The organism is Cellulomonas sp. P22 (assembly GCF_044392165.1).
Map to the genome: position 1 here is coordinate 1 of NZ_JBISBW010000007.1, position 114,598 is coordinate 114,598.

General features: G+C 73.4%; 100 protein-coding genes and 1 tRNA gene (1 of these 101 cut by a window edge). 34 read left to right on the forward strand and 67 right to left on the reverse strand.

The window, feature by feature from the left end:
• Positions 1-575 precede the first annotated feature (575 nt).
• From ACGIF2_RS09020 to ACGIF2_RS09040, 5 genes are all read right to left on the reverse strand, one after another.
• Positions 576-1,241 (reverse strand): endonuclease/exonuclease/phosphatase family protein, encoded by a 666-nt coding sequence (locus ACGIF2_RS09020; protein WP_396045730.1) that lies wholly within the window; start codon positions 1,239-1,241, stop codon positions 576-578.
• A 9-nt stretch (positions 1,242-1,250) separates the two neighbouring features.
• On the reverse strand, positions 1,251-3,590 hold the full coding sequence (locus ACGIF2_RS09025) for a sodium-translocating pyrophosphatase (RefSeq protein ID WP_396045732.1): 2,340 nt from the start codon (positions 3,588-3,590) through the stop codon (positions 1,251-1,253).
• A 211-nt stretch (positions 3,591-3,801) separates the two neighbouring features.
• The gene (locus ACGIF2_RS09030) at positions 3,802-4,137 is read right to left on the reverse strand and encodes an STAS domain-containing protein (RefSeq protein WP_396045734.1); all 336 of its coding nucleotides are present in this window, start codon (positions 4,135-4,137) and stop codon (positions 3,802-3,804) included.
• A 68-nt stretch (positions 4,138-4,205) separates the two neighbouring features.
• Entirely contained in the window at positions 4,206-4,928 is a 723-nt protein-coding gene (locus tag ACGIF2_RS09035; protein WP_396045736.1) for an anaerobic ribonucleoside-triphosphate reductase activating protein, read from the reverse strand.
• Positions 4,925-6,742: a ribonucleoside triphosphate reductase gene (locus ACGIF2_RS09040; RefSeq protein WP_396045737.1), complete on the reverse strand. Its 1,818-nt coding sequence runs from the start codon at positions 6,740-6,742 to the stop codon at positions 4,925-4,927. The genes ACGIF2_RS09035 and ACGIF2_RS09040 overlap by 4 nt, the downstream gene beginning before the upstream one ends.
• A 260-nt stretch (positions 6,743-7,002) precedes the next feature.
• Here ACGIF2_RS09040 and ACGIF2_RS09045 point away from each other — a divergent pair, with 260 nt between their 5' ends.
• The 4 genes from ACGIF2_RS09045 to ACGIF2_RS09060 all read left to right on the forward strand — a co-directional run bounded on the left by ACGIF2_RS09045 (position 7,003) and on the right by ACGIF2_RS09060 (position 13,270).
• On the forward strand, positions 7,003-9,603 hold the full coding sequence (locus ACGIF2_RS09045) for a DEAD/DEAH box helicase (RefSeq protein WP_396045739.1): 2,601 nt from the start codon (positions 7,003-7,005) through the stop codon (positions 9,601-9,603).
• Positions 9,604-9,687: 84 nt separating this feature from the next.
• Positions 9,688-10,209, forward strand: a complete 522-nt coding sequence (locus tag ACGIF2_RS09050; protein WP_396045741.1) for a PadR family transcriptional regulator — start codon at positions 9,688-9,690, stop codon at positions 10,207-10,209.
• 41 nt (positions 10,210-10,250) lie between these two features.
• Positions 10,251-10,934, forward strand: coding sequence for an ABC transporter ATP-binding protein (locus ACGIF2_RS09055; protein WP_396045743.1), 684 nt, complete (start codon positions 10,251-10,253; stop codon positions 10,932-10,934).
• Positions 10,931-13,270, forward strand: coding sequence for an FtsX-like permease family protein (locus ACGIF2_RS09060; protein WP_396045745.1), 2,340 nt, complete (start codon positions 10,931-10,933; stop codon positions 13,268-13,270). Before ACGIF2_RS09055 ends, ACGIF2_RS09060 begins: the two co-directional genes overlap by 4 nt.
• 87 nt (positions 13,271-13,357) lie before the next feature.
• Here ACGIF2_RS09060 and ACGIF2_RS09065 read toward each other — a convergent pair whose 3' ends face one another.
• Genes ACGIF2_RS09065 through ACGIF2_RS09075 form a run of 3 tightly spaced genes read right to left on the reverse strand, consistent with a single transcriptional unit; the run spans position 13,358 to position 16,969 of the window.
• On the reverse strand, positions 13,358-15,925 hold the full coding sequence (locus ACGIF2_RS09065; RefSeq protein ID WP_396045747.1) for an FtsX-like permease family protein: 2,568 nt from the start codon (positions 15,923-15,925) through the stop codon (positions 13,358-13,360).
• 1 nt (position 15,926) lies between these two features.
• Positions 15,927-16,715, reverse strand: coding sequence for an ABC transporter ATP-binding protein (locus ACGIF2_RS09070; RefSeq protein ID WP_396045749.1), 789 nt, complete (start codon positions 16,713-16,715; stop codon positions 15,927-15,929).
• Positions 16,712-16,969 carry a hypothetical protein gene (locus tag ACGIF2_RS09075; RefSeq protein WP_396045751.1) on the reverse strand — a complete coding sequence of 86 codons (258 nt, stop codon included), beginning with the start codon at positions 16,967-16,969 and terminating at the stop codon, positions 16,712-16,714. The genes ACGIF2_RS09070 and ACGIF2_RS09075 overlap by 4 nt, the downstream gene beginning before the upstream one ends.
• 157 nt (positions 16,970-17,126) lie before the next feature.
• Here ACGIF2_RS09075 and ACGIF2_RS09080 point away from each other — a divergent pair, with 157 nt between their 5' ends.
• Both ACGIF2_RS09080 and ACGIF2_RS09085 read left to right on the forward strand, forming a co-directional pair.
• Positions 17,127-18,452, forward strand: a complete 1,326-nt coding sequence (locus ACGIF2_RS09080) for a sensor histidine kinase (RefSeq protein ID WP_396045753.1) — start codon at positions 17,127-17,129, stop codon at positions 18,450-18,452.
• Positions 18,440-19,099: a response regulator gene (locus ACGIF2_RS09085; RefSeq protein WP_396045755.1), complete on the forward strand. Its 660-nt coding sequence runs from the start codon at positions 18,440-18,442 to the stop codon at positions 19,097-19,099. The genes ACGIF2_RS09080 and ACGIF2_RS09085 overlap by 13 nt, the downstream gene beginning before the upstream one ends.
• A gap of 9 nt (positions 19,100-19,108) precedes the next feature.
• Here the strand turns inward: ACGIF2_RS09085 and ACGIF2_RS09090 are convergent, their stop codons facing one another.
• The 7 genes from ACGIF2_RS09090 to ssd form a co-directional block, all read right to left on the reverse strand.
• The gene (locus tag ACGIF2_RS09090) at positions 19,109-19,642 is read right to left on the reverse strand and encodes an Rv3654c family TadE-like protein (protein ID WP_396045757.1); all 534 of its coding nucleotides are present in this window, start codon (positions 19,640-19,642) and stop codon (positions 19,109-19,111) included.
• Positions 19,543-19,929, reverse strand: a complete 387-nt coding sequence (locus ACGIF2_RS09095; RefSeq protein WP_396045759.1) for a TadE family type IV pilus minor pilin — start codon at positions 19,927-19,929, stop codon at positions 19,543-19,545. The genes ACGIF2_RS09090 and ACGIF2_RS09095 overlap by 100 nt, the downstream gene beginning before the upstream one ends.
• Entirely contained in the window at positions 19,926-20,222 is a 297-nt protein-coding gene (locus ACGIF2_RS09100; RefSeq protein WP_396045761.1) for a DUF4244 domain-containing protein, read from the reverse strand. Before ACGIF2_RS09100 ends, ACGIF2_RS09095 begins: the two co-directional genes overlap by 4 nt.
• A 178-nt stretch (positions 20,223-20,400) precedes the next feature.
• Positions 20,401-20,841: a type II secretion system F family protein gene (locus ACGIF2_RS09105; protein WP_396045763.1), complete on the reverse strand. Its 441-nt coding sequence runs from the start codon at positions 20,839-20,841 to the stop codon at positions 20,401-20,403.
• A gap of 176 nt (positions 20,842-21,017) precedes the next feature.
• The gene (locus ACGIF2_RS09110) at positions 21,018-21,755 is read right to left on the reverse strand and encodes a type II secretion system F family protein (RefSeq protein ID WP_396045765.1); all 738 of its coding nucleotides are present in this window, start codon (positions 21,753-21,755) and stop codon (positions 21,018-21,020) included.
• A complete protein-coding gene (locus ACGIF2_RS09115) occupies positions 21,752-22,951 on the reverse strand; it encodes a TadA family conjugal transfer-associated ATPase (protein WP_396045767.1) in 1,200 nt (399 codons plus the stop codon). The genes ACGIF2_RS09110 and ACGIF2_RS09115 overlap by 4 nt, the downstream gene beginning before the upstream one ends.
• Positions 22,948-23,670 (reverse strand): septum site-determining protein Ssd, encoded by a 723-nt coding sequence (gene ssd / locus ACGIF2_RS09120; protein WP_396045769.1) that lies wholly within the window; start codon positions 23,668-23,670, stop codon positions 22,948-22,950. Before ssd ends, ACGIF2_RS09115 begins: the two co-directional genes overlap by 4 nt.
• 299 nt (positions 23,671-23,969) lie before the next feature.
• On the opposite strand from ssd, the gene ACGIF2_RS09125 reads away from it, so the two are divergent.
• Complete coding sequence (locus tag ACGIF2_RS09125; RefSeq protein WP_396045771.1) at positions 23,970-24,854, forward strand: HAD family hydrolase; 885 nt, start codon at positions 23,970-23,972, stop codon at positions 24,852-24,854.
• Between the two features lie 360 nt (positions 24,855-25,214).
• Here the strand turns inward: ACGIF2_RS09125 and ACGIF2_RS09130 are convergent, their stop codons facing one another.
• On the reverse strand, positions 25,215-26,081 hold the full coding sequence (locus ACGIF2_RS09130; RefSeq protein ID WP_396045773.1) for a cell filamentation protein Fic: 867 nt from the start codon (positions 26,079-26,081) through the stop codon (positions 25,215-25,217).
• 92 nt (positions 26,082-26,173) lie between these two features.
• Here ACGIF2_RS09130 and ACGIF2_RS09135 point away from each other — a divergent pair, with 92 nt between their 5' ends.
• The gene (locus ACGIF2_RS09135; protein WP_396045775.1) at positions 26,174-27,565 is read left to right on the forward strand and encodes an NAD-dependent malic enzyme; all 1,392 of its coding nucleotides are present in this window, start codon (positions 26,174-26,176) and stop codon (positions 27,563-27,565) included.
• 1 nt (position 27,566) lies between these two features.
• Here ACGIF2_RS09135 and ACGIF2_RS09140 read toward each other — a convergent pair whose 3' ends face one another.
• Positions 27,567-28,694 carry an NADH:flavin oxidoreductase/NADH oxidase gene (locus tag ACGIF2_RS09140; RefSeq protein WP_396045777.1) on the reverse strand — a complete coding sequence of 376 codons (1,128 nt, stop codon included), beginning with the start codon at positions 28,692-28,694 and terminating at the stop codon, positions 27,567-27,569.
• A gap of 99 nt (positions 28,695-28,793) precedes the next feature.
• Between ACGIF2_RS09140 and ACGIF2_RS09145 the strand changes: the two genes are divergently transcribed.
• From ACGIF2_RS09145 to ACGIF2_RS09160, 4 genes are all read left to right on the forward strand, one after another.
• Positions 28,794-29,651 carry a formate/nitrite transporter family protein gene (locus ACGIF2_RS09145; protein ID WP_396045779.1) on the forward strand — a complete coding sequence of 286 codons (858 nt, stop codon included), beginning with the start codon at positions 28,794-28,796 and terminating at the stop codon, positions 29,649-29,651.
• A 124-nt stretch (positions 29,652-29,775) separates the two neighbouring features.
• The gene (locus ACGIF2_RS09150; RefSeq protein ID WP_396045781.1) at positions 29,776-30,492 is read left to right on the forward strand and encodes a hypothetical protein; all 717 of its coding nucleotides are present in this window, start codon (positions 29,776-29,778) and stop codon (positions 30,490-30,492) included.
• A 121-nt stretch (positions 30,493-30,613) separates the two neighbouring features.
• On the forward strand, positions 30,614-32,650 hold the full coding sequence (acs, locus tag ACGIF2_RS09155) for an acetate--CoA ligase (protein WP_396045783.1): 2,037 nt from the start codon (positions 30,614-30,616) through the stop codon (positions 32,648-32,650).
• 23 nt (positions 32,651-32,673) lie between these two features.
• Positions 32,674-34,155, forward strand: coding sequence for a DUF2079 domain-containing protein (locus tag ACGIF2_RS09160; protein ID WP_396045785.1), 1,482 nt, complete (start codon positions 32,674-32,676; stop codon positions 34,153-34,155).
• A 21-nt stretch (positions 34,156-34,176) separates the two neighbouring features.
• Here ACGIF2_RS09160 and ACGIF2_RS09165 read toward each other — a convergent pair whose 3' ends face one another.
• Positions 34,177-35,841, reverse strand: coding sequence for a bifunctional lysylphosphatidylglycerol flippase/synthetase MprF (locus ACGIF2_RS09165; protein ID WP_396045787.1), 1,665 nt, complete (start codon positions 35,839-35,841; stop codon positions 34,177-34,179).
• 116 nt (positions 35,842-35,957) lie between these two features.
• On the opposite strand from ACGIF2_RS09165, the gene ACGIF2_RS09170 reads away from it, so the two are divergent.
• The 4 genes from ACGIF2_RS09170 to ACGIF2_RS09185 all read left to right on the forward strand — a co-directional run bounded on the left by ACGIF2_RS09170 (position 35,958) and on the right by ACGIF2_RS09185 (position 41,568).
• A complete protein-coding gene (locus tag ACGIF2_RS09170; RefSeq protein ID WP_396045789.1) occupies positions 35,958-37,121 on the forward strand; it encodes an alpha/beta hydrolase in 1,164 nt (387 codons plus the stop codon).
• 72 nt (positions 37,122-37,193) lie between these two features.
• Complete coding sequence (mshD, locus tag ACGIF2_RS09175) at positions 37,194-38,192, forward strand: mycothiol synthase (RefSeq protein WP_396045791.1); 999 nt, start codon at positions 37,194-37,196, stop codon at positions 38,190-38,192.
• Positions 38,189-40,597: an RNA degradosome polyphosphate kinase gene (locus tag ACGIF2_RS09180; RefSeq protein ID WP_396045793.1), complete on the forward strand. Its 2,409-nt coding sequence runs from the start codon at positions 38,189-38,191 to the stop codon at positions 40,595-40,597. The genes mshD and ACGIF2_RS09180 overlap by 4 nt, the downstream gene beginning before the upstream one ends.
• Positions 40,594-41,568 (forward strand): NUDIX domain-containing protein, encoded by a 975-nt coding sequence (locus ACGIF2_RS09185; RefSeq protein ID WP_396045795.1) that lies wholly within the window; start codon positions 40,594-40,596, stop codon positions 41,566-41,568. Before ACGIF2_RS09180 ends, ACGIF2_RS09185 begins: the two co-directional genes overlap by 4 nt.
• A gap of 48 nt (positions 41,569-41,616) precedes the next feature.
• Here the strand turns inward: ACGIF2_RS09185 and ACGIF2_RS09190 are convergent, their stop codons facing one another.
• The 3 genes from ACGIF2_RS09190 to ACGIF2_RS09200 all read right to left on the reverse strand — a co-directional run bounded on the left by ACGIF2_RS09190 (position 41,617) and on the right by ACGIF2_RS09200 (position 44,128).
• Positions 41,617-42,618: an anion permease gene (locus tag ACGIF2_RS09190; protein WP_396045797.1), complete on the reverse strand. Its 1,002-nt coding sequence runs from the start codon at positions 42,616-42,618 to the stop codon at positions 41,617-41,619.
• Between the two features lie 5 nt (positions 42,619-42,623).
• A complete protein-coding gene (locus ACGIF2_RS09195) occupies positions 42,624-43,244 on the reverse strand; it encodes a DUF47 domain-containing protein (protein ID WP_396045799.1) in 621 nt (206 codons plus the stop codon).
• 236 nt (positions 43,245-43,480) lie between these two features.
• Entirely contained in the window at positions 43,481-44,128 is a 648-nt protein-coding gene (locus tag ACGIF2_RS09200) for a hypothetical protein (protein ID WP_396045801.1), read from the reverse strand.
• An 85-nt stretch (positions 44,129-44,213) separates the two neighbouring features.
• On the opposite strand from ACGIF2_RS09200, the gene ACGIF2_RS09205 reads away from it, so the two are divergent.
• The 3 genes from ACGIF2_RS09205 to ACGIF2_RS09215 all read left to right on the forward strand — a co-directional run bounded on the left by ACGIF2_RS09205 (position 44,214) and on the right by ACGIF2_RS09215 (position 48,730).
• Complete coding sequence (locus ACGIF2_RS09205; RefSeq protein WP_396045803.1) at positions 44,214-45,668, forward strand: sugar porter family MFS transporter; 1,455 nt, start codon at positions 44,214-44,216, stop codon at positions 45,666-45,668.
• A 157-nt stretch (positions 45,669-45,825) separates the two neighbouring features.
• Positions 45,826-47,382, forward strand: a complete 1,557-nt coding sequence (locus ACGIF2_RS09210; protein WP_396045805.1) for an alpha-N-arabinofuranosidase — start codon at positions 45,826-45,828, stop codon at positions 47,380-47,382.
• A 136-nt stretch (positions 47,383-47,518) separates the two neighbouring features.
• On the forward strand, positions 47,519-48,730 hold the full coding sequence (locus tag ACGIF2_RS09215; RefSeq protein WP_396045807.1) for an alpha-hydroxy-acid oxidizing protein: 1,212 nt from the start codon (positions 47,519-47,521) through the stop codon (positions 48,728-48,730).
• Between the two features lie 30 nt (positions 48,731-48,760).
• On the opposite strand, the gene ACGIF2_RS09220 is transcribed toward ACGIF2_RS09215, so the two are convergent.
• The 22 genes from ACGIF2_RS09220 to ACGIF2_RS09325 form a co-directional block, all read right to left on the reverse strand.
• The gene (locus ACGIF2_RS09220) at positions 48,761-51,190 is read right to left on the reverse strand and encodes a glycosyl hydrolase family 95 catalytic domain-containing protein (protein WP_396045809.1); all 2,430 of its coding nucleotides are present in this window, start codon (positions 51,188-51,190) and stop codon (positions 48,761-48,763) included.
• 241 nt (positions 51,191-51,431) lie between these two features.
• Positions 51,432-54,014 carry an ATP-dependent Clp protease ATP-binding subunit gene (locus ACGIF2_RS09225; RefSeq protein WP_396045811.1) on the reverse strand — a complete coding sequence of 861 codons (2,583 nt, stop codon included), beginning with the start codon at positions 54,012-54,014 and terminating at the stop codon, positions 51,432-51,434.
• 146 nt (positions 54,015-54,160) lie between these two features.
• Complete coding sequence (locus tag ACGIF2_RS09230) at positions 54,161-54,811, reverse strand: dihydrofolate reductase family protein (protein WP_396045813.1); 651 nt, start codon at positions 54,809-54,811, stop codon at positions 54,161-54,163.
• A 100-nt stretch (positions 54,812-54,911) separates the two neighbouring features.
• Complete coding sequence (locus ACGIF2_RS09235) at positions 54,912-55,265, reverse strand: YciI family protein (RefSeq protein WP_396045815.1); 354 nt, start codon at positions 55,263-55,265, stop codon at positions 54,912-54,914.
• A gap of 78 nt (positions 55,266-55,343) precedes the next feature.
• A complete protein-coding gene (gene argJ / locus ACGIF2_RS09240; protein ID WP_396045817.1) occupies positions 55,344-56,489 on the reverse strand; it encodes a bifunctional glutamate N-acetyltransferase/amino-acid acetyltransferase ArgJ in 1,146 nt (381 codons plus the stop codon).
• Positions 56,486-57,319 (reverse strand): urease accessory protein UreD, encoded by an 834-nt coding sequence (locus ACGIF2_RS09245; protein WP_396045819.1) that lies wholly within the window; start codon positions 57,317-57,319, stop codon positions 56,486-56,488. The genes argJ and ACGIF2_RS09245 overlap by 4 nt, the downstream gene beginning before the upstream one ends.
• Complete coding sequence (gene ureG, locus ACGIF2_RS09250; protein ID WP_396046444.1) at positions 57,316-58,071, reverse strand: urease accessory protein UreG; 756 nt, start codon at positions 58,069-58,071, stop codon at positions 57,316-57,318. The genes ACGIF2_RS09245 and ureG overlap by 4 nt, the downstream gene beginning before the upstream one ends.
• Positions 58,072-58,138: 67 nt before the next feature.
• Positions 58,139-58,825, reverse strand: coding sequence for an urease accessory protein UreF (locus tag ACGIF2_RS09255; RefSeq protein WP_396045821.1), 687 nt, complete (start codon positions 58,823-58,825; stop codon positions 58,139-58,141).
• On the reverse strand, positions 58,825-60,915 hold the full coding sequence (locus ACGIF2_RS09260; RefSeq protein ID WP_396045823.1) for an urease subunit alpha: 2,091 nt from the start codon (positions 60,913-60,915) through the stop codon (positions 58,825-58,827). Before ACGIF2_RS09260 ends, ACGIF2_RS09255 begins: the two co-directional genes overlap by 1 nt.
• Before the next feature lie 30 nt (positions 60,916-60,945).
• Positions 60,946-61,248: an urease subunit gamma gene (locus ACGIF2_RS09265; RefSeq protein ID WP_396045825.1), complete on the reverse strand. Its 303-nt coding sequence runs from the start codon at positions 61,246-61,248 to the stop codon at positions 60,946-60,948.
• Entirely contained in the window at positions 61,239-62,801 is a 1,563-nt protein-coding gene (locus ACGIF2_RS09270; protein ID WP_396045827.1) for an ABC transporter ATP-binding protein, read from the reverse strand. The genes ACGIF2_RS09265 and ACGIF2_RS09270 overlap by 10 nt, the downstream gene beginning before the upstream one ends.
• A complete protein-coding gene (locus tag ACGIF2_RS09275) occupies positions 62,794-63,648 on the reverse strand; it encodes an ABC transporter permease (RefSeq protein ID WP_396045829.1) in 855 nt (284 codons plus the stop codon). Before ACGIF2_RS09275 ends, ACGIF2_RS09270 begins: the two co-directional genes overlap by 8 nt.
• On the reverse strand, positions 63,638-64,630 hold the full coding sequence (locus tag ACGIF2_RS09280) for an ABC transporter permease (protein WP_396045831.1): 993 nt from the start codon (positions 64,628-64,630) through the stop codon (positions 63,638-63,640). Before ACGIF2_RS09280 ends, ACGIF2_RS09275 begins: the two co-directional genes overlap by 11 nt.
• Positions 64,627-66,246, reverse strand: coding sequence for an ABC transporter substrate-binding protein (locus ACGIF2_RS09285; RefSeq protein WP_396045833.1), 1,620 nt, complete (start codon positions 66,244-66,246; stop codon positions 64,627-64,629). Before ACGIF2_RS09285 ends, ACGIF2_RS09280 begins: the two co-directional genes overlap by 4 nt.
• Positions 66,247-66,254: 8 nt before the next feature.
• Positions 66,255-67,250: an ABC transporter permease gene (locus ACGIF2_RS09290; protein ID WP_396045835.1), complete on the reverse strand. Its 996-nt coding sequence runs from the start codon at positions 67,248-67,250 to the stop codon at positions 66,255-66,257.
• A 5-nt stretch (positions 67,251-67,255) separates the two neighbouring features.
• On the reverse strand, positions 67,256-68,179 hold the full coding sequence (locus ACGIF2_RS09295; RefSeq protein ID WP_396045837.1) for an ABC transporter permease: 924 nt from the start codon (positions 68,177-68,179) through the stop codon (positions 67,256-67,258).
• The gene (locus ACGIF2_RS09300; protein ID WP_396045839.1) at positions 68,179-70,206 is read right to left on the reverse strand and encodes a dipeptide ABC transporter ATP-binding protein; all 2,028 of its coding nucleotides are present in this window, start codon (positions 70,204-70,206) and stop codon (positions 68,179-68,181) included. Before ACGIF2_RS09300 ends, ACGIF2_RS09295 begins: the two co-directional genes overlap by 1 nt.
• A gap of 106 nt (positions 70,207-70,312) precedes the next feature.
• On the reverse strand, positions 70,313-71,620 hold the full coding sequence (locus ACGIF2_RS09305; RefSeq protein ID WP_396045841.1) for an MDR family MFS transporter: 1,308 nt from the start codon (positions 71,618-71,620) through the stop codon (positions 70,313-70,315).
• A gap of 120 nt (positions 71,621-71,740) precedes the next feature.
• On the reverse strand, positions 71,741-73,369 hold the full coding sequence (locus ACGIF2_RS09310; RefSeq protein WP_396045843.1) for an ABC transporter substrate-binding protein: 1,629 nt from the start codon (positions 73,367-73,369) through the stop codon (positions 71,741-71,743).
• Between the two features lie 58 nt (positions 73,370-73,427).
• On the reverse strand, positions 73,428-74,639 hold the full coding sequence (gene speB, locus ACGIF2_RS09315; protein ID WP_396045845.1) for an agmatinase: 1,212 nt from the start codon (positions 74,637-74,639) through the stop codon (positions 73,428-73,430).
• An 81-nt stretch (positions 74,640-74,720) separates the two neighbouring features.
• The gene (gene speB, locus ACGIF2_RS09320) at positions 74,721-75,989 is read right to left on the reverse strand and encodes an agmatinase (protein ID WP_396045847.1); all 1,269 of its coding nucleotides are present in this window, start codon (positions 75,987-75,989) and stop codon (positions 74,721-74,723) included.
• Between the two features lie 136 nt (positions 75,990-76,125).
• A complete protein-coding gene (locus ACGIF2_RS09325) occupies positions 76,126-77,175 on the reverse strand; it encodes a LacI family DNA-binding transcriptional regulator (protein ID WP_396045849.1) in 1,050 nt (349 codons plus the stop codon).
• A 126-nt stretch (positions 77,176-77,301) separates the two neighbouring features.
• Between ACGIF2_RS09325 and ACGIF2_RS09330 the strand changes: the two genes are divergently transcribed.
• Positions 77,302-78,006, forward strand: a complete 705-nt coding sequence (locus ACGIF2_RS09330; RefSeq protein WP_396045851.1) for an NUDIX domain-containing protein — start codon at positions 77,302-77,304, stop codon at positions 78,004-78,006.
• 22 nt (positions 78,007-78,028) lie between these two features.
• On the opposite strand, the gene ACGIF2_RS09335 is transcribed toward ACGIF2_RS09330, so the two are convergent.
• Together ACGIF2_RS09335 and ACGIF2_RS09340 are read right to left on the reverse strand one after the other, a co-directional pair.
• Entirely contained in the window at positions 78,029-78,490 is a 462-nt protein-coding gene (locus tag ACGIF2_RS09335) for an acyl-CoA thioesterase (RefSeq protein ID WP_396045853.1), read from the reverse strand.
• 149 nt (positions 78,491-78,639) lie between these two features.
• A complete protein-coding gene (locus tag ACGIF2_RS09340) occupies positions 78,640-79,464 on the reverse strand; it encodes a TIR domain-containing protein (protein ID WP_396045855.1) in 825 nt (274 codons plus the stop codon).
• A gap of 229 nt (positions 79,465-79,693) precedes the next feature.
• Here ACGIF2_RS09340 and ACGIF2_RS09345 point away from each other — a divergent pair, with 229 nt between their 5' ends.
• The 3 genes from ACGIF2_RS09345 to ACGIF2_RS09355 all read left to right on the forward strand — a co-directional run bounded on the left by ACGIF2_RS09345 (position 79,694) and on the right by ACGIF2_RS09355 (position 82,061).
• Positions 79,694-80,350 (forward strand): hypothetical protein, encoded by a 657-nt coding sequence (locus ACGIF2_RS09345; protein ID WP_396045857.1) that lies wholly within the window; start codon positions 79,694-79,696, stop codon positions 80,348-80,350.
• 228 nt (positions 80,351-80,578) lie between these two features.
• Positions 80,579-81,439, forward strand: coding sequence for an aldo/keto reductase (locus tag ACGIF2_RS09350; protein WP_396045859.1), 861 nt, complete (start codon positions 80,579-80,581; stop codon positions 81,437-81,439).
• Positions 81,440-81,482: 43 nt separating this feature from the next.
• The gene (locus ACGIF2_RS09355; RefSeq protein ID WP_396045861.1) at positions 81,483-82,061 is read left to right on the forward strand and encodes an alpha/beta family hydrolase; all 579 of its coding nucleotides are present in this window, start codon (positions 81,483-81,485) and stop codon (positions 82,059-82,061) included.
• A gap of 44 nt (positions 82,062-82,105) precedes the next feature.
• Here ACGIF2_RS09355 and ACGIF2_RS09360 read toward each other — a convergent pair whose 3' ends face one another.
• The 7 genes from ACGIF2_RS09360 to ACGIF2_RS09390 are packed head-to-tail and all read right to left on the reverse strand — an operon-like array spanning position 82,106 to position 87,491.
• A complete protein-coding gene (locus ACGIF2_RS09360; protein ID WP_396045863.1) occupies positions 82,106-82,642 on the reverse strand; it encodes an O-acetyl-ADP-ribose deacetylase in 537 nt (178 codons plus the stop codon).
• Between the two features lie 46 nt (positions 82,643-82,688).
• A complete protein-coding gene (dtd, locus tag ACGIF2_RS09365) occupies positions 82,689-83,129 on the reverse strand; it encodes a D-aminoacyl-tRNA deacylase (RefSeq protein WP_396045865.1) in 441 nt (146 codons plus the stop codon).
• Positions 83,126-84,220, reverse strand: a complete 1,095-nt coding sequence (locus tag ACGIF2_RS09370) for an asparaginase (protein WP_396046446.1) — start codon at positions 84,218-84,220, stop codon at positions 83,126-83,128. Before ACGIF2_RS09370 ends, dtd begins: the two co-directional genes overlap by 4 nt.
• Complete coding sequence (locus tag ACGIF2_RS09375) at positions 84,214-84,546, reverse strand: DUF2516 family protein (protein WP_396045867.1); 333 nt, start codon at positions 84,544-84,546, stop codon at positions 84,214-84,216. Before ACGIF2_RS09375 ends, ACGIF2_RS09370 begins: the two co-directional genes overlap by 7 nt.
• Before the next feature lie 34 nt (positions 84,547-84,580).
• The gene (locus ACGIF2_RS09380; protein ID WP_396045869.1) at positions 84,581-85,717 is read right to left on the reverse strand and encodes an aromatic acid exporter family protein; all 1,137 of its coding nucleotides are present in this window, start codon (positions 85,715-85,717) and stop codon (positions 84,581-84,583) included.
• Positions 85,714-86,901 (reverse strand): YgfZ/GcvT domain-containing protein, encoded by a 1,188-nt coding sequence (locus ACGIF2_RS09385; RefSeq protein WP_396045871.1) that lies wholly within the window; start codon positions 86,899-86,901, stop codon positions 85,714-85,716. The genes ACGIF2_RS09380 and ACGIF2_RS09385 overlap by 4 nt, the downstream gene beginning before the upstream one ends.
• Positions 86,902-86,906: 5 nt before the next feature.
• Positions 86,907-87,491 (reverse strand): FABP family protein, encoded by a 585-nt coding sequence (locus ACGIF2_RS09390; protein WP_396045873.1) that lies wholly within the window; start codon positions 87,489-87,491, stop codon positions 86,907-86,909.
• Positions 87,492-87,683: 192 nt separating this feature from the next.
• Here ACGIF2_RS09390 and ACGIF2_RS09395 point away from each other — a divergent pair, with 192 nt between their 5' ends.
• Entirely contained in the window at positions 87,684-88,055 is a 372-nt protein-coding gene (locus ACGIF2_RS09395) for a DsrE family protein (protein ID WP_396045875.1), read from the forward strand.
• A gap of 3 nt (positions 88,056-88,058) precedes the next feature.
• Here ACGIF2_RS09395 and ACGIF2_RS09400 read toward each other — a convergent pair whose 3' ends face one another.
• The 3 genes from ACGIF2_RS09400 to ACGIF2_RS09410 form a co-directional block, all read right to left on the reverse strand.
• Complete coding sequence (locus ACGIF2_RS09400; RefSeq protein ID WP_396045877.1) at positions 88,059-88,568, reverse strand: DUF4395 domain-containing protein; 510 nt, start codon at positions 88,566-88,568, stop codon at positions 88,059-88,061.
• A gap of 134 nt (positions 88,569-88,702) precedes the next feature.
• Entirely contained in the window at positions 88,703-89,155 is a 453-nt protein-coding gene (locus tag ACGIF2_RS09405; protein ID WP_396045879.1) for a thioredoxin family protein, read from the reverse strand.
• 3 nt (positions 89,156-89,158) lie between these two features.
• Positions 89,159-89,908, reverse strand: coding sequence for a hypothetical protein (locus ACGIF2_RS09410; RefSeq protein ID WP_396045881.1), 750 nt, complete (start codon positions 89,906-89,908; stop codon positions 89,159-89,161).
• A gap of 287 nt (positions 89,909-90,195) precedes the next feature.
• Here ACGIF2_RS09410 and ACGIF2_RS09415 point away from each other — a divergent pair, with 287 nt between their 5' ends.
• From ACGIF2_RS09415 to ACGIF2_RS09425, 3 genes are all read left to right on the forward strand, one after another.
• Entirely contained in the window at positions 90,196-90,927 is a 732-nt protein-coding gene (locus ACGIF2_RS09415) for a winged-helix domain-containing protein (RefSeq protein WP_396045883.1), read from the forward strand.
• Positions 90,928-91,021: 94 nt separating this feature from the next.
• A complete protein-coding gene (nhaA, locus tag ACGIF2_RS09420; protein WP_396045885.1) occupies positions 91,022-92,299 on the forward strand; it encodes a Na+/H+ antiporter NhaA in 1,278 nt (425 codons plus the stop codon).
• An 11-nt stretch (positions 92,300-92,310) separates the two neighbouring features.
• Complete coding sequence (locus ACGIF2_RS09425) at positions 92,311-93,237, forward strand: alpha/beta fold hydrolase (protein ID WP_396045887.1); 927 nt, start codon at positions 92,311-92,313, stop codon at positions 93,235-93,237.
• Positions 93,238-93,282: 45 nt separating this feature from the next.
• Here ACGIF2_RS09425 and nth read toward each other — a convergent pair whose 3' ends face one another.
• On the reverse strand, positions 93,283-93,990 hold the full coding sequence (gene nth, locus ACGIF2_RS09430) for an endonuclease III (protein ID WP_396045889.1): 708 nt from the start codon (positions 93,988-93,990) through the stop codon (positions 93,283-93,285).
• A gap of 184 nt (positions 93,991-94,174) precedes the next feature.
• Between nth and ACGIF2_RS09435 the strand changes: the two genes are divergently transcribed.
• Positions 94,175-94,597: a hypothetical protein gene (locus ACGIF2_RS09435; RefSeq protein ID WP_396045891.1), complete on the forward strand. Its 423-nt coding sequence runs from the start codon at positions 94,175-94,177 to the stop codon at positions 94,595-94,597.
• Between the two features lie 52 nt (positions 94,598-94,649).
• Positions 94,650-95,327, forward strand: coding sequence for a Crp/Fnr family transcriptional regulator (locus tag ACGIF2_RS09440; RefSeq protein ID WP_396045893.1), 678 nt, complete (start codon positions 94,650-94,652; stop codon positions 95,325-95,327).
• A 91-nt stretch (positions 95,328-95,418) separates the two neighbouring features.
• Here the strand turns inward: ACGIF2_RS09440 and ACGIF2_RS09445 are convergent, their stop codons facing one another.
• Genes ACGIF2_RS09445 through ACGIF2_RS09455 form a run of 3 tightly spaced genes read right to left on the reverse strand, consistent with a single transcriptional unit; the run spans position 95,419 to position 96,344 of the window.
• Positions 95,419-95,889, reverse strand: coding sequence for a RidA family protein (locus tag ACGIF2_RS09445; protein ID WP_396045895.1), 471 nt, complete (start codon positions 95,887-95,889; stop codon positions 95,419-95,421).
• On the reverse strand, positions 95,886-96,044 hold the full coding sequence (locus ACGIF2_RS09450) for a hypothetical protein (RefSeq protein WP_396045897.1): 159 nt from the start codon (positions 96,042-96,044) through the stop codon (positions 95,886-95,888). The genes ACGIF2_RS09445 and ACGIF2_RS09450 overlap by 4 nt, the downstream gene beginning before the upstream one ends.
• A gap of 9 nt (positions 96,045-96,053) precedes the next feature.
• Positions 96,054-96,344 carry a WhiB family transcriptional regulator gene (locus tag ACGIF2_RS09455; protein ID WP_396046448.1) on the reverse strand — a complete coding sequence of 97 codons (291 nt, stop codon included), beginning with the start codon at positions 96,342-96,344 and terminating at the stop codon, positions 96,054-96,056.
• A 224-nt stretch (positions 96,345-96,568) separates the two neighbouring features.
• Between ACGIF2_RS09455 and ACGIF2_RS09460 the strand changes: the two genes are divergently transcribed.
• The 5 genes from ACGIF2_RS09460 to ACGIF2_RS09480 all read left to right on the forward strand — a co-directional run bounded on the left by ACGIF2_RS09460 (position 96,569) and on the right by ACGIF2_RS09480 (position 105,039).
• On the forward strand, positions 96,569-98,947 hold the full coding sequence (locus ACGIF2_RS09460) for a transglycosylase domain-containing protein (RefSeq protein ID WP_396045899.1): 2,379 nt from the start codon (positions 96,569-96,571) through the stop codon (positions 98,945-98,947).
• 72 nt (positions 98,948-99,019) lie between these two features.
• A complete protein-coding gene (locus tag ACGIF2_RS09465; RefSeq protein ID WP_396045901.1) occupies positions 99,020-101,404 on the forward strand; it encodes a penicillin-binding protein in 2,385 nt (794 codons plus the stop codon).
• Between the two features lie 98 nt (positions 101,405-101,502).
• Positions 101,503-103,926 carry a transglycosylase domain-containing protein gene (locus tag ACGIF2_RS09470; protein WP_396045903.1) on the forward strand — a complete coding sequence of 808 codons (2,424 nt, stop codon included), beginning with the start codon at positions 101,503-101,505 and terminating at the stop codon, positions 103,924-103,926.
• Entirely contained in the window at positions 103,926-104,882 is a 957-nt protein-coding gene (locus tag ACGIF2_RS09475) for a metallophosphoesterase (protein WP_396045905.1), read from the forward strand. Before ACGIF2_RS09470 ends, ACGIF2_RS09475 begins: the two co-directional genes overlap by 1 nt.
• An 83-nt stretch (positions 104,883-104,965) precedes the next feature.
• A tRNA-Pro gene (locus tag ACGIF2_RS09480) sits at positions 104,966-105,039 on the forward strand.
• 72 nt (positions 105,040-105,111) lie between these two features.
• Here ACGIF2_RS09480 and ACGIF2_RS09485 read toward each other — a convergent pair.
• The 8 genes from ACGIF2_RS09485 to ACGIF2_RS09520 form a co-directional block, all read right to left on the reverse strand.
• Positions 105,112-106,194 (reverse strand): DUF4097 family beta strand repeat-containing protein, encoded by a 1,083-nt coding sequence (locus ACGIF2_RS09485; protein ID WP_396045907.1) that lies wholly within the window; start codon positions 106,192-106,194, stop codon positions 105,112-105,114.
• Positions 106,191-106,871: a response regulator gene (locus ACGIF2_RS09490; protein ID WP_396045909.1), complete on the reverse strand. Its 681-nt coding sequence runs from the start codon at positions 106,869-106,871 to the stop codon at positions 106,191-106,193. Before ACGIF2_RS09490 ends, ACGIF2_RS09485 begins: the two co-directional genes overlap by 4 nt.
• Complete coding sequence (locus ACGIF2_RS09495) at positions 106,859-108,205, reverse strand: sensor histidine kinase (protein WP_396045911.1); 1,347 nt, start codon at positions 108,203-108,205, stop codon at positions 106,859-106,861. Before ACGIF2_RS09495 ends, ACGIF2_RS09490 begins: the two co-directional genes overlap by 13 nt.
• A gap of 322 nt (positions 108,206-108,527) precedes the next feature.
• Positions 108,528-111,506, reverse strand: a complete 2,979-nt coding sequence (locus tag ACGIF2_RS09500) for a glycoside hydrolase family 48 protein (protein WP_396045913.1) — start codon at positions 111,504-111,506, stop codon at positions 108,528-108,530.
• A gap of 220 nt (positions 111,507-111,726) precedes the next feature.
• Positions 111,727-112,497, reverse strand: a complete 771-nt coding sequence (locus ACGIF2_RS09505; RefSeq protein WP_396045915.1) for a lysostaphin resistance A-like protein — start codon at positions 112,495-112,497, stop codon at positions 111,727-111,729.
• Positions 112,498-112,573: 76 nt separating this feature from the next.
• Positions 112,574-113,350, reverse strand: coding sequence for an ABC transporter permease (locus tag ACGIF2_RS09510; RefSeq protein WP_396045917.1), 777 nt, complete (start codon positions 113,348-113,350; stop codon positions 112,574-112,576).
• A gap of 1 nt (position 113,351) precedes the next feature.
• Entirely contained in the window at positions 113,352-114,317 is a 966-nt protein-coding gene (locus ACGIF2_RS09515) for an ABC transporter ATP-binding protein (protein ID WP_396045919.1), read from the reverse strand.
• 71 nt (positions 114,318-114,388) lie between these two features.
• A protein-coding gene (locus ACGIF2_RS09520; RefSeq protein WP_396045921.1) for a hypothetical protein crosses the window boundary here: on the reverse strand, positions 114,389-114,598 show its 3' end. It continues 579 nt past the right edge of the window; 210 of the gene's 789 nt are visible here — the last part of the coding sequence; the start codon falls outside the window, past its right edge; the stop codon is at positions 114,389-114,391.

Sequence of the window (114,598 nt, forward strand, 5' to 3'; positions counted from 1 at the left end):
ACGATGCCCTCAGTCAACCAAGACTCACCAACCGACAACCACCGACCGAAGGCCGGCAACCACCAGAAGATGAACCATCTTGGCATCGACTACTTGGCACACTGTTGAGTTCTCAAGGAACAGACGCTCATCCTCACCAGCCTTGCGACCGGGTCAGAGGCAACCTCTCAATCTTAGCGGAACCGATCCCCGCCGTCAAGACCCTCTATTCGAGGACCACCAGACGGGAACCCATCCCACCAGGGCATCACGAACCCGGCGGCAGAACCGCCAGACTCATCACACCCGGGGTAGCTGCTCCGGGGACCGGCCACCGGGATGAACCCGCGGTGTCCGTTGCTCGCTCGGAAGCAGCTGGACTAACTTATCTGAGTCGCTCCCCCCCGGTCAAACTCGCTGTTCGGCGGGTTCTTCCGGTGGAGAGCAGGTCTCCTGCCAGCCGGATCGCAGTGCGTCCCGCTGACATCCAGAACTCTACCCGAGATCTGGAGTGCTCCCGTCACCGCAGCCGGCACCGGGCCGTCCCGACAGAGAGCTGTTCGCGACCCGCGAGGTTCACCCGACCGGCGGGTGGGTCAGCGGCCGGGCAGTCCCGGTACGTCGAGGTCAGCCACGACCGGGAGGTGGTCGCTCGCCCGGCGCGCGGCCGCGTCCCGCAGCACCCGGACACCCCGCACCCCGAGCTCGGGCGAGACCAGCACCGCGTCGATGCGGTGCCTGGGAGCCGGCGCACGGAACGTCGGCGCCGGTGCCGTCTCGGCGGCGTCGCGCCCGTGACGCGCCAGTCGCGCCCACGCGGGACCGTCGGGCCGCTCGTTGAGGTCACCCAGCACCACGAGGGGCCCCGAGAGCTCGTCGATCCGCTCCTCGATGACGTCCAGGTGGCGGGCCCGCTCATCCGCGTGGACCGACAGGTGGAGCACGACGACGTCGACGCCGTCGACCCGTGCCGTCACGAAGCCCCGGCGCGTCCAGCCCACCCGCCAGCGCAGGCGGTGCGCGCGCGGCTCCTCGACCCGGCAGCCGGGACGGACCAGCAGCGCCGTGGTCCGTGCGCGGTACGCACCGACCGCCACCCGCATCCCCGCGCGGGCAGCGAAGCGGCGAAGCCGGGCACGCCGGAACGGTCCGCGCGGAGGCTCCTGCACACCGAGCACGTCGGGCTGCTCGAGCCGGACGACCGCGGCAGCAGCCGCCTCGTCGACCTGGAGCGACTTGAGGTTGTACGTCATGACGCGCATCCGGGGACGCTAGTCGCGCAGACGTCCGTCCACGAGCGCAGCGGCTTCTATCGGGTCCTCGACGAGCAGGTGCGAGCCGTGCTCTAAGGCCCCCTCGCGGTCCACCCGCGCCGCGCGCAGCCGGGAGAGGACCACAGCACCGAACGCGATCAGCGTGGCGGTCGTCGCGATGGACAGCCGCAGCACGTGGTTGGCCCCGTCCCCCACGCTGACCGCGACCACGGCCGGGGCGATCAGCAGCGCGACGAGGTTCATGACCTTGATGAGGGGGTTGATCGCCGGGCCAGCGGTGTCCTTGAACGGATCGCCCACGGTGTCACCGATGACCACCGCCGCGTGCGCGTCGGAGTTCTTGCCGCCGTAGTGGCCGTCCTCCACGATCTTCTTGGCGTTGTCCCACGTCCCGCCCGCGTTCGCGAGGAACACGGCCATGAGCACCCCGGTCGCGATGGCCCCCGCGAGGAAGCCGGCCAGCGGACCGACGCCCAGCCCGAAGCCGACCGCGATCGGCGCGAACGCCGCGAGCAGACCCGGCGTCGCGAGCTCGCGGAGCGAGTCGCGCGTGCAGATGTCCACGACCCGGCCGTACTCGGGCCGCACCTCGCCCGTCATGATCCCGGGGTTGTCGCGGAACTGGCGGCGCACCTCGAAGACGATCGCGCCGGCGGCGCGGGTCACAGCGTCGATCGCGAGGCCCGAGAACAGGAAGACCGTCGCGCCGCCCAGGATCACCCCGACGAGCGTGATGGGAGAGATGATCGAATAGGTGAGCATCGAGGCGACCACGTCCGAGGTCACGGGGGCCAGGCCCTGCAGCGCGCGGTTGACCGCCTCGGCGTACGAGCCGAACAGCGCGGTCGCGGCCAGGACGGCCGTGGCGATCGCGATGCCCTTGGTGACGGCCTTCGTGGTGTTGCCCACCGCGTCGAGGTCCGTGAGGATCTGAGCGCCCTCCGGGGTCACGTCGCCCGACATCTCGGCGATGCCCTGCGCGTTGTCGCTCACCGGGCCGAACGTGTCCATCGCGACGATCACACCGACCGTGGTCAGCAGGCCGCAGCCAGCGAGCGCGATGAGGAACAGCGAGAGCGGAACCGAGCCGCCCGCGATGAGGAACACCCCGCAGATCGCCGCGGCGATGATGCCCGCGGTGTACACCGCGGACTCGAAGCCGACCCCGATGCCCGAGAGCACCACCGTGGCGGCCCCCGTCAGCGAGGTGCGCGCGACGTGCAGGGTCGGCTTCGACGTGGTCCCCGTGAAGTAGCCCGTGACCCACAGGATGATGCCCGCGAGCACGACGCCGATCGCGACGGCCAGCGACGCGACCAGGCGGGGGTCGCCGCCGTGGGTCTCGAGCCCCGCGGTACCCCCCGTGAGCTCGGTGAACGTGCCGGGCAGGTACGTGTACGCCGCGACGGCCGCGAGCACCACCCCGGCGAGCGCCGCGGTGTAGAAGCCACGGTTGATCGCCGCGAGCCCGCTCTCCGTGCCGCGGATGCGCGTGACCAGCACCCCCAGCACCGCGACGAACGCCCCGACGGCCGTCACGACGAGCGGGAACACGAGCCCCTGCTCCCCGAAGGCTGCCTTGCCGAGGATGAGTGCGGCGACCAGCGTCACCGCGTACGACTCGAACAGGTCGGCGGCCATGCCCGCGCAGTCGCCCACGTTGTCGCCCACGTTGTCCGCGATCGTCGCCGCGTTGCGGGGGTCGTCCTCCGGGATGCCCTGCTCGACCTTGCCGACCAGGTCGGCCCCGACATCGGCGGCCTTCGTGAAGATCCCACCGCCGACGCGCATGAACATCGCCAGCAGGGCGGCGCCGAAACCGAAGCCCTCGAGCACCGCGGGCGCGTCGCCCCGGTAGATGAGGACGACCGACGAGGCACCCAGCAGCCCCAGCCCCACCACGCACATGCCGACGACGCCGCCCGTGCGGAAGGCGATGCGCGCCCCCTCGGCGCGTCCGCCCGGCAGGGACGCCGCCGCTGCGACCCGCACGTTCGCGCGGGTCGCGAGCCACATGCCCAGGAAGCCGATCGCGGCCGAGAACCCCGCCCCGAGGAGGAAGAACAGCGAGCGCCCGATCTTGATCCCGGCGTCGCCCGGCAGCAGGAACAGCAGACCGAAGACGACAGCCGCGAACACGACGAGCGTGCGGAACTGGCGGGACAGGTACGCCGATGCGCCTTCTTGGACCGCGCGCGCGATCTCCTGCATCGACGTGGTCCCCTCGCCCGCGGCGAGCACCTGGCGGCGCAGCACCACCGCGTAGAGCAGGCACGCGACCGCGATGACGGCGATGACGCTGACGATGGTGATGCTCGTCGGTCCGAGCGTGAGCATGCGGCCTCCCCTGGCACCGGCGCAGCCCCCCTGACCGCACCTCACCGTCCGGCCCCGTTGCCGTGCGGATCCGCGAAGTCTAGTCAGACCTACCAGGTCAGACCCGGCGATCAGGACAACTCGTCCGGGTCGTCCGCGATGCTCTGGTCACATGGACGGGCGCGACCACCAGGCGCACCAGCCGACCCGGCGACCGACGGGCCGGGCAGACTCAGCCCGCGAGCGCGGCGTCGAGCGTCTCGTGGATCGTGAAGACCTGCGTGAGCGCAGTGATCTGGAAGACCCGCAGCAGACGGTCGGAGTCGATCACGAGCTGGAGGCGGCCACCGTGGCCCCGGACCTTCTTGAGCACGCCGACCAGCACGCCCAGACCCGTGGAGTCCATGAACCGCACCGGGGTCAGGTCCACCACCAGGTCCGTGCGGCCCGCGTCCACCAGGCTCGCGAGCTTCTCGCGGAGCACCGACGCGGTGTAGACGTCGATCTCGCCCGAGACCTCGACGACCGTCAGGTCATCGACGTCTCTGCTGGTCACGCCCACGTCCATCGCTGGCTCCCGATCCTCGTCGCTGGTGGGAGCATTCAAACAGACCTCAGGTCGGACGCCACCCGGAGTCAGGTCGCGCGGACCTTCGCGAGGGCCGCGCGGTACTCGGGTGTCGTGCCGTCGGGGCGGACCTGCTGGAGCACGTGGTCCCGGACGCCGATGCGCCGCAGGGTGGTCTGCAGCTCGGCGACGTCCGACGCGCTGAGCACCGTGGGGTCGACGGTGGTGCGGACCTGGACGTCGACGCCCGAGTCGAGCACCAGGCGCAACGACATGAAGGCCGCGTCGGCGCTCCCACCGACGCCCGTGATGGCTCGGTACAGCGCGGCGGGGGCCTTGACGTCGAACCCGACCCAGTCGACCAGCGGGAGCATCGCCTCGAGCCGCCGCGGGTAGGCGCCCGAGGTGTGCAGGCCGACGCCGTACCCGGCCTCGCGGACCTCCCGGGCGGCCGAGGCCAGGCCTGGCTGACGCGTGGGTTCGCCACCCGAGAGCACGACGCCGTCGAGCAGGCCGTGGCGGCGGCTCAGCAGCCCGCGCACCCGCGACCAGGGGACCTGGCCGGGGACGCGCGCGTCGATGAGCCCGGGGTTGTGGCAGTAGGTGCACCGCCACGGGCAGCCCTGAAGGAAGAGCGTCGCGACGAGCTTGTCGGGCCAGTCGCACGTGGACAGCGGGCTCATGCCCGCGATCTCGAGCGAGTCGGCCGGATACCTGTCGACGACTCCCCCGCGCTGGGGAGGTGCCGCGGTCGCGTCCTGGGCCGCCGCGGTCATCGCTCGATCGGTCATACCGAGATCGCCGACTCCTGGAACATGGTGCGCTCGGCGTGCTCGCCCTTCTTGCCGATGTTGAACGAGCTCACGGGCCGGTGGTAGCCCATGACGCGGGTCCACACCTCGCACACGACCGGCGGTGCGTCGGGGTCAGCGTCGGCGCAGCGGTCGCACGTCAGGTGCTCCCCCGCGAGGTAGCCGTGGTTCGGGCAGATCGAGAACGTCGGCGTGATCGTGATGTAGGGCAGGCGGAACGTCGACAGCGCGCGGCGCACCAGCTCGCGGCACGCGGACGCGCTCGAGACGCGCTCCGACATGTACAGGTGCAGCACGGTGCCGCCGGTGTACTTGCCCTGCAGCTCCTCCTGGCGCTCGAGCGCCTCGAACGGGTCCTCGGTGAAGCCCACGGGCAGCTGCGAGGAGTTGGTGTAGTACGGGTTCTGCTCGGTGCCGGCCTGGATGATGTCGACGAACCGCTTCTTGTCCTCCTTGGCGAAGCGGTACGTCGTGCCCTCGGCGGGCGTCGCCTCGAGGTTGTACAGGTGCCCCGTGGTCTCCTGGAACTCGACCATGCGCTCGCGCACGTGGTCGAGCAGCCGCACGGCCATCGCGTGCCCGTCGTCCGTGGTGATGTCCTCGAGGTCGGACGTGAAGTTGCGGATCATCTCGTTGATCCCGTTCACGCCGATGGTCGAGAAGTGGCTGTCCAGCGTGCCCAGGTACCGCTTGGTGTACGGGAACAGCCCGCCGTCGATGTACTTCTGGATCACGGTCCGCTTGACCTCGAGCGAGTCCTTCGCCAGGTCGAGCAGGTAGTCGAGCTCCTTGACGAGCAGGTCCTCGTCGCCGCGGTACAGGTAGCCGAGCCGCGCGCAGTTGACCGTGACGACCCCGAGCGACCCCGTCTGCTCCGCGGAGCCGAACAGGCCGTTGCCGCGCTTGAGCAGCTCACGCAGGTCGAGCTGCAGGCGGCAGCACATCGAGCGGACGTCACCGGGCTTGAGCTCGGAGTTCAGGAAGTTCTGGAAGTACGGCAGGCCGTACTTCGCGGTCATGTCGAACAGCGCCTCGGCGTTCTCCGAGTCCCAGTCGAAGTCCGGGGTGATGTTGTAGGTCGGGATCGGGAACGTGAACACGCGGCCCGACGCGTCGCCCTCGGTCATGACCTCGATGTACGCGCGGTTGATGAGGTCCATCTCGGCCTGCAGGTCGCCGTACGTGAAGTCCATCGGCTCGTCGGCGATCACCGGCACCTGGTCGCGCAGGTCCTCGGGGCAGGTCCAGTCGAACGTGAGGTTCGTGAACGGGGTCTGCGTGCCCCAGCGCGAGGGCACGTTGAGGTTGTAGACGAGCTCCTGGATGCTCTGCCGGATCTCGCGGTAGGACAGGTCGTCGACGCGGACGTAGGGCGCCATGTACGTGTCGAACGAGCTGAACGCCTGCGCGCCGGCCCACTCGTTCTGCATGGTCCCGAGGAAGTTGACGATCTGGCCGACCGCGGAGCTGAAGTGCTTGGGCGCGCGGGCCTCGACCTTGCCGGGGACGCCGTTGAGCCCCTCCTGGAGCAGCGTGCGCAGCGACCAGCCCGCGCAGTAGCCCGAGAACATGTCGAGGTCGTGGATGTGCAGGTCGCCGTCGCGGTGGGCGCGACCGATCTCGGGCGAGTAGACGTGGCTCAGCCAGTAGTTGGCGATGACCTTGCCCGAGGTGTTGAGGATCATGCCGCCGAGCGAGTACCCCTGGTTCGCGTTGGCGTTCACCCGCCAGTCGCTGCGGTCCAGGTACTCGTCGATGGACGAGCCGACCTCGACGACAGGGTGTTGATCCATGGCGCAGCTCCTCGGTGAGTGCGACCTGTAACGGCCACTACATGTGGGCGCTCGGCGGGTGCCGGCAACTAGATGTGCCATCCTCTGGGCGCGCAGCGATCTCGAGGGAGGACCTTCGTCCCCCCTCGAGATCGCGCCGCACGTCACGGACGCACAGGACCACCCGTCCGCCACGAAGCCCACGGCGTGTCGCTCCCGGCGCCCGGTGCGACCCCCGCGCGCGGACCGTCCCACCAGGCTCCGGTGCGAGGATGGGCGGCATGGTCGAGACCGGTGAGCTGCTCGACGTGCTGCTCGCCGGTGGCCGTCGGGCCGACCGGCTGACGCACGTCCGCCACCTGCCCGCGCGCGAGGGCGAACAGGTCGGCTGGCCCGCCTGGGCCGACGCCGACCTGGTGCGTGGATACGGCCGGCTGGGCGTCGAACGCCCCTGGCGGCACCAGGTCGAGGCCGCCGACGCCGCCTGGGCCGGCCACCACACCGTCCTGGCGACCTCGACCGGATCGGGCAAGTCGCTCGCGTTCTGGCTCCCCTCGCTCACCGCTGTGCGCGCCGACGTGGCCGCCGGCACGCTCGACCCCGGGCGCATCGAGACCGTCGCCCGACGGGGTTCGGTGCTCTACCTGTGCCCGACCAAGGCTCTCGCCCACGACCAGCTCACGTCGGTGCAGGGGCTGCTCGCCGCGTCGGGCACCCGGGACGTGCGCGTGGCCACGTGCGACGGCGACACCGGGTTCGAGGAGCGCCGCTGGGTCCAGGACCACGCCGACGCCGTGCTGACCAACCCCGACTTCCTGCACTTCGCGCTGCTGCCGAACCACCGCCGGTGGGCGCGCTTCCTCGGGTCGCTGCGCTACGTCGTGGTCGACGAGTGCCACGCGTTCCGCGGCGTGTTCGGTGCGCACGTGTCCGCGGTGCTGCGGCGGCTGCAGCGCGTCGCTGCGTCCTACGCCCCGCGCGAGCCGCGTCTGCCCGGCGAGCCCGCGGGAAGCCGTGGCGCGGTCGGCGCGACCGGGCCCGTGTTCCTGCTCGCCTCCGCCACGACCTCCGACCCCGCCGCGAGCGCCGCCCGGCTCATCGGGGGGACGGGACGCGAGATCGTCGCCGTGACCTCCGACGCGTCGCCCGCGGGACGCAAGACCTTCGCGCTGTGGCAGCCACCCGAGCTGCCGGGCCTCGACGGGCCGTGGTCGACGCTCGTGCCCGAGGACGACCCGTGGGCCACTCCCCTGCCGATGCCCGAGCCGGCCAGGACGGCCGGGGCCGCAGAGGGTGCGGCCGCCGACGGCGCCAGCGGCACCGGGGCTGACGCCGGGCAGCCCGAGGGAGCAGGGCCGCGCGGCACCGGCGAGCACGCCGTGTCCGAGGACCCCGACCGTCCGCGCAGGTCCGCGACCGCGGAGACCGCCGACCTGCTCGCCGACCTCACCGCCGCGGGCGCCCGCACGCTCGCGTTCACCCGCTCACGGCGATCCGCCGAGTCGGTCGCCACCGTGGCCCAGGAGCACCTGCGCGCGGTGGACCCGAGCCTGCGCGACGTCGTCGCCGCGTACCGCGGGGGCTACCTGCCCGAGGAGCGCCGGGCGCTCGAGCAGGCGATCCGCAGCGGACGGCTGCGCGCGCTCGCGACCACGAACGCGCTCGAGCTCGGGGTCGACATCTCGGGGCTCGACGCGGTGCTCATCGCGGGCTGGCCCGGCACGCGCGTGTCGATGTGGCAGCAGGCCGGCCGCGCGGGCCGGGCGGGCGCCGACGGGCTGGTCGCGCTCATCGCCCGCGAGGACCCCCTCGACACCTACCTGGTGCACCACCCGGAGGCCATCTTCGACACCCCCGTCGAGGCCACGGTCTTCGACCCCGCGAACCCGTACGTGCTCGCGCCGCACCTGTGCGCCGCGGCCTCCGAGCTGCCGCTGCGCGAGGAGGACCTGCCGCTGTTCGGGCCCGACACGCGCGCGCTGCTCGACTCGCTCGTCGCCCGGGGCGCGCTGCGACGTCGGGCATCGGGCTGGTACTGGACGCACGCCGGGTCCGCCGCCCGGCTGACCGACCTGCGCGGCACCGGGGGCGACCCCGTCCGGGTGGTCGAGATGTCGACCGGCCGGATGCTCGGGACGGTCGACGCCGCCGCGGCGGACGCGACGGTGCACCCCGGCGCGGTGTACGTGCACCAGGGGGCGACGTTCGTGGTCGACGAGCTGCACCTGGCCGACTCCGTGGCGCTCGTGTCGCGCCGGAACGTCGACTTCGGCACCTGGGCCCGCTGGGTCACGTCGATCGAGATCCGCTCGACCGACCAGGAACGGACCTGGGGGCCGGTCACCTGGGGGCTCGGCACCGTCGACGTGACCACCCAGGTGGTGAGCTACCAGCGCAAGCGCATCCCGGACATGCAGGTGCTGGGGTCCGAGGTGCTCGATCTGCCCGCCCGCACGCTGCAGACCTCGTCGGTGTGGTGGACCGCCCCGGCCGAGGTGCTCGAGGCCGCCGGGGTCACGGCCGAGACCGCCCCCGGCGCGCTGCACGCCGCGGAGCACGCCTCGATCGGTCTGCTGCCGCTGCTGGCCACGTGCGACCGCTGGGACCTGGGCGGCGTCTCGACCGCGCTGCACGTCGACACCGAGCAGGCCACCGTGTTCGTGCACGACGCCTACCCCGGCGGCGCGGGCTTCGCGGAGCGCGGGTTCGCGCTCGCCCGCACCTGGCTCGAGGCCACCCGCGAGGCGATCGCGACCTGTCGGTGCGCGCACGGCTGCCCCGCGTGCGTGCAGTCGCCCAAGTGCGGCAACGCGAACAACCCGCTCGAGAAGGCCGCCGCGGTGCGGTTGCTCGACGCGGTCCTGGCGCACGCCCCGAGCTGACCCGGAGGGCCCGAGCCCGGTGCGGGCCGCTCCCCCGTCGACCGATATGCGCGCGGTGTATACACAGTGTGTATAGTCCTCGGCATGTCTGTTGGACTCACTCTTCTCGGCCTGCTGCAGTCCGGTCCACGCCACGGCTACGACCTGAAGCGCTCCTACGACGAACGGTTCGGGCACGACCGCCCGCTGCACTACGGCCAGGTCTACTCGACCCTCGCCCGGCTGCTCAAGAACGGTCTCGTCGAGGTGGAGTCGGAGCCCGGCGACGGCCCCGAGCGCAAGCGGTACGCGATCACCTCCGCCGGCGTGAGCGACGTGGACCAGTGGCTCGCCCAGCCCGAGACGCCCGAGCCGTACCTCCAGAGCACCCTCTACACGAAGGTCGTCCTGGCGCTGCTCTCCGGGCACGACGCTACCGAGGTCCTCGACACCCAGCGAGCCGAGCACCTGCGCCTGATGCGCGACCTGACCCGCCGCAAGGCCGACGGCGACCTCGCCGACCAGCTGATCTGCGACCACGCGCTCTTCCATCTGGAAGCCGACCTGCGCTGGCTCGAGCTGACCGCCGCCCGCCTCGACCAGCTCGCCACCGCCGTCCGCCCGTAGCACGACCTCTGCCCACCGGCACCAACCCCGGGAGACACACCATGCTCGACGCACCACTGCTCACCGCCGACGACCTGCACCTGCGGTTCGGCTCGACCAACGCCCTCGACTCCGCCTCGCTGCAGGTCCACGCCGGGGAGGTGCTCGCCCTCATGGGGCCGTCCGGCTCCGGCAAGTCCACCCTCCTGCACTGCCTCGCCGGGATACTCACCCCCGACTCCGGGCAGGTGACCTACGACGGGCGCGACATGTCGGGGATGTCGGACGGCGAACGCAGCGCGCTGCGCCGGACGGAGTTCGGATTCGTCTTCCAGTTCGGTCAGCTCGTGCCCGAGCTGACCTGCCTCGAGAACGTGGCCCTGCCGCTGCGCCTCGCCGGCACCGGGCGTCGTGACGCCGAGCGCACCGCCGCCGAGTGGCTCCGACGCCTCGAGGTCGCCGACGTGGCGAGCAAGCGCCCCGGCCAGGCCTCGGGCGGCCAGGGGCAGCGCGTCGCCGTGGCGCGTGCACTCGTCACCCGGCCGAAGGTCGTCTTCGCCGACGAGCCGACCGGCGCCCTCGACTCCCTCAACGGCGAACGGGTCATGCAGCTGCTCATCGCCGCGGCCCGCGACACCGGGGCCGCCGTGGTGCTGGTCACGCACGAGGCGCGGGTCGCCGCGTACTCCGACCGCGAGGCCGTCGTCCGCGACGGACGCGTGCGTGAGCAGGAGCGCGTCCGATGACCGCCCCCGCGACGACGACGGGCACCGCCCCGAGCACGGCGCTGCGACGGCGCAGGGGGCTGTCGCAGTGGGCCACCGACCTGGCGCTCGGGATCCGCCTGAGCGTCGGGGGCGGCTCCTCAGGGTGGGTCCGGCTCGCCCTGGTCGCCGTGGGCGTCGGGATCGGCGTGACGATGCTGCTGGTCGCCACCACCATCCCCTCCGTGATCGGGGCCCGCGACGGCCGGGTCGCCGACCGTCAGGTCTCCGGCGAGCGGCTGTCCGACGGGACGCAGGCTGTGCCGCAGGCGGACGACACCGTGCTGACCACCTCGGTGCGCTCGGACTTCCATGGGCGCGCGATCGAGGGCATGCTGCTCCAGCCCGAGGGCGGCGACCCGGTGCTGCCCCCCGGGGTGACCCGTCAGCTCGCCCCAGGCGAGCTGCTGGTCTCGCCCGCGCTGGCCCGGGTCCTCGGCTCCGAGGACGGTGAGGCGCTGCGCGGCAGGTGGAGCGACCGCGTGGTCGGCGAGATCGGGCCGTCCGGCCTGGCCGGGCCCGAGGAGCTCACGTTCTACCTGGGCACCGACGAGCTCACCGCCGACACCGCCACGCGCACCGCGTCCTTCGGCGGGGTCGAGGCCGGCCCCGACTCGGCGGCCCCCCTCGTGCTGCTGCTGGGCATCGTCGCGCTCGGGGTGCTGCTGCTGCCCGTCGCGATCTTCCTGACAACCGCGGTCCGCTTCGGCGGGGAGGCGCGTGACCGCCGGCTCGCCGCGCTGCGGCTCGTCGGTGCTGACACCGCGATGACCCGACGGATCGCCGCGGGCGAGACGCTCGCGGGTGCCGTGCTCGGCCTCGTCGTCGGCGGCGTGCTCTTCCTGGCCGCGACACAGTTCGTGCACCGGGTCGTGCCCGCGGACCTCAGCTTCTACCCCGCCGACTTCCGGCCCGCACCCGCGCTCGCTGCGCTGGTCGTGATCCTCGTCCCGATCGCCGCGGTCCTGGTCACCATCTCCGCGATGCAGCGCGTCGTGGTCGAGCCGCTCGGCGTCGTCCGTCGCGGCACCACGGTCCGTCGACGGGTGTGGTGGCGTCTCGTGCTGCCCGTCGTGGGTCTCGCGCTGCTGGCCCCGCTGCGTTCCGGGATGGACACGACGACCGGGAACGAGGCCATGGTGCTGGCCGGTCTCGTCTTCCTGCTCGTCGGCATCGCGGTGCTGCTGCCGTGGTTCGTGGAGGCCACGGTCCGCCGGATGGGTGCCGGAGGCGTCGCCTGGCAGCTCGCCGTGCGCCGGCTCCAGCTCGACAGCGGCACCGCCGTGCGCGCCGTCTCCGGCATCGCGGTCTCCGTCGCCGGCCTCATCGCGCTGCACGGCCTGTTCGGCGCGGTCGAGAGCGTGCTGGAGAGCGCCGAGGCCGAGGGCTCCGGCAGCTCAGTGGTCACCGTGTACGGCGCGAGCACGGACGAGCGCTGGGTCACGGACCTGGAGAGCGCTCCGGGTGTGCGCGAGGTCGGCGCCCTGGCCAACCTGTGGGGCACGTCCGCGGACGGTGCGAGGACCTGGATGAAGATGGGCGAGTGCGCCGCGCTGGCGCAGCAGGCCCAGATCGACACCTGCGAGGACGGTGACGTCTTCGTCGTCGCCGAGCAGGGCGTGTCGCTGCCGGAGGCGGGCAGCACCTACACCTTCGAAGACGACGACAGCGCATCGGGCCCGCGGTGGACGTTGCCCGCCACGGCCCGCACCGTCCTGCCGCCCGCCTCGTCCGACTCCTACGGAGGGCAGATCCTGGTCACGCCTGCAGCGGTGGCAGGGCTCGGGCTCGACCTGACCGACGTCGACCTGAGCGTCACGCTGGACCCGGCGGACCCCGACGCGATCGAGCACCTGCGCACGGCCGCCTCCCGGGTGGACCCGCGCGCCCACGTCGAGTCCGGGTCCGAGAGGTTCACCGCTGCCCTCCTGACGATGAGGCAGGCACTGTTCGTCGTGACGATCGCGCTGCTGCTGATGATCGGGGCGAGCATGCTGGTCAACGTCGTCGAGCAGCTGCGTGAGCGGCGCCAGCTCCTCGCGGTGCTGCTCGCCTTCGGGACCCGGCGGAGCACCCTGAGCGGATCGGTCCTCTACCAGGTCGCGATCCCCGTGACGCTGGGGCTGCTCCTGGCCGTGGCGACGGGCACGGGGCTGGCAACGGTCCTGCAGACCGTCGCCGGGGCACCGGTCCAGCTCGACTGGGTCGGGATCGGCACCACCACCGGCGTCGCCGCCGGCGTGGTGCTGCTGACCACTGCGGGCAGCCTGCCGCTGCTGTGGCGACTCACCAAGCCCGGAGGCCTGCGCAGCGAGTAGGGCGGCTCACCAGGCGGCCACCACCAGCACCTTCGGTGTCGGTGGTGGCCGCCTTCGCGCTGCTGGGGCTCGGTGGGTCGGGCCGTCCTACGCGGCTCCGGCCTGCGACAACGCGCGAGCCGGTGGTGTGCGCAGCGCATGCCGGGTCGGCAGCTCGATCGCGACGAAGGCGATGACCACCACCAGCACCGCCACCCCGGGAGCCAGCCACCCCGGCCCCGCCGGCAGCGGGCGCCCCAGGAACCCGATGCCGAGCATGACCAGCGGGACCACGGACAGCAGCCCCCCGGTCGCCAGCGCGACCCCGCTGGCCAGCGCCGCCTCGCGCCGCATCATGGACCGCACCTGACGTGGCGTGGCCCCCGCGAGCTGCAGGGTCGCGATCTCGTTCCGCCGTTCCAGCGTGCTCGCCACCAGCTTGTTGGTGACGCCGAGCAGCAGGTAGCCGAGCAGCACGCCGAGCACCACGATGTTGATCAGCAGGTCGGGTGACATGCCGCCGAGCCCGCCGGCGCCGCCCTCGGCCGAGGCGCCGGGTGCCGCGCCGTCGTGCACCATCAGGCCGGGTCGCTCGGAGGCGAAGTCCGCGAGCGCCTCGGACGCCGCCACGGAACCGTCGGTGCGCACCAGGACGCTCGGTACGAGGGCGGCCGAGTGGCCGGCGGCCAGGTCGGCCGACAGGACGACCGAGCCGAAGGCGAGGCCGCGGCCGTACACCGCGACGACCTCCGCCTGCGTCGGTGTGCCGTCCCCGAGGACGAGGTCCATCGTGCTGCCCACAGGGTGCGCGCGGGCCGAACCGGAGTCCACGGCGATCGTGCTGCCGGTGAGGTCCGCGAGGTCCCCGTCCTGCACGTCGAGGTCGAGCACCCCCGTGGAGTCAGGCGTGAGGATCGTCGCCGACGCGCTCTCCAGGGTGGTCTCACCGGCCATCGTCGTGGGCGCCAGGACTGTGGTGGTGCCCACCGGGGCGGCCGCCTCCACGCCGGGCAGGTCACGTACCTCGGAGACCACGTCCACGGCAAGGCCGCCCAGAGCCGGTGCGCTGAGCGTCGCCTGCGCGAGCGTCGCGTCGCGCAGGTCACCGGTCGCCGCCGCGAGGACCGTGGTCTGCGTGAACCCATAGGTCACCGTGAAGACGACCACCAGGGCGAGCGTGCTGACCGCAGCGCCGACCCGTAGCGCGTACCCGTGGCTGTTGGCGACGGCGAGCCACGTGGGGGCCGAGGCCCGCGCCGGGAGCCGTCGCGCGAGCCACCGGCTGAACCCGCCCACCAGCTGGGGGCCGAGCAGCGCGAGCCCGATCGCCGCCAGGATCCCGGCCATCGCGGCGCCGGCGGCCCCGACCGGGGTGCGCGACAGCAGCGGTGTCGCCGCGACGCCGAAGGACCCGACGATCAGCGCCGCACCCGTCAGCACCCGCACCCGGGACGGCGCACGAGGCTCGGTGCGGGACTCCGCGACAGCCTCGGTGGCGGGCAGCCGCGACGCCCTGCGGGAGGCCGACCGGGCCGCCACCTGCACCGTCACGACGAGCAGCAGCACTGCCACCGCTCCGGGCACGGGGCCGACGGTCAGGGGAAGATCCGGGGAGAGCATCCCGGTGGAGGCCAGCATCGTCCGGAACTGCTCGGCACCGACGTAGCCGAGCGCGACGCCGGGGATCATCGCGGCGACCGCCACGACCGTCGCCTGCCAGGCCGCGAGGGACCGCACCTGACGCGGTGTCGCCCCCATGGCGCGCAGCAGGGCGAAGTCGCGACGCTGGGCGCTGATCGACACGGCGAGCGCGCCGGCGATGATGAAGCCGATCACCAGCAGCGTGACGCCGCTGAGCGACGCCGCGATGGCCGGCAGCATCCCGCGACCCGCCACGGCCAGCGGGTTCTCCACGTCCCCCCGCGCGTCGCCCGTCGAGACGACCAGACCCTCGTCACGCACCAGCTCCCGTGCCGCGTCGGCCACCGCCTCCGCCGCACCGCGGTCGGTGCGCAGGGCGACGAGGTCGACGGTCGAGGCCGCGCCGTCGGCAGCCGCGGCCGGGCCGTGAGCGAGCCGCAGCGCGGTGGCGTCGTCGACGTACACCCCGCTGCCGGGCGTCACCGCGGCGACCTCGTAGTCCCCCGTCGTGCCGGCGGCGACCACCTGGACCTGGTCGCCGACCCCGACACCCGCGGCGGACGCCACCGCGGAGCCGAGGGCGACCTGACCGTCGGTGGGCCCGGTCACGGTGGCGTCGTCGCCCGGCGACCCGGTGTCGAGCAGCGCGGTGGAGGACCACCCGTGACCGGCGGTGGCCGCGTCACCGGCCTCGACCACCTGGCCGTCGGCGCCCACCACCGCCGCGGGGAAGCTGACGTCGCCGACCGCCGCGACGACCCCGGGCAGCGCCGCCAGCTCCGCGACCACGGCTGACGAGACCCGGGCCCGCTCGGGCAGGGCGACCGGCAGGTCACCCGGCTGGGCCAAGGACTGGCTCGCGGTCACCACGACGTCGGCCCCGGCCAGGCGGTCGGCCGCCACGTGAGAGCGGAGGCCGGAGTCCGCGAGCACACCGATCGCGGTGAGGAAGGCGGCGCCGCCGAGGACGGCGCACGCGACGGCGAGGAGCGCAGCGACCCGGCGCCGGGCCATACGGACGGCCAGGTGCAGCATCTCAACCCACCTCCACGGCGGCGAGGGTGCTCGCGAGGTGGGCAGCGGTGGGCTGCTCGAGCGAGTCGATGACCCGGCCGTCAGCCATCACGACCACGCGGTCGGCGCGGGCGGCGGCCGCCGGGTCGTGCGTGACCATGACGACCGTCTGGCCCAGCGTCTCGACCAGGTCCCGCAGCAGGTCGAGCACCTCCCGGCCGGTGCGCAGGTCGAGCGCGCCGGTCGGCTCGTCGGCGAACACGACCTCGGGCCGGGCGACGAGGGCCCGCGCGATCGCCGCGCGCTGCTGCTGGCCGCCGGAGAGCTCGCCGGGCCGGTGCGAGAGCCGATCGGTGAGCCCGACCCGGTCCACGAGGCTGCGCAGCCAGTCCATGTCGGGCCGGGCTCCCGCCAGGCGCAGCGGCAGCGTCACGTTGTCCATCACGGTCAGCGACGGCACCAGGTTGTACGACTGGAAGACGAAGCCGACGTGGCTGCGGCGCAGCACGGTGCGGGCCGTCTCGTCCAGGTGCGTCATGTCGATCCCCGCGATGGCGGCCCGACCGCTGGTCGGCGAGTCCAGGCCCGCCGCGCAGTGCATGAGCGTGCTCTTGCCGGAGCCGGACGGCCCCACCACCGCGACGAACGAACCCCGCTCGACGGCCAGGGTCACGTCGTCGAGCGCGCGTACGCCCCCGGCGTACGTCTTGCTGACGTCGGTCAGGGCGACCGCGGGCACCGCCGAGGTGGACCGCGTCGACGTCGTGGCGTCGGCGGCCGGGCGCTCGACGGCGCCCCGCAGGCCGCTCACGACCGCGTCCGGGTGTGCGAGACCACCAGCGCGACGATGGCGACGAGAGTCAGGCCGCCCAGCGCGAGGCTGATGCCCACGGGCACCGCCATGGCCGAGGTGACGGAGTTCGCGACGGCGCTCAGCACGAGGAGCGTCCACAGCGCGGCCCGTCGGCCGGCCACCCGGGACGCCTCAGGGGACGCCTCGTGGGCGTGGGGGTGCGTGCGAGAGGGCGCCTCGGAGGCGCCGGGGAAGGCGTAGGGGTCAGGCATGGCGAGCTCCCTGATCGAGGGTTTTCCGGACAACCACGACGCTAGGGACGGCGATCGGCCCGGACGATCCCGCCAGCGCCCGACCTGAGGTGCAGCAGGCTGTACTTCTCGGCGGTGGGCCTGCCGCCCTGCCCGGAGGTCGCCTAGGGTCACCGACGTGGGGACATCTCGAGGTCAGGGCGACGTGACGGTCGGTCGCCCGTCCGTCCAGCGGCACGGCGGGGTGGCACGCCGGACCCTGGACGCGCTCGAACAGCTCGTGGGCGGGCTGGCGATCGCCGTCCTCGCCCTGATGGCGCTGCTGTGGGTGGCGGTCTGCGCGCTCGCCTGCGTGGTGGGGGTGGGCTTCTGGCTGCTGCCGGGAGCGCTCACCGCGGTGCGCGCCGTCGCCGACCGGGAGCGCGCACGGTTCTCCCTCATCGGGCCGGAGATCATCGGACCGCCGCCCGTGCCGGCTCGGCTGCGCGAGGCGCTCGCGGACCCGACCATCCACCGGGAGCTGGGCTGGCTGGTCTGCGCGGCCACGCTCGGCCTGGTGCTCGGGATGCTGGCCCTCGCCCTGCCGCTCAACGCCGTGCGCGACGCCACGTTCGTCCTGTGGTGGCAGTCCGTGCCCGAGGAGTTCCGCACGGCGTCGATCGGCACGTGGATCGTGGACAGCTGGGCCGGCGCCGCCGCCGTCACGTTGGGCGGCGTCGCGTGGATCGTCGTCGCGGTGGGACTCACGTCGCCGATGGCGCGCCTGCAGTCCTGGCCCACCCGGCGGCTGCTCAGCCCACCCCGGGGCACCGACCTGGCGATGCGCGTGGCGGAGCTCACGGCGACCCGCGCCGGCGCCCTGGACGCCCACGCCGCCGAGCTGCGGCGCATCGAGCGCTCGCTGCACGACGGCACGCAGAACAGGATCGTCGCCGTGAGCGTGCTGCTGGGCGCCGCGCAGCGGGCCCTCACCCGCGACCCGGCTACGGCGGGCCCGCTGCTGGACCGCGCGCAGGACGCCGCGGAGCAGGCCCTCGCCGAGCTGCGTGCCGTCGCGCGCAGCATCCTGCCCGCTGTGCTCGAGGACCGGTCGCTGAGTGACGCGTTGTCGGGCCTCGCGGCGACCAGCCCGGTGCCGTGCCGGCTCGACGTCGAGGACATCGGGCGGTGCGCCGCCTCGGTCGAGGCGACGGCCTACTTCGTGGTCGCCGAGGCGCTCACGAACGTGGCCCGGCACAGCAGGGCGCAGACCTGCGTGGTGACGGTGCGGCGACCCGGCGACCGTCTGGAGGTCACCGTGCAGGACGACGGAGTTGGTGGTGCCGCGGAGCCGGTCCCCGGGCACGGGCCGCACAGGGACTCCGGAGACCGGACCTGGACGGGCGGCGGGAGCGGCATCGCGGGCATCCGGCGACGCGTCCAGGCGCACGACGGGGCTTTCTCGCTGACCAGTCCGGTGGGCGGCCCCACGACGATGGAGGTGAGCCTGCCGTGCGGATCGTGATCGCTGAGGACGACGCCCTGCTGCGCGAGGGGCTGGCGCTGCTGCTGCGCGCCGAAGGGCTGGATGTGGTCGCGACGGCGGCCGATCCGTCCGAGCTCCTGGCGGCCGTCGCCGAGCACGTGCCGGACGTCGCGATCGTGGACGTGCGCATGCCGCCGACGCACACCCACGAGGGGATCGTCGCGGCGGTCGACGCGCGGCGCCGGCAGCCGGGGCTGGCTGTGCTGGTGCTGTCCGCGTACGTGGAGGAGGCGTTCGCCACCGATCTGCTGGCCTACGGCAGCGCGGGCCTGGGCTACCTGCTCAAGGAGCGGGTCGGACGCGTGGACGAGTTCCTCGCCGCCCTGCACCGGGTGGCCGGCGGCGGCACGGCGATCGACCCGGACGTCATCGCGCAGCTGTTCGCGCGGACCCGCTCGGACAGCCGGCTCGACCGGCTCAGCCCGCGCGAGCGCGAGGTGCTCGCGGTGATGGCCGAAGGGCTGGGGAACACCGCCATCGCCGCGCGGCTGTTCGTGACCGAGGGCGCCGTGCACAAGCACATCCGCAGCATCTTCGCGAAGCTCGACCTGGCCCCCACGGACCTGGCCGACCGCCGGGTCACCGCGGTGCTGCGCTACCTGGAGGACGCCCGCCTGCGCGCCTGACCTCGTGGGTCATCGCGCCGACGCGGGTCCGGCGCGTGCCGTCGCACGGGCGTGGCCTGCCGGGGTCGAGCGGATCACCGTGACGCTCACGACGCCGTCGCCCTCGTGCGTGCAGCCGCGGAGCTCCCCACCGTTGCGCTCCGCGGTCTCCCGGGCGACCGCGCACGCCGCGGTGACGTCACCGGCACCCCGTCCGGTCCCCGCCAGGTGCTGCGCCCCGGCGAGCGCGGCCAGGTCGGCTGCGGTCTGTGCGCGCCACCGACCGCCCTGCGCACCGACCAGCAGACCCAGGGCGAGGACGAGGACGACCACCACCGCGATCAGCCCGAGAACGAGCACGGTGCCCGATCCCCGCTCAGCGCCCGATCCTCGCTCAGCGCCCCGTCCCCGCTCAGCGCCCCGTCCCCGCTCTCGATCGCCCGCGGGGGTTCGCCGACGCGGCGTCACGGCTCGACCCGTGCCGTCGCGGTCGCGCCCACCTGCACCGGGTCGAGGTGGAGACCGCCCGCGGTCGAGACGCTGCGCACCGAGACCGTCACCCACGTGCCGTCGCGCACGACGTCGACCTCGGCGCGCTCGCCGGCGAGGCGCGTCACCACCGCGGAGACGGTCGCGGTGTCCTCACCCAGCGCGGCGCTGCGAGCACCTGCCCGTGCGGCATCGGCACACCTCAGCTGGGTGGTGGCGGCGACCGCGAGCACGAGCACCGCGACCAGCAGCACCACGGCCGCGGGCAGCGCGACGGCCAGCTCGGCCGTCACGCTGCCGCGCTCAGGGTCGACGGCGCGGCCACGCCCACCGGCGACGGGCACCGCCGGGCGGCCGGTCATGTGGACAGGGCGCTGCGGATGAGTCCCAGGAGCAGGGCCTGCACCTCCCCGCTGCGCAGGACGACGACCAGGAGGCCCGCGAACCCGACCGCGGCGATCGTCGCGATCGCGTACTCGGCGGTGGCCATGCCGCGGTCCCCCGCCGCACCTCGGACGCCCCGCAGCCGCGCCGCTGTACGGGCGATGACTCGGCGCCCGCTCGCGCTCGCAGGGCGCCCCGTGTCCTGCCCCTGCAGCTCCTGCCGGTCCTGCTGCTCGTCGGTCCCCTGCGACGGCATGTCGCTCGATCCCATGTCGCTCCTCCGTGTCGTGTGATGGCCGGTCCCACCGGGCGGGGACGGACCATCACGGTCGCGGACCCCGCGGGGCCGCACGGGGATCGACGGGTTCGCCGCTGCGGCGACCCCCACGGGGAGCGGCTGTGGGTGGGCCGCACGCGGACGTCGGACGGCTGCGCCGGTGCGTCGCGTCTCAGCCGAGCAGCCCGCCGGCGAGCGAGAGCATCACCGGCACGAGACCGAGCAGCACGAACGCGGGCAGGAAGCACAGCCCGAGCGGCAGCACGAGGTGCACCCCCATGCGCGCGGCAGCCTCGCGCGCCGCCCGGCGCCGGTCCCTGCGGACGGCAGCAGCCTGCGCGCGCAGCGTCGCACCCGGCGCCGCGCCCGCGGTCCAGGCGGGTTCGAGGCACCGCGCCAGGAGCCCGAACCGTACGGGCGCCCGGCCCCAGGCCTCGGGCCACGACGCCCCGAGAACGAGCGCGGCGCCCGTGTGCTCGAGCGCCTCCCCGTCCCGACCGCCGATCGCCTCCCCGACCGCGCGCAGCGCATGGGGCACGCCCGCGCCGGTCGCGAGGGCCACGTCGACCAGGTCGAGCACGAGCACCACGTCGACCGGCCCCGCGTCCCACACCTCACCCCGACCTTGGGCGGACCCGACGCCCTCGGAGTGGGCCGCGTGCCCACCGCTCCCAGCACTGCGCGCGCCACCAGCTCCCACGGCACGCAGCCGGGACGAGGGCCCGACGGTCCATGTCCCGGCTGCGCCCGCCAGCAGTACGGTCACGACGAGGCCGACCGCGACCGGCGTCACCGGGGAGCCCCGGCCGCTCGCGCGCCCGCGAGCATCCGCGCCGTCCACCACCGGCCCGCCACGAGCAGCACCGCGCCGAGCAGCGCGCTGAGCGAACCCACGCCACCGTCGAGCATCACGCGCAGCGGGTCGGCTCCCAGGCCGTAGCCGAGCAGCACGCCCAGCACCGGCAGCCAGCCGAGCACGATCGCGGTCGAGCGCGGACCGGCGAGGGCCGCACGGCGTTCCGCCTCGACCTCGTCGTCGACCACGATCGCCTCGGCCACCCTGTCGAGCACCGGCGCGAGCGGTGCGCCCAACCGGGCCGCGAGCCGGGCGGCGGCGTGCACCGCCACGACGTGGCGGACGTGTCGGTCGCCCCACCCGCCGGGTGCGCCCCGCCTGCCGAATGCACCCCCGCGGCCGGGCACGCCACGCGTCCGCCCGCCCGACGCGCGAGCCCCGACGACCAGGAGCGCGCCGGGCGCTGGCACGCCGTCCGTCGCCGTGACCACCCCGGTCGCCCGCCAGGCCTCGACGGGTGTGCGTCCCGCGCGGAGCGACGCGCTGACCATGGCCAGGACCTCGACCAGCGTCGGCTGCGGTGTGCCGTCGGTCCGTCCCGTGAGCCGATCGAGGAGTCGTCCGCCGAGGGGGGCCCGGGGTCGCGCTGCCGCCCTGCGGACCGGGCGACCACGCGGACCGCGGACGGCGAGGACCGCCCCGGCGACGAGCAGACCGACGACCGCGCTCATGCGCCGAGCCGCCGTGCGAGCGCCGCCCAGCCTGCGGCGCGCACGGGCACCCCACCGGGTGCGACCCCGACCGCGGTCTCGACGACGAGCTCACCGGACCCGTCACGCCGCACCACGGCGATCTCGGCGACGTACCGACGACCACCGTCACGCCGCAGGTGCACGACGGCCTCGAGGGCGCTCGCCGCCTGGGCCGCGAGCGCCGCGCGGTCCAGGCCCGCGAGCGCGGCGAGGGCCTCGAGTCGCGCGGGGACGTCGCGTGCGGTGTTGGCGTGCAGGGTCGCGCACCCGCCGTCGTGACCCGTGTTGAGCGCCATGAGAACGTCTCGGACCTCCGCGCCCCGACACTCCCCCAGCACGATCCGGTCGGGTCGCATGCGCAGCGCCTGCCGGACCAGCTCCGCGAGCCCGACGGCCCCCGCGCCGTCGACGTTGGCGCCGCGCGCGAGCAGCCGGACGACGTGGGGGTGGTCGGGGGTCAGCTCGCCCGACTCCTCGATGCACACGATCCGCTGGTCCCCGGGCACGAGCGAGAGCAGGGCCGAGAGCAGCGTGGTCTTGCCGCTGCCCGTGGCACCCGAGACGAGGAAGCTGGCGCGGGCGGCCACGAGTGCCCGGAGCACGGGAGCCAGCCCGGGAGCGACCGCGCCGGCGGCGACGAGCTCCTCGAGGGCGAAGGCCCGCTGCCGCAGGGCCCGCAGCGAGACGAGCGTGCAGCCGCCCGCGACCGGGGGCAGCACGGCGTGCAGGCGCGTGCCGTCGGGCAGCCGGGCATCGACCGTGGGGCTCGCGTCGTCGAGGCGCTGCCCGCCGGCCGCCGCGAGGCGCACGGCGAGCTCGCGGACCTGGGCTGCCGTGCCGAGGTCCACCCCGGCGCGTTCGAGCCGTCCGGCGCGCTCGACCCACACGTCGTCCGGGGCGTTGACGAGCACGTCGGTCACGTCCGGGTCGTCGAGCAGCGGCTGCAGCGGTCCGGCACCGAGCACCTCGGCGCGCACCGCGGTGCCCAGCTCGGCGAGCGCGCGGCTGCCGAGCACGGTGCCGGCGGCCCGCACCGCTGCGGTGACGTCGGCGTCGGTCGGAGGGGTGCCACGCCGGGCCAGCCGGGCCCGGACGCCGTCGACAAGTGACGGGTCAGCGGTGCGGCCGGGGACGCGGGACGCCACGACCAGGCCGGCGCCGGAGACCTGGCTCATGCGAGCTCCCGGGCGATCGTGGCGACTGCCCGGGCGAGCGGGCCGCGTCGCCCGGACGGTCCGCCGCCGCGTTCGAGAGCGGCGGGCAGGCGCCGGTCGGTGGCCATGCTCGCGGCCACGGGCAGGTCGACGACGTGCGCGAGCTCGAGCACCCCGAGGCCGCCCGGGGCGGGTCCTCGGACCACGAGCCGGACGTCGGGGACGAGCCCCAGCAGCGCGGTGCGCAGCGCGAGGGTGCCGGCGACGCCGCGCAGGTCGCGCGGGACCACCACGAGCACGGTGCGGCACACGGACGGACCGGGGCCGCGGGCGAGGACGTCGACGCGGTCCAGGTCGAGCACGACGTGGGTGTGCTCCTGGGCGAGCGCCGTCAGCACGTCGGCCACGGCGTCGGAGGGTGGGGGCCCGGGGCGGGTCCGGTCGCCGCTCAGCACCGTGCACGCCCCCCACCGGGGCAGCAGCGCGGTCAGCTCGTCGCCGGGCACCGCGCCCCGCGCATCAGCCAGGTCCGGCCATCGCAGCCCGCCTGACTCCTCGAGCCCCACCAGCACGTCGAGGCCACCGCCGGCGTGCTCGAGGTCGACCAGGCACGTGGGGGCATCGCGGGACAGCCGTTGCGCGAGAGCCGAGGCGAACGTCGAGGCACCCGCACCTCCGCGCGCACCGACGACCCCGATCACCCCACCACCGCCGCGTGCGGCGACGCGATCAGCCCTCATCCGTGCCTCCGGTCCGTCGTCCTGCGCACCCGGTGGGGCACGGCCCCGGGGCGCGGGGCGTGCGGGTCACGAGCGTCCAGGCGGGAGCTGATCGTGTGCGAACCCCCCGCGCGGTGACCCAGGCCTGCCCTGCCGCGGTGGACTCGGGGAGAGCCTTCGGCACTGTGGGTGGCCGAGGAGCGCCGCAGGCCAACACCCCTGTCCCGCGCCTGTGTCGCCGGTGCCCGATACGCTCGGCCCGGGCGAGGTCGGGTCGAGGTCGGGTCGAGGACGGGTCGAGGACGGGGCGAGGACGGCGGATGGCGACGGACGCGGCAGGCACCGACCACGGGGCGCGTGAGGGTGTGCGCCCGGTGGGCTCGCGCACCCGGCAGGGCGACGCCGACGCGGCCCCGCGCCCCGGTGGCGCAGCTTTCTTCGACCTCGACAAGACGATCATCGCGACGTCGTCGGCCACCGCGTTCTCGCGACCATTCCTGGCCGGAGGGCTCCTCACCCGCCGCGCTGTGCTGCGGACCGCATACGCGCAGTTCTTCTACCTGGTGGGCGGCGCCGACGCGGACCAGACCGAACGGCTGCGGCGCGAGCTCTCACGGATGGTCACCGGGTGGGAGGTCGCCCAGGTGTCCGCGATCGTCGAGGAGACGTTGCACGAGTCGATCGACGCGGCCGTCTACGCCGAGGCGGTCGCGCTGATCGAGGAGCACCACGCTGCCGGACGCGACGTGGTCGTCGTCTCGGCCTCGGGAACCGAGGTCGTGCGCCCCATCGCGGCGGTGCTCGGCGCCGACCACGTCATCGCGACCCGCATGGGTGTCGCCGACGGTCGCTACACCGGCGACATCGAGTTCTACGCGTACGGCGAGAACAAGGAGACCGCGATCCGCTCCCTCGCGGCCGAGCGCGGGTACGACCTCGCGGCGAGCTACGCGTACTCGGACTCGATCACCGACGCCCCCATGCTCAGCGCGGTCGGGCACGCGTTCGCCGTGAACCCCGACCGGGCGCTGCGTCGGCTCGCGGCCCAGGAGGGCTGGGGGGTGCTGACCTTCGTGCGGCCGGTGGCCCTGCAGGCGTTCTTGCGCCCGGGCAGACCGGCCGCCGCGGTGGCCGCCGTCGCGCTGCTGGTCGGAGCGGCGCTGCTCGTGTGGCGGGTCGCCGTGCGGGCCCACCGCCGCGCCTGACGCCGCAGCCGATCACGACAGCCGTGCCCGCACGTCGGCGCGGCGTACCGACATCCGGACGTCCCATCCACCATGCGACCCACAGGTGGGGCGAACGCGCACGAAAGCCGCTTCACCCTTGAGCCGGCGGGGCGTGAGGAGTACCAAGGAGACACAACAGAATGACGTGAGAGAACCCACGCGCGAACAGTCCCCGTAAGGACGAGTCGACCGGGCTTGACCCGTAGCGACAGACCATGTGCACGCCTGATAACCCTCACGTCGTCCGTTCGGCAGCGGCGTCCGCAAGGGCGCCGTTGTTCGGTGCCCGGACGACGGCCAGGCGACGGCGCGGCGGCGACGAGGCGCCACACCCGACCGTCAGCCGGCCAGCCGCCCCGCGAGCACCGCATCCCCGATGACGCGCGCCTCGCCCGCCCCGATGACCACCGCGTCGGCGCACGCGCGCACCCAGCGGGCCACCCCGTCCGGGGTCCCGGTCGCGAAGCCGGCCGCAGCCGCGAGGTAAGGGTTGGGGGCCGCAGCCCAGGCCGCGTCGGGCACCACCGACCCCGTGGGGTCGAGGCCGCGCGCGGTCAGCAGCAGACGCGCCACCGCCCTCGCCACGACGCCGTTGGCCGCCGCGAACGGGCGCAGCGCGAGGAGCTCGCCGTGCACCACGGCGGTGACCACGAGGGCCGGGGCGTTCGTGCGGCGCACCACGTCACCGAGCAGGTCGAGCCGCGCGGCGAGCTCCGCGCCGCTGACCGCGACGCCCAGGCCGCGCAGGTCCTCGGGGGCGTCGCTCCCCCGCAGCCGTCCGACCCGCTCGTCGGGCAGCCAGCCACCGGTCGCGGCACGGTGCGTCCCCGCGACGAGCTGCCCGAGCGGCGGCAGCTGGGCCGCGCCACGGGCCGCGAGCGCGGGCATCCACTGCTCGACGTAGGCGGCGGCGCGCAACGCACCGAGCGCGGTCCGGTGCTCGGCCGACTCCGCGGGCGGGGCGCCGACGGCCATCGAGCGGACCAGGTCGAGGGGCACCCGGGCGCCGTCGAGGGCCGCGCTGGCCCGCGCGCTGCGGATGCCCGCCTCGGCCCGGACCTCGCGCCAGCGTCGCCGGTAGGCCTCGTGCCAGCGCAGCTCCTCGCACGCTGCGCGCGCCGCATCGACGGCCTCGGGCACGCCGGGCAGCTCCGCGACCGCCCCGAGGGGGTCGTGGCCGTCCGGAACCGTCGCTGCCCTCACCATCCGGTCAGCCTAGGCGGGGTGCCGTGCGCATCCCGACGCGCGCGGGCCCCGGATCCGGGACGTCGGGACGCGCACCGGTCCAGACTGTCGGCATGGTCTCCGCCCCGAGCGTGTCGTCCTCCATCACCGCCCGCCTGCAGGTCGAAGCCCGCCCGACCGCTGTCAGCGAGCTCACGACCGCGATCGAGCGCGAGGGCGGCATCGTCACCGCGCTCGACGTCACGGCCTCTGGCCACGAGCGGATCACTGTCGACGTCACGTGCGCGACGCGCGGCGAGGCGCACGCGGCGGACATCGTCGAGGCGCTGCGCATGCTGCACGGCGTGGTGATCGACCGCGTCAGCGACCGCACGTTCCTCATGCACCTGGGCGGCAAGCTGTCGATCGAGTCGAAGGTGCCGCTGCGCAACCGCGACGACCTGTCGATGGCGTACACGCCCGGCGTCGCGCGTGTGTGCGAGGCCATCGCGGCCCACCCCGAGGACGCCCGCCGGCTGACGATCAAGCGCAACACCATCGCCGTGGTCACCGACGGCACGGCGGTCCTCGGGCTCGGTGACCTGGGGCCGCTCGCCGCGCTGCCCGTCATGGAGGGCAAGGCGGTGCTGTTCAAACGGTTCGCGGACATCGACGCGTTCCCGATCGCGCTCGACACAACCGACGTGGACCAGATCGTCGAGACCGTGTGCGCGATCGCGCCGGTGTTCGCGGGCATCAACCTCGAGGACATCTCGGCGCCGCGCTGCTTCGAGATCGAGCGGCGGCTGCGCGAGCGGCTCGACATCCCGGTGTTCCACGACGACCAGCACGGCACCGCGATCGTGGTGGTCGCCGCGCTGACGAACGCCCTCAAGGTGGTCGACAAGAAGCTTCCCGACGTGCGGATCGTGCTGAGCGGGGCGGGCGCGGCGGGCACCGCCGTGCTCAAGCTGCTGCTCGCCGCGGGAGCGCGCGACGTGGTCGTGGCGGACATCGACGGGGTGGTGCACGCGCAGCGCCCCGGGCTGGCGCCGCAGCTCGAGTGGACCGCGGCGCACACCAACCCGCGGGGCGTGACGGGGACGCTGCGGGCCGCGCTGGCCGGGGCGGACGTGTTCGTGGGCGTCTCGGCACCCGACGTGATCGACGGGGTCGACGTCGCGACCATGGCGGACGACGCGATCGTGTTCGCGCTCGCGAACCCGCACCCCGAGATCGAGCCCGAGATCGCTGCGCAGCACGCCGCGGTCGTGGGCACGGGCCGCTCGGACTTCGCGAACCAGATCAACAACGTGCTCGCGTTCCCCGGGCTGTTCCGTGGGCTGCTCGACGCGCAGTCGCACCGGATCACCGAGGCGATGCTGCTGGCCGCGGCGCGGGCGCTCGCCTCGGTGGTGCACGAGGACGAGCTCAACCCCACCTACATCGTGCCGTCCGTGTTCCACCCCGACGTGACGGCCGTGGTCGCCACGGCCGTCGAGCAGGTGGCCCGAGAAGGCCGGTGAGTCAGCGCGGCCAGGCGCCGCGGACGAGCTGCGGCTGCCACCCCGTGACGGGGCCGGCCACGACGTCCGCACCCGGAGCACCGGGCCGCAGGGGCAGCATGCTCAGGTCGACGCCGAGCTCGTGCGCGGCCCGCAACGGCCAGTGCGGGTCGCGCAGCGCGGCCCGGCCGACGAGCACCACGTCGGCGGCACCGTCGACCAGCACCTGCTCGGCCTGCTGACCGGTCGTGATCAGCCCGACCGCGGCCACCGGGAGCCCCGAGCCCTCGCGGACGGCACGCGCGGCGGGCACCTGGTAGCCGGGGCCGACCGGGATCTCGGCGGGCACGTTGCCGCCCGACGAGACGTCGACGAGGTCCACGCCGTGCCCCCCGAGGTCCTTCGCGACCTGCGTGACCTCCTCGACCGTGAGGCCGCCCTCGGCCCAGTCGGTGGCGGACAGCCGCACGAGCAGCGGCCGGTCGTCGGGCCACACGGCCCGCACCGCGTCCGTGGTCTCGACCAGGAGCCGGGCACGGTTCTCGAGCGGGCCGCCGTACTCGTCGGTGCGCCGGTTGGACAGCGGCGAGAGGAACTGGTGGAGCAGGTACCCGTGCGCAGCGTGCACCTCGACCACGTCGAACCCGGCCTCGGCCGCACGGACGGCGGCCGCGGCGAACGCGCGCGGTATCTCGCGGATCTGGGCCGTGGTGAGCTCGGCCGGAGCGGCGAGCCCCGGGTAGGCCAGCGCGGACGGGCCGACCGTCGCCCAGCCGCCCTCGGCCTGCGGCACCGAGCCCCGGCCTTCGCCGAACGGCCGGTACGTCGACGCCTTGCGCCCGGCGTGCGCGAGCTGGACCCCGACGAGCGTGCCGCGTGCGTGCACCACGTCGGTCACCCTGCGCCAGGCGACGACCTGCGCCTCGTTCCACAGGCCTGCGTCCTGCGGCGAGATGCGCCCCTCGGGAACCACGGCCGCCGCCTCGGTGAGGACCAGGCCGAACCCGCCCGCGGCCTGTCCCCCGAGGTGCACCAGGTGCCAGTCGCCGGGGAGGCCGTCGACGGCCGAGTACTGGCACATCGGTGCCAGCCACGCGCGGTTCGCGAACGTGGTGCCGCGCAGGGTCAGGGGCTCAAGGAGTCGGGTCACGCTGCGCGCAACCACGCCGGCCCCGGCGACATTCCCGCGTGCGGCCCGCCGAGGCTTTCGTCCCACGATCCGGCTGCGGGGATCCGGCACGCTGGGACCATGCTCAGCATCCCGGAGGCGATGGACTACCACGAGTCCGCCGCCCGCACGAAGACGGCCCTGGTCCGCACCCCCGGCATCTACCTCGTCCAGACGATGCTGGCCGGGGCCTACATCGGCATCGGGGTGGTCATCATGACCACGGCCGGGGGGCCGCTCGCGGTGGCCGGGTCGCCGTGGGCGCCGCTCGTGCAGGGCCTGGTCTTCGGGGTCGCGCTGTCGATCGTCGTGGTCGCCGGCGGCGAGCTCGCGACCTCCGCGATGATGATCCTCACGCAGGGCGCGATCCGCCGCTCGATCACGTGGGCCCGGGCCGCGGGGACGCTGCTCGCGTGCCTCGCGGGGAACCTGCTGGGCGCGATGGTGTTCGCCACGATCGTGCACCTCTCGGGCGCACTCGGCCCCGAGACCGCCGCGGGCCGCACGATCGCCGCGATGGTCGAGCACAAGGCCGCCGAGACGACCACGCAGCTGTTCTTCCGCGGCATCCTGTGCAACCTGCTGGTCTGCCTGGCGATCTGGTGCGCGGCCCGGCTGCAGTCGGAGGGCGCGAAGATCGCGATGGTCTTCGCGTGCGTGATGGTCTTCATCACCTCGGGCTTCGAGCACGTGGTGGCCAACATGACGACGTTCTCGCTGGGGCTGCTCGGTGGCCTGCCGGGTGCGACGTGGCTCGAGTTCGGGCGCAACGTGGGCGCCGTGGGCCTCGGCAACCTCGTGGGTGGCGGGCTGCTGGTCGGTGCGGCGTACGCCTACTCGGCCGGACGCCCGGCCCGTCCGGCGTCCGGCGCTGCCGACGTCGCGGTGACGCCCGCAGCGGCAGTCGAGGCACCCCGGGTGGACGTCGCGGCGCACTAGCACCGCTCCGACCTGCTCCGACGTCCGCCTCCGACGCGCGCGCGGGCGGCCCCACCCCTACGGTGGCCGTGACGGCGGCACCGGGCCCCCCGGCGCCGCGGGACTCCCCACGAAGGAGCAGGCCATGAGCACCCCTGACCCCGAGCAGCCCCGCACACCGACCTCGGACCCCGACGCGGCCCCGGCCACCTCGGAACCGGGCGCCCGATGGGACGCGGTCGTGCCGTCGGACACCGGCACCGGCGTGCGCGGCGTCGCACCGACGCCCGGCACCACGCCGGTCGGGCCGGTGCGCTCGGGCGACGACCAGGGCGGTCGGGCGTCGTCGCACGCGGGCCCCGCACCGACCCCCTTCCCCGAGCCCCCGCCGGCGGGCGGCGTCGGGTTCGGCGGCCACGTGCTCGGTGTGGTGGCCGGCCTCGTCCTGACCACGTTCGCGACGTTCCTCCTCGTGCTCGGCCAGGCCCACATCCTCGGCTCGCCGGACCCCACGGCGCCCGACGGCGCCGGGATCGTGCTGGTGACGCTCGGGGTCGTGCTGCTCGCGACCGTCGTCGTGGCCGGGGCCCGCACCGCGACCGCGCCGCTCACCGGCGGTGCGGTCTTCACTGTGATCGGCGGCTTCTACCTGTTCGCCCCCGCGGTGGCCCGCGACCAGACCCTGCGGCTGCTGGCCACCGACGCGTCGCGCAGCACGGTCATCTACGCGACCGTCGCGAGCACCATCGGCGGTCTGTTCGTCGTGGGCGTGCTGCTGCTCGCGGGCGGCCTCGCGCTCGTCGTCGCACGGCGCCGTGGCCGCGCAGCCGGGGAGTTCCGCGAGCGCAACCGCACGTCCTGACGGCCGTCTCACGCTGCCGGACAGGGGCAGACGCGCCGCACCGTGCCCCCCTAGAGTGCGGCCAGGGGGCAGGCACAGCTCCCTCACGCCGCACCAACGTCGTTGCGCAGGAGGTACTTCCGTGACCCAGGTCGACGAGCCCACCCACCCCGAGCCCACGGGCGGCGGGAGCAACACCGGGGGCAACGCCCCTCAGCCCGCGCACCTCGAGAACCTCCTCACCGAGGACCGCCGGTTCCCGCCGTCTCCCGAGCTCGCCGCGCAGGCCAACGCCCATCCGGAGCTCTACGCGTGGGCGAACGCCGACCGGCTCGACTTCTGGGCCGACCAGGCACGCGAGCTCGTCTCGTGGTCCACGCCGTTCCAGGAGGTCCTCGACTGGTCGGGCGCCCCGGTGGCCCGCTGGTTCGCGGACGGCCGCCTGAACGCGGCGTACAACGCCGTCGACCGGCACGTCGAGGCCGGGAACGGTGACCGGGTCGCGCTGCACTTCGAGGGCGAGCCGGGCGACACCCGCACGATCACGTACGCGGACCTGCAGCGCGAGGTGTCCCGGGCCGCGAACGCTCTCCTCGCGCTCGGGGTCGGCACGGGCGACCGGGTCGCGATCTACCTGCCGATGATCCCCGAGGCCGTGATCGCGATGCTGGCCTGCGCGCGCATCGGCGCCCCGCACTCGGTCGTGTTCGGCGGCTTCTCGGCCGAGGCGCTGCACTCCCGGATCGAGGACGCGCAGGCCACGCTCGTGATCACGGCCGACGGCGGCTACCGGCGGGGCTCCGCGTCGGCGCTCAAGCCGGCCGTCGACGAGGCGCTGGCGAAGGGGTCGGCGAGCGTCGAGCACGTGCTCGTGGTGCGGCGCACGGGCCAGGACGTCGACTGGGTCGAGGGCCGCGACGTGTGGTGGCACGACGCGGTGGGGGCCGCGAGCGACGAGCACACGCCCGTCGAGGTCGAGGCCGAGCACCCGCTGTTCATCCTGTACACGTCGGGCACCACCGGGAAGCCCAAGGGCATCTTCCACACGACGGGCGGGTACCTCACGCAGGCCGCGTACACGCACCTCAACGTGTTCGACCTGAAGCCCGCGACGGACGTGTACTGGTGCACAGCCGACGTCGGGTGGGTCACGGGCCACACGTACGTCGTGTACGGGCCGCTGGTCAACGGGGCGACGCAGGTCATCTATGAGGGCACGCCCGACACCCCGGGCCGTGGTCGCTGGTGGGAGATCGTCGAGAAGTACAAGGTCTCGATCCTGTACACGGCGCCCACCGCGATCCGCACGTGCATGAAGTGGGGCGAACAGATCCCCGCCGAGCACGACCTGTCGTCGCTGCGCGTCCTCGGCTCGGTGGGTGAGCCCATCAACCCCGAGGCGTGGATGTGGTACCGCCGGGTGATCGGCGGCGACCGCACCCCCGTGGTCGACACGTGGTGGCAGACCGAGACGGGCGCGATCATGATCTCGCCGCTGCCGGGCTGCACCACGACGAAGCCGGGCTCGGCGCAGGTGCCGCTGCCGGGCATCAGCGCCGACGTGTTCGACGACGACGCGCACCCGGTGCCCGACGGGGCGGGCGGCTACCTGGTGCTGACCGAGCCGTGGCCCGCGATGCTGCGGGGCATCTGGGGCGACCCCGAGCGCTACCAGGACACGTACTGGTCGCGGTTCCCGGGCGTGTACTTCGCGGGTGACGGTGCCAAGAAGGACGACGACGGGGACATCTGGCTGCTGGGCCGGGTCGACGACGTCATGAACGTCTCGGGCCACCGGCTGTCCACGACCGAGATCGAGTCGGCTCTCGTCTCGCACCCGACGGTCGCCGAGGCGGCGGTGGTCGGGGCGACCGACGCGACGACCGGGCAGGCCGTGGTGGCATTCGTGATCCTGCGCGGCGACGCGGCGACCGACCGCAGCGCCGAGGAGGTCTCGGACGAGCTGCGCGCGCACGTCGCGAAGCAGATCGGCCCGATCGCGAAGCCGCGCACGATCCTCGTGGTGGCCGAGCTGCCCAAGACACGGTCCGGGAAGATCATGCGCAGGCTGCTGCGTGACGTCGCCGAGCACCGCACGGTGGGTGACGCCACGACGCTCGCCGACTCGTCCGTCATGGACCTCATCACCGCGGGCCTGAGCAAGCCCCCCGCGGGCTGACCGCGCCGGGAGGACGGAGAACGGTGACCACGCCGGCGATCGAGCTCGACGCCGCGACGGGCGCGGGCGCGGGCCCGGCCGTGGACGCCGGCACGCACGCGGACGCGGCGGTCAGCACCGATCGCCTTCCGCTGTGGCGGCGCGACGCGTGCGGGCCGTGGCTGGTCGCGGCGCTGGCGGCGCTCCTCTACGGGGGGTTCTCCCTGTCGCAGTGGCGCCGCTACGAGGTGCTGTCGTGGGACCTGGGCATCTTCACCCAGCTCGCCCGCCGGTACGCGGCGTTCGAGGCTCCGGTGGTGACGATCAAGGGCGACGGGTTCAACCTGCTGGGCGACCACTTCCACCCGCTGCTGGTGCTGCTCGGCCCGGTGTACGCGGCGGCGCCGAGCGCCCTGACGCTGCTCGTGGTGCAGGACCTGCTGCTGGCGACCTCTGTGCTCGTGGTCGCCCGCGAGGCGGTGCGGTGCACCGGGCGGCTCGCGGGGACGCTGGTCGGCGTCGCGTACGCGGTGAGCTTCGGGCTCGTCGGGGCGGTGCAGGCGCAGTTCCACGAGATCGCGTTCGCGGTGCCCCTGCTGGCCCTCTCGCTGGTCGCGCTGGTGCGGGGGCGGTGGCTCGCGTGCGCGCTGTGGGCAGCGCCGCTCGTGCTCGTCAAGGAGGACCTGGGGCTCACGGTCGTGGCGATCGGGGCTGTGCTCGCGTGGCGCGGCCGGACCCGGGTCGGGCCGCTGCTCTCCGGGTGGGGGCTGGGATGGTTCCTGGTCACGACGTTCGTGCTGATCCCCCGGCTGAGTGCCCGCAGCCGGTGGGACTACGCGAGCTCGATCGACGTCGGGGCGCTGCTGAGCCACCCGTGGGTCGCGGCGATCTCGTTCGTCGACGACCGGCGCAAGCTCACCACCCTGGTGCTGCTCGTGGCGGTCACGGGCCTGATCGGGCTGCGATCGCCGGTCATGCTGGTCGCGCTCCCCACCCTGGCGTGGCGGTTCCTGGCGGGCAACGAGGGGTACTGGACGCACACCTGGCACTACAGCGCCGTGCTCATGCCGGTCGTGTTCGTGGCCATGCTCGACGGCATCGTCCAGGCACGCTCCTCGCCGCGGCGCTGGCTGCGGCGGTACGCCGAGGTGGCCGTGCCGGTGGCCGTCACGGTCGCCGTCATGCTGCTGCCGCAGGGGCCGCTGAACCGGTTGTCGCACGCCGACTTCTACGGGCCGTCGACCCGCGCGGCCGAGGCCCGCGCCGCGCTCGGCCTGATCCCGGACGACGCGGTGGTCGAGACCGACGTCAGCCTCATGTCGTACCTCGTGGACCGCACCGACGTGTTCTACGTGGGCACGGGCGGCAACCCCGTGCCGGACTACGTGGTGATCGACACCGTCGCCGGCGGCTGGGGCCCTGCCCCCGAGGACGCCGCGTTGTACGCCGAGCAGGTGCATCCCGGGCAGACCTACCGGCTGCTGCACGAGGCGGGCGGCTACCAGGTCGCGCAGCGCGTCCCGTAGCCGGCCGCCCCCACCCGGCGCTCAGACGCCGCGGCCCAGGAAGCGGCCGATGACCGGCAGCTCGGTGATGCCCTCGGCATCGGCGATCACGACGCCCTGCGCGGCGACGTACTCGACCGCGTCGAGCACGACGTAGCGGGGAGACCAGGTCGGTCCGAACTTCTCGTTGAACCGCGACAGCGACGCCATCTGGGTCCGGTCCGAGATCTGGCTCAGCACCGGACGGGAGAGGTCGGCGAACCGGCCCTCGCGCTCCCCGTCGAGCACCGTGCGCATGACCGCGAAGTTGAGGGCCAGGCCGCGCTGCCCACGCCGGGCGACCTCCTGGATGGTGGCCACGATGCACGCGTCGAGCAGCCCGTTCGGCACGTCGGCGTCGGTGCGCCGTCGCATCACGTCGAGCGACCAGCCGTCGACGTCCCGGGCCGGGACCCAGTGCACGAACGCGTCGACCCGGCCGTGCGCGTCGCGGGTGACGCTCAGCAGGAAGCCCGTGTCGGCCGGGTCGAACAGGCGCGAGAGGGTCATCGAGAACCCCCGCTCGGCCTCGCCCCGGCGGCTCTCGGTGCTCATCGCCTCGAGCTCCGCCACGAGGTCGGGCCCCAGGCGGGCAGGGTCGTGGAACGTGGTCGTGTACCCGGCGCGCGCGACCCGCGCCACCGCCTGCCGCAGCGACTTGCGGCTGGACCCCTCGAGCGTGAACGACGGGCAGTCGACCACGGCCTCGTCCCCCAGGTAGACCGGGCGCAGACCGCAGGCCTCGTACATCGGGAGCCACTGCGGCCCGGCGCCCAGCACCGCGACCGACCAGCCGTGCCGATCGGCGTAGGCGAGCAGCTCGGCCCACACCTCGACCCGCTCCTCGGGCGGCCCGATCGGGTCGGGCGACACGAGGCACACCCCGCCCCGCACCACGTGTGCGACCACGGACCGGCCGGTGAAGAACCACGACTTGTCGTCGCGCAGCGCGAACACGTCGAGGGTGCCGCCGCCGTAGCGCTCGACGACCGCGCGCGCCCGTTCCCGCTCGACCCTCTGCTGCGCCGGGCTCTGCGGGATCGGCGTGCGGGGCGAGAGCAGCACCCACGCCGCGGCGACGACGAGCCCGACGCCGGCAGCGGTGAGCATCGGGGCCAGCCTGTTCTCGACCGGGTCGTGGGGACCGTGCGGCAGCAGCCGGGTGAGCGCCACGGAGATCCCCCCGACCACGACGGCACCCAGCGTCCCGAGCACGACCGCGCGGTGCAGCGCTGCTCGGGTCGGCAGCACCTGGAAGGACCGGCCCCGGGTCGCGAGCCACGCGCCCCCGAGCGCCGCGACGAACGCCTCCTCGACGTCGAGGCCCTTCGCCAGGTGCAGCACCACGGAGGCGGTGAGCAGCGCGAGCGTGCCCCCCCACGCCAGGCGCTGCCCGCGGCGCAGGCCCCGGGCGGTGAGCAGCAGCGCGATCGACACGAGCACGAGGGTCGTCGCGGCGGTGCGGGGCACCGGCATCGGGAGGACGTCGAGGACCAGGTGCACGCGACGACGCAGCGGTGGTGAGATCGAGGAGACCAGGCCCACGACCCCGATCACAGCGACGACGCCGGCAGCGACCGAGCGGACGTGGTCACGGGCGCGTCGGGCGCGCAGCGGGTCGGGGGGCGTGCGCACCCGGCGGGCTGGGTGCTGTGGCTCCCGACTCATGCCGACAGTGTCGCGCGGCCTGACCGTCGGCGAGCGCACGACGGGCCGCTTTCATGCTTTTCCCAGGGTCTGGCGCGACCCTGGCGGCCAGGCCGACGACACCGGAGGTGGCACACGTGCGGCACACCGACGACCTGCCCGTGCCGGACTCCCGGTCATGGCTGCCGCACGACGTGCTGCGCGCGCTCGACGGCATGGGCGACTGGCTCAGCTCGTGGTGGACCGTGGGCGTGGTCGCCGTCGTCGCGGCGCTGCTCGTCGTGCTCGCGGTGCGTCGTCGCCGCCGCCGTCGCGTCACGCCCGCGTCGGGCGGTCGCAGGCGCGCGTGGCCGCCTGCCGTCGCGGCCACCCTGACGACCGTCCTGGCGCTGGGTCTCGCGGTCAACGCCTACGTGGGGTACGTCCCCGACGTCGAGGCCGCCCGCCTGCTGCTCACGAACGAGAGCGGGCTCTCGCTCGGCACGTCGTCCACCCGCCGTGCGGGCTCGGACACCGTGGGCGCGGTGCACGAGGTGCACATCCCCGCCCCGGCGGACCTGCGGGTTCCTGCGAGCTCGACGTGGGTGTACACGCCCCCGGGCTACGACCCGCAGGAGGCGACGCGCTACCCGGTCGTCTACCTCCTCCACGGGTCCCCGGGCTCCTCGGTGGACTGGTTCGCCGCGGGGCGCATCGCCTCGCTCATGGATGCGTTGCTGGCGGACGACCTGATCAGACCGATGATCGTCGTGGCGCCCGACATCAACGGCACAGGGCCCGGGGCGCACGACACCGAGTGCCTGGACTCGACCACGGGTGGCTCGCTCGTCGAGACCTACCTGACCGGCGTCGTGGTGCCGTGGGTCGACGCGCACTACGCGTCGCTCCCGGGCTGGGAGCACCGCGTCGTGGGGGGGATGTCAGCGGGAGGTTTCTGCGCGCTCGACCTCGGGCTGCGGCACCCCGAGCTGTACGGCACGATCCTGGCGATCGAGGGCTTCGGCGACCCGGGAGACGGGGGACGAGCCATGCTGGCCACGACCGCGGAGTTCGAGGCTCGCTCGCCCTCCTCCTACCTCCCCACGATGACGTTCGTGCACCCGGTCGCTGTCTTCCTGGACGCGGGCGACGAGTCAGCCGAGGGAGGCGCCACCGCGCGCGAGCTGGCCCGGACGCTGCGCGAGCGCGGTCAGGTCGTCGAGCTGCGCACCGAGCCAGGCCAGGGGCACACGTGGACCATGGCACGGTTCGGCGCGGCGTACGGCCTCGTGTTCGCCTCCCGGCAGATGGACCAGGGCTGACGGGTGCGGCTCGACCGCTTCGACATGGGGGCCGGGCCGTCGTCCGTCCGGGCGTCGTGGTGGGATGGGCGCATGTCGCAGATCGTCGAGGTCCGGGGCCCCCTCACGCCCGAGCAGGCGCACGCCGTGCGCGAGCTGGCCGCGCACGCCCACCACGCCGACGGCGTCGCGCCGCTGTCCGAGCAGCCGCTGCTGTGGCTCACGGCCCCGGACGCCCCCGTGGCGCACCTGCTGAGCTCGGACCCGCACGGCACGCTCCTGGGTTACGCCCAGCTCGACCTCGGCGCCGAGCCCGCGGTCTCCGCGGAGCTCGTGGTCGCACCGTCCGCCCGGCGCCAGGGGCACGGTCGCGCGCTGCTCGACCGGGCCGGTGCGCTCGCACCGTCGGCTGCCGACCTGCGCGTCTGGGCGCACGGCGACCTGCCCGCGGCCCGCGCCCTGGCGGCCTCGGCCGGGCTGGGGGTGGTGCGCGAGCTGTGGCAGATGCGGCTCGACCTGCCGGCGGCCGCGGCCCCCGCCCCGGAGCCGGGTCCGGGTCCGGAGGCGGGGCCGGAGCCCGAACCGCCGAGCAGCGTGCCGGGCCTCACCGTGCGCCCGTTCGTGCCGGGCCGCGACGAGGACGCGTGGCTGCGCGTCAACGCGCGCGCGTTCGCCTCGCACCCCGAGCAGGGCCGGATGACGCGTGCCGACCTCGAGGCCCGCGAGGCCGAGCCCTGGTTCGACCCGGAGGGTCTGCTGCTCGCCGAGCGCGACGGCGTGCTCGTGGGCTCGATGTGGACCAAGGTGCCCCCGCCCGAGGACGATCCCGGCTCGCCGCCCGAGACCGGGGAGATCTACGCGCTCGGCATCGACCCCGACGCGCAAGGGCTCGGGCTCGGCACGCTGCTGACCCGGCTCGCGGTCGCGCACCTGTCCGGCCGCGGCGTGCGCACGGTCGAGCTGTACGTCGAGGGAGACAACGCCCCCGCGATCCGCACCTACTCCCGCGCCGGGTTCGTCCGCAGCGCCGTCGACGTCATGTTCGGGACAACTGCCACGGAGCAGCCCGCGGGTGACACCATGGGCGTATGACCGACGCCACTCCTCCACGGTCCGGGCAGAACAGGGCTCGCACCCCGCGAACATCACGCACCGACGCCATCGCGCTCGTCCCCCCGCAGGGCCCGTCGGCGGTGCACGCGACGCCGGCGCCCTCGCCCACCGCCGAGCCCCCGGCCGAGCGGCCGCGCAGCCCGCGCGCCCTGCCGCCCGAGCTCGCGGCGCACATCGCCGAGCACATCGCCGACGAGGGGAACGACGACCAGCCGATCGACGCGTCGGAGCCGCTGCCGGACGGCCGGTTCCTGGACCGGGAGCTGAGCTGGCTCGCGTTCAACCAGCGCGTGCTCGAGCTCGCGGAGGACCCGTCGCAGCCGCTGCTCGAACGGGTGCGGTACCTGGCGATCTTCGCCTCGAACCTCGACGAGTTCTTCATGGTGCGGGTCGCCGGTCTCAAGCGCCGCATCGCGACGGGGCTCGCGGTCACCGCCGCGTCGGGCCTGAGCCCGCGACAGGTCCTCGAGGCGATCGCTGTGCGCTCCCACGAGCTGGTGGCCCGCCACGCGCGCGTGTTCGCGGAGGACGTGCAGCCTGCCCTCGCGTCCCAGGGCATCACGATCGTGCGCTGGGACGACCTGGGCGAGGACGAGCAGGACCGGCTGCGCAAGTTCTTCCGCAAGCAGATCTTCCCGGTGCTGACCCCGCTCGCGGTCGACCCGGCGCACCCCTTCCCGTACATCTCGGGGCTCTCGCTCAACCTCGCGGTCGTGGTCGCGAACCCGGCGACGGGCAAGGAGCACTTCGCGCGCGTGAAGGTGCCGCCGCTGCTGCCCCGGTACATCGCCGTCGACGCGCGGGGCCGCCCGAGCGCACCCAGCGCGCAGGCGGGGACCATCGAGATGGGACCCACCTCGTTCGTCCCGCTCGAGGACGTGATCTCCCAGCACCTCGACCAGCTCTTCCCGGGCATGGAGATCCTCGAGCACCACACGTTCCGGGTCACCCGCAACGAGGACGTCGAGGTCGAGGAGGACGACGCCGAGAACCTGCTGCAGGCCATGGAGAAGGAGCTGCTGCGGCGACGCTTCGGACCTCCTGTGCGCCTCGAGCTCGCGGACGGCATCAGCCCGCGCATCCGCCAGCTGCTCGTGCGCGAGCTGGGGGTCACGGAGGAGGAGGTGTACCAGGTCGCCGCCCCGCTGGACCACACCGGGCTCAACCTGATCGCGGACCTCGACCGTCCGGACCTGCAGTACCCGCACTTCGTGCCCTCGACGCACCGGCACCTGGCCGAGGTCGAGAGCGCGACCCCGACCGACGTGTTCGCGGCTATCCGGGAGCGCGACATCCTGCTGCACCACCCGTACGACTCGTTCTCGACGTCCGTGCAGACGTTCCTGCAGCAGGCCGCCGCGGACCCGCAGGTGCTCGCGATCAAGCAGACGCTGTACCGCACGTCGGGCGACTCCCCCATCGTGGACGCGCTCATCGACGCCGCCGAGGCGGGCAAGCAGGTGCTCGCGCTCGTGGAGATCAAGGCACGCTTCGACGAGCAGGCCAACATCTCGTGGGCCCGCAAGCTCGAGCAGGCGGGCGTGCACGTCGTGTACGGGATCGTCGGGCTCAAGACGCACTGCAAGCTCTCGCTCGTGGTGCGCCAGGAGGCTGACGGGCTGCGCCGGTACTGCCACATCGGCACGGGCAACTACAACCCGAAGACGGCCCGCATCTACACCGACCTGGGTCTCCTCACGTGCGACCCGGACGTGGGGCAGGACCTCACGCGGCTGTTCAACCAGCTCTCGGGCTACGCCCCGAAGTCGCGGTTCCACCGGCTGCTCGTGGCGCCGCGGTCGGTGCGCAGCGGCCTCGTCGAGCGCATCGAGCGCGAGGCGCAGGCGGCCCGGGAGGGGCGTCCGGCGTGGATCAAGATCAAGGTCAACTCGATGGTCGACGAGGCCGTGATCGACGCCCTGTACCGCGCCTCGCAGGCCGGTGTCCCCGTGGACCTCGTGGTGCGCGGCATCTGCGCGCTGCGGCCCGGCGTCCCCGGCCTGAGCGAGACGATCCGGGTGCGATCGATCCTCGGGCGGTTCCTCGAGCACTCGCGCATCTTCGCGTTCGCTGCTGACGACGGTGTCGTGTCGAGCACGGGTCAGCCCGCGGGCCCCGGCCCCGAGGTGTTCATCGGCTCGGCCGACCTGATGCACCGCAACCTGGACCGTCGGGTCGAGGCCCTGGTCCGGATCGCCGACCCCGACCAGATCGCCGAGCTCGTGGGCCTGATCGACGACTCGGTCGACGACGGGACGGCCACCTGGCACCTCGCCGCGGACGGGTCGTGGACACGGCACGCCACCGGACCCGACGGGCCGCTCAAGGACCTGCAGACGGCGCTGATCCAGCGCCAGCGCCGGCGGCTCGGCGTCGCCCGGTGAGTCCTGCTCGTCAGCCCGCGGTCGAGGCCGCCGGGTGCCTGGTGTGGCGTGCGCGCCAGGGCCGGCTCCAGGTGGTCCTGGTGCACCGTCCCCGGTACAAGGACTGGTCGTGGCCCAAGGGCAAGCTCGAGCCGGGCGAGGCCGTGACCAGCGCCGCGACGCGTGAGGTGGCCGAGGAGACCGGGCACGACGTCGTGCTCGGCATGCCGCTCCCGGGGCTGCGGTACACGCTCGCCGACGGCCGCCGCAAGCGCGTGCACTACTGGGCGGCGCAGGTCGCAGGGCGCCCCGACGGCCCGGCGCTGCTGGCCCGTCCGCCGGTGCCCCGCGCCTCGAAGGACGAGATCGACGACGTGCGCTGGGTCGACGTGTCGCTCGCCGAGCGCAAGCTGACGCGGGCGGCCGACCGGGAGCCCCTCGCGGCGCTCACGGCCGCGTACGCCAAGGACCGGCTCGACACGCGTGCCCTCGTCGTGGCGCGGCACGGCAAGGCGCGCAGCCGTGCCGCGTGGCGCAACGGCGAGGAGGACCGCCCGCTCACCCCCGTGGGTCGGGCGCAGGCGCTGGCCCTGGTTCCCGTGCTCTCGGCCTACGGGGTGACCGAGGTGGTCACGAGCCGCTGGGCGCGATGCCTGGACACCGTCGCGCCGTACCTGGGCGCCACGCAGGGGGAGGCCCGCGAGTCCACGTGCCTGACGGAGACCGAGCACGCGAGCTCGCCGAGCCAGGTCGCAGCGGAGATCGAGGGCCTGATCAACGGAACGGCGGACGTCGTGGTGTGCACCCACCGCCCGGTGCTGCCCACCGTCCTCGACGTGATCGCCACGCACGGGCGGCGCAAGGTCGCCGACCAGGTCCCCGTCGAGGACCCGTTCCTGCGGCCCGGCGAGGTGCTCGTGGCGCACACCGCGCTGACCGTGAGGGGCCCGCGCGTCGTCGCCGTCGAACGCCACCTGCCCCCGCTCGGCTGACCACGCGGGGACCGGGGTCGGGGGTCGCGCGGCGACCCCCGACCAGGGTCAGGTGAGGATCGGGCTGAGGATCCAGTAGACGATGGCGGCGACCGCTGCGGCCGCGGGGATCGTCAGGACCCACGCGATGGCGATGTTCTTCGCGACGCCCCAGCGCACGGCCGACAGCCGCTTGGTCGCGCCGACGCCCATGATCGCCGAGGTGATCGTGTGCGTGGTCGAGACGGGCGCGTGCAGGACGAACGCGTTGACGTAGAGCACGATCGCGGAGACCGACTCGGCGACGAACCCGCGGGCGGGGTCGAGCTCGATGATCTTGCGGCCGAGCGTGCGCATGATGCGCCAGCCGCCCGAGTACGTGCCCGCCGAGATGGCCGCGGCGGACGCCAGCTTGACCCACAGCGGGATCTCGCCGGGCGACGCCCAGCCGACCGTGAGGAGCGCCAGGAAGATGACGCCCATCGTCTTCTGCGCGTCCTGCAGGCCGTGCCCGAGGGCCATCGCCGCGGCCGAGGCGGTCTGCGCGAGCCGGAACCGGCGCGTGGTGCGCGAGGGCGCCGAGTTCCGCACGATCCACAGGACGCCGACCATGACGAAGAACGAGAGGCCGAAGCCGACCACGGGCGAGATGACCATCGGCAGGACGACCTTGTCGACGATCGCCGAGCCGTAGATCCCCAGGCCACCGGCCAGCCCGGCGCCGACGAGGCCACCGATCAGGGCGTGCGTGGAGGAGGACGGCAGCCCCAACCACCACGTGATGAGGTTCCAGGCGATCGCACCGACCAGCGCGCAGAGCACCACCACGAGGGCGGTGTGCGATGACGCGTCCTGCAGGTCGACGATCGAGTTCGCGATCGTCTCCGCGACCTCGGTGCCGAGCAGCGCACCCGCGAAGTTCATGACCGCGGCCATGATCAGCGCAGCCCGGGGGGTCAGGGCGCGCGTCGAGACGGAGGTGGCGATCGCGTTGGCGGCGTCGTGGAAGCCGTTGGTGTAGTCGAAACCGAGCGCGAGCGCGACAACAAGAACGACAAGTGCAAGTTCCAACGTGCTCAGGACTCCTTGAGCGCGATGGTCTCGACCATGTTGGCCACCTTCTCGAACGCGTCAGCGGCGTCCTCGAGCTTCTCCACGACCTCCTTGAGCTTCATCAGGAGGATCGGGTCGGTGATCTCGTCGAACAGCTGCGCGAGCAGCTTGCGGTGCGTCTTGTCGGCCTGGTTCTCGAGGCGGTTGACCTCGACCCAGTAGTCCGCGAGGTCCTCCATCGAGCGCAGGCGCGGCATCGCGTCGGCGGTGAGCTCGGCGGCCCGCTGGAGCACCTGGACCTGGTCGGAGACGCGGGCCGGGAGCTCGTCGAGCTTGTAGAGCACGATGAGGTCGGCCGCCTCCTCCATGAAGTCCATGCAGTCGTCGAGGGCCGACGCGAGGCCGTAGATGTCGTCCCGGTCGAACGGGGTGACGAAGGTCTGGTTGAGGCGACGCATGATCGAGTGGGTCGCGTCGTCGGCGAGGTGCTCGACCTCGGCCAGCTGCTTCGCCAGGGCCTTGCGGGCCGGGCGCTCCGCACCGAGCAGCTCGGCGAGCAGGTTCGCACCGGTCACCAGATGGGCTGCAGATGCGGCGAGCAGGTCGAAGAACGAGGTATCGCGCGGGGTCAGGCGCAGGCGCACGGCAGGCTCCGATGGGGGGGATGCATATCGCTGACAGGCTAGGGCAGCGGCAAGGTGATCGCGCAACTCTGGTGTGTCGTGACAGGCACTTGTGGGGTATGCAGGGGGTGACGCCGGACCGCAGAGCGCCTGTCGGCGCGAAGGCCGCTCGAAGCGGCATTGTGTGGAGCCCGGGGCTACCGCGATCCGACGTCGAGAAAAATGATACGCCCGCATCCTGGGCCCACGACGACGTTCTAGTCGAGCCGCCCGGCACGCCACAGGGCGGCCGCCTCCTCGAGGTCCTCGGCCGTCCTGACCAGCGACGACGCTCCCAGCGTGAGCCGGTGGGCGCCCCTCTCGTCGCTGCTCTCGAGGTAGTCGGCGTCGAAGGCCGCGCCCGTGGCGAGCACCCGGCAGAACGCCGCGCCGCGCTCGAGCGCGACGTCGAGATCCCCCGTGTAGACGCCCGACAGCACCGCGTCGGCGACCTCGCGCACCTCGTCGGGACCGGGCGGGCTGACGACCCCCGCCACCGCGTCGTGCACCGGGGCTGCGGCCAGGCCGAGCCGGTACCGCTCCGCGACGGTGCGCGGGTCCCGGCGCACCCACTCGCGCAGCACGTACAGCCGCCAGAGGGCCCCGGGCAGCGTGCCGGACGGGCTGTCGGCCCACATCGCGGCCACCACGTCGAGCCCTTCGGCCTCGACGAGCCGGACGAGCCGCGCGACCAGCTCGGGGTCCGCGGCGCCGTCGCGTCCCCGGTGCACGATGGCGCCGGCTGTGGTGTGCGCGACCTCCGAGCGGACCGCGGGGTCGATCCCGCCCGGCAGCTCCTCGGCCTGCTGCTGGTCGAGCCGGGCGGGTCGTCGCGGACGTCTCGCCGCGCCGTCTGGGGTGCTCATCGTTACATTGTCAACGAGGCCGATGTCGGTGTGCACACCGTCGTGGCACCGTCGGATGCCGACCGGGTTTACTGGAGGGCGAACGATGACGCAGTCCGCAGCAGTGCCGGCACAGCCCCGGCACCCTGACCACAACAAGGCGATCGGCCTGGCCGTCGCTGCCGCCGTCGGTGGCTTCCTGTTCGGGTTCGACAGCTCGGTGATCAACGGGGCGGTCGACGCGATCCAAGGCGAGTTCAACCTGGGATCCACTCTGACGGGATTCGCCGTCGCCGTCGCGCTGCTCGGGTGCGCAGTCGGTGCCTGGGCCGGTGGTCGGCTCGCCGACCGCTGGGGACGTCCTCGCGTCATGCTGCTCGGCGCCATCCTGTTCTTCGTCTCCTCGCTCGGGTCCGGGTTCGCGTTCGCGGTCTGGGACCTCATCGGGTGGCGCATCATCGGTGGCCTGGGCATCGGCATCGCGTCCGTGATCGCACCCGCGTACATCGCCGAGATCGCGCCGGCCGCGATGCGCGGACGCCTGGGCTCGCTCCAGCAGCTCGCGATCACGCTCGGCATCTTCGCGGCGCTGCTCTCGGACGCGCTGTTCGCGAACACCGCAGGCGGGGCCTCGGAGGCTAGCCTGTTCGGGCTCGAGGCATGGCGCTGGATGTTCCTCGTCGCCGTCATCCCCGCGGCCGTGTACGGCATCCTCGCGCTGCGGATCCCCGAGTCACCGCGCTACCTCGTGTCCGAGGGCAAGCGCGACGAGGCGGTCAAGGTCCTCACGCGCGTGCTCGGTCCCGACGAGGACGCGACGAAGCGCGTCGCCGACATCGAGAAGACCATCGAGGCCGACAAGGAGCTCGCCCAGCAGGCGTCCCTCCGCGGTCCGGCGCTGGGGCTGCTCCCGATCGTGTGGGTCGGCATCCTGCTGTCGGTCTTCCAGCAGTTCGTCGGCATCAACGTGATCTTCTACTACTCGACGACGCTGTGGCAGGCGGTGGGCTTCGACGAGTCCGACTCGTTCATCGTCTCGGTCATCACGTCCGTCACGAACGTGGTGGTCACCTTCATCGCGATCGCCCTGATCGACAAGATCGGCCGACGCCCGATCCTCCTGACGGGCTCGCTCGGCATGGCCCTGATGCTCGGGATCATGGCGCTCGCGTTCACGCAGTCCACCGGATCGGGCGACGACGTCTCGCTGCCCGGCGCGTGGGGACCGATCGCGCTGATCGCGGCCAACCTGTTCGTCGTGTTCTTCGGCGCCTCGTGGGGCCCGCTCGTGTGGGTGCTGCTCGGGGAGATGTTCCCCAACCGCATCCGGGCCGCCGCGCTCGGTGTGGCGGCCGCCTGCCAGTGGATCGCGAACTTCCTCATCACCGTGTCGTTCCCGCCCATGCTCTCGGCGTTCGGGGCGACCGGTCCGTACCTGATGTACGCGATCTTCGCCGCGCTGTCGTTCTTCTTCGTGCTCTGGAAGGTGCCCGAGACCAAGGGCATGCAGCTCGAGGACATGAAGGGTGCGACGCGCCAGCGCAAACCGCGCACGGCCTGAGGTCTGCACACCGTGAGCCCGGCGGCGCTGTCCGCCGGGCTCACGGTCATGTCCGGGCCAGGTCGCAGGCATTGGCCTCCGGCGGACCTCGTGGCCTACGCTTTACATCGTTGTGCAAGGTCGGCGACGACGCCGACGACCACCCCCAGGAGAGCCGATGTCCCCGCTGCGCACCCAGGTCGTGCTCCACCCCGACTTCCAGGTCGGCGAGGTCGACCGGCGCCTGTTCGGCTCGTTCGTCGAGCACCTCGGGCGGGCCGTCTACACAGGCATCTACGAGCCCGGGCACCCGACCGCCGACGAGCACGGGTTCCGCCGCGACGTCGCCGACCTCACGCGCGAGCTCGGCGTGAGCGTGGTCCGGTACCCCGGCGGCAACTTCGTGTCCAACTACGTGTGGGAGGACGGCGTCGGCCCGCGCGCCGACCGCAAGCCGTTCATCGACCTGGCCTGGCGCACCATCGAGCCCAACGACATCGGCACCGACGAGTTCCTGCAGTGGGCCGAGCGCGAGGGCATCGAGCCCATGATGGCCGTCAACCTCGGCACCCGCGGGGTCGCCGCCGCGGCCGCGCTCGTCGAGTACTGCAACGGCGAGGCGGGCAGCCGCTGGGCCGACCTGCGCATCGCGAACGGGCGCGACAAGCCCTACGGCGTGCGGCTGTGGTGCCTGGGCAACGAGATGGACGGCCCGTGGCAGATCGGCCACAAGGACGCCGACACCTACGGCCGGCTCGCCGCCGAGGCCGGCAAGGCCATGAAGCTCGTCGACCCGAGCATCGAGCTCGTGGTGTGCGGGTCCTCCTCGATGCAGATGGACACGTTCGGCTCGTGGGAGCGCACGGTGCTCGGGCACACCTACGACGTCGTCGACCACCTCTCGATGCACGCCTACTACGAGGAGCTCGACGGCGACCGTGCGAGCTTCCTCGGGTCCGGCACCGCGATGGACCGGTTCATCGGGCGGGTCGTGGCCTCCGCCGACGCCGTCGGGGCCGAGCGCCGCTCCGACAAGCAGATCACCATCTCGTTCGACGAGTGGAACGTCTGGTACTTCGAGAGCCGGTTCGAGGGCGAGAAGAACCTGCCGCTGCAGCGCGACGCCCCGCGCATCATCGAGGACGTCTACTCGGGCCTCGACGGCGTGGTCGTGGGCGACCTGCTCGTCACGCTGCTCAACCACGCCGACCGGGTGCCCGTGGCGTGCCTCGCCCAGCTCGTCAACGTGATCGCGCCGATCATGACCGAGCCGGGCGGCGAGGCGTGGCGCCAGCCGACCTTCCACCCGTTCGCCGAGACCGCGCGTCTGGCCCGCGGCAGAGCCCTCGACCTGCGCGTCACCTCCCCCGCGATGCCCACCGCACGCCACGGCGACGTGCCGGTGGTCACGGCCGCGGCCACGTGGGACGAGCCCGTGGCGGGCACGGCCGACGTCGCGCTGTTCCTGGTCAACCGCTCGGCCGAGCCCGTGGACGTCGAGGTGTCCCACCCGGGCGTCGACCTCGTGCTCGACAGGGGCGCACGACTCGTGGCCGACCACGAGCCCGCGGTCGTGGGACCCGAGCACGCGGCCCACGTCGCCCGGACCTGCTGGTCGGCCGTGCCGGCCCCGGACGCGGGCACGGGCACGGGGGTCGCGGCCGGGACCACGACGACGGTGACGCTCGCCCCCGAGTCGTGGACCGCCTACCGGGGCAGCGCGACGCGCCTCTGAGCGACCGACGCGTCGGAGCACGCAGGGCGGCGCGGACCTGCCGCGCGCCGCCCTGCTTGCTACGCTCGCCAGACCCGGAACCGGACAAGTCGGACGACGACGGCACCGGCCCGCGCCTGACGCCCCGAGGAGTCCGATGGCCGATCGGCAGATCCCCCGGTGGTCCGAGCTCCGACCGCTGCTCCGACCCCGGCCGGTGGTGCTCGACCCCACACGCCGCCGGCTCGACGCGGCGCTGACCGTCGCGGACCTGCGCCGGGTGGCCCGGGCTCGCACCCCGCGGTCGGTGTTCGACTACACCGACGGCGCGGCCGACGCCGAGATCAGCCTGCGCCGTGCGCGCTCGCTGTTCCGCCGGCTCGAGCTGCGGCCCTCGATCCTGCACGACGTGTCGCACGTCGACACCACGACGCGGTTCCTGGGCGAGCCGTCCGCGGTGCCGTTCGCGTTCGCCCCCACGGGCTTCACGCGGTTGATGCATCACGAGGGCGAACGTGCCGTGGTGCGGGTCGCCGAGCGTCGCCGCATCCCCTACGCGCTGTCGACCATGGGCACCACCTCGATCGAGGACGTCGCCGCGACCGCGCCCGGCGCCCGGAAGTGGTTCCAGCTCTACGTGTGGAAGGACCGGGCCGCGGGCGAGGACCTCATGGCCCGGGCCCGGGCGGCCGGCTACGAGGCGCTCATGCTCACCGTCGACGTGCCCGTGGCCGGCGCGCGGCTGCGCGACGTGCGCAACGGCTTCTCGATCCCCCCGGCGCTCACGCTGCGCACCGTCGCGGACGCCGCCACGCACCCGGCGTGGTGGCTCAACCTGCTCACGACCGCACCGCTGACGTTCGCCTCGCTCCAGTCGTGGTCCGGCACGGTCGCCGAGCTGCTCGACAGGCTGTTCGACCCGACCGTGACGATCGCGGACCTCGAGTGGGTGCGGTCGCACTGGGACGGCCCGCTCATCATCAAGGGCGTCCAGACCGTGGCCGACGCCCGACGCGTGGTCGACGTCGGGGCGGACGCTGTCGTGCTGTCCAACCACGGCGGCCGCCAGCTCGACCAGGCCCCCGTGCCGCTGCGCCTGGTGCCCGACGTCGCCGACGCGGTGGGCGACCGCAGCGAGGTGTGGGTCGACACGGGGATCACCACCGGCGCCGACGTCGTGGCGGCCCTCGCGCTCGGTGCCGACGCGACGCTCGTGGGCCGGGCCTACCTGTACGGGCTCATGGCGGGAGGCGAGCGTGGCGTGGACCGCGCGGCCGAGATCCTCACCGGCGAGGTCGCCCGCACCATGGCGCTGCTGGGCGTGAGCTCGGTGGGCGAGCTCGGACCCCAGCACGTACGGCTGCCCTGACGCCCGCACGGGCCCACGGCGGCCCGGAGCTCAGTCCGTCGCGACGATCTCCGCCGACCCCTTGACCGTCGCCGGCACGCCGGGCACCAGGTCGAGCGGCACCCGCAGGTCGCCGCAGCGCACCAGCGCCCGGCAGGGGCCCGCGAGCGGGTCGACCGTGAGCGTCGCCTCGACGAGCCGCGCGCCGGCCCAGGAGACGTCGACGGTGACAGCCCCCCGCACCCGCAGGCCCCGGGCGGCGCCGTCGGCCCAGCCGGGAGGCAGCGCGGGCAGCAGGTGCACCTCGCGCACCCCGTCGACCACCCGGTGGCCCTGCACGATCGCCTCGACCACGCCCGCGGTGAAGCCCAGGTTCCCGTCGACCTGGAACGGGGGGTGCGCGCTGAACAGGTTGCGGTAGACCCCCGCCCCCTCGACGGCCGGTGTGAGCAGCGCGTGCACGAGCCGCTCGACCCCCACGCCGTCGTGCAGCCGGGCCCGGAGCGCGAGCCGCCACGCCAGCGCCCAGCCGCTCGAGAGCGGCCCGCGCGCGTCGAGGGTCGCCGTCGCGGCCCGCGCCAGGTCCGGCGCGCTGTCGGGGTCGATCCACGTGCCCGGGTAGACGCCCACGAGGTGCGACGTGCGCGGGTGCCCGGGCTCGGCGTCGGGCAGGTCGTGGGCCCATTCCGCCAGGCGCCCGTCGGGGCCCACCCGCTCGCGCGGGAGCCGGGCAAGCACGGCCTCGACCTCGCCGCGCCAGGCAGTGACGTCGAGGGGGGCGTCGGTGTCGGGATCCACGTGGTCGACCCGGTCCCCCAGCACGTCGAGGGCCCCGAGCGTGCTCTCGAGCAGCCCGCGCACGAGCGCGAGATCGGACGTGGTCGAGACGCTCAGGGCGGCCGGGTCGCCGTCGGGGGCCACGAAGTGGTTCCCGGGGCTCGTCGCGGGTGACGTGCCGAGCGTGCCGTCGGGCAGCTCGACGAGCCAGTCGAGGCAGAACCGCGCCGCACCGTGCAGCATCGGCCACGCGCGCCGCAGCGCCGCCACGTCCCCGGTGTGCTCGTACCGGTCCCAGACGTGCCAGGCGAGCCACGCACCGCCCAGCGGCCACGCCGTCCGGGACGGGTCGCCGTCTCCCCCGCCCGCGGGCAGCGAGAACGCCCACGCGTCGGAGCCGTGGTGCGCGGCCCAGCCGCGCGCGCCGTACAGCTCGCGGGCCGTCGCCGTACCCGACGCGACCAGGCCCGGCAGCCACGCCAGCAGCGGTTCGACGCACTCGGCGAGGTTCGCGGGGCCTGCGGCCCAGTACGCCATCTCGAGGCTGACGTCGGTGGCGTAGCCCCCGCCCCCCGGCGGGCGCACCTCCTCGTTCCAGATCCCTCGCAGCGTGAGCGGCAGCGACCCGGGCCGCGAGCCCGCGATCAGCAGGTAGCGGCCGTACTGGAACAGCAGCGCCGCGAGGCCCGGGTCGCCGCCCAGCACTGCGTGCCGCGCGACACGCGAGTCGGTCGTCAGCGCGTCGAGCCCCGTGCTCCCCCCGAGGTCGAGGTCGACCCGGTCGAACAGCGCCTGGTGATCGGCGACGTGCGCTGCACGCAGGTCGGCGAGCGGGATCGCGGCCGCCGCGTCGACCCGGGCGCGTGCCGCGCCGAGCAGCCGCCCCAGGTCGCCGTGCGGGGCGTGCACAGCCCCCGCGTGGTCCGTCTCGGAGGTGAGCAGCACAGTGACCCACCGCGCGCCGTGCACGGTCACGCCGTCCTCGCGGGCCTGCACGGCACCGTCGGTCACCACGCGCACGGCCACGGCCGCGGTCACCGCCGCCCCGGGGGTCGCGTCGGGCACCACGGGATCGGGCGCGTCCTCGTGCGGCGGGACGACATGCGCGGGCATCCGCACCGTCCCGGACCAGTGCTCCGGGTCAAGGTCCGCGTCGCCCGGCACAGCCCGCACGTCGTGCGCCGACCCGACCCGGACCACCAGGTCCACGGGCACCTCGGACGTGCGGTGCACCACCAGGACACCCGCCGGGGCGCTCACGAAGGACTCCTGGGTGGTGCGCTCGCCCTCGTCGCCGAACCGGTGACCGGCCACCGCCTCGCGCAGGTCGAGCCAGCGCCGGTACCCCGTCGGCACGTCGTCCTCGCCCCGTCCAGGCTGCCCAGGCTGCTCGACCACGAGGTCCACGAGCGGCTGGTACGCCTGCGGGTGCCCGTGCTGGAGGCGTTGCACGAGCCGCTCGGCCTCGCGCACGTCACCGTCCGTGAGCGCCACGCGCACGGCGTGCAGCACCTCGGGCCCCTCCCCCGGCGCGACGAGCGGCCGGCCCGACGCCGTCGCGGGCGAACCCGACCAGCACGTGTCGTCGTTGACCTGGAACCGGTCGCGGCGGACCCCGCCGAAGCACATCACCCCGAGCCGCCCGTTGCCCAGCGGCAGCGCATCGGTCCACAGGTCGGCAGGTCGGTCGTCGTGCAGGCGCACCTCGTCCTCCTCGTGCGGTCCACCTCGTCCGCGGGCACGAGCACCGCCGGCTCGACCTCGCGGTCGACCAGGCGATTTGTCCACCCCTGAGCGCTCCGCACCATATCAGCGGGGCCGACACCTGACCTCTGCGGCGGGTCGCGCGGCGGGCCACGCCGTCCCGCCCAGCGCCGGGCCCCGGACACGACTCGACCCGGGACCGACGTGCGGTCCCGGGTCGAGGCGTCGTGACAGGCCGGTGTCAGACCTGCTTGGGCAGCGGGCCGGTGCCTGCGTCAGCCGCACCCGTCACCGGCGGTGCCGGGGGCAGGTCCGTGCCCGAGCCGGGGGTACCGACGGCACCCACGTGCGCGGGCTCGCGCGGCTCGTCGTCGCGCGGCACGCCCTTGAACGTGAACTCCCCGAGGATGCCCTCGCCCTCGGCGTCCACGATCACCTTCTGGCCGGCCTTGAGCTCGCCGAACAGGATCTTCTCGGAGAGCTGGTCCTCGATGTCGCGCTGGATCGCACGACGCAGCGGACGCGCACCGAGCACCGGGTCGTAGCCTTTCTCCGACAGCAGCTTCTTGGCCGCCTCGGTGATCTCGATCGACATGTCCTTGTCCCTCATGCGGACGTCGAGCTTGGCGATCATCAGGTCGACGATCGCGAAGATCTCCGGCTGCGACAGCTGCGGGAACACCACGACGTCGTCGACACGGTTCAGGAACTCCGGGCGGAAGTGCTGCTTCAGCTCGTCGTTGACCTTCGCCTTCATCCGGTCGTAGGACGTCGACAGGTCGCCACCGGCCTGGAAGCCGGTCTGCAGGCCCTTGGCGATGTCCCGCGTACCGAGGTTCGTCGTCATGATGATCACTGTGTTCTTGAAGTCGACCACCCGGCCCTGCGAGTCGGTCAGGCGACCGTCCTCGAGGATCTGCAGCAGCGAGTTGAAGATGTCAGCGTGCGCCTTCTCGACCTCGTCGAACAGCACGACCGAGAACGGCTTGCGACGCACCTTCTCGGTGAGCTGGCCACCCTCGTCGTACCCGACGTAGCCGGGGGGCGAGCCGAACAGCCGCGAGACCGTGTGCTTCTCCGAGAACTCCGACATGTCGAGCTGGATCAGCGCGTCCTCGTCCCCGAACAGGAACTCGGCGAGCGCCTTCGCCAGCTCGGTCTTCCCGACGCCCGTGGGCCCCGCGAAGATGAACGAGCCACCGGGACGCTTCGGGTCCTTGAGCCCGGCGCGCGTGCGACGGATCGCCTGGGACAGCGCCTTGATGGCCGCCTCCTGGCCGACGACCCGCTTGTGCAGCTCGTCCTCCATCTTGAGCAGACGCGTCGACTCGGCCTCGGTCAGCTTGAACACCGGGATGCCGGTCGCGATCGCCAGCACCTCGGCGATCAGCTCCTCGTCCACCTCGGCCACGGCATCGAGGTCGCCCGACTTCCAGGCCTTCTCCTTCTCGACGCGCTTGAGGCCGAGCTGCTTCTCGGCGTCGCGCAGGCGAGCAGCCTTCTCGAAGTCCTGCTCGTCGATCGCGGACTCCTTGTCGCGGCGCGTCTCGGCGATCTGCTCGTCGAGCTCACGCAGCTCCGGCGGGGCCGTCATGCGACGGATGCGCAGGCGCGCACCGGCCTCGTCGACCAGGTCGATGGCCTTGTCGGGGAGGAACCGGTCGTTGACGTAGCGGTCGGCGAGCGTCGCCGCGGCCACCAGGGCGCCGTCCGTGATGGACACACGGTGGTGCGCCTCGTAGCGGTCGCGCAGACCCTTGAGGATCTCGATCGCGTGCTGCAGGTTCGGCTCGGCGACCTGGATCGGCTGGAACCGGCGCTCGAGGGCCGGGTCCTTCTCGACGTACTTGCGGTACTCGTCGAGCGTGGTCGCACCGATGGTCTGCAGCTCGCCGCGCGCCAGCATCGGCTTGAGGATGCTGGCCGCGTCGATCGCGCCCTCGGCGGCACCCGCACCGACGAGCGTGTGGATCTCGTCGATGAACAGGATGATGTCGCCGCGCGTGCGGATCTCCTTGAGCACCTTCTTCAGGCGCTCCTCGAAGTCACCGCGGTAGCGGCTGCCGGCCACGAGCGCACCGAGGTCGAGCGTGTACAGCTGCTTGTCCTTGAGCGTCTCGGGGACGTCGCCGCGCACGATGTCCTGCGCGAGGCCCTCGACGACGGCCGTCTTGCCGACGCCCGGCTCACCGATCAGGACAGGGTTGTTCTTGGTGCGGCGGGACAGCACCTGCATGACCCGCTCGATCTCCTTCTCGCGCCCGATCACCGGGTCGAGCTTGCCGTCGCGCGCAGCCTGCGTGAGGTTCCGGCCGAACTGGTCGAGCACGGCAGAGCCCGAGGGCTGGCCCTCGGCCGGGCCGCCCGAGGCGACCGGCTCCTTGCCCTGGTAGCCCGACAGCAGCTGGATGACCTGCTGGCGCACGCGGTTGAGGTCGGCGCCGAGCTTGTTCAGCACCTGCGCGGCGACACCCTCACCCTCGCGGATGAGGCCGAGCAGGATGTGCTCGGTACCGATGTAGTTGTGGCCGAGCTGCAGCGCCTCGCGAAGGCTCAGCTCCAGGACCTTCTTGGCCCGCGGCGTGAACGGGATGTGCCCGCTCGGCGCCTGCTGCCCCTCGCCGATGATCTCCTGGACCTGGGCGCGCACGGCGTCCAGCGAGATGCCGAGGGACTCCAGGGCCTTGGCCGCGACACCTTCACCCTCGTGGATCAGGCCCAGGAGGATGTGCTCGGTGCCGATGTAGTTGTGGTTGAGCATCCGCGCCTCTTCTTGGGCGAGGACGACCACGCGACGGGCTCGGTCCGTGAATCTCTCGAACATGTGCACTCCTCACGAGCGACGTGCTTGGTCGGTCATCCGCAGGCATCCCGCGGATCCGACAGGCGGCGTTGTTCGATGCTAACGGCGGCGACCCGCCCAACCTGCCCGTGTTCGCCGCAGGCGTGACGACACCCCGGCGCGGGCGGTCACTCGGTCTTCTCGGTCGTCTCGCGCCCGTCCTCGACGGCGACGCCTCCCGTGGCGACGTCCCGGGGGTGCAGCGTCAGGGCCGTGGCGCCCGACGCCGTCGACTTCCGGTCGACGACCTCGAACGACGCCGGCCGGCTGCCCGCGTCGAACAGGCGACGGCCCGTGCCCACCACGACCGGGAAGATCAGCAGCCGGTAGACGTCCACGAGCCCCGCGTCGTGCAGGGTGCGGGCCAGGCGCAGGCTGCCGTGCACCTGCAGCTCGCCGCCCGGCAGCTCCTTGAGCGCGCCGACCGACTCGACCACGAGCCCCTCGAGCAGCGTGGTCGAGGCCCACGTGACGTCCTCGTCGGTGAGCGTGGTCGAGGCGAGGTACTTGGGGTAGGTGTTGAGGATCGTGGCCACCCTGTTGTCGGGATCGGTCACGGCCTCCCAGTACGGCTGCATCATCTGGTAGGTCGTGCGACCCAGCAGGATCGCCTCGGCGTGGCCGAACCAGTCCTGCTCGACGATCGCGCCCATGTCGTCGTCCGCGAACGGCACGAGCCACCCGCCGCGCTCGAAGCCGCCGCTGGGGTCCTCGTCCGCGCCGCCCGGTCCCTGCATGACCCCGTCCAGGCTGAGGAACGCGTTCACGCTGAGCCTCATGCTCATCACCCCTGTGCTCGTGGTCGCCCTGGCAGCGACCCGGCGATCACACCATGAACCGGGCATATCCGGCACGTCATCCGGCGCGCGGAGACCCTGATCACCGGGCGAAATCCTCGAACTCGCGGACCTCGACCCGTGCACGGCAGGCCCGCGACGCGAGCGCGGCCCAGTCGAGCGCGGTGTCCAGGTCCCGGGCCGCGACCACCCACAACCAGCGCAGCACCGCGTCCGCGTGGGCGAAGGGCCCCTCGACCGTGATGGGTTCGGCCCCGCGGGCATCGACCACGTGCGCCTGCTCGACCGGCTGCAGCGCGCCCGCGTAGACCCACGCGCCCGCGCCCCGCAGCTCGGTGTCGAACAGCGCGACCGACGCGCGCATCTCCGCGAGCGCAGCCTCGTCGGGCACGGGGTCGGTGACCCGGTGCCCGACCGACAGCAGGTACTGGTGCATCGGTGTCCCCCTCGCGTCGTCGCGACCCCTTCCGGCATTGTGGCTCCGGAAGGGGTCGGCGGCGAGGCGGGCGGTGCGTCAGGTCGTGTAGTCCGCGTTGATGCGGATGTAGCCCTCCGTCAGGTCGCACCCGAACACGGTGAACGCACCGTCGGCGATGCCCAGGTCGACCTCGATGACGACCTCGTCGTTCTTCAGGTACGCCTCGAGCTGTGCCCGGACCTCGGGCGTGGGGAGCCGGGGGTAGGTCTCGAGGCCGCCGAACGAGATGCGGACGGCCTCCTGGCGGATGTCCGTCTCGGTCGAGCACTTGCCGATGGCCATGGCCACCCGGCCCCAGTTCGGGTCGGCGCCGTGCACGGCGGTCTTGACGAGCGGGGAGTTGACGACTGCCTTCCCGACCAGCTTGGCCTGGGCGTCGTCGCGCGCGCCCGTGACCCGCACCTCGATGAGCGTCGAGGCGCCCTCGCCGTCCGACGCGATCATCCGCACCAGCTCGGTGCACACCTCGAGCAGGGCGGCCTCGAGCTCGTCCAGGTCGACCGGACCGGCGGCGCCCGAGGCGAGGATCGCAGCGGTGTCCGAGGTCGACGTGTCCGTGTCGACGCTCACGGCGTTGTACGTCCGCGCCACCACGGCCCGGAAGATCCGGTCGAGCTCGTCCGCGGGCACCTGCGCGTCGGTGTAGACGAACGACAGCATGGTCGCCATGTCGGGCTCGATCATGCCCACGCCCTTGGCGATGCCGACGACGCGGGCCGGGCCGACCTGACGCGAGGCGACCTTCGGGTGGGTGTCGGTGGTCATGATGGCCCGGGACACGGCGTCGAGGTCGACCGGGGCGGCCGGGTCCAGGTCGGCGAGCCGGTCGCGCATGGTCGCCATCGGGTACGGCACGCCGATGACCCCGGTCGAGGCGACCAGCACCTGCTCGGGTGCGCAGCCGGCCCGGGCGGCGGCCCAGGCCTGCAGCTCGCGGGCGTCGGCCAGGCCTGGCTCGCCGGTGGCGACGTTCGCGTTCCCGGACACCACGACGACGGCACGCAGACCGGCGAGGTCGCCCGCGCGGCTGAGCGTCACGCTCGGCCCGGAGAACAGGGACCGGGTGAACACGGCGGCCGACGTCGTCGGACCGGTGGCGTGCACGAGGCTGACGTCGGGGACGCCGTTCTTGACACCGGCGTTGCCGGTGACGCCGGCGAACCCTGCGACGGTGGTGGTCATGCGTGCTCCTCGGTGTGGGTGGTGCGGAGGGGGTCCGGCGCGGTGCGGTGCGCGGGGACGGGTGCGGGTGCGGGTGCGGGTGCGGGTGCCATGGTCCGCGCTCCGGCGAGCTCGTCGGCCCAGGCGTCCAGGCAGCGGTCGCCGACGGTGTCGTGGTGCAGCGCGGTGCCGAGCCAGCGCAGCACGGCGCCCGGCCGGTCGAGCTCGAGGAACGTGGCCCCGTCGTCCGGCATGCCCGCGGGGGTCGCGGGCCGCCAGCCGAGCGCCAGGACCGTGTCCACCACTGTGCGCGGCGCCGCGACCGGGCCGGTGGTCAGGACGCCCGGCAGGCCGCGCGCCGACCGGGACAGGTCGAGCTCCTCGACCTGCAGCGGACCGGCGGCGTCGTGCGTCGTCAGACGGCTCCACAGGTCGCCGCCCACCTGGCCCGCGCGCCCGAGGACGAGCGTCTCGCGCAGGACGGCGCGTGCACCCTCGCCCAGGTGCACCTCGGTGCGGCGGTGCGTGCGGGCGCCGTCGGACACCACGAACGGCAGCGCACCCCAGGTGAGCGTCGCCCCCGCGCCCAACCGGACGTCGACGTCCCACCGGGACGGCTCCGCCCCGCCGTACGCGACGGTCCCGGTGGTCTCCACGACCTCGAGCCAGGCGCCGGCCGCGACGTCGACCTCGACCTCGACGGCGTCGCCTGCCAGCAGCAGCGCGCCGTTCGCGACGAGCGCCACCCTGGCCCCGTCGGCGTCCTGCGCCAGGACGCGGACGGCCAGCGCACCGGACCGCAGCCCGAGCACCGACCGTCCGCGCCCCGGTGCGACGGTGATGCGTGTCACGCGCGCCCGCCGCCCGCGTGCGGCTCTGCGTGCGGGTCGTCGTGCGGCTCTGCGTGCGCGTCGTCGTGCGTGTGCAGGACCCCGCCGTCGGGGTGCGCCTCGTCCGCGTGGAAGTGCGGAGCCATCGGCCCGGGGTCGACCGCCACGTGCCCACCCGCCCGGTAGGAGGCGAGCATCGCCAGCACCCAGCCGACGAGCTGGTCCACCGACGCCTCGTCGTGCCGCGACAGCGCTACCACCGGGCGTCCGGCGCGGGCCGCGCCGCCCTCGCGGACCATGCGCTCCACGTCGACCCCCACGTACGGGCCCAGGTCGGTCTTGTTGACCACGAGCAGGTCGGCGCGCGCGATGCCGGGGCCACCCTTGCGGACCACGTCACCGCCCCCGGCGACGTCCAGCACGAAGATCTGCGCGTCCACGAGGGCCGGGGAGAACGTCGCGGTGAGGTTGTCCCCGCCGGACTCGACGATCACGAGGTCCAACGGTGCGAAGTCCGCCTCGAGGTCCTCGACGGCGAGCAGGTTCGCCGTCACGTCGTCCCGGATCGCCGTGTGCGGGCAGGCGCCGGTCTCGACCGGGCGGATCCGGTCGGGGTCGAGCACCCCCGCGGACCGCAGGAAGCGCGCGTCCTCGTCGGTGTAGATGTCGTTCGTCACCACGGCCAGCGAGAGCCGGTCGGCGAGCCGCCGGCACAGCAGCGCGATGAGCGAGCTCTTGCCCGTGCCGACGGGCCCGGCGACGCCCAGGCGCATCGCCCGCCGCGGCGCGGCGGTGGCGGTGGCGGGACCAGCGGTGGTGGTGGCGGCGGGTGCGATGTCCTCAGGCACTGAACAGCCTCTCGGTCGTAGCGGCGTGGGCCTCGGCCCACCGTTCCATGAGCGGGGCCCCACCCGCGGGGATCTCCCCGGGGTGGCGCAGGTGGGCCACGCGCCCGGCGAGCGCGTCGATCTCCGGCAGGAGGTCGACGACCATGCCGGTGGTCTCGAGCGGGTCGCCCGGCTCGAGCTTGAGCAGCGCGGCGACGACGGTCTGCACGTCGTCGTAGCCGACGAGCCGGCCGAGGTCCCACGCGTCGAGCCCGGCCCGCTGCGCCAGCACCCCGAGCACCACGGCGCGCGACCAGGTGCGGGCGGCGGGGTCGTCGAGCGGGTCCGGTCCGTGCCCGGGGGCGACGGGCCACAGCGTGCGGGCGACACGGAGCTGGCCACGGCCCAGCCGGCGCGCGTTGGCCCGCAGCGCCCGGGACGGCGTGCGCGCGGCCCACGCCGCCTCGACCGCCCCGAGGTCCTCCCCCGCGGCGGCCACCGACCGCGCGACGACGGCCGTGCCCGCCTCCACGGCGGTGACGGTGCGCAGCCGGGCGCGGGCGTAGTCGGCGACGTCGCCCGCGCGCACACCCGCCCGCAGCGCGGGCTCGAGGCCACCGGACTGCGTGTGCCCGCCGGAGGGCAGGCGGGCGTCCGCGAGCAAGGTCAGCAGGAGGGCCGACGGGACCGTCGCGGCCATCAGAACATCGAGTAGAGCCGGCCGAGCGGCACCTCGTCGACGGGCGCAGGCTCCACGCGCTCGCCGTCCACGTCGATCTGGAAGGTCTCCGGGTCGATGTCGATGCGGGGGCACACGTCGTTGTTCCGCATGTGCGCCTTGGTCACCTCGCGGGTGTCCGCGACGCCGACGAGCCGACGGCGCAGGCCCAGCCGCTCGGCCAGCCCGTCCTCGAGGGCGCGCGGAGCCACGAACGACACGGACAGGTCGGCGCCCACGGCGTCGGCCAGCGCCGGGCGCATCAGCACCGGCTGGGGCGACGGGATGGAGGCGTTCGGGTCGCCGAGCGCGCCCCAGACGAGCGCACCGCCCTTGAGCACCACCTGGGGCCGCACCCCGAAGAACCGGGGGTCCCACAGCACCAGGTCCGCGAGCTTGCCGACCTCGACCGACCCGATCTCGGCGTCGACGCCGTGGGCGATCGCCGGGTTGATCGTGTACTTGGCCACGTACCGGCGCGCGCGCTCGTTGTCGGCCGGGTGGCTCGCCGAGAGCGGTCCGCGGCGGTGCTTCATCACGTGCGCGACCTGCCAGGTGCGCATGATCACCTCGCCGATGCGGCCCATCGCCTGCGCGTCCGACGACGTCATCGAGATCGCGCCCATGTCGTGCAGGACGTCCTCGGCGGCGATGGTCGTGGCCCGGATGCGCGACTCCGCGAACGCCAGGTCCTCGGGCACGCGGGGGTTGAGGTGGTGGCAGACCATGAGCATGTCCAGGTGCTCGGCCACCGTGTTGCGGGTGTGCGGCAGCGTCGGGTTCGTGGACCCGGGCAGCACGTACGGCTCACCGGCGAGCCGCATGATGTCCGGGGCGTGGCCGCCGCCGGCGCCCTCCGTGTGGAACGCGTGGATCGAGCGACCCCCGATCGCCGCGACCGTCGACTCGAGGAAGCCGGCCTCGTTGAGCGAGTCCGAGTGCAGCGCGACCTGCAGGCCCCAGTCCTGCGCGGCGCGCAGCGCGGTGTCGAGCGCAGCCGGTGTGGACCCCCAGTCCTCGTGCACCTTGTAGCCGCCCGCGCCGGCCATCGCCTGCTCGGCCAGACCCGCCGCGCTGACCGTGTTGCCCTTGCCCAGCAGCAGGACGTTGACGGGCAGGTGGTCGAGGCTGCGGTGGATGGTGCGCAGGTGCCACGCGCCCGGTGTGACGGTCGTGGCCTTGGTCCCCTCGGACGGGCCCGTGCCCCCGCCCGCGACGGTCGTGATGCCGGTGGCGAGCGCCTCCACCACCTGGGACGGCGAGATGAGGTGGACGTGGGCGTCGAACCCGCCGGCCGTGAGGATCCGACCCTCCCCGCTGATGATGTCGGTGGACGGCCCGATGCGCAGCGCCGGGTGCACGCCGTCGGCCACGTCCGGGTTGCCGGCCTTGCCGAGGGCGACGATCCGCCCGTCGCGGATGCCGACGTCGGCGCGGACCACGCCCCACCAGTCGAGCACGACGACGTTGGTGATCACTGTGTCGGGGGCGCCCTCGGCGCGGGTCGTCGACCCCTGCAGCATGGACTCGCGGATCGACTTGCCGCCGCCGAACACTGCCTCGTCGCCGCCGACCGTGCGGTCCTCCTCGACCTCGATCCACAGGTCGGTGTCGCCGAGGCGCAGCTGGTCGCCCACCGTCGGGCCGTACAGCGCCGCGTACCGCGCGCGCGGGACCACGAGGGCCGGCACGGTCCGCGCAGCCCCGGCCCCGGCGGCCGGCGCGACGACGGCGCCCAGCTCCCCGCCGTCCGCCTTGTCGCGCTGGATCCCCGGGACGCGCCGCGCACCCCGCAGGGTCACAGCGGTGACTGTGCGCGAGGCGCCGGGCTCGAACCGCTGCGACGTGCCCGCCAGCACGTCCAGGCGGAAGCCGTGCGCCGCCTCGCGGTCGAACTCGAGCGCGGGGTTGGCGTCGGGCAGGTGCAGGTGGGAGCCGATCTGCACGGGACGGTCGCCGGTGTTGAGCACGACGAGCTCGATCCGCTCGTGCGGCGCGCGGTCGGCGTTGAGCGCGACGTCGCCGTCGGCGACGCGGACGGCACCCGGGCCGGTGGTGGCGTGGCTGGCCATGGTTCTCCTCGAGGGCTGCGGCGGACGCTGTCAGGCGATCGGCTGGTGGATGGTGACGAGCTTGCGGCCGTCGGCGAACGTGGCCTCGACCTGCACGTCGGGCAGCAGCTCCGCGACGCCGGGCATGACGTCGTCACGGGTCAGCACGTGCCGGCCGGACTCCATCAGCTCGGCGACGGACGCGCCGTCACGGGCCCGCTCGATGACCCACGTGGCCAGCAGCGCGACGGTCTCGGGATGGTTCAGCAGGACGCCGCGGGCGCGGCGGTCGCGGGCCACCATCCCGGCCACGCTCAGCAGCAGCTTCTCCTGGTCGGCGGGGGTCAGGTGCATGCGGGCTCGGTGCCTTTCCGGACGGGGTGCGGGGACTGGGACGGCAGGGGCGGGACGGCGGGGGCGGTCGCCGCCCAGGGTTCGAGCACGGAGCCCCCGTCCGCGGGTCGCAAGGACAGCACACGGTCGCTGACGGCGTGCAGCGCCGTCACATCGTGGCTGACCAGGAGCACGCCGGCACCGCCGGCGGCCAGCTCGTGGACGAGGTCGAGCACGTCGGCCGCGGTGCGGTCGTCGAGCATGGACGTGGCCTCGTCGAGGACGAGGAACTCGGGGGCCAGGGCCAGCGCCCGCGCCACGCACGCACGCTGCAGCTCCCCGCCCGACACCTCGTGCAGGCGGCGCCCGAGCAGCCCGGCGTCGAGCCCGACGGCTGCGGCGAGGTCGGCGGCGTCGACCTCGCGGCCCGCGAGCCGGGCGGGGAGCTCGATCGCCCGGCGGAGCGTCAGGCGCGCGTCCACGGCCGTGCGGGGGTGCTGCGACACCCAGGCGACCCGGCGCCGCTGTGCGGGGGGAAGCCCGAGGCCGGACCCGATGATGCGCCGGCCGCCCAGGCTGACGTGCCCGGCGTCCGGGGTCTCCAGCTGTGCCAGCACCGCCGCGAGCGTCGACTTGCCCGCACCCGACGGCCCGGTCACGCCGACCACCTCCCCGGCGCGCACGGCCAGGTCGGTGGGGGCGAGGACCCGCCGACCACCCCGCGTGACGACGACCCCGTGCGCCGCGAGCGCCGGGGCGTCGGCGGGGACAGCCTCCCGGGTCCGGGCGGCGGGCGCCGCGTCGCGCAGCACCTCGACGGGACTGCCCTGGGCGACGACGCGCCCCGCGGCGACGCGGGTCACCGTGTGCGCCACCTGCCGGGCGAGGGCGATGTCGTGCGTGATGACGAGGACGGTGTGCCCCGCCCGGGCGTAGGACGCGAGCAGGAGCCCGACGGTCCGCGTCGACTCGGCGTCCAGGCCCGAGGTCGGTTCGTCGGCGAGCAGCACGGGCGGGTGGTTGACCATCGCCGCCACGAGGTTGAGGCGGGCCAGCTGGCCGCCGGACAGCTGGTGGGGGTAGCGGCCCAGCCAGGCCGGGTCGACCCCGGCGGCGTGCGCCAGCTCGGCGAGCTGCTCACCGGCACCCGACGTCCGGTGCGGGTGCGCCGCGCCCAGCCGCGGGCGACCCCGGCCCCCGACGCGCTGCGCCTCGCGGAGCTGGGTCTCGATCGTGGCGGTCGCCGTGAACGCGTCACCCGCGCCCTGCGGTGCGGTGCCGATGACCCGACCCCGGAGCCCGCGGACGTGCCGCGAGCGCGCCAGCAGGTCCGTCGAGCGTCCGTCCGACACGAGCGTGGCGTCGCCCGTGGTGCGGGCTCCCGTCGGCAGCGTCCCGGTCAGCGCCGCGACGACTGTCGACTTGCCCGCCCCGGACGCGCCGAGCAGCACGTGCACCTGCCCGGGCAGCAGGTCGAGGTCGAGCCCGTCGAGCACGACCGTGCCCCCGTGGGCGACGGACAGCCCGCGCACGACGACGGACGCCGACCCGTGCACCTGGTCCTGCTCAGGCATGGTGCCCCTCCTCGCGTCCGGCGAGACAGCCGGCCAGGCAGACGGTGACGGCGACGAGCAGGCCCGCGGGCGCGGCCAGCGTCCACCACGCCTGCGACAGCAGCGCCTGCTGGCCCAGGTCCAGCAGCGCGCCGAGCGACGGCTGGTGCGGCGGGAGACCGAGGCCCAGGAACGTGAGCGTCGACTCGTGCCAGACGGCGTGCGGCACGAGGAGCCCGAACGCCACGGCGAGCTGGGTGGCCAGCCGCGGGGCGGAGTGGTGGCGCAGGAGCTGACGCCGGGTGAAGCCGAGCGCGATCGCCGCCCGGTAGAAGTCCTGGGTGCCGAGAGTGAGCAGCTCGGCGCGCACGAGCCTGGCCGACTGCGTCCAGTGCGTCACGGCGACCACCAGCACGATGGTCGCGAGCGAGCCACGCAGCGCGGAGGCCACGACGATGCCGAGCAGCAGGTGCGGCACCGCGTTCACCCCGTCGACGAGGCGCATCCCCCACCGGTCGACCCGCCCGCCGAGCAGCGCGCAGGCCGCCCCGACCACGGCGCCGACGACGACGGCCCCGAGCGCCCCGCCCAGCGCGGCGACCAGCGACACGCGCAGCCCGTGGGCGGAGCGGATGAACAGGTCGCGCCCGGCCAGGTCGGTGCCGAACGGGTGGGCGACCGACGGTGCGGTCGCCCCGACGGCGTAGTCGACGTGGTCGAGGTCGACCGGGAGGAGCAGCGGGACCAGCACGGCGTACGCGACGAGCAGCACGAGCCCGGCGGCGGCGACCAGACGGCCGACCGGTCGCCGTGCCGCGTGGTCGCCGGCGTCGGGAAGGGTGTCGTCGGGAAGGGTGTCAGAGCGCATCGGGGTCCGTCCTCGGGTCGATCCGCACGAGGCAGAGGTCGGCGAGCAGCCCGCCGAGCACGGCGACCGCGGACAGCAGCGCGGTCGACGCCGCCAGCAGGGCGAAGTCCTGCACCAGTGCCGCCTGGACGAGCGACTGGCCGAGGCCGGGCCAGGAGAAGATCTCCTCCACGAGCACCGATCCCGCGACGACCTCGGGCAGCCGGGCCCCCGCGATGGCGAGCGTCGGGACCGCCGCGGTCGGCAGGACGTGCCGCGCGAGGATCCGCCACTCGGGCACCCCCCGCAGCCGCGCCGCGTCCGTGGCGGGGCTGCGCAGCTGCACCGTCACGCCGCGGTGCAGGTGGAGGGTGATCCACGGCAGCTGCGACAGCGCGACGGCCAGGCCGGGCAGCACGAGGTGCCGGGCGACCTGCCCGGTCGTCACCGGGGCACCGGGGTCGGTGAGCCCACCGGTGGGGAACCAGCCGAAGGTGAGCGCGAGCACCGCCATGAGCGCCATCGCGACGAGGAACGCCGGCACCGCCGACAAAGCCCACAGCCCCGAGGTCAGCACCCGCGCGACGACCCCACCGGGTCGCCGAGCCGCGAGCAGCGCCAGCGGGACGGCCGCCGCGGCGCCCAGCGCCAGGCCGAGCACCATGAGCAGCAAGGTCCAGGGCAGCCGCGCCGCGACCACGTCGACCACCGGCGTGCGCGCCGACGTCGAGACGCCGAGGTCGCCGGTCAGCGCACCTGACGCCCACCGCCACCACGCCTCGGGCCAGTGCGTGCCCGCGACGAGCTGCTCGACGGCCGTCCGGGCGGCGCCGCCCGTGAACTCGTCGCGGGCGCCGAGGAACGACGCGGCAGCGTCCGTGGGCGAGGCCGCGGCGAGGGCGAACACGCCCAGGCTGACGACCACCATGACCGGCACGGCCCACAGGAGGCGGCGCCGGACCAGCCGCAGCACCGCCGTCTCGCGCCCCATGACCGTGCTCACCGCCGCGTCCAGTCCTGCACGTTGAACCACGGCCCCCACGCGACGCCGTGCTCGTGCGGCTCCAGCACGTGCTCGATGCCGTCCCAGGCGTCCAGCCCGCGCGCGACGTACGTGTGCTCGAGCGCGAAGACCGTCACCATCGGCGGGTTCACCACGAGGTGCCGCTGCAGCTCGCGGTACAGGGCGGCGCGCGCGACGGGGTCGCCCTCGGTGCGCGCGGCGGTGAGGAGGCGGTCGACCTCGGGGTCCGCGTACCCGGACGGGTTGGAGTACGCGTCGTCCTCGTCGAAACCGGCGAAGTCCGAGTGGAGCTGGCGGTAGACCTGGGCGTCGGGGTCGTAGGGCATGTCCCCGCCGCCGAGCACGAACGCCTTCTCGTCCATCGCCGTGACCGCGTACGGGCGGTCGACGCCCTCGAGCGACACGTCGATCCCGAGCGACCCCATGTCGGACGCGAAGGCCTGCGCGACGTCGCGCCGCAGGGAGTCCTCGGCGAAGTACATCAGGGTGAACGCGAACCGCACGCCGTCCTTCGCGCGGGTCCCGTCGGTGCCGACCGTCCAGCCCGCGTCGTCCAGCAGGGCCGCGGCCGCCGCAGTGTCGTGAGCGAACGTGGCCGCCGGCTCGTAGGCGTCGCCCAGCGCCGGGGGGAAGGGCGTCGCGAGAGCCGCGCCGTGGCCCCCGAGGATGCCGTCGATCATGGCCTGCCGGTCGGTGCCGAGGTTGAGGGCGACCCGCACGTCCTGGTCGGCGAAGAACGGCAGCGTCTCGGGCAGCGAGATCGCCCGGAAGTCGCCCGAGGGGTTCGTGTACAGCTCCAGCCCGTCGCTGCCCGCGAGCTCCGCCGCGGTGCGCGGCGAGAGCTGGGCGCCGTCGACCTCCCCGGAACGCACGCGCTGGGCCCGGGCGTTCTCGTCGGAGACGAACGCCAGGTGGATCGTCGTCACCTCTGGCGCACCGCCCCACCAGTCGTCGCGGGCGCGGAGCGTCATCGACTCGCCCTTGCGCCACTCGGCGAGCACGTAGGGGCCCGTGCCGACGGGCTCGCTCGCGAGCCGCGAGCCGACGACGTCGTCGCCGAGCGCCTCGGAGGCGGGGATGCCGAGGGTGAGGCGGGCCGGCAGACCCGCGTAGGGGTGCGCCAGGTCGAACCGGACGGTCGTGGCGTCGACGGCCGTGACCTGCTCGATCATCGTGTAGTCGGCCGCCATCCAGGAGCCGAACGCGGGGTCACGCACAGCGTCGAACGCCGCGACGACGTCCTGCGCGTCGAACGCGGAGCCGTCGCTGAACGTGACGCCCTCGCGCAGCGTGACCGTCCACGACGTCAGGTCCGCGTCCGGGACGGGCATCGCGGTGGCGAGGCCCGGCTCGAGCACGCCGTCCGCGCCGACCGCGACCAGGCCGTCGTACAGCCTGGACGTGATGCCCAGCGGGTAGTCCAGCGGGTTCAGCGAGTCGTACTCGTCGGTCTCGGCGAGGCGCAGGGTGGCCCCGTCCCCGGCGTCGCCACCGTCCGCAGCGGCACCGGTCGCCGCGGACGAGCAGCCGGACGCGACGAGCGCGACGAGGCAGACGAGGCCGAGCGCGACGGCGCGGGTGGGGCGAGGGGGCATCGGGGTCCTCACGAGACGGAGATGCGCGGGTCGGCGACGGACTGCAGGACGTCCGCGACGGCGTTGACGACGACGTACAGGCCGCCGAGCACGAAGGTGACGCCCGCGATGGCCGGGAAGTCGGAGACGGGCAGGCTCGCCAGCAGGTACGAGCCCACCCCGCCCCACGTGAAGACGCCCTCGACGAGCAGCACGCCCCCGAACATGAACCCGAGCTGCAGGGCGCTCAGCGACAGCGCCGCGTTGAGCGAGTTGCGCAGCACGTGCCGACGCAGCACCTGGAACTCGCTGAGCCCCTTGGCCGTCGCTGTGCGCACGTGGTCCGAGCCCAGGGTCACGGTGAGGCTCGACCTCAGCACCCGGCCGATCGCGAGCGCCGGACCGACCGCGAGCGCGAGCGCGGGGAGCGCGATGTGCGCCAGGGCGTCACCCGTGGCCGCCAGGTCGCCGGCCAGCAGGCTGTCGAGGATGGTCATGCCGGTCGGACCGTCCTCGACACCACCGCGACCCGATGCCGGCAGCCAGCCCAGCAGCTTGTAGAACACGACCAGGCCGACGATCCCGAGCATGAAGGTCGGGGCCGTGGACCCGACGAAGAGCAGACCGCGGAACGGGCCCGACAGCGGCCAGCGCAGCATGCTGGACACCGCGAACGCGACGCCGAGCAGCAGGGCCACCGCGAAGGCCACGAGGACCAGCTCCATGGTGGGCGGCAAATACGCCGACATGTCCTGCATGACGGGTCGGCGGGTGCGGAACGACGTCCCCAGGTCGCCCGTGACGAGGCCGCCGAGGAACCCGAGGTACCGCGCGGGCGCCGGGTCGTCGAGGCCCAGACGCTCCCGCGCCGCCGCGACGGCCTCGGGCGAGGCGTTGCCGCCGATGGTGGCCGCGACGGGGTCGGCGCCGGAGATCTCCTGGAGGACGAACAGGACGAGGGACAGGACCAGCAGCAGTCCGAGCAACGAGGCCAGCCGGTAGCCGAGGAAGCGCAGGTGGGGCACGGTGATCACCTCCGGTGGGCGAGCCGGTTGCGCACTGCGTCGCCGGCGAGGTTGGACAGGAGACTGAGCAGCATCACGACGAGCCCGGGGACGAGCGGGATCCACCAGGCGTCGAGGATCTCCACGAGGCCACGGGACGTGTCGGCCCCGAGCTCGGGGGCGGGGGCGGGCTGCCCCAGCCCGAGGAAGGACAGCGACGCGAGCACCATGACGACGTTGCCGATGTCGAGGCTCGCGGTCACGACCGCGGTCGGCACCACGCCGGGCAGGACGTGGCGCCACATGACGCGCAGCGGGCCGACGCCCGCCATCCGGGCGGCCTCGACGTGGGGTCGCGCCATGATCCCGCGGACCTCGCCCCGGATGATGCGGGCGTAGTACGGCCACCACACGACGATCACGGCGAGGAACGTGTTGACCAGCCCCGGGCCGAGCGCGGCGGCCACCGCCACCGCCACGAGCATCGACGGCAGGGCGAGGAAGACCTCGGTGATGCGCATCAGCAGCGAGTCCACCCAGCCGCCGAACATGCCCGCGACGAGGCCGACGACCGTGCCGACGAGCAGGCCCACCCCGGTGACCACGAGAGCCAGCAGCCAGGAGGTGCGCAGACCGACGAGGACCCGCGAGAACGTGTCGCGGCCGATCTGGTCGGTGCCCAGCAGGCCGCCGTCGCCGAACGGCGGGAGCTTGGGGACGCCGATGGGCTGCACCGGGTCGTGCGGGGCGAGCGCCGGTGCGAGGACCGCGACCACCGTGACGAGGAGCACCAGCCCGATGAGGGTCCAGTCCCCGATGCGGCGGGCCCGCGAGTCGGCACCCCCGGCGCGGCGTCGACCGTTGAGGCGCCAGCGGGGCGCCGGGGACGGTGCAGGCGCCGGGCCCGTGCGCGCCGGCTGCGCCTCCACCTGGACGAGGACGTCGGCCATCAGAACTCCCCTCTGCGCACGCACGCCACCTCGTGGCGGAGCGTGACGTCGGACGTGGGACGGTCACCCACGGCGGCCAGCTGGATGCCGACGACGGTGCTGGAGCACTCCGGGAGCGCCACCGGGCAGCGCGGGTGGAAGGCGCACCCGGTGGGCGGGTCCAGCGCGCTCGCGGGTTCGCCGCCCAGGGGCTCGACGGTCCTGCCGGGCTGCGGCACCGCTGCCACGAGGTTGCGGGTGTACGGGTGCTTGGGCGTGGCGATCACGTCCTCGGCCCGGCCGACCTCGACGATCCGGCCGAGGTACATGACGGCGATGCGGTCGCCGATGATCCGTGCCACGGCGAGGTCGTGCGTCACGAACATGACGGCGATGCCCAGGTCGCGGCGCAGCTCGTTGATCAGGTTGAGCACGTTCGCGGCCACCGACACGTCGAGCGCGCTGGTCGGCTCGTCGCACAGCAGCACCTTCGGCGGCACGATCGTCGCCCGGGCCAGGGCCACGCGCTGGCGCTGCCCGCCGGACAGCTCACCCGGCCGGGCGTCCAGCACCGAGGCGGGCAGGCCCACCCGGTCGAGGATCGCGAGCGACTGCTCCTCCTTGGTCGCCTTCGGCGTGCTGCGCGGGAGCCGCTCGTGCAGCACCTCGCGGATGGTCATCCACGGCGTGAGCGACGAGCCGGCGTCCTGGAACACCATCTGGACGTCGGTGCCGCGCGGCCCGCGCAGCGCCCCCGTGTACCGCTTCTCGAGCTGCCCGGCGACGCGCAGCAGGGTCGACTTGCCCGAGCCGGACTCGCCCACGATCGCCACGGACTCCCCGGGCTGCAGGTCGAGCGTCACGCCGCGCAGCGCGGACAGCCGCGCCCTGCGGCCCCGCTCGTCGCGCACCTGGAACTCGCACTCCAGGTCGGCCGCCTGCACGAGCGGCGCGGCGCGCTGCGGCGTGGGCAGCGGCGGCAACGGGTCGAGCTCGACCCGCGTCGCCCCGGCGTCCAGCTCGTCGGCGCGCAGGCACGCCGCCAGGTGGGTGCCCTCGGCGTCATCGGGGGACGACGCCGTGCGCAGGGCCGGGACGTCCGCGTGGCAGGCGTCCACGACGAACCGGCAGCGCGACGCGAACGGGCAGCCGGTCGTGACGGCCCCGGCGGTCTCGGTGGGCAGCGCCCACAGAGGGCGTGTGCGGTCCGAGTCCAGCGACAGCCGCGAGCCGAGCAGGCCGAGCGTGTAGGGGTGGCGCGGCGACTCGAGCACCTGCCGCGTGGTCCCCGTCTCCACGATCCGGCCGCGGTACATGACGGCGATCCGGTCGGCGATCTGCGCGGCCACACCCAGGTCGTGGGTGATGAGGACGATCGAGCACCCCAGCTCGTCGCGCATGCCGGCCAGCAGCGTGAGCACCTGCGCCTGGACCGTGACGTCCAGCGCCGTCGTCGGCTCGTCCGCGACGACCAGCGCGGGGTCGCCCGCGACGGCCATGGCGATCATGACGCGCTGGCGCAGACCGCCGGACAGCTCGTGCGGGTAGGACCGGTAGCGGCGCTCGGGCTGCGGGATGCCGACGGCACGCATGAGCCGGATGGCCTCCGCAGCCGAGCCGGCCTTCTCCGCGACCTGGGTGCCCACGTGCATCGTGGGGTTCAGCGACGTCATCGGGTCCTGGAACACGACGCCCAGCCGGTTGCGGCGCGCCGCCCGCAGCTGCTGGGTCGACGCCGTGCGCAGGTCGAGGCCGGCGACCTCGAGCGAGCCGTCGATGCGGGGGCGCGACGAGTCCGGCAGCAGGCCGAGCATCGCCATGCTCATGACGCTCTTGCCGGACCCGGACTCGCCGACGATGCCGACGATCTCGCCGCGCCCGATCTCCAGGTCGACACCGTGCAGGATCTGCGAGCGGACGCCGTTGCGCTCGAGGCTGACGTCGAGCCCGCGCAGGCGGGCCACGACGTCGGCGGCGCGGACCGGGTGCGCGGCGGTCGGCGTCTCGGCCGTCGACTTCTCGGCGAGCGGCGGTGCGGCTACGTCCATGGTGACCGGCTCCTTCGTTGCTGGTGCGGGCAGGGGCGGCGGCCTCGGAAGACGCTCGCCGAGCGGTGTCTGCGGCCCGTCTCGACGAGAGGACCGGCGGAGGTCCTCACGTCCGGGCCAGCTCGAGGGTCCGGGCGACCCGGGCCGCCCGCGCGGCGGCGTCCGCGGCGACGACCGCCGCCACCCGCCGCTGCCGGGACTGCGCGGTCGTCGCCATCAGCACCGCGACGACGACGGCCACCACCGACGCGCCGAGCCACAGCACCCGCGGGCCGTAGTGGTCCAGGACGAGGCCACCGAGGACGGGCCCGACCGCCATGGCGAGGGAGTGGGTCACGCCGTACACGCCCTGGTAGCGGCCACGGCGTTCCGGGTCGGCGAGGTCCGCTGTGATCGAGGTGGCCTGGGGGTGCGAGCCCATCTCGCCGAGCGTCCAGATCGCGACGGTCACGAAGTACATGGCGAGCGACGCAGCCGCTGCCTGCAGCCCGACCCCCACGGCGGTGAGCGCGATGGCGGCGGCGATGACGATGTCCCGCGACCACCGGCTGAGCACGCGGGCGGTCGGCAGCTGCAGCACGCACAGCAGCAGCCCGTTGAGCGTGAGCAGCAGCCCGAAGTGGCTCGACGGGTGCCCCTGCTCGGTCATCACCAGGGGCAGCGTCGTCGTCGACTGCACGTAGACCACGGAGTACATGAACATCACGGCCGCGAAGGTCATGAAGACGCGGTCCCCGAGCACGGAGCGCAGCCCGCCGCCCGACGCCCCGCGCCCCGCACCCCGCACCGGTGCGGGCGCCGCCGGGTCCGCGGGGGCCGGCGCCGTCAGCTGCGTCTCGGGCACCTTCACGGCGATCACGGCGGTCGAGACGAGCACGAGCGCGGCCTGGCACCAGAACAGCAGCGAGAAGGAGTGCTCAGCCATGAACCCCGCCGCGAGCGGGCCGATCGCGTAGCCGAGGTTCACGGCCCAGTAGTTGTAGTTGAACGCGGCCCGGCGGTGCTGCGGCTCCACCAGGTCGCCCACCATCGTGTGGATGACGGGGCCGGCCGCACCGTTGAACAGGCCGTACACCGTCAGCAGGACGGCGATGAGCACGGGGCCCTCGACCATCGGGATGGCGACCAGCACCAGCACGCTGAGCAGCTCGCTGCCGATCAGGACCTTGCGGCGGCCGATCCGGTCGGCGAGCACGCCGCCCGCGAGGGAGGACACCACCACGCCGACGCCGTAGGCGGCGACGACCAGGCCCGCCCCCGCCGCCGACATGCCGATCGACGAGGTCAGGAAGATCGTCATGTACGGGACCACGAAGCGGCCGATCCACACGACGAGCTGAGCGGTCCACAGCCACCAGAAGGTGGCGGGGAGGTCGCGCAACCGGGTGTGCACGGGGGTCTCGGCCGGGGTCATCGTGGTTCCTTCGTCCTGGGGGTCGCCCGCCCGCCCGGGGGCTCCGGGGGCGAGAGGCGGGATGGTGGGCGCGGCGCCCGCCGCCTCACCGCACGGGATCCGTGCGGTGAGGCAGCCGGGTCACTCGGAGGCCGCTGTGCCCTCGGCGACGCTGAGCGTCGCGAAGTCGAGCGTGGCCGGGGCCGCGATCGAGTGGGACTGCTCGACGCCCTCGAGCCAGTTCTGGCCGACGATGAAGTCGGTGCTCCAGGCGAACGTCGGCGCGCAGCCCGCGTCGTACGCGGCCTCGCCGGCCTCCATGTAGGTCTCGTCCGACCCTGTGGCGAGGGCCTCGCTGAGCAGGGCCGTCGTGGTCTCGTCCGAGCACTGCAGGTGGTTCAGGCCACCGTCCGGGTCCCAGAACACGTGCCCGTGCATGAACGCGTTGTTGGAGTCGGGCCACGTGCCCGGGGACACCAGCACGTCCGGGGCGTCCTCCGGGTGCACCGGGAAGTCACCGAAGACCTCGGAGGCCTGGTGGCTGGTGACGGTCGCCTTCATCCCGAGCGCCTGGAGCTGTGCGGCGATGATGTTCGACATCTGCTCGGCGTCGGCGCTGCCCGCGCTGTACCCGATCTGGATCGGCGTGCCCGCCGGCAGCGAGGACACCCACTTCTCGAGGGCAGCGGGGTCGTGCACGAGCTCGCGCTTGTCGACGTCGCTCGGCAGTGCACCCTTCGGGTAGTAGCCCTCGGCCACCTCGGAGCCCACGCCGGTGACCTGGCTGACCAGGGCCTCCCAGTCGATGCCCTCGAACAGGGTGCGGCGCGCGCTGGCGTCCGCGAGCAGCTCCCGGTTGGGGTTCATGTACAGGACACCCACCTGGAAGGAGGGCAGCGCGTACGCCTCGAGAGACTCCGAGTCCAGGTACTTCTGGCGCGAGGCCGTCGGGACCGAGGCCAGCAGCGCGTGCAGGTCGCCCTTCTCGAGCTCGAGCTGCATCGCGGAGATCTCCGTGTACACGGGCAGCTCGATGGTGGTGAACTCCGGGTCGAGGTCGCCCCAGTAGTCCTCGAAGTAGGTGAGCTCGTACCCGTCGCCGACCACTGCCTTCGACAGGGTGTACGGACCGGTGCCCGCCGACGCGGTCGACAGGTAGGTCTGGGCGAAGTCGTCGCCCGCCTGCTCCTTGATCACCGTGGGGCTGATCATGCGGGGCCCGTACGGGGAGGCGAGGTAGTCGAGGAAGGCCGAGTTCGGCTCCGAGAGGGTGACCCGCACGGTGTGGTCGTCGAGCTCCTCGACGTCCGCGACGCCCTGCACCATGTACGCCGGACCGGCGTCCACGTCCAGGCGCCGCTGGAAGGACGCCTCGACCGCGCTGGAGTCGAAGTCCGTGCCGTCGTGGAACTTCACGCCCTGCCGCAGCACGAACGTGTACTGGGTGAAGTCGTCGCTCACCTCCCACGACTCCGCGAGCGACGGGACGATCGTCGCGGTGTCGTGGTTGCCGGCCTCGTAGCGCACCAGGCCCTCGTACGTGTTCGTGGTGATCGCCAGGCCGTTGCCTGAGTAGTACACGTCGGGGTCCGGCGGCTGGCCGATGTCGTTGAGCACCCCCAGCCGGAGGGTGTGGTCGGTCGGGGCGGTGCTGCCGCCCCCGTCGGCCGAGTCTCCGCCGGCGCAGCCGGAGAGCAGCAGCGTGCCGACGGCCAGGAGCGCGAGCGGCAGGCGCGCGCCTGCGCGCCTGTGCGTCGTTCGTGGGGTCATGGTGTGGTCCCTCTCTCGGTGTGGGTGCGGCGGAGCGACGTGCGGGGGCTGTCTTCGATCAGGCGCGGCGGAACACCTTGTTGCGGCGGTTGCCGTCGGCGTCGAGCCCGACCGCGTAGGGGTGCAGGAAGTCCGGCTCGGTGATGCCCTTGCGGTGCATCGCGATCCCGGTCATGGCCTCACGGACCGCGCGGTTCGCCAGCAGCGCGGTGATCTCGCCGCGGTCGTCGTAGGGCGGGGACACCTCGACGACGTCCATCGCGACGATGCCCACCTCGGCCGCGAGCCGACGCACGGCCCGCAGGATGTCGTTCGACGTGATGCCGCCGGGCTCGGGCGTGCCCGTCCCCGGCGCGTAGGCCGGGTCGCACACGTCGATGTCGAGGGAGATGTACAGGTGGTCGGCCTGGTCGAGCGCCTCGTCGACCGCGCGCTCGAGCACCTTGTCGAACCCGTCGCGGATGATCTCGGCCATGAAGTGCGTGCGCATCTTCTGGTCGTCCATCCAGTCGAGCGTCTCCTGCTCGGGCCAGTAGCCGCGGAGCCCCACCTGGACGAAGTTCTTGCCCGGCACAGCGCCGGAGTTGATCAGGTGGCGCATCGGGGTGCCGTGCGAGGCGAGCGAGCCCGGCATGTCCGCCCCGGTGTCGGCGTGCGCGTCGAAGTGGACGATGCCGACCTTGCCGTAGCCGTAGTGGTCGGCGACGGCCGTCGCGGCCGGCCACGTGATGGCGTGGTCGCCGCCGAGGATGATCGGGATCGCGCCGGCGTCGACGACCGTCCCGATGAACTTGCGGATGTCCTCGAACGTCCGCGCCGTGTTGCCGACCGAGATCGGGGCGTCGCCGTAGTCGGCCATGGTCAGCTCGGCGAACGCGTCGACGTGCGTGTCGAGCGAGAAGTGGGGCCGCCCGTACCCGCCCTTGTAGTCGCAGGACCGGATGGCGAGCGGGCCGTGGTTCGTGCCGCTGCGCCCCGTCGCTGTCGAGTCCCACGGCACACCGAGGACGGCCACGTCGACGTTCGCGGCGCGCAGGTCCTCCGGCGTCAGGGCGACGGGCAGCTTGGCGAACGTCTGGATGCCCGAGAAGCCGCCTTCGGCCTTCCGGTTCGCGAACAGCAGCCCGGGCGCGCGGCCCTCGTTGTAGTCGTCGGTGGCGCCGTGGCCCTCGAGCCCCTCGCCCAGGCGGCGCGGCTGCTCCCAGAAGCCGTCCGGCCACTTGTCGTGGTGGTGGTCCTGGCCGTGGTCGTGGTCGTGGTCGTGGGACATGCGGGTCCTCGCGTTCGTGCGGGCCGGGAAGTCCGGCGGGGTCGGGCGGGGTCGGGCGGGCGGGTCGGCTGGCGCCGCGGGTCAGTGCTCCGGGGCGCGGAAGACCTGGGTGCGGCGGTTGCCGTCGGCGTCGAGGTTGAGCGCGTGCGGGTGCAGGTAGTCGGCGCCGGTCAGGCCCATGCGGCGCATCGCGGTGCCGGTCATCGCCTCGCCGATCGCCCGGTTGGCGAGCAGCACGGTGATCTCGCCGTTGTTGTCGTACGGCGGGGCGACCTCGACCACGTCCATGGCGACGATGCCGACCTCGGCGGAGAGCCGGCGCACAGCCCGCAGGATGTCGATCGACGTGATGCCACCCGCCACGGGCGTCCCGGTGCCAGGGGCGAACGCCGGGTCGCACACGTCGATGTCCAGCGAGATGTACAGGTGGTCGGCCTGGTCGAGCGCCTCGTCGACCGCGCGCTCGAGCACCTTGTCGAACCCGTCGCGGTCGATCTCCGCCATGAAGTGGGTCCGCATCTGGTGCTCGTCCATCCAGTCGAGCGTCTCGCGGTCCGGCCAGTAGCCCCGCAGACCCACCTGGACGAAGTTCTTGCCCGGCACGGCACCCGACTCGATGAGCTTGCGCATCGGCGTCCCGTGCGAGGCCAGCGCGCCGTTCATGTCCTCGCCGACGTCCGCGTGCGCGTCGAAGTGGACGATCCCGACCTTGCCGTGGCCGTAGTGGTCGGCGACCGCCGTGGCGCACGGCCAGGTGATCGCGTGGTCGCCGCCCATGATCATCGGGATCGCGCCCGAGCTGACCACGGTGCCGACGAACTTGCGGACCGCCTCGAACGTGCCGGGCGTGTTCCCGACGTGGATCGGCGCGTCCCCGTAGTCGCACATCGTCAAGACGTCGAACGGGTTGACCCGGACGTCCAGGTGCTGGCTCGGGAAGCCGTAGCTGCCGAAGTGCGGGACCGTGCGCAGCGCGAGCGGGCCGTGGTTGGTGCCGGAGCGTCCGCCGGCCGTGGAGTCCCACGGCACTCCCAGGACCGCGATGTCGACCTGCGCCGCGACGAGGTCCTCCGGGGTCAGGGCCATCGGGAGCTTCGCGAACGTCCGGATCCCCGAGTGGCTCCCGCCGTGCCGACGGTTGACGTGGAAGAGGCCCGGCGCGCGGTTCTCGTTGTGGTCGTCGACCGCCCCGTGGCCTTCGAGCCCCTCGCCCAGCCGGCGCGGCTGCTCCCAGAACCCCTCGGGCCACAGGTCGTGGTTGTGCGCGTGCTGGTCGCCCTCGTGGTCGTGGCCGTCGTGGCCGTCGTGCCCGGCGGACGGGTCCGTGGTCTCGGCGTGCTCGGTGCTCATGGCAGGAACGTAGGGGGGTGCCTAATCGTTTTACCAGCCCCACGGCCAGGCGAAACGCGGGTTTAACTCAGGCGACCGTCAGGCGAGACCCGGTCACGTTCCGGCCTCGCGCCGGAAACGTTGGTGAAACGATTAGTCAGACGGTTGTCGACACGAGCGTCGCCGCGGTCGACGCCCGCAGATGCACCGGTGCGGGGACCGTCTGCACCGTGTCGAGGGCCGCGTGCGGACCCTCCGCGTCGTCGAGGATCGCCACGAGCCGCTCCACGCACGCGACGCCCAGCGCATGCGCCGGCAGCTCGACGGCCGTGACAGGCGGATCCTCCGTCAGCAGGCCCGGCGCGTCGGCGCACGAGGCCACCAGCACGTCCCGGCCGGGCATGCGCCCCATGCCGCGCAGCACCACCATGGCGCCCTGCACCGCGTAAGGCGACGCGCCCAGCACCAGGTCGACCTCAGGGTGCGCAGCCAGCACGGGCGTCAGCAGCTCGCGGTGGCGATCGACGGACTGCTCCCCGAACCGGGTCGCCATGAGCACCGGAGCGACGCCCCGTTCCACGCACCAGGCACCGACGACGTCGCGCAGCACCTCGCCCCAACCGCTGTTCTCGTCGGGAGCCACCAGCAGCGGCCGACGCACACCCCGCGCGGCGGCGGCGTCCAGCACGGCACGCACCGCCGTCGCGTGGTCGGCGGCCACCACGGCGCACGGCGGCATCGACGACGGCACGTGCTCCCCCGCCACCACCGGGACCGGCAGCTCCATCAGCTCGCGGGCGCGCAGGTCGTCGGCGATCGGGTCGACGACCACCACCCCGTCGACCCGCGGCGCCGTCGTGCGCGGGCGGTCGGTGTCCGAGGACAGGACCACCAGGTCGTGGTCGTGCCGGTGGGCGGCCTCGATCGCCCCCGCGAGGAAGTCGCGGAAGTACGCGGTCGACAGGCTCGCCGCGGCATGCTCGTGGTGCACGCCCAGGGCCTGCGTCCGCCCCGTCCGCAGCCCCCGCGCCAGCGCGTTCGCGAGGTAGCCCAGGTCATCCGCCGTGCGCCGCACCCGATCACGGGTGGCGTCCGTCATCCGGCCCCGCCCCGCGAGCGCCTGCGACGCCGTCGCGACGGACACCCCGGCGGCGGCGGCCACGTCCTTGAGAGTGACGGCGGCGACGCCACGCCCCCTCGGAGTCATGGGCCGACCATACCCGGCGCCCACGTGGGGGCGGGGGCCTTACGGCACAGAGAACGGACCCGTCGACACCCGCAGGCTCACGGCTCAACCATTGACGTCCGGCAGCCCCCGGACGACGATCCGCCCATGACCACATCGCCCTCGCCGTCCGTACCCGCGACCACCGACGACCCCCGGCCCGGCACCCGCGTGCCCGATCACCGCGGCCGCACCGACCTCGACCGCACCGGCCTTGACCTCACGGGCAACCCCGACGTGCGGGTGGTCGACGTCGAGCTCGTCGCGAGCGGCTGGCACGTGCTGCGCATGACCACGTTCGACTACCGCGGCGTGGACGGGACGTGGACGCGTCAGCTGCGCGAGACCTACGACCGCGGCAACGGCGCCACGATCCTGCTGTACGACCCCGACCGGGCGACCGTCCTGCTCACCCGCCAGTTCCGCTACCCGGTGTACGTCAACGGACACCCCGACGGGATGCTCGTGGAGACCGCCGCGGGGCTGCTCGACCTGGACGACCCGGAGACCGCCATCCGCCGCGAGGCCACCGAGGAGACGGGTGTCGAGGTCGGCGAGATCGAGCACGTCTTCGACGTCTACATGAGCCCCGGGTCCGTCACCGAGCGGTTGCACTTCTACGCCGCGCCCTACACCCCTGCCCAGCGGGTCACGGCCGGCGGCGGGCTCGCGGACGAGGGCGAGGAGATCGACGTGCTCGAGCTGCCGTTCGCGCAGGCGCTCGAGATGACGCGCACCGGGGAGATCGCCGACGCGAAGACGATCATGCTGCTGCAGTGGGCCGCGCTGCACGGGCCGTTCCGACCCCGCTGAGCGGGTGCGCGGGGGGCCAGACCTACCAGCCGCGCAGCTCCGGCGCGTCCTCCAGGTACGCCTCGTACAGCTCGCGCTCCTCGGGCGTGAACGCCCGGGCTGTGTGCGTCGCCTGGTCGAGCTGCACCATGCGCGACCGGGCCCGCAGGTACACGGTGCTCGGGTCGGCGGCGTCCAGGATCTCGTAGGCGAAGTCGACCGACGAGCGCCCGATGCGCGACACCCACACCTCGACCGCGAACGGCGCGGGCCGGAACGTCAGCGGCGCGACGTAGTCGATCTCGTGCTTCACGACGACGAGCAGCGACGCCGTCAGCGCCCCCAGCTCGTCGACCCCCATCGACGGGAACAGCGTGAACCGCGCGTCGTCGAGGTAGCGCAGGTACGCGGCGTTGTTGACGTGCCCGAACAGGTCCACGTCGGACCACCGCACAGGCATGACGACGCGGCCGCGGTGCGTGCAGAGTGGGGCGTCCTGATCCATGAGGCAACCGTAGGACGCGTGCCGCGAGCAGCCGCGCGCGCACCGGCCCTCTGTGGTGTGGCGTGCCGCACGCCGGGGCAGCGCAGCACCGACGCAGGTGCGGTGGGGAGGCGGGAGCTGTCGCTACCCAACCTGAGACCCTGGGAGTTTTACGACGGGAACTCGCGCTTGATGGTGGCAACCACATCACCGAACGTCTCGCGGATGTTCCCTTTCGAGAACGGGATGTATTGCACGCCGTCGATGTTCGAGAAGGACTCGACCCCGTCCTCGAGCAGAACTACTGCGCGTGGGAACCCCAGCCGCCCCTGAAAGAGCCCCGCCTCGTGCACGACGTTCTGCCGTGCGCGAAGGGCTCCGTCAGCCTGCTCATCCTCGGCGGTCATCAGGATCAGCGCGAACGACGACGCCTTCAGCATGTCTTCAAGGATGTCGCGGATCGTGTGGCCGCCGCGCGCCCCCGTCTCGTATGCCTCGACGTCGTAGCGCTGCTTGTCCTGAAGGTGGTTCTTCAGGTCTTTCCACAGATCGCTGCGGCCATGTCCGATGAAGATGACGGGCTTGGGCGCTGGCGGCATGGGCTGTACCGGGAGGCGCAGCGCCGGAGCGGCATCGTCGAAGATGCCCATGACCTGCTCGACAGGACCTCGGTCGTCGAAGCTGACCTCCACCGTCGCAAACTCTTCGTGGTGCGTCACTATCAGGGCGCGATCACTCGCCCAGGTCTCTGACCAGCGGATCTCGCAGTGCGCGTAGTTGTGTTGTGTACGCAACTCAGCCATGAACTCATGCATCGAGTCGAACTTCCACGATGTTGCGCCCTTGGTCACACGCATCCACTGGTACTCAACCTGGCCAGGGGCGACTCCTCTAGGTGCACGGGCCGCAACAAGAGCGGCGAATGCCTCGGACGCCTTGGTGATGACCTCAGGCGTGAACCTGACCCGCGAGAACTGCTTCGTCTTGCTCGTCATGGATCGGAGGCTAGCCGCTCGCATCCGCCAGCCTGGCGTGTACGACCCCGCCTGTTGCTGCGAACTCGCAAGCCGCCAGGCTTCGCCCATCGACCGGTCGCCATGCCAGGCGTGCCGACGGTTGATCGCAGACGGGCGGCACGGGGCACGCTGCGTGCGGACCGGGCGTAGCCATCGATGGCGGAGCGTCGCTCGTGACCTGCGTGGCTCTGGCCTAGCGTCCAGGGATATGACCACATGGATGAGCAGGGCCGATGACGATGATGAGATGTTCCTCGATCTGGACCCGACCGTGGTCACGCTCGTAGGCGAGATCGCGATCCTCGGCACGCAGCTAGAGGACGAGATCTACAAGATCTGTGATGCGCTCGAACTGGGTGACTGCCGAGGCGCGGGCGCGACGGCGGCTGCAGATCGCTTCAAGAAGAAGGCGAAGCAGGAGAACGGCTTGCCGCCGTGGGCCCGCGTCGACGAGGGCGACGTCGTGGCCTGCTGCTCTGCCGTAAAGTCGGCGCTGAACGATCGCAACGACGTGATCCACGCGGCATACCTCAACAGGTTCAACGGGAGCGCGTGGGAGCCCAGCACCACCCGCACCAGCGGCAACGCACCCCTGCGGCTGATCGATGCGGCGCGGTACCAGAGGATCTTCGACACGCTGAGATTTGCCAGTCGGGAGGCTGTAGAGATCTGGCTGGGCCTTCTCCCACTCCTCGCCCCGCAGATCTACGACCAGAAGTTCGGAGCCAGCGCTGGCGATGTGCTCATCGTGGCCGAGGGCAACGAGTGGCCGCTCCAGCCTGGGGACAACGAACTGGCAGAGTTACGGGCCGCCTTCAATGCGACCTTCTTGGCCGCGGGCGAAATAAACTCATCCCATCTATAAGCCATCGGCCCAGCCTTCGTTCTTTCCGCTCAACAGCCGCACCCGAACACAAAGGGATGCTCCGCGGACGGTGTGCACGGGCTCGTACGGCGGAGAGCGATACCGCGCTCACTCAGGCGACTGCGATCCGTCGCGAGGCCGACCCCCGACGTGTCACGGCACGGGCGCAGTGCGCCCCAGGGTGCAACAGTGATGTCCGAGCAACCCATGGCGTCGAAGGGACACCCGATGAAACAGCGCAGGATCGGTGACGTCGAGGTCGGCGAGATCGGCCTGGGCGGCATGCCGATGTCGATCGAGGGGCGCCCGGACCGCGCCCAGGCGATCGCGACCGTGCACGCGGCGCTCGACGCGGGGGTCACGCTGATCGACACCGCTGACTCGTACCACGTCCGGGCGGACGAGGTCGGGCACAACGAGTCGCTGGTGGCCGAGGCGCTGGCGAGCTGGGGCGGGGACACGTCGCACGTGCTGGTCGCGACGAAGGGCGGGCATGTGCGCCCGGGCGACGGGTCGTGGACGGTCGACGGTTCGCGGGAGCACCTGCGCGCGGCGGTCGAGGGGTCGCTGCGCAGGCTCGGCGTCGAGCAGATCGGGCTGTACCAGTTCCACCGGCCGGACCCGACGGTGCCGTGGGGCGAGTCGGTGGGCGTGCTGGCCGAGCTGCTCGACGAGGGCACGATCCGCATGGCGGGGGTGTCGAACGCGAACCCCGCGCAGATCCGTGAGGCGCAGCAGGTGCTGGGTGGACGGCTCGTGTCGGTGCAGAACCAGTTCTCGCCGTACTTCCGCAGCTCGGCGCAGGAGATCCGGGTGTGCACGGAGATGGGGCTGGCGTTCCTGGCGTACAGCCCGTTGGGTGGCAGCTCGCGCGCGTCGACGCTGGGTGACACGCGCGGTGCGCTGGCCCGCTCGGCCGTCCGGCACGGGGTGAGCCCGCAGCAGGTCGCGCTCGCGTGGGAGCTCGCGCAGTCACCCGTGGTCATCCCGATCCCTGGGGCGTCGCGTCCCGGGTCGATCGTGGACTCGGTCAAGGCCTCGGACCTGCACCTCGCGCCCGACGAGGTCACCGAGCTGAACGCCGAGTGAGCCGCCGAAGCACGCCCGGCCGCACGTCGCGGAGCAGGTCACAGTGAGCACCGTCGCGGGTCTGCTGCTGACCCCCGGGGCCGGCGCCGACCGCGACCACCGCACCCTCGTCGTGCTCGAGGAGGCGCTCGCGCCGCTGCCGGTCCGCCGGGTCGACTTCCCGGGCCGCGCGGCGGGCAGGCGTGGCCCCGAGCGGCCCGACGTCGCGGTGGCGCACGTGCGCGCCGAGGCCGACCGGTTCGCCGACGACCTGGGCGTCGACCCCGCGCTGATCGTGCTGGGCGGACGCTCGTTCGGGGGCCGCATGTCCTCGATCGCCGTCGCGCAGGGCCAGCCCGCGGCGGGCCTCCTGCTGCTCTCGTACCCGCTGCACCCGCCGGGCCGCCCCGACCGGTTGCGCATCGAGCACCTGCCCGACGTGCACGTGCCGGTGCTGGCCGTCTCGGGAGAGCGTGACCCGTTCGGCACGCCCGACGAGCTCGCCACGCACCTGGCGTCGATCGGCGGCCCGGTCACCACGGTGCTGGTGCCGGGCGGTCACGCCCCGAGGGACGACGACGCGGTCGCGGCTGCCGTCGCGCAGTGGCTCACCACGCTCGGCACACCCGCCCGAAGGCCCTGAGCTCCCGAGCGACGGGACCGGCTGCCCGCATCCGATCGGCTGGCTCAGGCCTGGGTGTCCGCCCCCAGCGCCCGGTCGAACTCGGCGAGCACGCCCGGGCTGAAGAGCACGAACCGCACGAGCTCGACCGGGGAGTCCCGGTGGTCGCCGGCCCAGCCGCGCACGGCCTGCACGGCGACGTCCGCGACGTCGGCGGCCGACCAGCCGAACACCCCTGCGCTGACCGCCGGGAACGCGACGCTGCGGGCCCCGAGGTCCGAGCTGACGTCGAGCGAGCGGGTGAAGCACGACGCGAGCAGCCCCCGGTCGCGCTGGCCGGCACGGGCGTCGGGCCCCACGGTGTGCACCACCCACAGGGCGGGCAGCCGGCCCGCACCCGTGGCCACCGCCTCGCCGACCGGCAGCCCGGTGGGCCATGCGGTGCGCCGCACCTCGCGGCACTCGGCGAGCAGCACCGGACCGGCCGCCGCGTGGATCGCGCCGTCGACCCCTCCCCCGCCCAGCAGCGAGGAGTTCGCGGCGTTGACCACCACGTCGGTGTCCTGCGTCGTGATGTCGCCCTGCTCGGCCTCGATGCGCACCTCACCATCCTCACGCGCCGGGGCCGCTCGCGCCGCGCGGCCAGGCTCAGCGCGCCGGGGGCTCCGACTCGAGCAGGATCGTCACGGGCCCGTCGTTGACGAGCTCGACCTGCATGTCGGCGCCGAAGCGACCCGTGGCGACCTCGAGCCCGCGCGCCCGCAGGGCCTCGACCACGTCGTCGACGAGCGGTTCGGCGACCGGGCCGGGGGCGGCGGCGTTCCACGTCGGGCGGCGGCCCTTGCGGGTGTCGCCGTAGAGCGTGAACTGGCTGACCACCAGCACGGGAGCGCCCGCGTCGACCGCGCTGAGCTCGCCGCGCAGGATGCGCAGCTCGGCGATCTTGCGGGCCACGAGCTCGACCTGCGCCGCACCGTCGCCCGGGGTCACCCCGACGAGCGCCACCAGCCCGGGCCGGTCGATGTGCCCGACGACCTCGCCGTCGACCGACACGCTCGCGCGGGTGACGCGCTGGACGACAGCCCTCACGCCAGGCCCTGCGCCTCGGCGTCGACCGGCTCGACCAGTTCGGCGGGGTCAGCGGGGTCGGTGACGTCGTTGCCGAACGCGGCGAGCACCGCACCCACGGGCACGCCGTGGCCCAGCACGGTCACCAGGCCCGCGCGGCTCAGCGCCGCGACGTCGGTGCCGGGCGCACGGTCGGCCCCGGCGACGCGCAGCGCGGCCCGCAGCACCGTGGGGCGCGGGCGGGCGCCCCCGTCGAGGATCTTGAACGCGATCGCGCCGCCGTCCGCCAGCCCGGCCGCGTACACGCCCTCGGCGCCGTCCTTCGCGACGAGCCCGGGCACGGCCCGCATGAACGCCGTCGCGTCACGACCCGTGCCGGCCACATGCCAGGGGTGGGTGCTCATCGCGGTCGCGACCCGCGCCTCGGGGCTGCCGGGAGCCGCCGACGGGGCCCGGGCGATCGTCGAGAACGCCCGGGCGAGACCCGTGACGGTCGTCGAGAACAGCGGCGCACCGCAGCCGTCGACCGTCGCGTGCTCAGCCGGCACGCCCGTGAGCTCGGCGATCGTCGCGCGCACGGCCCGCTGCAGCGGGTGCTCGGGGTCGAGGTAGGTCGCTGTGTCCCAGCCCGCGGCGACACACGTCGCGACCATGGCCGCGTGCTTGCCCGAGCAGTTCTGCGCGACCGACGCGGGGCCGTGGCCCGCGACCTGCCAGGCCAGCGCGGCGGCGTCGTCGAGCGGCAGCGTCGGGGTGTTCTGCAGCGCGTCCTCACCGAGGCCCGCGCCGCCCAGGGTCGCGCGCACGGTCGTGAGGTGCTCGGGCTCGCCGTTGTGGCTCGCGGCTGCCAGCGCCAGACGCTCGCCGTCGATGTCGAGCCCGCTGCGCAGCATCGCCACGGCCTGCAACGGCTTGAGCGACGAGCGGGCGTAGATCACGTGCTCGGGGTCGCCGAGCGCGAGCCGCACGCTCCCGTCGGGGGCGAGGACCACGAGGTGGCCCACGTGCTCGGACTCGACCAGCTCACCGCGCCGCACCTGCGCGAGCACAGCCGCAGCGGTCGCGTGCCGGTCGGTGGTCGCACCCAGGGTCGTCACCTCGGCGCTCACCAGCCGCCCTGCCGAGGTCCGCCGGGGCCGCGGCGCCGCGAGTACGGCTCGACCGCCGGCTTGACGTCCACGAGGTACACGATCGACGCGACAGCGCTGCCCAGCGCGAGGAACGACAGCAGCCCGAGGCCCAGGGGGTACGGGATCGCCACGAACGCGGCGGCGACGGCGACCGCCAGGATCACCCCCCACTTCGCCTTGGTCAGCTTGCCGGTCGCGGTGAACGCGGCCTTGGGCCTGCGCAGCAGGTCGACGAGCGCCCAGACGGACAGCACGAAGATGACGAGGTAGAAGAACAGGTAGATGTACACCTGGAGTCCGGAGATCACGGGCCGAGCCTACGATGCCCGGCCGGGAACCCGGTCAGAGGGGTGGCAGGTGGTCCCGCGCCTCGCTGTCGCTGGCCCCGGTCGCCTGGAACAGGTCGACCACGAGCGACCGCGCGAGCAGCACGAGGCTCTGCAGCCGGATGTCGTGGTGGGCGAGCCGGTACGGGTCGAGCCGTTCACCTGCGGCCGCGAGCTGCGTGCGGGCCCGGTCGACCGACGAGCCCGCGCTCAGCGCCGTGCCCAGGTCGTCGACCCCGTCGGCGACGCCGTCGATCGCCCCGGCCAGCTCGACCAGGGCCGTGGTGTCGTCCGTCTGGATCGCTGTGAGCGCGCGCCGGGCCAGCACACGGGCGTTGCGCATCGCCCGGTCGGCCATGACGGCCGCGTGCTCGAGCTGTTCGAGGTCGGGTCGGTAGCGCCGGGCCAGCGGGGTGACGCGGGCGTTCTTGCGCGCGTCGGTGGCCGAGCTCTTCCAGTCGTCGAGGGCCGACTGCGACGAGCGGCCGGTGAGCAGCGCGTCCTCGAGGTCCTGGGCGACGCGGTCCCGCAGGCCGCGGGCGACGAGCCGCAGCACCGCAGCGAGGTCGACCATCGCGGTGCGGGCGTGGCGCCGTGACCAGCGCCGCGGGTCCGATGGGGTGACCGCGACGACGACGAACGCGGCCAGACCACCCACGACCGCGTCGGCCAGGCGCCCGAACCCGCCGCCCCCGGCGGCCGTCGCCGGCAGACCCACGATGACGATGGCCTGCGATCCCGCGAGCCGGGCCACGAGCTGGCCACGGTCGAGGAACCGCCCGATCAGCGCCGCGGCGACCAGCACCACGCCGACCTGCCACGCCCCCGAGCCGATGCCGTGCACCAGCAGCTCGGCGAGCCCGATGCCGACCGCGACGCCCCCCGAGATCTCGAGGATGCGGCGCAGCTGCCGGTCCTCGCTGAAGCCGAGCGCGATCCAGGCGCTGATCGGCGCGAAGATCGGGTACGGGTGGCCCAGCACCGACTGCGAGATCGCGAACGCGAGCGCGGCGGCGAACGCCGCCTGCAGGATCGCGAACCACGAGAACCGGACGCGCCGCGCACCCTCGACCGCGCGGCCCGCGACCACGGTGCGTGCCGCCGCGACCCGCGCGCCGAGAGGGACCGCTGGGTCCGCGGTGGAGCTGTTCACAGGCTCGGGTGGTGCCCCAGGCCGCGAGCCACGGGACCGCGTGCCGCCGGGCGGTCCACCGACACGCCCTCGCCCGCCACCACGACCTCCTGGCCGGCCGCGACCAGCCCGCCCTCGCTCTCGACCACGAGGTCGACGTCCGTCGGGACCGAGCGCTTGACCACGGCGAGGGCCACGGGCCCCAGCTCGTGGTGCCGGGCGACGCTCGTCACGTGCCCCACGGGCCGCCCGGGTTCGCCGCTACTGCGCAGCGCGCCGATCTCGCGCACCTCCGCGCCCGGCTCGGGCAGCACGTGCCCGGAGCCGTCGAGGTGCAGCATCACGAGCCGGCGCGGCGGACGACCGAGGTTGTGCACGCGCGCGACGGTCTCCTGGCCGCGGTAGCAGCCCTTCTCGAGGTGCACAGCGGTGCGCAGCCAGTCGAGCTCGTGCGGGATCGAGCGGTGGTCGACCTCGCGGGCGAGCCGCGGGCGCCAGGCCTCGACCCGCGCGGCCTCGGTGGCCCACGTGCCCACGAGCGGCCAGCCGGCCTGCTCGCGGGCCGCGACCTGCGCCTCGAGCTCGTCGCGCGGCACGAGCACGAGACGCCAGGCACGCTCGGCGCCGGGGTGGTCCGCGTCGTCGGGGCCGTAGCGGGTGCCGCCGGCCGCCGTGCGGGGCCACGGGTCGCGCCACGTGACGGGCTCGTCCTCGGCGCCCTCGGCGTCGACCGGCTCCCCGATCGCGGCCCACTCGTCGGTGACGTCCGCGACCTCGACGCGCAGCATGAACCGCATGCGGTCGAGCCACGCCGTGAGCGTCGGGGCGTGCGCGGCCTCGGTGATCAGCCACGTCGAGGTGCCGTCGTCGACCACGCCCGCGGCGTGCTCCACGTGCCCCTGCGGGCTGAGCACGAGCAGCTCGGTCGAGGTGCGCGGGGCGAGGTCGGTGAGGTGCTGCGACGTGATCGAGTGGAGCCAGCTCAGCCGGTCGGGCCCGCTCACGCGCACCACGCCGAGGTGCGACTGGTCCGCCACGCCGCCGCCACGGGTCAGCGCGCGCTGCTCGGCCGTCGGGTCTCCGTAGTGCCAGGCGACACCGGCGTCCGGCCCTGACCCCTCGACCGCGCCGCGCCGCGCGAGCAGCGGGCTGCGGTGCCGCGGGGCGACGGGTGCGGTCGACGTCTCGGCCGTGGGGTCGGCCATCGGGCTCACTCCTCGTCCGTGACCCGGGCGAGCCGCGCCGAGGCGTACGTCTGCATCGGCTGGCCGAACGCCGCGAGGTCGTTCGCCCACATGAGCTCACCCTGCACGAGCCCGTACAGCCGCGTGCCTGCCGTCACGTCGGCGCCCGTCGAGGTGCGGACCACGACGTCGCTCGCGAGGTCGATGCGCCCGTTGCCGACCGCCCCGAGGTACAGCGACACGTGGCCCGACGGGTCCGCGAGCAGCACCTCGACGGGGAACTGCTCGTCGGTCAGCTCGGCGGGACGCTCGGGCGGGACACGCCAGAAGCCGGACTCGGTGGACCACACGGGGCCGAGCTCCTGCGGCGATGCATCGTCGGCGGCGTCCTGCGCCGTGAGCGCCGCCGCGTCGTCAGGGGCGACGACCAGGCGGATGGTCGAGGTGTAGGAGAGGTACGGGCCACCGTCGTGGTCGAAGACGACGTCCTGCGTGAACGCGGACTCCTCGATCCCGGGGTAGCCGACGACACCTTCGCCGTGCCAGCGCCCCACGAGCCAGGCGAGCGGGTAGACCTCGGGTGCGAGTCCTTCGGGCAGGGTGAACGGCATGACTGCCTCCAGTCGGTCGGTCGGCGTCGGCCGTCAGCGCGACGTCAGCGCTGACCCTTGTACAGGCGGTACACCACGAAGCACGCGAACCACCCGATGGTGAGGGTCGCGGCCACGAGCAGGCCGATGAAAACTGCTTCGAGCGCTTCCATGCGCACGATCCTATCGACGTCACGCGCCTACGCTGGCCCGATGAGCGCCCCTCGTCGTGTCCTGGTCGTCAAGTGCACCTCGGGCACGGACCGGCCCGAGACCGCGAACCAGGCCCTGACCGTCGCCGCGACCGCCGTCGCGGCCGGCGCCGAGGTCAGCCTGTGGCTCACGGGCGAGGCGTCGTGGTTCGCGCTGCCGGGCCGTGCCGACGCGTTCGAGCTCGCGCACGCGGCCCCGCTGGCCGATCTGCTGGCCGCGGTGCTCGAAGGCGGCCGGGTGACGATCTGCACCCAGTGCGCGGCCCGCCGCGACATCGGGCCCGACGACCTGCTGCCCGGCGTGCGCATCGCGGGCGCGCCGGTCTTCGTCGAGGAGGTCCTGGCCCCCGACGTGCAGGCCCTCGTCTACTGACGGTCAGGACGCGCGCGCGCGCAGCCGCAGGCCCAGCAGGTACAGCTCGCAGCCGAGGCACAGCCCGAACACAGCGTTGAGGAACGCCGCGACGAGCGCGAACGCCGCTGCCACGGGAACGGCGACGCCCACCCCGGCCACCGCGAGCACCACGCCCAGGCCGGTGATGACGAGGCCGACGAGCTGGGCGAAGCGCGGCGGACGCGGGTCCTCGAGCTCCGTGGGCGGTGCGAGCCGCGGCCGCACGAGCTGGCGGAACACGAGCCCCTGCACCGAGCCCTGCGCGCCGCGGGCAGCGCCCACCGCGAACAGCGCGGCGACGACGGTCAGGAGCACCAGGGCGGGGACGGCGGGCAGCAGCAGCACCACGACGAGCAGGACGGCGGTCAGCGCCGCCCCGACACGCGGCCCTCGCGGGTCGATCCCCGCCGGAGCGGGTCTCGGCTGACGCGTGGGGACCGCGGGGACCGCGGGTGCCGCGGATGCGGTCGGGTGGAGAGACGGGTCGCTCATGGGTCCTCCCGGACGGGTGGAGAGGGCTGGCGCAGGGTGGGCGGTGCACAGAGGAGGCACTGGACCGGCGGACGCCGCGAGGTCCGGTGCCGGACGGGGCCGGCGGACGGCGGACCGCGGCGTGAGCGCTGGGCTCAGCGGCCGGGGACCGCCCCAGGACACGACTCGATCGCGGCGAGGGCCTGCGCACGGGTCGTCGCCCCCGACATGCGCCCGACCACGGTTCCCGCGGCGTCGAGCACGAGCACGGTCGGGGTGCGGAGCACGTTCAGCCGGCGCACGAGACCCAGGTGCTGCTCGACGTCGAGCTCGGCGTGCACGGTGCCGGGCCGCTCGGCGGCCAGCTCGGTGAGCACCTCACGCACGCGGCGGCACGGTGCGCACACAGCGCTCGACAGCTGCAGGAGGGTGGTCCGCTCGCCCAGCGGGATGCCGATCTCGGTCGCCGTGAGGCGCTCAGCGCGGTCGGTCGGCGCCGTCGGCCCACTCGGGACCAGGGTGAAGCGACCCTCGCGGGACCGCCACCACACGCCCAGCCCGGCCGCGGCGACGAGCACCGTGACGACCAGGACCGCGCGCAGAAGCATCGTTCAACCTACCAAGACCCGGCCCGCGACGTACACCAGGGTCCCGGTCACGGTGACCGGGAGCACGATCGCCGCGAGCGTGGCGGGGAACCGGTCGAGCGCGGGGAGCCGGTCGAAGAGCTGGCGCAGCGCTGCGACCAGCACACCGACCGCGAGCCCGAGCAGCACGCCCGCGCGCGCGTCGAGCCCGGGGAGCACGAGCCCGGCGAGCGCACCGGCCGCCAGTGCGGACGCCGTGGTGGCCCCCGCCCCAGCCCAGGAGCGCAGCGGCAGGGCGGCGACGGCGGACCCGACGGCCAGCGCGAGGGCACCCGCGATCACGAGTCCCTCACCGCCGACGGTGCGCTGCGTCGCGACCCACCCCGCGGCGGCGACCGCCACGAGCGTCCCGGCCACGGTGCCCGAGACCGACTCGACGAGGCGCTCGCGCCCGCCACCGCGCAGCAGCTCGTTGACGAACGCGAGGAGGACGGCGAACGCGAAGACGACGGGCAGGTGACGCAGCAGCGGGTCACCGGCGGTGCGGTGCACGGCCCACACGGCACCGACGCCACCGAGCGCGATCACAGCGGTCGATCCTGGCCTGCTGGGCAGGTTGACGAGCACGGGCCAGCCGAACGCGAAGGCCAGGGCGAGCACGCCGACCACGGCGACGAGCGGGAGCTCGCCGAGGGAGGTGTCACCGAGGTACCCGGCGACCGCGACGAGCGCGGCGAGGACTGCCGTCGAGACGGCGCGGGACGAGAGCTGCACCGCGCTACCTGACCTGACCGGGACGGACCACGACGGAGTGGTCCTGGGTGCGGAACGACAGGGTCGTCACCGTCGCTGCGGGAGGGAGGGAGCCGGGCACGGCGTCGATTGTCGCAGACGGTCACCGCCGGCGAGCCGAGGACGCCCACGACGACAGCCGACATCCGCACCGTACGTGCAGGTGGGTGACAGGAGGGTGACAGGCATCTCGACGCGGTCCACGTGCGATCGGCGGCGGGGATGCACGCGGTAGCGTGTCCACACCCGCACGCTAGGAGGTTCCGTCGGTGGCAGACCTGCTGCTGCTCACCCCTGCGCCCGGCGGTTCGGCTCAGGTCCTCCCGGCACTCGGTCTGCTCTCGCACCGGGTGCGGGTCCTTCCCGTGGAACCGTCGGCGCTCGTCGACGCGCCCGATTCCGACATCATCGTGCTCGACGCGCGCCGTGATCTCGTCACCGCACGCACGACGTGCCGGTTGCTGCGCGCCACGGGGCTGACGGTCCCGCTCGTGCTGGTGCTCACCGAGGGCGGTCTCACGGTCGTGACGGCCGAGTGGGGTGCCGACGACATCATCCTCGAGAACGCGACGCCGGCCGAGGTCGAGACGCGCTTCCGTCTGGTGATCGAGCGGTCGGCGGCCTCGTCGGCGTACACGGACCAGCCGCAGGAGATCTCCGCGGGCGAGCTGATGATCGACCCGGGCGGGTACACGGCGCGGCTGCGCGGTCGTCCGCTCGACCTGACCTACAAGGAGTTCGAGCTCCTCAAGTACCTGGTGCAGCACCCGGGTCGCGTCTTCACCCGCGCCCAGCTGCTGCAGGAGGTGTGGGGCTACGACTACTACGGGGGCACCCGCACGGTCGACGTCCACGTGCGGCGGTTGCGGGCCAAGCTCGGCCTCGAGCACGAGCAGCTCATCGGCACGGTCCGCAACGTGGGCTACCGCTTCGACCCGCCCAAGGACCGTCGCGTCGCTGCGACCGCCGAGGCGGGCGACACGCAGACCGCCGACGCCTGACGCGGCCGGGCCCAGCGACTGCGGATAACCTGACGGTTGGTGCGCCGGGAAGTCTGGTCGGCAGTCCCGTCCGCGCGCCCGTGAGGTGGCCTGCATGCCCGCTATCGACCGACCCGTCCAGCGACTCTTCCAGCGCCTCACGGCGCGCGAGGAGAGCCAGCTGCTCGCCACGCTCCGCGAGGAGCGCACCGGCGGGTTCCTGCTGCTGCTGGGCGCAGTCGTTGCCCTCGTCTGGGCGAACTCGCCGTGGGCCTCGACCTACGACGAGCTGCTCGGCACGGTCGTGGGCCCGAGCGCTCTGCACCTCGACCTGACCGTCGCTGCGTGGGCCACCGACGGCCTGCTGGCGATCTTCTTCTTCGTGGTCGGTCTCGAGCTCAAGCGCGAGTTCGTCGATGGCGAGCTGCGGCGCTTCAGCACGGCTGTGGTGCCCGCGGTCGCGGCCGTCGGCGGCATGATCGTGCCGGCGCTCCTCTACCTCACGGTCAACCTCGCGTCGTCGGGCGGATCGGCCCGCGGCTGGGCGATCCCGACGGCGACCGACATCGCCTTCGCGGTGGCCGTCCTGTCCGTGGTGGGCCGGAACCTGCCCAACGCGCTGCGGGCGTTCCTGCTGACGCTCGCGGTCGTGGACGACCTGCTCGCGATCATCGTCATCGCGGTCTTCTTCACCGACGAGCTGAACCTCGTCGCGCTGGCCGCAGCCCTGCTGTGCACGCTCGCGTTCGGTCTCGCTGTCCGTCGGCGCGGCTGGCGGTCACCGGCGGTGCTCATCCCGCTCGCGCTCCTCACGTGGGGCTTCATGCACGCCTCGGGGGTGCACGCGACGATCGCCGGCGTGCTGCTCGCGCTGACGGTGCCCGCCGTGGCCGGCCCGGGCCAGCCGTCGAGCGACGCGGAGCGGTTCGAGCACCGGTGGCGGCCAGTGTCCGCGGGGTTCGCGGTGCCCGTGTTCGCGCTGTGCGCCGCGGGCGTGAGCCTGTCCGCGGCGGCGATCGCGGGGACTGTCGCGGACCCGGTCGCGCAGGGCGTGGCGCTCGGGCTCGTGGTCGGCAAGCCCCTGGGCATCGTGCTCGCCACGTGGCTCGTGGCCCGGTTCACGCACGCCACGCTCGCAGCCGAGCTCGGCTGGGGAGACGTGGTCGCGGTCGGGCTCGTCGGGGGGATCGGGTTCACGGTGTCGCTGCTCATCGGCGAGCTGGCGTTCGGTGACGGCACCCCGCACGGCGAGCACCTCAAGGTCGCGATCCTCGGGGCGTCGCTGCTCGCGGCGCTCATCGGGGGCACCGCGCTGGCCCTGCGTGACCGATACCACGCCAGACCCGCCCCCACCAGCGTCGATCCGGCAGAACCGACCGCCCCGAACCGGTAGGTTCGCTGGTGATGACCACCGACTCCTCGGCCCTGGTCCTCGACGGACCGTGGCGTCACCAGCTCGTACCGGCGAACGGTGCCCGCTTCCACGTGGCCGTCGCCGGCCCGGACGATCGCGACGCACCCCTCGTGGTGCTCCTGCACGGCCTCCTGCAGTTCTGGTGGTCGTGGCGCCACCAGCTCCCCGCGCTCGGCGACGCCGGGTACCGCGTCGTCGCGATGGACCTGCGCGGCACCGCCGGGTCCGACAAGCCGCCGCAGGGGTACGACGTGCCGACGCTGACCCGTGACGTCGCGGGCGTCGTGCGCTCGCTCGGCGGTGACCGCGCCGTCGTCGTCGGGCACGGCCTGGGCGGCGAGGTCGCGTGGTCGATGCCCGCGTACCAGCCGTCGCTCACGCAGGGGGTCGCTGTGCTCTCGGCACCGCACCCGCTCCAGGCCCGGGCCGAGCCGCGTGTCACGCTGCGCCCAGCTGCCGCTCGCCACCTCGCGTACTTCCAGGTGCCCTACCTGCCCGAGCGCTCGCTCACGCGCTCCGACCTCGCGATCCGGCTCATGCGCGAGTGGGGTGCGCCCGGCTGGCTCGACGAGGACGTGGCCGACACGTACCGCAGGGCCGTGCGGGTGCCGTTCGCGGCCCACTCCTCGATGGAGCAGGCGCGCTGGATCGTGCGCTCGGGCCCCCGGCTCGACGGTCGCCGCTACCTGGCGGCCATGCGCTCGGCCGCGGCGGTGCCTGTGCTCCAGCTGCACGGGGCCCTCGACGGCTGCCGGCCGCCGGCCGCAGCGCCCGTCTCGGGTCACGTCGCGGCGAGCCTGGGCGCCGGGTACCACTTCGAGCTGCTGCCGAACGCCGGCCACTACCTGCCCGAGGAGGCACCCGAGCGGGTCACCGAGCTGCTGCTCGACTGGCTCCGCGAGGTCTCCCCCGCCTGAGCCCGAGCCTGAGCCTGAGCCCGAACCAGCGTCGCTGCCGCCGGGTCAGCCCTTGAGCATCTCTGCGGCGAGCACCGGGTCGGTCTCGCCGATGCCGTAGGACGGGCACTCCCCAGCCACCGGGCACGCGCCGCACGCGGGCCTGCGCGCGAAGCAGGTGCGCCGGCCATGGAAGATCAGCCGGTGCGAGGCCATGGTCCACTCGGGCCGCTCGATCAGCTCGGCGATGTCCTGCTCCACCTTGACCGGGTCCTCCTCGGTGGTCCAGCCGAGCCTGCGGGCCAACCGCCCGACGTGCGTGTCGACTGTGATCCCCGGGATGCCGAACGCGTTGCCGAGCACCACGTTGGCCGTCTTGCGCCCGACCCCGGGCAGCGTCACGAGGTCCACGAGCCGGCTCGGCACCTCACCGTCGAAACGCTCGACCAGCTCGCGTCCGATGCCCCGCAGCGCCTCGGTCTTGGCCCGGAAGAAGCCCGTGGGACGCAGCAGCTCCTCGAGCTCGATGCGGTCGGCCGACGCGTACGCCTTCGCGTCGGGGTACTCCGCGAACAGCTCGGGCGTGACCTGGTTGACACGCACGTCGGTGGTCTGGGCGGAGAGCACGGTCGCCACCAGCAGCTCGAGGGGCGTCGTGAAGTCCAGCTCGCACCGCGCGTCCGGGTACCGGATCGCGAGCTCGCGGTTGATGCGTCGGGCCCTGCGCACACGCGCGAGGGGAGTCTCTTCCTGCCACCTACGCGTCGTGGTCATCCCTGGAGCCTACGCAACGGCGGCGACACGCGGGGCCAGGTCCGACATGCCGGTCTGGGCACTGCTCCTGCAGGGTGATCCTCGCCCCCGGAGGCGTCGGCCACCTCAAGTCGTCCCACGCGCGGACCGAAGACCCAGATGAGCGCGCCGGACCAGGCGTGCCGGTCCCGGGCCAGGAGAGGTCATGCCCCCAGTCGTGTCGACGCTGTCGCACTGCAGCGAGCTGCGCAGCACCCGCCGCGCGCTGCGCGCCGAGAGCACCCGCGTCGGCTGGTGGCGACGGCTCGTCCAGGCGCGGCTCGACCTCGCCGTCGCCGCGGTCGCTCCCCCCGAGCCGCTCGGCGAGGAGATGGCGCTGTTCGCGCTCCCCGACGACCGCGCGTGCGCCCCCCAGGCCGCGGAGCTGTTCCGGGCGCTGCGCGGCGACGCCCCGGCGGTCGAGGTCTCCCAGCTGACAGTGCTGCGCGACCTCGACGAACGCCTCGCGTGCTACGAACGCCACGTCGACGAGGCCCTCGCCCGCATCACCGAAGAGCTCGTCCAGGCGCTCTCGGCCGACCCCCTGACGACCCTCGACGAGATCCCCGAGGCCCCGCGCCTAGCCTGATGCGGCAGACTGACCCTCAGAGACGTTCCGTCGGAGAAGGTGAGGTGCCAGCGTGGAGGACGACGTCGTGCTGACGGCGCCATTGTTCGCGAACATGGATCCCGAGGCTTCTCGGGCCCTGATCGCGTCGATGACCCCGATCGAGGTGACACGGGGAGAGGTGCTGTTCCACGAGGGGGAGCCGGGCGACCGGCTGTTCGTGATCCGCTCGGGCAAGATCAAGCTCGGACGCCGCTCGAACGACGGACGCGAGAACCTGCTCGCGATCCTCGGCCCCGGCGAGATGTTCGGTGAGCTCTCGCTGTTCGACCCGGGCCCCCGCACCGCCACGGCGACGATCGTCGCCGACGGCAGCGTGCTCGAGCTGGGCCACACCGCGCTCATCGCGTGGCTCGAGGCCAACCCGACCGTCTCCAAGCACCTCCTCGGCGCGCTCGCCCGGCGCCTGCGTCGCACCAACGAGGCCCTCGCCGACCTGGTGTTCTCCGACGTCCCGGGTCGCGTCGCCAAGGCCCTGCTCGACCTGTCGACCCGCTTCGGGGAGACCGTCGACGAGGGCATCCGGGTCGCCCACGACCTCACGCAGGAGGAGCTGGCCCAGCTCGTCGGTGCCTCGCGCGAGACTGTCAACAAGGCGTTGGCCGACTTCGCGGCACGCGGCTGGGTGCGCCGCGAGGGCCGCGCCGTCGTGCTGCTCGACGTCGACAGGCTCGAACGGCGCGCGCGCTGACCCCTCCCACCCTCGGGGCGGGTACGACGAAGGGCCCGCCGCGGCGGGCCCTTCGTCGTGTTCGGGAAGATGTCGCGGGCAGGTGCCGCTGTCAGCGGACCTCGACGACGAGCTCGATCTCGAGCGGCGAGTCGAGCGGCAGGACGGCCACACCGACGGCCGAGCGTGCGTGCACGCCCGCGTCGCCGAAGACCGCCTGGAACAGCTCGCTCGCCCCGTTGATCACGCCGGGCTGGCCGGTGAACGACGGGTCGCTCGCGACGAAGCCGACGACCTTGACCACGCGGACCACGTTGTCGAGCCCCCCCGCCACCGAGGCGACGGCGGCGAGCGCGTTGAGCGCGGCTGTGCGCGCGAGGTCGGTGGCCACGGCCGGGTCCACGAGACCCTCGCCGGCGCCGACCTTGCCGGTCACCGCGAGCGCGCCACCGACGAACGGGAGCTGGCCCGAGGTGTAGACGTACGCACCGGTGCGGACCGCGGGGACGTACGAGGCGACGGGGGCCGCGACGGGGGGCAGCTCGAGGCCGAGCTCGGCCAGGCGAGCGGTCGGGGCGCTCATGCGGACCGCGGACGCTTGAGGTAGGCCACGAGCCCGGCGTCAGGGCCCTGGACGACCTGCACGAGCTCCCAGCCGTCCGACCCCCACTGGTCGAGGATCGCCTTGGTGGCATGGATGATGAGCGGAACTGTCGCGTATTCCCACGTGGTGGCCATGACGAAACCTTAGTGCGCGCCTACGACCAGGTCGCCGGCCAGGACGAGCTCGGCCTTCCAGGACCGCACCTCGGGGCGTCGCCGCAGCAGCGCCCGCCGCTCCCGTTCGGTCATCCCGCCCCAGACGCCGAAGTCCATGCGGTTGTCGAGCGCGTCGGCCAGGCACTCGAGACGGACCGGGCATCCTGTGCAGACGGCACGCGCCTCGCGCTGGGCCGCGCCCTCGACGAACAACGCGTCCGGCGAGACCTTGCCCAGTCCGCACGCCGCTCGCACCGCCCAGTGCGCGTCCTGCAGCATCGTTCCCACGCGTGCTCCTCACCTCCGGCAGCCGTCGGCCCACCGGCGCCCCCTCGAGCCCCCGTTCGGGGCCCACCGGGACGCTAGCGGCTGGGTTGTCCCCTGCACATCCTCCGATCGGGTCATTCCGGGCCGCTCACAACCCCCATACCGGGCGAACCGGTCAGCTGGGACCCCGTAGCGCTCGCCGGGTGCCCTCCGAGGACCGCACGTACGCTCTTTCAATGGGGGCAGGATCGGCACGAAACCGTCAGACCAACCTTGTCCAGGCAGCCGCACTGCTGGTTGCTTTCGCGCTCGTCGCCGGCGTGGGCGGCCTGCTCGCAGCTGGTCTCGCGATGCCCGCGGTGGCGCTGCTGAACGGTTCGACGGGCGTCACCCGCGAGGCGTTCGACTCGCTTCCGTCCGAGCTGTCGGTGCAGCCCATCTCGGAGAAGTCCGTGATGCTCGCCTCGGACGGCACGGCGCTCGCCGAGTTCTACGCCGAGGACCGCGAGAGCGTGGCGCTCGCCGACATCTCGGCGATCATGCAGAAGGCCGTGATCGCGACCGAGGACAAGCGCTTCTACGAGCACGGGGGCATCGACCCGACGGGCATGCTGCGCGCCGTGGCCCGCAACGCCTCGGGCGGCTCGACCCAGGGCGCCTCGACGCTCACGCAGCAGTACGTGAAGAACGTGCTCATCGAGTCGGCCCTGCGCCGGGGCGACCGCGCCGCCGCGGCCGACGCTCGCGAGGCGGACGGGGTCGAGGGGTACGGCCGCAAGCTGCGCGAGGCCAAGCTCGCGGTCTCGCTCGAGAAGATCACCACCAAGGACAAGATCCTCGAGGACTACCTCAACATCGCCCAGTTCGGCATCGCGGTGTACGGCGTCGAGGCCGCGGCCCAGCGCTACTTCAGCAAGCCGGCGTCGGAGCTCGACTACGTCGAGGCGGCGACCCTCGCGGGGATCACGCAGAGCCCCACCAAGTGGGACCCGATCAAGAACCCCGAGGCGTCGCAGAAGCGGCGCGACGTGGTGCTGCAGCTCATGAAGGAGCAGGGGTACATCACCCCCGACGAGTACACGCAGGGGGTGGCGTTGCCGATCGGCGACACGCTGCACGTCCAGGACTCGCGGCTCGGCTGCAACGCCGCGGGTGCGGTCGTGGCTGGCTCGGGCTACTTCTGCGACTACGTGACGAAGGTGATCAAGAACGACCCGGCGTTCGGCGAGACGGTCGACGACCGGCTCGAGCTGCTGTACCGCGGCGGGCTGACGATCACCACCACGCTCGACAGCACCGAGCAGGTGCTCGCGGACCAGGAGGTCAAGGCGGGCATCCCTGTCGACGACCCGTCCGGCGTCTCGTCGGCGATCTCCGTGGTCGAGCCGGGCACGGGCCGCATCACCGCCATGGCGCAGAACCGCATCTACAACACAGCGAAGGACGCGCCCGCGCGCGAGACGTCGACCAACTTCAACAGCGACACCGGGTACGGCGGGTCGAGCGGCTTCGCTCCGGGCTCGACGTTCAAGCCGTTCACGCTGCTCGAGTGGCTGCGCGAGGGCCACACGCTCGAGGAGAGCATCGACGCGAGCCCGCTGTCGTACCCGATCCAGGCGTTCCGGGCACCGTGCGTGCGCGTCGGGCGCGAGATCTACAGGTTCGGCAACGCCGACCCGAGCGCGGGTGGCGTGATGTCGGTGCTCGACGCCACGAAGAACTCGGTGAACTCGGCGTACATCGCGATGGCCACCAAGCTCGACCTGTGCGCGATCATGAACGGCGCCACCAGCCTGGGCATCCTGCAGGGCGGCAACGGCAAGCCGTTCGACCCGCTGCCGGCCAACGTGATCGGCAGCCAGTCGGTCGCGCCGCTGCGCATGGCCACCGCGTTCGCCGCGTTCGCGGCGGGTGGCGTGTTCTGCTCGCCGATCGCGATCACGAGCGTCACCGGCCCGGAGGGCGAGCAGCTCCCGGTGCCGAGCGCCGGCTGCCATCAGGTCGTCGAGGTGCCCTACGCCGCGCAGATCAACTACGCGCTGGGCAACGTGTGGACCGGCACGGGCAAGTCGCTCGGGCTGCGCCCCTACCCGGCCTCGGGCAAGACGGGAACGACGAGCCACAACGAGGACACATGGTTCGTGGGCTACAACCCGCTGCGCGCGGCCGCCGTGTGGGTGGGCTTCAGCGAGGGGTTCATCCCCGTGCAGAACATGACCATCAACGGCAAGCAGGTCAAGTACACGTACGGCGCGACGATCGCCGGGCCCACCTGGGTGCGGTTCATGGACCAGGCGATGACCGGTCGCACGGTGCCGGACTTCGGCACGGTGGGGGCCGTGCAGCAGGCGGAGGGCGTCGCCGTGCCGAACGTCGTGGGGCAGACGATCGACGCCGCGACGGCCATGCTCACAGCCGCAGGCTTCCAGGTCGCGGTGGGCGACGCGCAGCCCGGGTACACCCCGGAGGGCACGGTCGGCGGGCAGGACCAGACCGCGTCGGCGCCCCCGGGAGCCACCATCACCCTCGTCCCGTCGAACGGCACCGTGCCCGAGGGCGGAGCGGAGCCACCGCCCAGCCCGACGCCCACGCCGACCTCCACGGACGGCGGCTGACGACCCGGCGGTCGGGTGACCTTCTGAGTCGTCCCATGTCCGGACATCTGCTGCTCTTGTAGCCTTCGCCCCATGGCGCCCTCCCCCCGCGGCCGACGCGTGAACCTCACGCAGGCGGCCGGCCTGCTCCTGGCCTTCGTCGTCACCGCCGCCGCGGGCGGTGTCGTGGTCGCGGCGCTCGCGGTCCCGGTCGTCGCGGTGACCAAGGGCACGACCGACGTGACGGTGACCGCGTTCGACGGGCTGCCCAGCGAGCTCGCGATCCAGGAGCTCCCCCAGAAGTCCACGATCCTCGCGGCCGACGGCTCGGTGCTCGCCGAGTTCTCCGACGAGAACCGCATCGTCGTGCCGCTCGAGGAGGTGGCGCCGATCATGCAGCAGGCCGTGATCGCGATCGAGGACAAGCGCTTCTACGAGCACGGCGGCATCGACCCCATGGGCATGGTGCGAGCGGCCGTCAGGAACGCGGCGACCACCGAGAAGCAGGGCGGCTCGACGCTGACGCAGCAGTACGTGAAGAACGTGCTCATCGAAAGGGCCAACAGCGAGGACGACCCCGAGGCGGCGGCCGCGGCCAAGGAGGCCGAGGGCACCGAGGGACTGAGCCGCAAGCTGCGGGAGGCCAAGCTCGCGATCTCTCTCGAGAAGGTCACGTCCAAGGACAAGATCCTCGAGGGCTACCTCAACATCGCCTCGTTCGGCACCGCGGTGTACGGGGTCGAGGCCGCGGCCGAGTACTACTTCGGCAAGACGGCTGCCGAGGTCGGCTACCTCGAGGCCGCGACGATCGCCGGCATCACGAAGGCCCCCAGCGCGTACGACCCGGTGAAGCACCCCGAGGCGTCGCAGGGCCGCCGGGACATCGTGCTCGGGGCCATGCGCGACCAGGCCGTCATCACGGAGGAGGAGTACGCCGCGGGCATCGCGACACCGCTGCCGGCGACGCTCAACGTCCAGGTGCCGAAGGCCGGCTGCCAGATGGCCAGCACGATCGTCCCCGGCTCGGGGTACTTCTGCGACTACGTCACCAAGGTCATCACCAACGACCCCGTGTTCGGCGCCGACGCCACGACCCGCTCGGACCTGCTCTACCGGGGCGGCCTGACGATCACCACGACGCTCGACCCGCGCGAGCAGACGCTCGCGGACGCCGCGGTCAAGGAGTGGCTGCCCGTGGACAACCCCGACGGGCTGTCCACCGCGATGTCCGTGGTCGAGCCCGGCACCGGGCGCATCACGGCCATGGCCCAGAACTGGGACTACGTGCCCGCGCGCGGCGAGGGCCGGCAGACCGCGCTCAACCTCAACGCCGACTTCGCCTACGGCGGGTCCAAGGGCTTCGCTCCCGGCTCGACGTTCAAGCCGTTCACGCTGCTCGAGTGGCTGCGCGAGGGGCACGCCCTGGGCGAGTACGTGGACGGCAGCAGGCGCCAGTGGAACCCGTCGGACTTCAACGCCCCCTGCACCACGCTGTCGTTCCCGACCTGGAAGCCCAACAACGCCGAGGGCGGCACGTTCTCACCCATGTCGGTGCTCGACGCGACCCGGAACTCGGTCAACTCGGCCTACCTGGCCATGGGTAGCAAGGTCAACCTCTGCTCCGTCTTCGAGGGCGCCACCCGGCTCGGCGTGCACATGCCCAGGGGTGAGACGTACCCGGTCCGGGCTGCGAACATCCTGGGCAGCAGCGAGGTCGCCCCGCTCACCATGAGCGCGGCGTTCGCGGGGTTCGCGAGCGGCGGCACCTTCTGCAAGCCGATCGCGATCACCAAGGTCATCGACCCTTCCGGCGCCGAGCTCCCCGTGCCGAGCGCCGACTGCCAGGAGGCGGTCGAGCCCCACATCGCGAACGCGATGAACTACGCGCTCAGCAACGTGTGGACGGGCACCGCGAAGCAGCTCGGGAAGACGTCGTACACGTCGGCCGGCAAGACCGGCACCACGTCGTTCAACGAGAACACCTGGTTCGCGGGCTACACCCCGCTGCGGTCCTCCGCGGTGTGGGTCGGATATGCGGACGCGTCGCGGCAGGCGAAGGGCATCTACGTCAAGGGGAAGTACGAGAAGTACGTGTACGGCGCGACGATCGCCGGACCCATCTGGCGCACCTTCATGGACCAGGCGATGGACGGTCTGGACGTCCCGGCGTTCGCCCCGCCGCGCGACAAGGAGGTCTACGGCGAGAAGGTCACAGTGCCGAACGTGCTCGGCCAGAGCGTCGAGGACGCGACCCGCACGCTGAAGGCCGCCGGGTTCAGCGTGAGCGTCTCCCCGGAGCAGGTGAGCTCGACCTTCCCCGCCGGTTCGGTCGGCGAGCAGTCGCCCAGCGGCACCGCGGTCAAGGGCTCGATCATCACGCTCAAGGCGTCGAACGGGCAGCAGCAGAACCCGCCGCCCGGCAACGGCCAGAACCCCGGGCCGGGGATCACGTTCCCGCCGAGCGTGGGGCGCCCCTGACGGCGGGGCAGCTCGCGCCTGTGCAGGTGCCGTAGAGGTCCTGCGACGGCTGGGCGGCTCCGCGGGCGGACTCGGGGGGCTCACGTACCCTACGGACCATGGCATCCTCCCCCCGCGGCCGCCAGGTCAACCTCGTCCAGGCGACGGCCCTGCTCCTCGCTTTCCTGCTCGTCGCCGGAGCCGGTGGCCTCGTCACCGCGGGGATGCTGCTGCCGGGCGTGGCGTTCGCCAAGGGCAGCACCGACGTCACCGTCACCGCGTTCGACGGCCTGCCGTCCGAGCTCGCGGTCAAGCCGCTGTCGGAGAAGTCGACCATGCTCGCGGCCGACGGGAGCGTGCTCGCGGAGTTCTACGCCGAGAACCGCATCGTGGTGCCGCTCACCGAGATCGCGCCCATCATGCAGAAGGCGGTCATCGCGACCGAGGACAAGCGCTTCTACGAGCACGGCGGGATCGACCCCACCGGCATGCTGCGGGCCGTGCTCAGGAACGCCTCGAGCGACGGGACCCAGGGCGCCTCGACGCTGACCCAGCAGTACGTGAAGAACGTGCTCATCGAGGCTGCCGTCCAGGCCGGCGACACCGAGGCTGTCGCTGCGGCCCGCGAGTCCGACGGCATCGAGGGGTACGGCCGCAAGCTGCGCGAGGCCAAGCTCGCGGTCTCGCTCGAGCAGGTGGCGACCAAGGACCAGATCCTCGAGAACTACCTCAACATCGCGCAGTTCGGCATCTCGGTCTACGGGGTCGAGGCCGCGGCCCAGAAGTACTTCAGCACCTCGGCGGCGAACCTGACCTACCTCCAGGCCGCGACGCTCGCGGGCGTCACCCAGAGCCCCACCAAGTGGGACCCGGTGAAGAACCCGGAGAAGTCCGAGACACGCCGCAACACGGTGCTGCAGCTCATGAAGGCCCAGGGCCACATCACCGCCGAGGAGTACGCCGCCGGTGTGGCGACCCCGCTGGCCGACACGCTGCATCCGCGCGAGACCCGGCTCGGGTGCATGACCGCCGACCAGTCGGTCCCGGGCTCGGGCTACTTCTGCGACTACGTCACCAAGGTCATCAAGAACGACCCGGCGTTCGGCGAGACCCAGGAGGAGCGTCTCGACCTGCTCTACCGCGGCGGTCTGACGATCACCACGACGCTCGACCCGCACGAGCAGGCGATCGCCGACACCGAGGTCAAGGCCGGCATCCCCGTCGACGACCGGTCCGGTGTCGCCACCGCGATGTCGGTCGTCGAGCCGGGCACGGGGCGCATCACCGCGATGGCGCAGAACCGCATCTACACCGCCGTCGACTCCGGCGCCACCGGTGAGAGCTCGGTCAACTACAACACCGACCAGGCCTACGGCGGCTCCACCGGCTTCGCCCCCGGATCGACGTTCAAGGCGTTCACGCTGCTCGAGTGGCTCAAGCAGGGGCACAGCCTCAGCGAGACCGTGGACGGCACCAAGATGTCGTACCCGCAGCGCGCGTTCACCGCGCCGTGCACTGTGCTCGGGACCGACACGTACAAGTTCGGCAACTCCGAGGGCAGTCGCGGCGGCGTCATGTCGGTGCTGGACGCCACGAAGAACTCGGTGAACTCGGCGTTCATCGCGATGGCCACCCAGCTCGACCTGTGCTCGATCATGGAGGGCGCGAAGAGCCTGGGCATCCACCAGGCCAGCGGCGCGGACTTCAACGTGGTGCCTGCCAACGTGCTGGGCTCCGACTCCGTGGCGCCGCTCACGATGGCCGCGGCGTTCGCCACGTTCGCCTCCGGCGGCACCTACTGCAAGCCCGTCGCCATCACCAGCGTCCTCGACGCGAGCGGCAACGAGCTCCCGGTGCCCAGCGCGAACTGCCTGCAGGCCATCGAGCCGGACATCGCCGACGCGATGAACAGCGCCATGAGCAACGTGTGGTCCGGCACCGCGAAGTCGGTCGGCGCCCCGCCGTTCGCCTCGGCGGGCAAGACGGGCACCACCACGCGCAACGAGAACACCTGGTTCGTCGGGTACACCCCGCTGCGCTCCGCGGCGGTCTGGGTCGGCTACAGCGAGGGCATGATCCCGGTCCAGGGCAAGACGGTGAACGGCAAGTACGTGAAGTACATGTTCGGCTCGACCGTGGCCGCACCCACCTGGAAGCGGTTCATGACCCAGGCGATGGAGGGCAAGGACGTGCCCGCGTTCCGCGACGTCAGCAGCACGCTGATGTACGGCCTGCAGGTGCCCGTGCCGAACGTCGTGGGCCAGACGCCCGATGCGGCGTCCGGGACGCTGCGCGGGGCCGGCTTCAGCGTCAGGGTCGCCACCGACCAGGTCAACGCGCTCACCCCGGCCGGCACGGTCGGCTCGCAGTCGCTGACCGGCAGCGCCCCCAAGGGCTCGTTCGTGACGCTCAACCTGTCCAACGGGCAGCCGCCCGCCGGCGAGGGGACCACCCCGGACGGCCAGGGCGGTCCGCAGCCCGGCGGCAGGAACGACGGGAACAACGGGAACGGGAACGGGAACAACGGAGAGGGCAACCACTGATGCCGCTCACCGCCCGAGGGGCCGTCGGCGGTCTCGCGCTCGCGGGCGCCGGTGCGCTCGCGTGGGCCTCGCTCGTCGAGGTCCGCTGGTACACCCTGCGTGAGGTCACCGTCCCGGTGCTCCCACCCGGCCAGGACCCGCTGCGCATCCTGCACCTGTCGGACCTGCACCTGACCCCGGGGCAGCATCGCAAGATCGACTGGGTGCGGGACCTGGCCTCGCTCGACCCCGACCTCGTGATCGACACGGGCGACAACTGGGCGCACCTCGAGGCGATGCCCGCGCTGCTCGAGGCGCTCGAACCGCACCTCGCGAAGCCGGGCGCGTTCGTCATGGGATCGAACGACTACGTCGCCCCGTCGGCCAAGAACCCGGCGCGCTACCTGCTGCCCGACGCACGCCTGCCGCGCCGTCCGCAGGCCGCCGAGCTGCCGTGGCGCGAGCTCGCAGCCCGGTTCCGCGCCGCGGGGTGGAAGGACCTGACGAACCGCCGCGACACGATCGACGTCGACGGTCGCCGGATCTCGCTCGTGGGCGTCGACGACCCGCACCTGGAGCTCGACCGCTTCCCGGCGCGCGCCGCGAGCGACGCACCGACGGGCGAGACCACGCTGCGCGCAGGCACCGACGCGGACCTGCACCTCGGGGTCGCCCACGCGCCCTACCGCCGGGTCCTGGACGAGATGCAGGACGACGGCGCGGACCTGGTCATCGCCGGGCACACCCACGGCGGACAGCTCGCGGTGCCGTTCTTCGGTGCCCTCGTGACGAACTGCGACCTCGACCGTGGTCGCGCCAAGGGGCTGCACGGCTGGCCCGGCGCGCGCCCGGACTCCCCCGGCGGCGCGGGTTCGACGTGGCTGCACGTCTCGGCGGGCCTGGGCACCTCGCCCTACGCGCCGGTGCGGTTCGCGTGCCGGCCCGAGGCGACGCTGCTCACGCTCGTCCCCGCCTGAGGTCTGTCCGGCCTCCGCCGAGGAGGTCGGAGGGGTCGGTTTCGTCGCAAGGCCGTTCGTCGGCTATTCTGGCCAGGCTCAACCGGGGTGTGGCGCAGCTTGGTAGCGCGCTTCGTTCGGGACGAAGAGGTCGTGGGTTCGAATCCCGCCACCCCGACCGGTGAGACAGCAAGGCCCCTGATCCGCGGAGACGCAGATCAGGGGCCTTCGTCGTGCGGTGGCGAGGCGCTCAGCGCGGGCCGAGGTAGGCCACGTCGCCGCTGCCCGATCGGATGACCACGGCCCGGGTGGCCTTCGGGTCGGTCGCTCCCTCGACCGTCGTGCGGCCGTCGCTCGTGACGATCGTCAGGACCGCGGGCTCGTCCGTGCCGCGCACGGTGACGGCACCGTCGGACGAGGTCGCCTCGACGTCGTCGCGCACAGCGCCGACCTCGACCCGGCCGCTGCCCGAGCTCGCGACGGCACTGCCTGCCACCCGCTGCACAGTGACGGCACCGTCGGTCGACTTCGCCTCGACGTCACCGCCGGCGTCCTGGACCTCGACGGCCCCCGAGCCGGAGACCGCGACGACCGGCCCGCGCGTGGCGGTGACGGTGACTGCGCCGTCCGTCGTCCGCGCCTCGACCTGACGGCCACCGTCGACACTCACCTGCCCCGAGCCGGAGCTCGCGACCACGTCCCCGGTGACCCGGGCGACCTCGACCGCCCCGTCCAGCGTGCTCGCGACCAGGTCGCCGTCCACGCCGTCGACGCTCACGCCGCCCGACACCGTCGACGCGAGCACGTCGCCGCCCGCACCGGCCACGAGGACGCGTCCGTCCCCGGCGCTGACGTCCACGGTGCCGGCGACGTCGGAGACTGCGACGTCGCCCGACGACGAGCGGACGAGCACCGCGGTGCCGGCCGGCACCGTGACGTCGAGGCCCGCCGCACAGCTCGTGCTGCTGCCCCACCAACGGTTGCAGCGGCTCTCGACCACGAGCGAGCCCTCGCCGTCCTGCGACGTGAGGTCGGCCGTGTAGGTGCTCGACCCGAAGCCGGTCCGGTTGCGCTCGGTCACCAGGACCGCGTCGTCCCCGCCCGCCGTGACGGTGACCGGCCCGTCGGCGACGAGCTCGACGGTCCGTGCTGCCCCGTAGTCGTGGTCCACGGTCTCGGTCGTCGTGGCGAAGACGTCAGCGGCCTGGAGCGCGCACCACGCGATGAGCACAGCGCCGAGCACACCCCCGGCCCACAGCAGGGCACGCTGCGCCGGTCGGTGGCCGGGCGCCGGTGGCCCGGTCTCGACGGGGGTCAGGGTGGACGCGGTCATGAGAGGTCTCCTCGGAGGGGTGCGTGCTCGAGGTACCGCAGCACGGCGAGCACCCGACGGTGGTCGTCGGCGCCGGGCGTGAGCTCGAGCTTGGTCAGGATGGACGTGACGTGCTTCTCGACGGCGGCGGTGCCGACCACGAGGCGCTCGGCGATCGCGGCGTTGGACCGTCCCTCGGCCATGAGGGCCAGGACCTCCCGCTCGCGGGCGGTGAGCCGTTCGAGGACGGGACGCCGCGCCCGGGCGAGCAGCTGCGCGACGACCTCGGGGTCGATCACGGTGCCGCCGCCCGACACGCGCCCGACGGCGTCGAGCAGCTCGTCGACGTCCGCGATGCGGTCCTTGAGCAGGTAGCCGAGGCCGCGCACGTCCCCCGCGAACAGCTCGGAGGCGTAGCGCTGCTCGACGTACTGCGAGAGCACGAGCACCGGCAGCTCGGGGTGCACGCTGCGCAGGTGCACAGCGGCGCGCAGCCCCTCGTCGGTGTGCGTGGGCGGCATGCGGACGTCGGTCACGAGCAGATCGGGCAGCGGGTGCCCGGGACCGGCCGGCCGTCCGAGGGCCGCGACCGCGTCGTCCGCTGTGCGGTGGCCCGTGACCTCGTGCCCCTCGGACGTGAGCAGCCGCGTCAGGCCGTCGAGAAGCAGGACCGAGTCCTCCGCGATCACGATGCGCACGGGACCTCCACCACCAGGCGCGTGCCGTGCCCCGTGGGGCTCTCGAGGTGGAAGGTGCCGTCGAGGGCCTCGACCCGCCCTCGCAGGCCCTCCAGGCCGCTCCCGGGGCGCTCGGTGGCCCCACCGTGGCCGTCGTCGGCCACCTGGAGGTGCAGCATCCCGTCGCGCACGTGCACGTCGAGCCGGACCAGGGCCGCACCGGAGTGCCGGGCGGCGTTCGTCAGCGCCTCGGCGGCCACGAAGTACGCGGCGGCCTGCGCGGCCGGGGTGCAGCCCGCCAGCGCGTCGACATCGGGCACGTCGACCTCGACCGGCACCGGGCTGCGGGCCGCGAGAGCCGAGAGGGCCGCGTCGAGGCCACGGTCGGTCAGCACCGCGGGGTGGATGCCGCGCACCAGGTCGCGCAGCTCGGAAAGGACCTCCTTGACCTCGCGGTGCGCGTGGTCGATCACCTCCCGGGCCGCGTCGGGATCGGCCGCGGCCGCGCGCTTGGCGGCCCCGAGCTCGACGCCGAGGGCGACGAGCCGCTGCTGGGCGCCGTCGTGCAGGTCACGCTCGATGCGGCGGCGCTCGGTGTCGGCGGCCCCCACGACCCGGGTGCGGGTCTCCGTGAGGTGCTCGGCACGGACGCGCGCCACCTCGACGCGCTCCTGGGCGACCGCGGCCTCCTCCTGGGCGACGGCGACCTGGGCACGGGCCTCCTCGACCTCGCCCCGACGGCCGGGGCCGAGCAGCGCCCGGGCGAGGCGCACGTGCGCCAGAGCGAGCGCCTGCGTGACCCACGCCGTGACCCAGATGCCGACCGTGCCGGCCGCGACCCACGCCGTGACCTCCGTCGACGAGAGCTCCGTGGCGGAGCGGTACACCGGCAGGGCGATCGCGGCGATCGAGCCGCCGAACCCTCCCCACGCGACGATGACCTGCACCGATGCCAGCAGCATCCCCACCGCCGGGTAGGCGACGGCCGTCCACCGGCGCCCGTCGGTCAGCACGCCCAGCATCCGTCCCCACACCGTCGGCCGACGGCGGCGGCGCACCGGAGGGGCGATCCGCACCTGGAGCTGGGCCTCGAGCCGCGCCCGCTCCACCGCTGCGAGGGGGCCGGTCACCAGCAGCACCGCCGCGAGCAGCGGGATGCCCACGCCCAGCGTGATGAGCGCTGCGAACAGCGGCACCGTGATCATCGCGATGGTGCCGCCCGTGAGCAGCACCACGAAGCCGACCGTGACCTGCGAGACGGCGCGCCACGTCGCCCCCGCCCACGGCGCGAGCACGAGGGCGTGACCGCCGCGCAGAGCCGGTGCGACGTGAGCCAGGTCGTCGTCGATGCTCACGGGGCCAGGGGCGGGGCGGGGCGTCAGGGCCGCTCGCGGCGCACCGGTTCGGGGTAGGGCTGCCGGTGGCGGGGCGGCGGCAGCGAGCTCGCGCCCCGGCGCAGCGCCGAGGGGTGGTGCAGCCGGGGCCGCGCTGGTCGGGTTCTCCATGGGAACGACCGTAGGCCCGCTGACCTGCACAGACCCAGCCTGCCTGCCCCCGAGTCCGGGGTGGGGTTGTCCCTACCCCCGACGACCTGCTGGCCCGACGACCCGCCCGCGTGCCGCACGGCGAGGGGCCGGACCCGTCGGGACCGACCCCTCGCCGTGCCGTGCCCGTGCGTCAGCCCGTGGTGCAGGTCGAGCCGTTGAGCGTGAACGCCGTCGGTGACGTGTTCGTGCCCGTGTGCGAACCGTTGAACCCGATGTCGGCGCTGGCCCCCGCCGCGAGCGTGCCGTTCCACGCGGCGTTGGTCGCGGTGACCTGGGTGCCGGACTGGGACCAGTTCGCGCTCCAGCCCTGCGTGACCTTCTGACCGGACGGGAACGCGAAGCCGAGCGACCAGCTCGACAGCGCGGTCGTGCCCGTGTTGGTGACCTTCACGGACGCCGTGAACCCGGTGTTCCAGCTGTTGGCGGTGTAGGTCACCTTGCACGAGGCCGTGGGCGTCGTGGCGTTCGTGGTGACAGCGAGGGCCGTGGACGCCGCCGAGACGTTGCCCGCCGCGTCGCGTGCCCGCACCGTGTACGAGTACGCCGTCGAGGCCGTCAGGCCCGAGTCGGTGTACGTCGTGCCCGTCGCCGTGCCCACCAGCGCGGCACCCCGGTACAAGTCGTACCCGGTCACCCCCACCGCATCGGTCGACGCCGTCCACGTCAGCGACACGCTCGTCGCCGTCTTCGACGCCACCGTCAGACCGGTCGGCACCGTCGGCGCCGTGGTGTCACCGGTCCCGGCGCTCGTGGTCACGGCCAGGGCCGTGGACGCCGCCGAGACGTTGCCCGCCGCATCCCGTGCCCGCACCGTGTACGAGTACGCCGTCGATGCCGCCAGACCCGAGTCGGTGTACGTGGTGCCCGTCGCCGTGCCCACCAGCGTGGTCCCCCGGTACACGTCGTACCCGGTCACCCCCACCGCATCGGTCGACGCCGTCCACGTCAACGACACGCTCGTCGCCGTCTTCGACGCCACCGTCAGACCCGTCGGCACCGTCGGCGCCGTGGTGTCCGGGGTGCTGCCCGTGCCGAGCAGCAGCTCGTAGTCGGCCAGGGCCGTCGCGATCGCGGCCTGCGCCCAGAACCGGTGGTAGTTGAACGTCGGCGCGGCGCCGCCGTCCAGGTACGCCTGGACCTTGGGCCAGGCCGGGTCGTTCTTGTACCAGCTGCGGATGTCGAGGAAGCTGACGCCGGCCTTGATGGCGTCGCCGTTCGGCATCTTTCCGGTCCAGCCGGTGGGCACGTACACGCCGTCGCCCGTGGTGGACGTCAGCACGTCGTCGAACCGCGCGTAGTCGGTGCGCGTCTCGGTCGTGGAGATGCCCTTGGTGTCGCGGTTGGTGGCCCACATGACGTCGAGCAGGGCCTTGGCCGTGGTCTTCGCGGCCGCGTTCCCGGACTTCGCGCCGTAGTACGTGAGCAGCTTCGCGTAGTCGCCCGCGATGCCCACGTCCTGGCCCTTGTCCACGACCGTGACGTGCAGGCCCGCGTTGGTGCCCGGGGTCGTGGCGTTCCACGTGTCCGGCTGCCCCGTCCACGCGAGCGTCGCCGGGATGGCCCACGTGGTGGCCCCGACCGTCGTGTTGGCGATGGCCCACGGGACCCACTTGTCGAGGACCTTCTTGGCCCGCGCGTCACCCGTCGCGTAGTAGTACTCCGCGACGCGCTCCATCGACCACACCTGCATGCCGAACCACTGGTTGCTGGGCGGGTCGTTGTAGACCGGGGCCACCTGGTAGCCCATGCCGTAGAACGTCGACGTGCCCGCCGGCGGTGTGCCGTACGCCCCGCCCCAGCTGTTCGTCGCCCCGCCCGCGATGCCGCCCTCGGTGGACTGCAGCCACTGGTAGAACTCGAGCTGCCGGTCGAGGCTCTTGGCCCAGTCGGCCTTCGCGGTCGCCGACTTCGGCGTCAGCGCCGAGACGTTCGACAGCGCCCACGCCGACATCGGGTTCTGGTAGCCCGAGTGGCTCGCGCTCGAGCCGATGCGCCACGCCCAGCCGGCCGAGGTGTCGGTCGCGCCGCCCCACGCGTAGTACCAGGACTGCAGGTAGTGGGCGCTGTCACGCCCGGTGCCCGCCGCGCACGACGTCGACGTGCAGCCGATCGTCTTGAAGTACTTGTCGAACAGCGAGTACCGCAGGTAGTCGCCCATCTTCGCGGCCTTCGCGACCGTCGGGGCGATGTCCGCGGCCTTGCCCTGCGCCGAGGCCCACGTGAACGCCCAGTACGCGGCCTCGATCGCCCGCGAGTCCGCGTCGGGTGCGTTCGTGTACTTCCACTGCTTGGCGTAGCTCGAGTCCTTGGTGAACAGGTCGAGGAAGCCGTTGGTGCCGCCGTACCGGAAGTTGTCGCAGGACGGCTGGGTGATGGTCTCCCACACCGACTCCTGCTGACCGCGCTGGAACGTGTTGATGTACGACGTGCCGGTCGACGCCGGACCCGTCTCGCAGCCGCCGCCGGGGCTCCCGCCGAAGCCGTACCTGTTGTCCACGTCCGCGATCCAGTGCATGCCGTACACGTCTGACGTGCCGTACGTCGTCTTGAGCTCGGCGCCGATCGGGTCGACGCCCGAGGCCACTCCCGAGTTGATCTGGGCCGGGTACTTGCTCGGGTGGTCGTACTCGGCGGCGAACGTCGCAGGCTTGGACGGGTTGTAGAACGAGTTCGTGGGCTGGTCCGCCGCCTGCGGGATCATGTACTTCTCCATCGTGGTCCAGGCGGCGTTGAACGGCGCCCAGTCCCCGGTGACCTGCCCGTAGCTGGCCTCGAGCCACATCCAGAAGCTGTACGCCTCGGACGTGGTCTCGTGCCCGTAGTCGGGCGCCTCGACGATGAGGGTCTCGATCGAGTGGTACGGGATGCCCTGCGGGCTGAAGTAGCCGTTCGCCGGGTCGTGGATCTGGTTGTACAGGTCGAGGAATCGCTGGGCGTACTCGCCGGTCGCGGTCGTGACCGCGGCCTGCACGGGCACCGCCGCCGCGACCGCGGCAGGGGCCGGTGGCGCCCCGAGGGCAGGCACCGCCCCCGACAGGGCGACGCACGACGCCGCACCGACGGCGGCCAGGGCCAGCCAGGGTGAGCGTCGACGGGTGAGTCGTGGCACGTGAGTTCCCTTTCTCCGGAGGACGCGCAGCCGTCCTCGGGAGAAGGCCCGATGGCGCGGGCGCGAGACACGCTGACGACGAGCGCGATCTGCTGTGTCGTCCTGCGTGCCGGGCGGGAGGGCACCATCGCCCGATCCCGCCCCGGCGCGCCCAGCGGGCGACAGGACCCACCCTCAGCAGGTAGGCCCCGCCGCACCAGTGCGTGAAGCGTTTCGGGTGCTAGAGGCCGGCGATCCTGACGACGGTGACGATGACGTTCGAGATCGAGTGGATCGCCATCGGGTAGAGCACGCTGCGGCTGCGCTGGAAGACGACTCCCTGCACGGCGCCCAGCACGAGGGCGAACGCGAGCTGCTGCCCGTCCGCGGAGGTCTGCCACGTGCCGAGGGTGACCGTGACGTGGGCGAGGCTGAACAGCACCGCCGCCACCAGCGCCTCCAGCCGAAGACCCCACCGCCGCACGACGACCACGCTCCCGAGCGCCGCGAGCACGGCGATCGGCAGGGCCCGGAAGACGAGCTCCTCGGACGGGCCGCTGAGCAGCAGCTGGAACGCGAGCTGACCGGCCCGGGCGCCGGGATCGACCGGGACGGTGCTCGACAGCGGGTGACCGAGCGCCCGGAGGGCCATGTGGACGCCGACCAGGTACACCACGAGCACCGCGCTCACCACACCGACGGCCCGTAGCCCCCACCGCCAGTCGCCGAGGCCGAGACCGAGACCGAAGTCGAGCCTGAGGTCGAGGCGAGACCGTCGGGCCACCACCACCATGACGCCGAGCACCGGAAGCACCTGGACCACGTGGTGCACGCTCAGCCGCAGCCACCAGTTGCCCGGGTCGACCGAGCTGAGCGGGATCCACCCGGCGACCACGCCGCCGCCGAGCGACACCGCGAGCTGAACCGCAGCGAGACCGAGCACCGCTGCGGCGTACCACCACCACCGTCCGCGGCGCGTGGAGACCGCCAACGTCCGTTCGGCGACCGCCACGGCGCCTCCCTCCGTCGGCTCGCGGCGACGGTAGCAAGGGCGCGGACCGTCTATGCGGGCCCTACGGCCCCGGCGGTCACGTCCAGCGGAACAGCTTCGCGGCGAGCGGCACCAGGAGCACCGTCCACCCCGCCATCACGCCCAGCTCGAGGGCCGGGAACGGCTGGCCGAACCAGCCGGCCGCCAGCGCCTGCGCCGCGGCGCCCAGCGGCGTCCACGCGCTGATCGTCTGCACCAGATCGGGCATGAACGGCAGCGGCAGCCACACCCCCGCGAAGAACAGCGAGACGAAGTACACCGTCATGCCGATGCCGGTGGCGCCGCCCACCGAGCCGACGCGCGCCGCGATGAGGCAGCCCACCGCGAGCGAGGCGGCCGAGGCGAGGACGAACGCCAGCACCACCACGAGGGGATCGGCCGGCATCGACACGTCGAGCACCGTCCACCCGGCGACGACGGCCAGCAGCGCCGCGACGACCAGCGTGCCGCCGAGCACCAGGAGCTGCGCGGTGAGCAGCCGCGAGGCCGGCACCGGGGTCGTGGCGAGCCGGCGCAGCACGCCCTTCTCCCGGTAGGCGACCACCACGGCCGGCAGCGTCGAGTACGCGACGGTGCCGATCGCGAGGGCCAGCACCGTGGGCGTGTAGCCGGTGATGCCGTTGATCCCGGCCAGCAGCGGGTTCTCGGAGTCGAAGGGCTGGTCGGCCCACGGCATCAGCAGCCCCAGGGCGAGCAGCAGGATCACCGGGAGCAGCAGGCTGAAGAACCAGGCGGAGGGCTGGCGGGCGAACAGGCGCGCCTCGGTCAGGGTGAGCCGGCCCAGGACGCGAGGGCTGGTGGCTGTGGCAGACATGTCAGACCTCCGACGGGGTGGTGGCGGGCGGGGCGGTGGCGGGTGTCGTGGTGCGGGCACGGCCGGTGAGCGCCACAAAGGCGTCATCGAGCGTGCCGCCCTCCACACGCACCGAGTCGGCGGTCACGCCCCGCCCGGCGAGCGCGACCAGCACGTCCTGCACGACGGTCCCCGTGCCGCGCACGTCGTACTCCCCCACCGGGTCTGGCCCGTGGGCGGACGTGACCGTGGGCAGCGCCGCGAGGTCCTCGGCCGGGACGGGCGCCGAGGCGCGGAACCGCAGGTGCTGGCCACCGCTCGCCGCCTCGGCGACCTCGGCGGGCGTGCCGGTGGCGATCACCCGGCCGGCGTCGATGAGGACGACGCGGTCGCACAGCCGCTCGGCCTCCTCCATGAAGTGGGTGACCAGCAGCACCGTGACGCCGCGGTCCCGGATGCGCTCGATCAGCCCCCACGTGTCACGGCGGGCCTGCGGGTCCAGTCCGGTGGTGAGCTCGTCGAGCACGGCGATCTCGGGGTTGCCGACCAGTGCGAGCGCCACCGACAGGCGCTGCTTCTGGCCGCCGGAGAGCTGGTCGAACCTGGCCTCGGCGCGGTCGGTGAGGCCCAGGTCGGCCAGCAGCTCGGCCGGGTCGGCCGGGTCCGCGTAGAACGAGGCGTACAGCTCCATCGCCTCGCGGACCTTGAGCTTGGCGGGGAGCTCGCTCTCCTGGAGCTGCATGCCCAGCACCTCCTTGACCCGGGACCCGTCCGCCTGCGGATCCATCCCCAGCACGCGCACGCGCCCCGAATCGGGCACCCGCAGCCCGGCCAGGCACTCCACCGTGGTGGTCTTGCCGGCGCCGTTCGGGCCGAGGATGCCCACGATCTCCCCGCGGGCGACGGTCAGGCTGACGTCCTCCACGGCCACCTTGCTGCCGTAGGCCTTGCGCAGGTGCTCCACCTGGATCACGGGTGTAGCCGGCATGACGGGGTCCTCTCGGTGGGCGGTGCGGACGTGGTGACGGGTCGGCGGGTTCTGGGTGGTTCGGTCCCTCCTCAGAGGGCCGGCTTGCCCAGCGCGGCGCCCCGGGTGAGCCGGTCGTGGACCGCCAACATGATCGCGACGACGACGGCGCAGGCGACGGCGCGCAGGGCCAGGCCCGATGCAGAGCCGACGGCCCACGCCCCGCCCTCGCCGACGACCGGGAGCGTGATCGGGCCGATGGCGGAGGACACCAGCAGCCCGACCCCGAGGATGGGCCCGAC

Bases quoted from the DNA above. Each gene is read 5' to 3' on its own strand.
- ACGIF2_RS09445 (WP_396045895.1), bottom strand. From the start codon at position 95,889: ATGAGCGCCCCGACCGCTCGCCTGGCCGAGCTCGGCCTCGAGCTGCCC.
- ACGIF2_RS09045 (WP_396045739.1), top strand. From the start codon at position 7,003: ATGGTCGAGACCGGTGAGCTGCTCGACGTGCTGCTCGCCGGTGGCCGT.
- ACGIF2_RS09340 (WP_396045855.1), bottom strand. From the start codon at position 79,464: ATGACGAGCAAGACGAAGCAGTTCTCGCGGGTCAGGTTCACGCCTGAG.
- ACGIF2_RS09455 (WP_396046448.1), bottom strand. From the start codon at position 96,344: ATGCTGCAGGACGCGCACTGGGCGGTGCGAGCGGCGTGCGGACTGGGC.
- ACGIF2_RS09325 (WP_396045849.1), bottom strand. From the start codon at position 77,175: ATGACTCCGAGGGGGCGTGGCGTCGCCGCCGTCACTCTCAAGGACGTG.
- ACGIF2_RS09335 (WP_396045853.1), bottom strand. From the start codon at position 78,490: ATGGATCAGGACGCCCCACTCTGCACGCACCGCGGCCGCGTCGTCATG.
- ACGIF2_RS09305 (WP_396045841.1), bottom strand. From the start codon at position 71,620: ATGACCCCGGCCGAGACCCCCGTGCACACCCGGTTGCGCGACCTCCCC.
- ACGIF2_RS09350 (WP_396045859.1), top strand. From the start codon at position 80,579: ATGAAACAGCGCAGGATCGGTGACGTCGAGGTCGGCGAGATCGGCCTG.
- ACGIF2_RS09285 (WP_396045833.1), bottom strand. From the start codon at position 66,246: ATGCCCCCTCGCCCCACCCGCGCCGTCGCGCTCGGCCTCGTCTGCCTC.
- ACGIF2_RS09270 (WP_396045827.1), bottom strand. From the start codon at position 62,801: ATGCCTGAGCAGGACCAGGTGCACGGGTCGGCGTCCGTCGTCGTGCGC.
- ACGIF2_RS09230 (WP_396045813.1), bottom strand. From the start codon at position 54,811: ATGAGGCTCAGCGTGAACGCGTTCCTCAGCCTGGACGGGGTCATGCAG.
- speB (WP_396045845.1), bottom strand. From the start codon at position 74,639: ATGTCCCACGACCACGACCACGACCACGGCCAGGACCACCACCACGAC.
- ACGIF2_RS09260 (WP_396045823.1), bottom strand. From the start codon at position 60,915: ATGGCCAGCCACGCCACCACCGGCCCGGGTGCCGTCCGCGTCGCCGAC.
- ureG (WP_396046444.1), bottom strand. From the start codon at position 58,071: ATGCGCCTGGGCGTCGCCGGGCCCGTCGGCACGGGCAAGAGCTCGCTC.
- nhaA (WP_396045885.1), top strand. From the start codon at position 91,022: ATGCCCGCTATCGACCGACCCGTCCAGCGACTCTTCCAGCGCCTCACG.
- ACGIF2_RS09165 (WP_396045787.1), bottom strand. From the start codon at position 35,841: ATGAGTCGGGAGCCACAGCACCCAGCCCGCCGGGTGCGCACGCCCCCC.
- ACGIF2_RS09275 (WP_396045829.1), bottom strand. From the start codon at position 63,648: ATGCGCTCTGACACCCTTCCCGACGACACCCTTCCCGACGCCGGCGAC.
- ACGIF2_RS09125 (WP_396045771.1), top strand. From the start codon at position 23,970: ATGGCGACGGACGCGGCAGGCACCGACCACGGGGCGCGTGAGGGTGTG.
- ACGIF2_RS09265 (WP_396045825.1), bottom strand. From the start codon at position 61,248: ATGCACCTGACCCCCGCCGACCAGGAGAAGCTGCTGCTGAGCGTGGCC.
- ACGIF2_RS09075 (WP_396045751.1), bottom strand. From the start codon at position 16,969: ATGCCTGACCCCTACGCCTTCCCCGGCGCCTCCGAGGCGCCCTCTCGC.
- ACGIF2_RS09510 (WP_396045917.1), bottom strand. From the start codon at position 113,350: ATGTCTGCCACAGCCACCAGCCCTCGCGTCCTGGGCCGGCTCACCCTG.
- ACGIF2_RS09055 (WP_396045743.1), top strand. From the start codon at position 10,251: ATGCTCGACGCACCACTGCTCACCGCCGACGACCTGCACCTGCGGTTC.
- ACGIF2_RS09465 (WP_396045901.1), top strand. From the start codon at position 99,020: ATGGCGCCCTCCCCCCGCGGCCGACGCGTGAACCTCACGCAGGCGGCC.
- argJ (WP_396045817.1), bottom strand. From the start codon at position 56,489: ATGACCACCACCGTCGCAGGGTTCGCCGGCGTCACCGGCAACGCCGGT.
- ACGIF2_RS09385 (WP_396045871.1), bottom strand. From the start codon at position 86,901: ATGGCCGACCCCACGGCCGAGACGTCGACCGCACCCGTCGCCCCGCGG.
- ACGIF2_RS09300 (WP_396045839.1), bottom strand. From the start codon at position 70,206: ATGGACGTAGCCGCACCGCCGCTCGCCGAGAAGTCGACGGCCGAGACG.
- ACGIF2_RS09210 (WP_396045805.1), top strand. From the start codon at position 45,826: ATGTCCCCGCTGCGCACCCAGGTCGTGCTCCACCCCGACTTCCAGGTC.
- mshD (WP_396045791.1), top strand. From the start codon at position 37,194: ATGTCGCAGATCGTCGAGGTCCGGGGCCCCCTCACGCCCGAGCAGGCG.
- ACGIF2_RS09115 (WP_396045767.1), bottom strand. From the start codon at position 22,951: ATGAGCCAGGTCTCCGGCGCCGGCCTGGTCGTGGCGTCCCGCGTCCCC.
- ACGIF2_RS09485 (WP_396045907.1), bottom strand. From the start codon at position 106,194: ATGACCGCGTCCACCCTGACCCCCGTCGAGACCGGGCCACCGGCGCCC.
- ACGIF2_RS09235 (WP_396045815.1), bottom strand. From the start codon at position 55,265: ATGCACCAGTACCTGCTGTCGGTCGGGCACCGGGTCACCGACCCCGTG.
- ACGIF2_RS09025 (WP_396045732.1), bottom strand. From the start codon at position 3,590: ATGCTCACGCTCGGACCGACGAGCATCACCATCGTCAGCGTCATCGCC.
- ssd (WP_396045769.1), bottom strand. From the start codon at position 23,670: ATGAGGGCTGATCGCGTCGCCGCACGCGGCGGTGGTGGGGTGATCGGG.
- ACGIF2_RS09150 (WP_396045781.1), top strand. From the start codon at position 29,776: ATGAGCACCCCTGACCCCGAGCAGCCCCGCACACCGACCTCGGACCCC.
- ACGIF2_RS09050 (WP_396045741.1), top strand. From the start codon at position 9,688: ATGTCTGTTGGACTCACTCTTCTCGGCCTGCTGCAGTCCGGTCCACGC.
- ACGIF2_RS09425 (WP_396045887.1), top strand. From the start codon at position 92,311: ATGACCACCGACTCCTCGGCCCTGGTCCTCGACGGACCGTGGCGTCAC.
- ACGIF2_RS09200 (WP_396045801.1), bottom strand. From the start codon at position 44,128: ATGAGCACCCCAGACGGCGCGGCGAGACGTCCGCGACGACCCGCCCGG.
- ACGIF2_RS09065 (WP_396045747.1), bottom strand. From the start codon at position 15,925: ATGCTGCACCTGGCCGTCCGTATGGCCCGGCGCCGGGTCGCTGCGCTC.
- ACGIF2_RS09060 (WP_396045745.1), top strand. From the start codon at position 10,931: ATGACCGCCCCCGCGACGACGACGGGCACCGCCCCGAGCACGGCGCTG.
- ACGIF2_RS09295 (WP_396045837.1), bottom strand. From the start codon at position 68,179: ATGGCCGACGTCCTCGTCCAGGTGGAGGCGCAGCCGGCGCGCACGGGC.
- ACGIF2_RS09035 (WP_396045736.1), bottom strand. From the start codon at position 4,928: ATGACCGATCGAGCGATGACCGCGGCGGCCCAGGACGCGACCGCGGCA.
- ACGIF2_RS09215 (WP_396045807.1), top strand. From the start codon at position 47,519: ATGGCCGATCGGCAGATCCCCCGGTGGTCCGAGCTCCGACCGCTGCTC.
- ACGIF2_RS09030 (WP_396045734.1), bottom strand. From the start codon at position 4,137: ATGGACGTGGGCGTGACCAGCAGAGACGTCGATGACCTGACGGTCGTC.
- ACGIF2_RS09470 (WP_396045903.1), top strand. From the start codon at position 101,503: ATGGCATCCTCCCCCCGCGGCCGCCAGGTCAACCTCGTCCAGGCGACG.
- ACGIF2_RS09255 (WP_396045821.1), bottom strand. From the start codon at position 58,825: ATGGCCGCGACGGTCCCGTCGGCCCTCCTGCTGACCTTGCTCGCGGAC.
- ACGIF2_RS09475 (WP_396045905.1), top strand. From the start codon at position 103,926: ATGCCGCTCACCGCCCGAGGGGCCGTCGGCGGTCTCGCGCTCGCGGGC.
- ACGIF2_RS09040 (WP_396045737.1), bottom strand. From the start codon at position 6,742: ATGGATCAACACCCTGTCGTCGAGGTCGGCTCGTCCATCGACGAGTAC.
- ACGIF2_RS09145 (WP_396045779.1), top strand. From the start codon at position 28,794: ATGCTCAGCATCCCGGAGGCGATGGACTACCACGAGTCCGCCGCCCGC.
- ACGIF2_RS09330 (WP_396045851.1), top strand. From the start codon at position 77,302: ATGACCACATCGCCCTCGCCGTCCGTACCCGCGACCACCGACGACCCC.
- ACGIF2_RS09020 (WP_396045730.1), bottom strand. From the start codon at position 1,241: ATGCGCGTCATGACGTACAACCTCAAGTCGCTCCAGGTCGACGAGGCG.
- speB (WP_396045847.1), bottom strand. From the start codon at position 75,989: ATGAGCACCGAGCACGCCGAGACCACGGACCCGTCCGCCGGGCACGAC.
- ACGIF2_RS09400 (WP_396045877.1), bottom strand. From the start codon at position 88,568: ATGAGCGACCCGTCTCTCCACCCGACCGCATCCGCGGCACCCGCGGTC.
- ACGIF2_RS09100 (WP_396045761.1), bottom strand. From the start codon at position 20,222: ATGGGATCGAGCGACATGCCGTCGCAGGGGACCGACGAGCAGCAGGAC.
- ACGIF2_RS09405 (WP_396045879.1), bottom strand. From the start codon at position 89,155: ATGCTTCTGCGCGCGGTCCTGGTCGTCACGGTGCTCGTCGCCGCGGCC.
- ACGIF2_RS09130 (WP_396045773.1), bottom strand. From the start codon at position 26,081: ATGGTGAGGGCAGCGACGGTTCCGGACGGCCACGACCCCCTCGGGGCG.
- ACGIF2_RS09435 (WP_396045891.1), top strand. From the start codon at position 94,175: ATGCCCCCAGTCGTGTCGACGCTGTCGCACTGCAGCGAGCTGCGCAGC.
- ACGIF2_RS09110 (WP_396045765.1), bottom strand. From the start codon at position 21,755: ATGAGCGCGGTCGTCGGTCTGCTCGTCGCCGGGGCGGTCCTCGCCGTC.
- ACGIF2_RS09225 (WP_396045811.1), bottom strand. From the start codon at position 54,014: ATGTTCGAGAGATTCACGGACCGAGCCCGTCGCGTGGTCGTCCTCGCC.
- ACGIF2_RS09095 (WP_396045759.1), bottom strand. From the start codon at position 19,929: ATGACCGGCCGCCCGGCGGTGCCCGTCGCCGGTGGGCGTGGCCGCGCC.
- ACGIF2_RS09450 (WP_396045897.1), bottom strand. From the start codon at position 96,044: ATGGCCACCACGTGGGAATACGCGACAGTTCCGCTCATCATCCATGCC.
- ACGIF2_RS09345 (WP_396045857.1), top strand. From the start codon at position 79,694: ATGACCACATGGATGAGCAGGGCCGATGACGATGATGAGATGTTCCTC.
- ACGIF2_RS09135 (WP_396045775.1), top strand. From the start codon at position 26,174: ATGGTCTCCGCCCCGAGCGTGTCGTCCTCCATCACCGCCCGCCTGCAG.
- ACGIF2_RS09515 (WP_396045919.1), bottom strand. From the start codon at position 114,317: ATGCCGGCTACACCCGTGATCCAGGTGGAGCACCTGCGCAAGGCCTAC.
- nth (WP_396045889.1), bottom strand. From the start codon at position 93,990: ATGACCACGACGCGTAGGTGGCAGGAAGAGACTCCCCTCGCGCGTGTG.
- ACGIF2_RS09460 (WP_396045899.1), top strand. From the start codon at position 96,569: ATGGGGGCAGGATCGGCACGAAACCGTCAGACCAACCTTGTCCAGGCA.
- ACGIF2_RS09205 (WP_396045803.1), top strand. From the start codon at position 44,214: ATGACGCAGTCCGCAGCAGTGCCGGCACAGCCCCGGCACCCTGACCAC.
- ACGIF2_RS09180 (WP_396045793.1), top strand. From the start codon at position 38,189: ATGACCGACGCCACTCCTCCACGGTCCGGGCAGAACAGGGCTCGCACC.
- ACGIF2_RS09390 (WP_396045873.1), bottom strand. From the start codon at position 87,491: ATGCCGTTCACCCTGCCCGAAGGACTCGCACCCGAGGTCTACCCGCTC.
- ACGIF2_RS09310 (WP_396045843.1), bottom strand. From the start codon at position 73,369: ATGACCCCACGAACGACGCACAGGCGCGCAGGCGCGCGCCTGCCGCTC.
- ACGIF2_RS09395 (WP_396045875.1), top strand. From the start codon at position 87,684: ATGAGCGCCCCTCGTCGTGTCCTGGTCGTCAAGTGCACCTCGGGCACG.